Below are 111,509 nucleotides of genomic sequence, written 5' to 3'. Positions count from 1 at the left end.
GACGGCGGCGACCCGCCATCCCGATACGTTCGAACGCTACCTCACCGACAGTCCGCGCTTCCGCCGGGCGCTGGATTTCGCGGCCCATGCGCTGGCCCATTCCTGCGATGGCGTCCTGCGCGGGGTGATCCGCCTGCTGGATCCGGACATGTGGCTGCAGCGCGCCACGTCGCAGCAGGACCCGAAACGTCAGGAGGCATGCCTGACGCTGATGCATGGGCTGGAACGGCTGGATTTCTGGGCCAGTACGCAATCCATGTTCCGCCGAATCCAGTCCGACCATCTGGCGTTACGCAATGCATGGCCCAACGCCCCCCGGATGGAGGCCGACGAGATGCTGCTGCACGCCATCCGCATCGCGGTGATCGAGCAGATATGGATGCTGTCAACGAAAATCCCCTATTTCGCGCCTCGCAACGCCTTTACCCGCGACGTGCTGACGGCCAAGGTCCTGTGCCTGGAAATTCCCGGCGTCCTCAAGGAACTGGAACAGATTTTCCCCTATCGCGCCGATCGCAGCTTTGACCTGGATTTCCATGAACCGCACGGCCCGCGTGACGAAGGCGCCTATACCCGCGAATATACGGAAATATTCGAACCCATGCAGCGCCTGTTCGCGCTGGTGCGTGAAATCAGCACGGGCGTGATGCACCATGTCGGGGCTTTCGGCTAATCCCATGTCCCGCCATGACTGGCGCGTCGTCGAACCGCCGCCCCCCTATGGTCAGGCGCTGCCCGTCACTGCGGGCATACGCCGTGTTGTCGCCAACAATCCCGGCCCCATGACGGGAAATGGCACCAATACGTGGATCGTGGATCATGACGGGGGCGCCGCCGTCATCGATCCCGGCGTCACGGACGCGGCGCATCTGGACGCGGTGGAGCGCGCGCTGAACGGGCGCAGGCTGACCCATATCATCCTGACCCATACCCATCACGACCATCTGGACGGCGCCGCCCCCCTGTCGCAACGCAGCGGTGCCTCGATACATGCCTGGCACAGCAGCGCCGAGCCCACCTTCTCCCCCGATGTGGGCCTGCATGACCTGGACGAGGTCGCGGGGCTGCGGGTGCTGTACACGCCCGGCCATGCCACGGATCATATCTGCCTTGAAACCGGGGATGGCATCATCTTCACCGGCGATCATGTCATGGGATGGTCCACGACTCTGGTGCCCCCTGCCCCGCATGGATCGGTGCAGCTGTTCCTCGACAGCATGGAGCGGCTGATCGGGCGTGGCTCGCGCCTGCTGCTGTCCGCCCATGGCCCGGCCATTGAACAGCCCGAAACCTGCATGCGGGGACTGATGGCGCATCGCCTTGCACGCCACGAAAGCATCGCCGCCCTGCTGCGGCCACAGCCGCGCACGGTGGAACAGATCGTCGATGCCGCCTATTTCCGGCTGCGCCCCGGCCTGCGACGGGCGGCGACGCTCAACCTGCGGGCACATCTTGAAAAACTGCGCGACGATGGCCGCGCCATCCAGACGGGCGACAGCTGGGCCGCGGCCCCGGCCTGATCTCGCGAAAGGCTGCCTTTAAAAAGAAGTTTTTGGTGAAGCTTTTTTCCAAAAAGCTTTGAAAGACGCCGTCTTTTTGAAAAAGGCGGCACCCAAAAACTTTTACTCCTTTTTTATCAATGCGCTGTTTTCAGACCATCTCTGGACAGCATCTTCCCGGCGGATACGCCGCAACAGGCCGGTCCGGCACGCATTTCCATCCATCCAGACGAAAAAGGCCGGCCCCCGAAGGAGCCGGCCCATTCCCGTATGTCGTTGCGCGCCTTTATCAGGCGGACTTGGACATGATTTCCTCGGCCACGTTGCGCGGCACCGGATCATAGTGATGGAACTGCATCGTGAAGGATGCACGACCCTTCGTCATCGAACGCAGGTGCGAGATGTAGCCGAACATTTCCTTCAGCGGCACCTGAGCGCGAACCATGACGGTCGAGCCCGAGCTTTCCTGGTTCTGGATCATGCCACGACGACGGTTCAGGTCACCCACCACATCACCGACATGGTCGTTCGGGGTGGTGATTTCCACGTCCATGATCGGCTCGAGGATGACCGGACCGGCCTTCTTCATGCCTTCACGGAAGCAGGCCTTCGCCGCGATTTCGAACGCCAGAGCGGACGAGTCGACGTCATGGTACTTGCCGTCAAGCAGCGTGAACTTGAAGTCCACCGTCGGGAAGCCCGCCAGGACGCCGGTCGTGGCCTGCGCCATGATGCCCTTGTCAACCGCCGGGATATATTCCTTCGGCACGGCGCCACCGACGACCTTGTTCTCGAAGGAGATGCCTTCGTTACGCTCGACCGGCGCGAACTCGATCTTCACTTCGGCGAACTGACCCGAACCACCCGACTGCTTCTTGTGGGTATAGGTTTCGGTGTGCGCCTGCGTGATCGTCTCGCGATACGCAACCTGCGGCGCACCGATGTTCGCATCCACGCCATATTCGCGGCGCAGGCGGTCGATGATGATATCCAGATGCAGTTCGCCCATGCCCGACAGGATCGTCTGGCCGGTTTCCTGATCGGTCTTCAGGCGCAGCGAGGGATCTTCGCCCGACAGCTTCTGCAGCGCCAGCGTCATCTTCTCCACCGCGTCCTTCGTCTTCGGCTCGACGGAGATGTCGATGACGGGAACCGGGAAGGTCATGCGTTCCAGCACCACCGGATCGGCGGGATCGGCCAGCGTATCACCCGTCTGGGTGTCCTTCAGGCCAACGAACGCCGCGATGTCACCGGCATGGACTTCCTTGAGTTCCTCACGCTTGTCAGCGTGCATCTGGAAGATGCGGCCGATACGTTCCTTGTGGCCCTTCGTGGTGTTCAGGACGGTGTCACCGGTCCGCAGGACGCCACGATAGACGCGCACGAAGGTCAGCGTGCCATACTTGTCGTTGATGATCTTGAACGCCAGGCCCGCGAACTTCCCGTCGGGATCGACCGGGATGATCGGCAGCTTGTTCTCGTCAACTTCCTCGTCTTCCGGCGGCGCGATGCGGATGCCTTCCACGTCGTCAGGCGCGGGCAGGAAGTCGATGACCGCGTCCAGCAGCGGCTGAACGCCCTTGTTCTTGAACGCCGTGCCGCACAGGACGGGACGGAATTCGCCAGAGATGGTGCCCTTCTTGATGCAGCGCTTCAGCGTCGCGACATCGACATCACCCTTGTCGAAATATTCTTCCATCGCGGCGTCATCGACGGCCAGCGCGGTGTCGAGCAGGTTCTGACGGGCTTCCTTCGCCTTTTCCAGCAGGTCGGCGGGGATTTCCTCGTCATGGAACTTCGCGCCCAGTTCGCCGCCTTCCCAGACGATGGCCTTCATCTCGATCAGGTCGACGACACCGACGAAATTCTCTTCCGTGCCGATCGGCAGCTGCAGCGGGATCGCGACGATATCCAGCTTTTCCTTCAGCGTGTCGAACGCGTGATAGAAATCGGCGCCGGTACGGTCGAGCTTGTTGATGAAGATGATGCGCGGGACGTTATAGCGGTCAGCCAGACGCCAGTTGGTTTCCGACTGCGGCTGCACGCCGGCGACGCCCTCGATGATGAACACCGCGCCATCGAGCACGCGCAGCGAGCGGTTGACCTCGATGTTGAAGTCAATGTGGCCCGGGGTGTCGATGATGTTGATACGATGGCCTTCCCATTCGCATGTCACGGCGGCGGACGTGATGGTGATACCGCGCTCACGCTCCTGCGCCATGTAGTCGGTGGTGGTGTTGCCCTCATGGACTTCACCGATCTTGTGCGACACACCGGTGTAATAAAGGATACGTTCGGTCGTCGTGGTCTTACCGGCGTCGATATGCGCGGTAATACCGATATTGCGAATCAGGGACAGATCAGACTTGTCGGACACGGGAGAACCTCCACAAGACAACGTGGGCGCGAACGGGACTGCATGCCCTTCGCGCCTGCCGGGACCGTGAGCTGCCCCCGCCCCTGGCCGCAAGGGCTGGACGATGCAGACCGGCACGACGGAATAATGAACCTGACGTCGGCCAGGCTTTACGCCATGACCCGCATTCCCGCGCCGTTCGTGGCGGGAATGCGGGTCATGCGCGCCCTAAATCAGGCTGCTGCGGCGGCCTTGCGGCCCTGCACGCGCAGGATGCGACGCTTGACGGTCATCGCCTCGGGCGTCAGCTTGCGATTGGGCGTGGACAGCAGGAACGCGTCCAGACCGCCATTATGCTCGACCGTGCGGATCCCGTTGGTGCTCAGGCGCAGGCGCACCGGCGTTCCCAGGATATCGGACAGGAGCGAGGTTTCCTGCAGGTTCGGAAGGAAACGGCGGCGGGACTTGTTGTTGGCGTGGCTGACGTTGTTTCCTGTCAGCACGCCTTTGCCCGTGATCTGGCAACGGCGAGACATAGTATCATCCTCGGATAAGACTGGGGCCGAGGCACTAATGCCCGGCTAAGGATCTTCTAGATTAGGCGCGGCTTATCGCCAAACCACCGCGATCCGTCAAGACGGATATACCATGATTCGGCGTTTTTTGTCTGAAAACAGGGTTTTTCAGCCTCTGTTCCCCTGATTCGGGCGGAACCTCATGGCCTAGGGCACCATGATGCCAGCCGCCCGTGAAAATGCGTATCAGCCCTTGGCGACACGATCATGATCGGGATGCAGTTCTCCTGCCTGGACGCTGTGCAGCGCGTTTTCAAGCATCGCCTGCATGGTTTCCTTGCCCATGGTCCGCGACAGCAGGCCCAGCGCACCACCCAGCAGGGCGGAGGAAATGGCGACCGGCGGCAGGTTTTCACCCAGCATGTATTCAATCGCCTTGTCCACCACGGCGCCGCAATGGCTCAGTTCCGCGGGGATCCCGCCTTCCTGTTCCGCGCCCGCCGCGTCATGGGGCGTATTCTTTGTATCCGTCATTTCAGGAAAGCTCCCTCTTGGCTATCGGTTCGTGCCTTTCATATGGACCCTGGGTGCGCCGCTGACCAGAGGGCGTCCACGCGCCGCGCGGAACAGCGTCGCGGGCCGCGTGGCGCGACATGACCGCCATTCAGTCCTGCGTCACGTGCGCCTTTGCGTTCTCTTCCGCCTGCGCGGCCCACATCGTGGCATACAGCCCCCCGAGTTCGAGCAGCGCGCGATGGCACCCGCGTTCGCGTATCACGCCCTTTTCCATCACGAGGATTTCATCCGCATCAATCACGGTGGAGAGGCGGTGGGCGATGATGATGGTCGTCCGGTGGGCCGCGACCGTGCGCAGCGCGGACTGGATTTCCTGTTCCGTGCGGGTGTCGAGCGCGCTTGTCGCCTCGTCCAGCAGCAGGATGCGCGGGTTCTTGAGGATGGTGCGCGCGATCGCCACGCGCTGCTTTTCCCCGCCCGACAGCTTCAGCCCCCGTTCGCCGACGCGCGTGGCGTATCCCTCCGGCAGCGAGACGATGAAATCGTGAATCTGCGCAAGCTTCGCCGCCTCCTCGATTTCGGCCTGCGTCGCGCCAAGGCGGCCGTACCCGATATTGTAGCCGATGGTATCGTTGAACAGGATGGTGTCCTGCGGCACCACGCCGATGGCGGCGCGCAGGGCGGCCTGCGAATAGTCGCGGACATCATGACCGTCGACCTCGATCACGCCCGCATCGACATCATAGAAGCGGAACAGCAGACGGCTGATGGTGGATTTCCCCGCCCCCGTCGGCCCGACGATGGCGACACGGCTGCCGGCCCGCACGTGGAAACTGATATCGTGCAGGATTTCGCGCCCGGGGCGATAGCCAAAGCGCACGTGGCGGAAACGCACGTCGGCGGCCGGGGCCTCATCCAGCCGGGCCTTCAGCACGCGGGCGCCCGGACGGTCCACCACGTCGGAACGTTCGTCCATCAGCGCGAACATATGTTCGAGATCCACCAGGGAATTGCGCAGCGAGGAATAGATACTGCCAAGGAAGTTCAGCGGCAGGTAGAGCTGCATCAGGTAGGTGTTGACCAGCACGAAATGCCCGACGCTCAGGCGTCCGGCCTCCACATCGTGTGCTGCCATCAGCATGACCGCGATCAGGGCCAGGGCAATGATCGCCGCCTGCCCGAAATTCAGTCCGTTGAGCGAAAGCTGCGTGCTTATGGCCGCCTTTTCATAACGGATCTGCGCATCCTCGTACCTGTCGCGCTCATGCGCTTCGTTGCCGAAATACTTGACCGTCTCGTAATTGAGCAGGCTGTCGAGCGCCTTCCAGCTGGCCTCGCTGTTGATTTCGTTCATGCGGCGGCGCAGGCCGATCCGCCAGGAGGTAAAGGACACCGTAAAGATCACATAGGCCGCGACCGCCACCAGCATGATGGCGGCATAGCGCCAGTCAAACAGCCGCCATATCACGATGATGACCATCAGTGCTTCGATCAGGGTGGGCACCACGTTGAACACACCGACCCGCAGCAGCGTCTCGATCGCTTCGGTGCCGCGCGCGATGGCGCGGGTCACGCTGCCGGACTGGCGATTGAGGTGAAAGCGCAGGGAAAGCTGGTGCATATGTTCAAAGCTGCGGATCGCGGCGATGCGGCTGATGCGGAAACGCAGCGGCGCGAACAGCGCGTCACGCAGTTCCCCCAGCCCGGCCGCCAGCATCCGCAGCCCGCCATATCCCACGATCAGCAGCAGCGGCAGCATCCCCGCCGACGGCCCCGGATGCAGGGCGTCGATCACCCTGCTATAGAGATAGGGCACGCAGATGGTCGCGACCTTGGCCAGCACGAGCAGCACGCAGACACATGCCACCCGCAGCCGCACGCGCGGTTCATGCGGCGGCCACAGGTAAGGCAGCAGGGCACGCAGGGTTGTCAGGGCGGAAGTTCTGGTCGCCGTGGCACGGCGGTCGGAAGCACGGGAAGCGGTCATGAATTGGGATGTGACATGCCATTCGTGATTTGCAAGCCATATTTCCGGCCGGGGACCAGTCAGGCGAAAGGTGCTCCCTGTCATGGCCGCCGCGTGCCGTCCTGATCCGCGCAAAGGATTGTCAGCCCCGGGACCAGCCGTTATGGCAACGATGCCCCGGCAACAGATGCCCCGGTCGTGAAACGCCCCAGCAGGAAATGATGGTTCCATGTCCCCCGACCTGACTCCCTTTTTCCGTCACATCGCCGCCTGCAACACGGCCAGCCTGCCCGGCCGGCGGATTGCCTTCCACCTGGGCGGGGCACCTGCGGGCTGGGTCGCGCCGGAACTGCTGCCTGTCCTGCTGGACCACGGCATGACGCATGATCGCGGCGTCGTGACGCTGACCGATCCCGCGCGGCTGGAAGGCATTGGCGAGGCGATGGCCCGCGAGGGCGTCTACCGCTCCCACCATGAACTGTTCGATGTCCGCACGGATGTGGACCAGCCCGCCATCGCGCGCATCGATCGCGGGGCGCTGCCCCTGTTCGGGCTGATGGCGCAGGGCGTGCACCTCAATGGCCTCGTGCGCCGCGCGGAGGGGCTGCACCTGTGGATCGCGCGCCGCTCGATGAGCAAGCGGCTCGACCCCGGCAAGCTGGACCACCTTGTGGCGGGGGGCATCCCGGCGGGCCACACCCCGGCGCAGGCCCTGCAAAAGGAAGCGGCGGAAGAGGCCAGCCTGCCCGCCAGCCTGCTGGCGCGCGCAACGCCCACGGTCACCATACGTTATGCCCTTGACCGGCCGGAGGGGCTGCGCCGCGATATCCTCCACTGTTTTGAGCTGCTGCTGCCCGAGGATTTCATCCCCCGCCCCGCCGATGGGGAGGTGGAGGAATTTTCCCTGATCCCGCTGGCCGAAGCCTTCCGGCTGGTGCGCGATACCGATGCCTTCAAGTTCAACGTCAATCTTGTCCTGATCGACCTGTTCCTGCGCACGGGCCTGATCGATCCCGCGACCGAGGAAGGCCAGCGCCTGCGCGCGGGACTGGACGGGTGGCGTTTCTTTGCCGGGCGGTCCGGCCATGTCCCGTCCGGGCCGACGCCCTCCGCACCCGCGACATGACCGGCCATCGCGACAGTTCGTTATTGCCATTCCACGCCGGACATGCCGCCATGGCCCGTGCCATGCCGCATTCCGCCCCTGTCACCGACCCGAAAGACCGATGCCCATGACCACGCCCCCCGTCGCGCGCAAGGTTCTCCACCGCATAGAGCAGCTTGGCCGCGTGCGGGAGGACGAATACGCATGGATGAAGGACGATAACTGGCAGGCCGTGCTGCGCGATCCCTCGCTCCTGCGTGAAGACATCGCAGAGCATCTGAGGGCGGAAAACGCCTATACGGCGGCGGTGCTGTCCGGCACCACGGACCTTCAGGAAAAGCTGGTCGCGGAAATGAAGGGACGGATGCAGGAGGTGGAATCCTATCCCGCCGTGCCCCACGGGCCGTGGTACTATTACTCCCGCTATGACCGGGGGGCGCAGTATCCCGTCCATGCCCGCCATGCCGCCGATGCCCCGGAACGCGAACAGGTGCTGCTGGATGTGAACGCGTGCGCCGCCCGGCATGAATATTTCGCGGTTGCCGCCGCGACCCACAGCCCCGACCACCGGCTTTTCGCCTATGCCGAGGACACGCAGGGCTCCGAAATCTATCGCGTGCGGATCAATGACATCGCCACCGGCGCGACCGTGGGCGCACCGATCGAAAACTGCAGCGGGGCCTTCGTCTTCGCCCCCGACAGCCGCCACCTGTTCTGGATCTGGCGCGATGACCATGGCCGCCCCGCGCGCGTCTATCGCCGCGAAATCGGATCGGATGCCGATACGCTGGTGTATGAGGAAAAGGACGCCGGCTTTTTCGTCGGCGTGTCGGCCACGCGGTCGGGACAGTGGATCATCATTACATCGGGCAACCACGATACCTCTGAATCATGGCTGATCCCGGCCGCGACCCCTGACGCGCCGCCCGCATGCGTCGAACCACGCCATGAGGGCGTGATGTACGACCTGCATCACTGGGGGACGGATTTCGTCGTCCTGACCAATGCCGGCGGGGCCATTGACTTCACGCTGAAACTGGCGCCGCAGGATGCCCCCGCGCGGGCGAACTGGCGCGAACTGGTGCCCCATGAACCCGGACGCTACATCACCGCGTGCTGCACCTTCGCCGACTGGCTGGTCTGGCGGGAACGGCATGAGGCCAACTGCCGTATCGTCATGCAGACGCGACAGGGGGAACGTCATGTGCTGGGATCAGGGGAAGCGGCCTATGACCTCTCCCTCTCCGGGGGGTATGAATATGACACCACCGAACTGCGCTACATCTATCAGTCGCCCACGACGCCGCGGCAGTGGTTCGCCTATGACATGCAAAAGCGCGCGCGCCGCCTGCTGAAACAGCAGGATGTCCCCTCCGGCCACAATCCCGCCGATTACCGCTGCTGGCGCCTGATGGCCCGCGCCCCTGACGGGCAGGAGGTGCCGATTACCGTCCTTGGCCGCCACGATACGCCCCGCGACGGGTCCGCGCCGCTGCTCCTGTACGGGTACGGGTCATACGGGTATGCGATCGAGCCTGATTTTTCCACCCGCACGCTCAGCCTTGTCGACCGGGGATGGTTTCATGCCATCGCCCATGTACGCGGCGGTTCGGAAAAAGGGTGGGGCTGGTTCCTTGGCGGGCGCGGCAGGAACAAGGTCAACAGCTTTACCGATTTCATCGCCTGCGCCGAACACCTGATCGGACAGGGTTTCGCGGCGAAGGGGAAAATCGTGGCCGATGGCCGATCCGCCGGGGGGATGGTCATGGGGGCCATCGCCAACATGCGCCCCGACCTGTTCGCCGGAATCGTGGCGGTCGTGCCGTTCGTCGATGAACTCAACACCATGTCCGACGCCTCCCTGCCGCTGACGCCGCCGGAATGGCCCGAATGGGGCAACCCGCTGGAGGATGCGGCGGCCTATGACCTGATCGAAAGCTATGCCGCCTATGAACAGGTGCGGCCGCGTGACTATCCCGCCATCCTGGCGATGGGGGGACTGACGGACCCGCGCGTGACCTATTGGGAGCCCGCGAAATGGGTGGCGCGCCTGCGTGAAAATACGCTTTCATCACGCCCGGTCATGTTACGCACCAACATGGAGGCGGGACACCGGGGCGCGACGGGACGTTTCGACTCCCTCAAGGACGCGGCCCTGATCCATGCCTTTGCCATCTGGGCCATCGAAACCGCCTGACCCCGCCCCATCGCTCCCCGCCCGGCCCAGTTGGCCGGACGGGGGACATCACAAGGATGACCATGCCGGATCACAAGATCGCCGATGCCGAATCCCACCTGCCGGACCCCGGACTGGAAGGTAACGGGCAGTCACTTCGCACTTTCCGTTCCTTTCGCGAAACACAGCGGGCGCAGCGGATCGCACGGGGGCTGCTGGCGCTGTTTTTCGTCGCGATGGCGCTTTATACGGTTCGCGGTTTCCTGCCGTCGCTGATCTGGGGGGGAATCTTTGCCATCGCGTCATGGCCGCTTTATGTCCGTGCCCGCATCCGCTGGCATGCCGCCACGCACCAGCTTCTGCTGCCGGCGGCCTTTACGCTGGGCATCGCGCTGATTTTCCTGGTGCCTGTGACCCTGTTCGGGATAGAGGCCGCGCGCGATGCCGAAAGCGTCCTTCACCTTCTGAACAATGCGCGGCATTCGGGCCTGCCGGTTCCGCCGTGGGTCGATCACCTGCCCGTCGGCGCGCAGAGCATGCGGTCATGGTGGGAAGGCCACCTGCAGGACCCTGATGACTTTTCCGCCCTGCTGGGCTCCCTGCGGATCGGGCAGAGCGTGAAGATGACGCAGCAGCTGGGCTCCCAGGTGATGCACCGGGGCATCCTGTTCATCTTTTCCATCCTGACCCTGTTCTTCCTGCTCAAGGACGGGGATTCGGTCATCCGGCAGTGTCTGGTGGTGTCGCGTCGCGCCTTTGGCAAACGGGGGGAAAGGATCGCGCTGCAGATCATCGCCTCCATCCACGGCACGGTGGCGGGGCTGGTCCTTGTGGGGATGGGCGAAGGACTGCTGATGGGCATTGCCTACCTGATCGCGGGCGCGCCGCATCCCTTCCTGTTCGGGGTGGTGACCGCCGTGGCCGCCATGATCCCATTCTGCGCCGCGATCGCCATAGGGATCGTGTCGATCCTCCTGCTGATCAAGGGCAGCGCCATGGTCGCCATCGCCATCATGCTGATCGGGCTGGCTGTCATTTTCCTGGCGGACCACCTTGTGCGCCCTGCCCTGATCGGCGGATCGACGCAACTGCCGTTCCTGTGGGTCCTGACCGGCATCCTTGGTGGCGCGGAAAGCTGGAACCTGCTGGGGCTGTTCATGGGGCCGGCCATCATGTCCGTGCTGCACATGATATGGCGCAACTGGACGCGCGTCCGCGACTGAACGGCGGACGCAGGATGCCCCTGACGGGCATGGAATAAAAACAACGATTTCAGGGATATCTTATCGCAGACAGGGATATCGGGCAGGCGGGATTCGAACCCACGACCCCCAGTCCCCCAGACTGATGCGCTACCAGGCTGCGCTACTGCCCGCCTGTCTGCGATGACGCATCGTGTAGCAGGCCCACCGGGGGGCTGCAAGCCATCTTCTTCATCTGACAGCAAAAATTAAACCCGTAAAAACACAAAGGGGGCAGGAACGCCTGGTCCCTGCCCCCTTCTTTCCCGGTATCTCCCCGATCGCTAGACCGGCACCATTTCACGCAAGGCCTGAAGTTCGACCAGTATCCCGCGCAGGTTTTCGCGCAGTATCGTATTTTCAGCGCGCAGCCGTTCCAGTTCCAGCATCACAAGCTGTTCCAGCGGGGCTTCGTCCTCATCTTCCCCCGATTCCGCAATCGGCGTATTCACGGACGCATCCTGCGCGGAAATATCTTCCTGCGTGGATGCTTCGGCTACCCCCTCAGGCTGCGCATCCGGGGCGCAATCGTGCGACTGTGCCACGCCAACCGGCGGCGCATCCGGTTCCTGCGATTCGCGCAACGCGGCAGCGGCGTCCCCGTCTTCCCCATCCCCCATCAGCGGGGCATCCGCCATCGCCTCGGGTTCCGCGGGTACGGCCTGATCTTCTTCAGCCGACGCATCGCCGGATACGGGCGCGGCTTCGTCCTGCTGCACCTCCTCCACGATGGTGACTTCCTCGATCCGCACGTCGGTAATTTCGACAACCGGACCCGCTTCGGGCATCGGCGCGGACGCAGCCGGAGGAGCGGCCACATGGAGCGTGTCGTCCCGGGCCTCGTCCGGTCCCGTCAGGATGCGCTGCACCTCCCCCAGGGAGAGATGGCGGACATACAGCATATCGGAAATCCGGCGCAGCAGCGCCACGTCCTCCGGCCGGTACAGACGGCGGCCACTTGGCCCACGAATGGGCTGAAGCTGGGGAAAGCGGTTTTCCCACGTGCGTAGAACATGCTGCGCGATCCCGAGCTGACGCGCGACCTCGTAAATCGGCAGGGCGTCGTCGCTGCTTTCCGCAGATGCTGCGGAAAGGTTCCTCATGCCATCCGGGGCGGGGTCTTGGACATTCATTCGTCGTCCTCTGCGTTCGTATGGCCGGTGGTACCGTTCACATGCGCCCGCAACAGCTGACTGGGCCGAAAGACCAGGACGGAACGCGGCAGAATCGGCACCTCAACCCCGGTTTTCGGGTTGCGGCCCGTGCGGCGCCCCTTCTTGCGGACGGAAAACGTCCCGAATCCGCTGATCTTTACGGTGTCCCCGGTTTCGAGTGCATGGGCCACTTTTTCCAGGACGTGTTCGAGGATATCGGCGGACTCATGACGGGAAAGTCCAACCTGACTATAGATTTGTTCTGCCAGAGTGGCGCGGGTCACTGTGCTCATGCGGTAACGTTATGCATGCCATCAGCCACCGTCAATTCAATGTGTTGACAGGTTCGTTTTTTTCTTGCGTCCGCATTCCGCCGGACACGGTCGCACGCCGGCCGCCTACATCCGCGCCAGCGCCGCCCCCCATGTCAGGCCACCGCCCAGCGCCTCCATCAGCACGAGGTCGCCGGTGCGAATCCGCCCGTCGCGCACGGCCTCGTTCAGGGCCAGCGGGATCGACGCGGCAGAAGTATTGGCATGCCGGTCCACCGTGATCACGACCCGTTCGGGCGGCAGGCGCAGCTTGCGCGCCACGCCGTCAATGATCCGCAGGTTCGCCTGATGCGGCACCAGCCACGACACGTCCTCGTACTGCAGGCCGTTCGCCGCCAGGACCTCATCCACCGAGGAGGACAGCTTGGCCACCGCATGGCGGAAAACGTCGCGTCCCTGCATTTTCAGGTGGGCGCTTTTGTCGGACTGGCCGATCGCGCCATCGACATACAGCAGGTCGCCATAACGACCGTCGGAATGGAGGTGGGTCGACAGGATCCCCTGCCCGTCCGCGTCATCCGTTGCCTGCATGAAGACAGCACCCGCACCGTCGCCGAACAGGACAAAGGTCGAACGGTCATCAGGGTCGAGAATACGCGAATAGACCTCGCTGCCGATCACCAGCGCAGAACGCGCCTGCCCGCTGCGGATCAGGGCATCGGCGGTGGAAAGCGCATAAATGAAGCCCGAGCAGGCCGCCGCGACATCAAAACCGAACCCGGTCGTAATGCCGAGTTCCGCCTGTACCCTCACTGCGGTGGAGGGGAATGCCTGATCCGGCGTGCTTGTCGCCACGATGATGGCATCGACATCGTCAGGGCTGACCCTGGCATAATCCAGCGCCTGCTGTCCCGCCCGCGCCGCCATGCTGACGGCGGTGTCTTCCGGCCCGGCGACATGGCGCTGCGCGATTCCGGTGCGGGCGCGAATCCACTCGTCCGAGGTTTCCAGCCGGGTGGCCAGTTCATCGTTGGTCACGATCCTGTCCGGCAGATAACCACCGAAACCCTTCAGCAGCGAGTGTCTCGCCTTCATGCGTGTCTGTCCAAACCTGTTGGGAGCAGGGCGGCACGTATCGCACCCCACAGGCACGAGAGGCTTTCCTTGCCCACCCCAGCGACTCAGGAAGCCGAAACCGCCTGCGTCGACTCCTTTTCGTTACTGAACCTGCTGGCCGTCAGGCTTCCCATGCGGGCAAGCTGGTCACGGATACCGGCATTGAAATCATGGGTGACCATGTCGATCGCCACATCCACGGCAGAGGCGAACCCTTCGGCGTCGGTGCCCCCATGCGACTTCACCACCACGCCGTTCAGTCCGACGAATACCGCGCCGTTATAACGACGCGGATCCAGCCATTCCTTCATGCGTTCCAGCCCGGGCCGCACCAGCAGGTAGCCGATCCGGCCAAGCAGGCCGGAACTGAAGACCTGACGCAGCAGGGTAAAGGCCATCTTCAGCGCCCCTTCCCCGGTCTTGAGCGCGACATTGCCGGTAAAGCCGTCCGTGACCACCACGTCGGTGGTGCCGGCGGTGATGTCATGACCTTCGACAAACCCGTGGAACTGACGCGCAAGCGGGCTGCCACGCAGCACTTCGGCCGCCTGACGCAGCCGCTCGTCGCCCTTGAGTTCCTCCGACCCGACATTGAGAAGCCCGATGGTCGGCGCGGGCAGGCCCAGCACGGCCTTGGCGAAGGCTTCGCCCATCACGGCGAATTCCACCAGGTTGCGCCAGTCGCACGCCACGTTCGCGCCGAGGTCGAGCATGACCACGTCGCCCTTTGTCGTGGGGCTGATGGCGGCCATGGCGGGACGGGAAATCCCCGGCAGCGTCTTTATCACGATCTTGGCAAGGGCAAGCATCGCGCCGCTGTTTCCAGCGGAAACCACGCCCATCGCCTCCCCGTTGGAGACGGCGTCCATCGACAGGCGCAGCGAGGAATCGCGCACCCGCAATGCGGCCGTGGGTTTCATTTCCATGGAAATGGCGGAACCGGCGGGGCGGACGGTGCATATCGCGGCCGCCTGCGGATACTGCGCCAGAAGGGTGCGCAACCGGTTTTCGTCGCCAATCAGAAGAATTCTGGCGGATGGATGTCGGTCAGCGGCAATCGCCAGTCCGGCCACCACGACTTCCGGACCGCCATCCCCACCCATTCCATCAATGGCCAGAGTGTAGGACTGTGTCGCGGAAAAAGAGGAACCTGTCTCGGTCATGCTCGTCTTGTGCCGGGTGAAGATAAAACGCGCAAGTGGCAACGGGGAAGCTTTCCCCTGCCGGATATCTCCCTGCGCGATCCGGACGGGTCGGGATGTATCTGACTACCACTCCCGCGCCACATCAATGGCTCCCCCCGTCCCGACAGATTGCCGCGCCGGAAGCTGTCAGGCGCGGACCGCAGTTTTCAGCGCCTTGCCTGCGGATGCGACTTCACGGCCGTCATAATGCCCGCAATGGCTGCATACATGATGGGGGCGCTTCAGTTCGCCACAGTTGGAGCATTCCGCGTGCGCCTGCACCGGCAGCGCAGCATGGCTGCGACGCATGCCACGACGGGACGGCGAAGTTTTTCTCTTAGGTACAGCCATGGGCCTGGGCCCCTCCGATCTGGGATCACAACCCGGCAAGGCCAGTCAGGCATCACCCGGTCAGTTATCAACAATTGAGGGGGGCACTCTAGCAGACCATATGACATTCCGCAAGAGACGATCTTGCGATCTGCCGGTCCGCCGCCGCCCCCGCGCGTGGTTCCGGCCCTTCAGTTATGCTTTTTCTTCAGGTCCGCAAGGGCCGCGAAAGGCTGTCGCCGGGGTTCCTCGTCCTCCTCCCCGTCGTCGTCTTCCCCGTCCAGAAGTTCGGCCGGGATCACGCTTCCGGGCTTGTGCGGATAGGGGTCGAGACCCAGCGAAAGCTCCTCCGCCGCCAGCTCGCCGATATCGATGCTCTCGCGTTCATAGGGCACCTCGTCGATGCTGAACGGATCGACCTCGTCATCCTCGCGGAAACGTTCCGCGGGGATGCAGCGCACGGTAAAGGATTCGGCGATCGCGTCCTCGAACGGCTCAAGGCTGATGACGCATTCCTGCGTCACGTGCGCCGTCAGCCACCCTTCGGCCATGACCTCCCCCTGCGGGCCGGGGACAAGGCGATAGCGGCAGGCGAGATCGCGGATCGCGGGAATCCTGAAACGCCGCGCGAGGGCGGCGCATTCGTCGGGCGTGGCCTCGATGGAGGTTTCCATTCCCTTGAGCGCGATGCGCCCCACCGGGACGCGGCGGGAAAATTCTGGCTCCATGTTCGTATCTTCTCCTGCTGTTCCGACAGGCCGCCACGCCGACCCGGCCGGGAGGGGATCCAACGCGATGCTTACCGCCATCGGGCCGCCGCCGGATGTGTTTTTCCGCCTTGCGTCCGATCTGCAATTGACTTCATTTCGCCAATAAGGCACCCGGAATGACGGATTGTCTATCTGCCGCATCTTATCAGGACGCTTTACCCGATCATGAGGTCACCGCAGCACATCTTTTCCCGCCCCCGTTCCTTACGCCTGTTTTCGTGCGCTGTCATCGGGGTTGGCCTGTCGCTGTCGGGATGCGCCGTGTTCAAGCCCAGCGTGATCCAGCGTGGCTCCCTGGTGCAGCCGGATGATTACAAACAGCTGAAGACAGGGACCAGTTCGCGATCCGACGTGATGGACCTCCTCGGCTCCCCCACCAGCCGCGCGACCTTTGACGACAATACGTGGATCTATATCTCCATGAAGCAGAAGCTGGTCCCCATCAGCTTCCCGAACATCGAAAAACAGCAGGTGGTGGTCCTGACCTTTGACGACGGGGGCATCCTGCGCAACCTGCGGACGCTGAACAAGGATGACGCCCGTTACGTCAGCATGGCGGCAGGCAGCACGCCGACGCCGGGCACCAAGATCAACGTCATGCAGCAGATCCTGGGCAATGTCGGACGCTACAACCCCATGAGCCAGATGATGTCCAACAGCGCCTATGGCGGCAGCACGGGCCCGATGAACAGCATGAATGGCGGTCCGGGTCATGGCGGCGCAGGCAACAGCCTGCCCTGATCCCATCAGTTCGGGACGATGATCCTGACACGCAGCCCGCCGGACGGGCTGCTTTCCAGCCTGATTTCGCCGCCATGGGCGTGAATGATGTCGCGCGCGATGGCAAGCCCAAGGCCTGTCCCCCCGTCGCGCCCGCTTTCGAACGGGCGGAAGACGCTTTCACGACGGGATTCGTCAATGCCGCAGCCGTCATCATCGATATAGATGACGGTGCTGTTGCGCTTCTGCCGGGCGCTCAGCCAGATGTGCGTGGCATGCCGTCGCGCATTTTCGACAATATTGGACAGCACGCGCCGGAATGCCGCCACCCGCACCACAATCTCCATCCGGCGCGGCACGCTGACCGTGACTTCGTGCATGCCGATACGCCGCACCCCCGCCGCAACCTCATCAAGAAGATCGCGGACATCCACCTGTGACGGAACCTCGGCCCCTTCCCCCCGGGCGAAGGAGAGGTAGCCTTCGATCATATGCTCCATCTCGCCCACGTCGGCGATCATGTCCTCGATATCCGGCCTGAGGTCTTCCCCCCGGATGTCCCCCTCCCTCGGCAGCATTGCCAGCGTCAGGCGCAGGCGCGTCAGCGGGGTGCGCAGATCGTGGGACACCCCCGCCAGCACTGACGTCCGCTGCTCCACAAAGCGGAAGATGCGATCGCGCATGCGGTTGAACGCCACCGCCGCCTTGCGGATTTCCTGCGCCCCTTCGGGCTGGATCGGGTCGATGTCGCGCCCCAGCCCGAACAGTTCCGCCGCGCGGGCCAGCCGCCGTATGGCGCGCACCTGGTTGCGCATGAAAAACGCCGCGATGCAGAACAGCAGCAGGGCGCTGCCGGTCGCCCACGCGACAAACAGCCACACCGGCGCCACGTCCAGCCGCTTGCGCGGGGTATCGACGCGCAGGACACCGTCCGGCATCTGGATGAAGACCGACACGATATGGCGGTCGCTTTTCCAGTCCACGAAGGTCGGCCGCCCGATGGCGCCGCGCAGATCGCGGACAAGGTCGTCATCCACCGGCCCCAGCACGTGGTTCGTTCCGACCCGCGCAAGGTTTTCCCCCTCCCGCCAGGTCATCAGCAGCTGCGCGCGCTGATGGACATCGTCCAGGATCCATGCACGGTCCGCCGGCGCGGGATAACGTTCCATCATGTCGATGGTCATGGCGATATTGTTCACCACACCCGCCGACAGACGGCGCGAGACGATTTTCAGGTAATTTCCGTAAAACAGTTCCAGCGAAATCCCCTGCGTCACCAGCAGGGGAATGAACCCGATCAGCAGCATGCGCCCCAGCAGCGAACGCGGCAGGACGCGCCGCACCAGACGGTCGGCGCGGGCGCCGATGGCGGATCGGCCCGCGACCGGCGACGGGGGATCTTTACGCTGCGTCATGCCCTATCCAGCCGCCCGACATAAAAAAAGCCGACCCCATGCGGAAGCCGGCCTTTCCCACGGGCGGTGCCCGGTATCTGAAAACAGATCAGAACCCTTCGCGTTCCAGACGCTTGCGCTCCATCTTGCGCGCACGGCGCACGGCTTCTGCAGCTTCGCGCGCCTTGCGCTCAGACGGCTTTTCATAGTGCCGACGCAGCTTCATTTCCCGGAAGATGCCTTCACGCTGCATCTTCTTCTTGAGGGCCTTGAGAGCCTGATCGACGTTATTATCACGAACGAGAACCTGCACTGGGTCGTCAACTCCTGCTTTAGCCGTCACTTGCGCCGGCGGCGATGGGTATCTGTAATGGGGGATGACCGCCCGAGGCCATTCCCTGCGTGCGATTCCCAAACGGGCCGCACCTATATCACAGCCCGATCGGCCAACACAAATATTTCCGGTGGTTTTATATCGCGCCGGGACAGGTTATTTCACGACCGTCCCATGCATGAAACGCAGGCGACGCGTTTTACCACCCGATGCAAAGGATCAACGCCGTCATGACCCTGCTCAAGATCGCACGCATGGGCCATCCCGTGCTGCTACGTCGCGCCGATGAGGTCACGGACCCCACCCATCCCGACATCCGCCAGCTGGTGGCCGACATGATCGAAACGATGGAGGATGCGGGTGGCGTCGGCCTTGCCGCGCCGCAGATCCACCGTTCATGCCGGATATTTGTCTATCGTGTGCCGCAGGCACGTAACACCGGCGCCGAGGATGACCAGCCCTGCGGGCCGTCAGTGCTGATAAATCCGCAGATCACCCCGCTGGATGAAGAAACCGTCCTGCGGCTGGAGGGATGCCTGTCGATTCCGGGAATGCGGGGATGGGTGCCGCGCCATGCCCGCATCGGCTATAGTGGCCTTGATGCGCAGGGACAGCCTGTCGCGGGCACCGCGTCGGGTTTTCTGGCGAATGTGATGCAACATGAATATGATCACCTCGACGGCATATTGTACCCGATGCGAATGAACGATCTCCGACTGATGGGGTTTGACACTGAAATGGCACGTTACGGAGCACAGCAGGCATGATCGGATCCTTCATCACGGCGTCGGCCGCATCATGCCTCACTCCCCCGCCCGTCGATCATTCCCCCGCCCGCGACGCCGCCATCCGCCAGATGATGTCCGGGGTGGGACATCGGGAATGGTCCATGGCCATCGTGCGGCAGGTGGCGGGCAACAATGCCGACCTGCTGTTTCCCGGCGGCATCGCCGACGTGGCCGAAGCCAGCTTCGACCTGGCCGATCGCGACATGCTGGCCGCAGCGCACGGTTTCCATTCCCGTAAACTGAGCCGCCGGGTCCGTGCCGCGATCATGTTCCGCCTTGAACAGGCAGTCCCCCACCGCCCCGCCGTGCGCCATGCCCTGGCGGTGCTGATGATGCCGGGACATGCCCATATCCTGGCACGCACCATCGCGCGCACGGTCAATGCCATCTGGACGGCGGCCGGCGACGATTCGCAGGGTTTTACCCACGCGACCAAACGCATTTCGCTGACGGGGATCTATGTCTCCACCCTGCTGTTCTGGCTGGCGCGTGGCGGCAACATGGCCGCGGTGGAAGAATTCCTCGACCGCAGGCTGGCGGATATCGCGCGCATCACCCGCCTGAAGAACCGCCTGATGGGCCGGCCCTTCTGATACGCCCCTCTCCCCTTTCCCCCTTTCCCTGACCGAGCAGCGATTGCCCCCTCCCCCGATTCCCCCCCGCGCACGCGCCCGTGCGGGCGTGGAACTCCTGTTCCTGCGCGACGAGGACATGCGTCAGGCGCAGATCCTGATGACGCTGGCCTGCCGGAGTTTTGGAAGCCTGCTGGATCCCCTGCTGGAGGAAATGCAGATCGGGCATGCCCATCAGCGAATCTTACAGTTTGTAAAAAACGAACCCGATATTTCCGTGGGCGCGCTTCTGGACATTCTGGCCATTACCAAGCAAAGCATGGCGCGTGCCCTGCACGACCTGCTGCGGCGCGGACTGATCCATCAACGCACCAGCCCGCGCGACCGGCGCATGCGCCTGCTGCGCCTGACCGAGGCAGGATGCGAGATGGAGCGTCGCCTGTTCGAAAAACAGCGTGAAGTCCTGTTGCGCGTCTATCGCGATGCGGGCGGTCCGGCTGTCGAGGGATTCCGTCGGGTCATGCAGGGGCTGATTGACGAATCGAATCGCGTGGCACACCACCGCGATGCCGTAGCGCCCGGTCAGACACAACGGAGTCGTGAATGAACAGGTCCCCCCGTCCCGCCGCCTCCCCCGCGCTGCGTGAACCCGCCGCGCTCGACGCGCATATCGTGGTGGTTGATGACGATCCGCGCCTGCGCCGGCTGCTGCAGCGCTATCTGACGGAACAGGGATTCCGCGTCAGCATCGCCGCATCCGCGCAGGAGGCACGTCAGGTCCTTGGCTTCATGCAGCCCGACGCGCTGGTGCTGGACATCACGATGCCGGGCGAAAATGGGCTGGAACTGACACGGGACCTGCGTAACGAAGGGCTGGATTTCCCCATCCTGCTGCTGACCGCGCGCGGAGAGCCCGAAGACAGGATCATCGGTCTGGAAGCCGGCGCGGACGATTACCTTGGCAAGCCCTTCGAACCCCGCGAGCTCCTGCTGCGGCTCAAGGCGCACCTGCGGCGTTTCGCACCGCCGCCGCCGACCAACAACCTGCGGATCGTCCGGCTGGGCGAACTGGAATTCGACCCGGCCCGTAGCCTGCTGAGCGGCAAGGACGGTACGGTTCACCTGACAGGCGGGGAATCCGCGCTGCTGGCGGTTCTGGCGCGCCATCCCAACGAAGTGCTCTCACGCCTTGAAATCGCCCAGACGCTGGAGATGGACGAGATCGGCGAACGCGCCGTTGACGTGCAGGTGACGCGCCTGCGCCGCCGTATCGAACCCGACCCGAGGGAGCCGCGCTTCCTCCAGACGGTACGGGGCAAGGGATATGTCCTCAAGCCTGGCCTGTAAGAGGCTGTTTGAAAAACAACGGAGTTTCCGGGTGTCACCCTTTCCCCAAAAGGCGACGTCTTCATGAAGCTTTTTGCAAAAAGCTTCACCAAAAACTTCTATAAATTCAGATTATTGGTGGCCCTGCCTTTTCAGACAACTTTCGAAAGGCGGACCGGATCGTCCTGATCCCTGCCATCGGGGATCAGGCAGCATGGCGGACGGACAGGGGGCCGCCCGCCATGCGGATGGCGTGATCAGCCCTGCTGCAGCTTGTCGAGTTCGCGCACCACGGCCTCTCCCATGACCTCGGTGCCCACGACGGCCATGCCGGGGCTCATGATATCGGCCGTCCGCAGACCGCTGGCCAGCACGTTTGCCACCGCGGTTTCGATCAGGGCCGCATCTTCATGCATGTCGAACGAATACCGCAGCAGCATCGCGAAGGAGAGGATCTGCGCCAGCGGATTGGCCTGCCCCTTGCCCGCGATATCGGGCGCGCTGCCGTGGATCGGTTCATACAGGGCGGGACGCTTCCCGTTGGCATCCACGGCGCCTAGCGTGGCCGAAGGCAGCATGCCAAGGCTGCCGGTCAGCATGGAGGCAAGATCCGACAGCAAGTCACCAAACAGGTTCCCCGTGACGATCACGTCGAACTGGCGCGGATTGCGCACCAGCTGCATGGCGCAGTTGTCCGCCAGCATGTGCGTCAGTTCGACACGGGCGTATTCACGTGCATGCAGGTCGGTCACGACCTCTTTCCACAACAGGCCGCTTTCCATCACGTTGCACTTCTCGACCGAACAGACGCGATTGCCACGCTTGCGCGCAAGGTCGAACGCAACGCGGGCCACGCGTTCGATTTCCGGCGTCGTATAGACTTCGGTATTGATGCCGCGCCGCGAACCGTCCGGCAGGGTTTCAATGCCACGCGGATTGCCGAAATAGATCCCGCCCACCGTTTCGCGCACGATCATGATGTCCAGCCCGCGTACCACCTCGGGCTTCAGCGTGCTGGCCTCGGCCAGGGCGTCGAACACCTTTGCCGGGCGCAGGTTGGCAAACAGGCCAAGTTCCTGCCGCAGCTTGAGGATCGCGATTTCGGGACGCCGGTCAAATCCGGCGGACACCCATTTCGGGTCCCCCACCGAACCGAACAGCACCGCATCGACGGCCCGGGCCTTGTCAATGACTTCCTGACGGATGGGCACCCCATGCACCGCCAGCGACGCGCCGCCCACCAGGTCCTCGGTAATGTCGAAATTGATCCCGCGCGCGCGGCTCATCCACGCCATGATGCGCGCCACCTCGCGCATGATTTCGGGACCGATTCCATCACCAGGAAGGATCAGAAGTTTCTTGGTTTCGGACATGACAGCTCCCTGCTGAAAAAACTGACCCCTGCTGGCGCCGCGACGTTCAGTCGATGGTGATGGAAGGCATCCATGGTTCGTCCCGCCTGCGGCGCGCCTCGAATGTCTCGATCGCGTCCTCGTGCTGCAGCGTCTGGCCGATATCGTCCAGTCCCTCCAGCAGCAGGTGCCTGCGCAGGGGATCAACCTCGAACGGAATTTCGGTGCCATCCGGGCGAACGACCACCTGGCGTTGCAGGTCGATGGTGATGCGGGCGTTTTCCCCCATGCGGGAATCGGCCATCAGTTCGTCGCATATCTCGCGCGGCAGGGCGATCGGCAGGATGCCGTTCTTGAAACAGTTGTTGAAAAAGATATCCGCGAATGACGGCGCGATGACGCAGCGGATCCCGAAATCCAGCAGGGCCCATGGCGCATGTTCGCGCGATGAGCCACAGCCCAGATTGTCATGGGTGATCAGGATCTGCGATTTGCGATACGGCGCCTGGTTCAGGATGAAATCGGGGTTTTCCGAACCATCGACGTTGTAGCGCATGCTGTCGAACGCATGCACGCCAAGCCCGGAACGCTTTGTGGTCTTGAGGAACCGCGCGGGAATGATCTTGTCCGTGTCGATGTTTTCCTGCGGCAGCGGAGCGGCAGTGCCCGTCAGGACCGTGAATTTATCCATTTCAGATCAGCTCCCGCACATCGGTCAGACATCCCGTGACAGCCGCCGCGGCCGCCATCGCGGGCGACAGCAGGTGGGTGCGGCCACCGGGTCCCTGCCGTCCCTCGAAATTACGGTTGGATGTCGAGGCGCAACGCTGCCCCGGCGTCAGCTTGTCCGGGTTCATGCCAAGGCACATCGAACATCCCGCCTCGCGCCATTCAAACCCGGCATCGAGGAAAATGCGGTCCAGCCCCTCCTGCTCCGCCTGCGCCTTCACGATCCCCGATCCCGGCACGACCATCGCGCGCACGCCTTCGGCGACGTGCCGTCCCGCCACGATGGCGGCCGCGGCGCGCAGGTCCTCGATCCGGCTGTTGGTGCAGGACCCGATGAAGACGACATCAACGGGCGTGCCCGCGATCTTCTGCCCGGCGCTCAGCCCCATGTAGTCGAGCATGCGCTGCATCTGCGCCCTGCGCGCCATGTCCGGTTCATCGGCGGGGTCCGGTACGTTCCCGGTCACGGGAATGACGGTTTCCGGGCTGGTGCCCCATGTCAGGACGGGCGAAATCTCCTCGGCCCGCAGTTCCACCACCTTGTCGTAATGCGCACCCTCGTCGGAGACGAGGGTCTTCCAGTAGGCAACGGCCTGTTCGAACGCTTCGCCCTTGGGGGCGAAGGGACGGCCGCGCACATATTCGAACGTCGTCTCGTCCGGGGCGACAAGCCCGGCGCGCGCCCCGGCCTCGATCGACATGTTGCAGATCGTCATGCGCCCCGCCATGTCGAGCGCCCGGATCGCGGAGCCGGTGAATTCGATGATGTAGCCGGTCCCCCCGGCCGTGCCGAGCCTGCCGATGATCGCCAGCATGATGTCCTTGGCGCTGACGCCCGGACCGACCTTGCCCTCCACCGCGACCTTCATGTTCCTGGCGGGTTTCTGCAGCAGGGTCTGCGTCGCCATGACGTGCTCGACCTCGGACGTGCCGATCCCGAACGCCAGCGCGCCCAGCGCGCCATGGGTGGAGGTATGGCTGTCGCCGCACACGATGGTCATGCCCGGCAGGGAAATCCCCTGTTCCGGCCCGACGACATGCACGATGCCCTGACGTTCCGACAGCAGCGGGAAATACGGCACGCCGAATTCCGCGACGTTACGTTCCAGCGTCTCGATCTGGTTGCGGCTTTCCGCCTCCTCGATCGGCAATGTGCGGTCGGATGTCGGGACGTTGTGATCGACCACCGCGATCATGGCTTCCGGATGGCGCAGACGCCGCCCGGTCATCCGCAGCCCCTCGAACGCCTGCGGGCTTGTCACCTCATGGATAAGGTGACGGTCGATATAAAGGATGGCCGTACTGTCCGGGAGACGTTCCACGACATGACTGTCCCAAATCTTGTCGAACAGCGTACGTGCAGCCATCAGTTCCTATCCCCCAGCATACGACATGCCGGATCCGTGGTTCGTTGGCTGCATCATGGCAGATACGAACGGTGCCGGCCTTGCAATCGAAAAAAAGCGCCATCCGTCCTGACGCGCCAGCATGCGACAGGACGGACGGCAGGGTCGCGGATCAGTTCGCCGCCGCTTCCGTGGTGGCTGCGGGCGTCGTGTCGCGGGGACGTTCCGCGATACGGGCGGACTTGCCGCGACGGCCACGCAGGTAATACAGCTTCGCACGGCGGACCATGCCGCGACGGACCACCGTGATGTCGGCGATGGCGGGGGAATACAGCGGGAACACGCGCTCCACGCCTTCACCATTGGAAATCTTGCGCACGGTGAAGTTGCTGTTCAGGCCCTTGTTCGAACGCGCGATCACCACGCCTTCATAGGCCTGCACACGCTTGCGCGAACCTTCGACCACATGCACGCCGACGCGCACCGTGTCGCCCGGGGCAAATTCCGGAACCGCGCGGGTCGCGGTCAGACGGGCGATTTCTTCCGCCTCGTATTTCTGGATGATGTTCATGATCGGGTCCTTGGTTGATTGGTTTGTATTCAGTTCAGCCGATCCACGCCGGCATGCACGCCGACAGGTCGGGAGATATCTTCGCCAGCACGCGCCACATAGGCGGCCCACAGGTCGGGACGCCGCTGCCGCGTTGCCATCTCGGCCATTTCATGACGCCACCGGGCAACGGCGCCATGATCACCGGACAGCAGGACATCGGGCACGTCATGCCCCTCCCACCGTGCCGGCCTGGTATAATGCGGGTATTCAAGCAGACCGCCGGAAAAGCTTTCCTCAGTCGCGCTGCTGTCCGATCCCATGACGCCCGGCAGCAGCCGCACGCAGGCATCAAGCAGCACAAGGGCCGCGACCTCGCCTCCCGACAGGATATAGTCACCGATGGAGACCTGTTCGATATCGCGTGCCTCCAGCACCCGTTCGTCCACGCCTTCATACCGGCCACACAGCACGACGACCCCCGGCCCCGACGCATACCGCCGCACGTCCGACTGTGTCAGGGTGCGGCCACGCGGGGTGGGGTAGATCACGGGACGCCCGGCAGGATCGACATCCTTCAGCGCCGCCGATACGACATCGGGCCGCATGACCATGCCGGCCCCGCCGCCGAATGGCGTATCGTCGATGTTGCGATGCCGGCCCAGCCCATGGTTGCGCAGGTCCTGCGTTTCCATCGACCAGATCCCCTCCCGCAGCGCCCGTCCCGCCAGCGAACAGCCGAGCGAACCGGGAAACATCTCGGGGAACAGCGTCAGGGCCGTCACCTGCCACGTCGTCATGCCACGGACTCCGCCGCGCCATCGCCGGGGAAGAACTCGGCCGGGACCTCGATCTCGTCGGGCAGCACGACCTCGATCCGGCGCGCCGCCATGTCCACCACGGGCACGCAGGCCCGCGTGAACGGCAGCAGGATCATGCCCTGCGGCCCGACAATTTCCAGGCTGACGCCCGCGCCATAATCATGGACCAAGCGAACCTGGCCCAGATCACGCGGCGGCACCGTTCCCTGTTCGCTCACATGCAGCCCGACAAGGTCGGCGACATAGAATTCGTCTTCCTCAGGTTCGGGCAGTTCCGCACGATCCACATACAGTTTGCGGTTGACCAGCCTCTGCGCATCCTCACGGCTGGAAATGGCCTGCCCCGCCGCGTCACGCAGTTCGGCAATCCCTTTCCCCCGCCATGACAGATGCCAGACATTCCCGTGTTCATCACGCACCGCACCGTAACGGGCAAGGTCTTCGGGCACGGCGGCATAGCTGTGCACATGCACAAGCCCACGCACGCCATGCGGCCGTCCCACCACGCCCATCAGGATACGATCGCGATCCATCGCCTGCCTTCTATCGTGCCTGCCTGTCTACCGCCGGGCCTCAGGCCGCGGCAGCCGCGGCCGCAGCAGCAGCGCGTTCCTGCGCGCGCTTCTTCGGCGCGGACTTCTTCGGCTGCTCGTTCCAGGTCGGCTTCGGCGCCAGGCCGGCATTGCCCAGGAAGCGGGCGACGCGGTCGGTCGGCAGCGCGCCGTTGGACAGCCAGTGGGTGATGCGCTCACCCACCAGACGCACGCGGTCGGCATGGTCGGACGGCAGCATCGGGTTGTAGGAACCGACCTTTTCGATAAAGCGGCCATCGCGGGGCGAACGGCTGTCAGCCACGACGATGTGGTAGTAGGGACGCTTCTTCGCACCAGCGCGTGCAAGGCGGATCTTGAGGCTCATTCAGACTTCTCCACAAATAACTCGTAAAACACACAGACACAGGGAAACGTGACGCGCCATCAGCCAAACGGCGGACGGCCACCGCCGCCGGGGGGACGTCCCCCGCCGGGCATCAGCGCGGAAAGGCCCTGACGCATCAGTCCCTTTACCCCCAACTTGTTCAACCGCTTCATCATTGAGGACATCGTGTCGTACTGCTTGAGCAGCCGGTTCACTTCCTGCACGGTTGTTCCTGACCCTGCGGCAATGCGCTTCTTGCGCGATGCCTTGATGATGGCGGGCGTCTTGCGCTCCGCCTTGGTCATGGATGAAATGATGGCCTGATGGCGCGCAAGGATCGAGGTATCGATCTCCTTGTCGCCCATCGCCTCCTTCAGCTTGCCCATGCCCGGCAGCATGTTCAGGATGCCCGAAATGGACCCCATCTTGTTGATCTGCCGGATCTGGGCCGCGTAATCGTCAAGGTCGAACTTGCCCTGCAGCATCTTGGCTGCAATCTTCTCGCTCTCCTCGTGGTCGAGCGTATCGGCGGCCTTTTCGACCAGTCCCGCGATATCGCCAAGGCCGAGGATACGGCCCGCGACACGTTCGGGATGGAATTCCTCCAGCGCGTCGAGCTTCTCGCCCGAGCCCGTCAGCTTGATGGGCGCGCCGGTGATCGCGCGCATCGACAGCGCGGCGCCCCCGCGCGCGTCGCCATCCATACGGGTCATGACCACGCCGGTGACGCCCACGGCCTCGTTGAAGGCCTTGGCGGTGTTGACCGCGTCCTGCCCGGTCATCGCATCGACAACCAGCAGCGTCTCCGCCGGGCTGGTTTCGGCGCGGATGGCCCGCACCTCGTCCATCAGGGCCTCGTCGATCGACAGGCGGCCGGCGGTATCGAGGATGACGACGTCATATCCCTCGCGACGTCCGACATCCATCGCGCGACGGGCGATTTCCACCGGCGACTGCCCCGCCACGATCGGCAGCGAGGCAACGCCCGCGCGTTCGGCCAGCTGCTGCAGCTGCAGCTGGGCCGCCGGGCGCTGCGTATCAAGACTGGCGAGCAGGACCTTGCGCCGTTCGCGTGTCGCCAGCCGCAGCGCGATCTTGCCAGACGTCGTCGTCTTGCCCGATCCCTGAAGTCCGACCATCAGGATGGGCACGGGCGGGACGGCGCTGAGGTTCAGCGGGACCGCGCCCGCGCCGCCCAGCGCGTCGATCAGCGCGTCATTGACGATCTTGGCGACCGCCTGACCGGGGGAGATGCTGTCCAGCACCTCGTGCCCGACGGCACGTTCGCGCACCTTGTTGACGAAATCCTTGACGACCGGAAGCGCGACGTCGGCATCCAGCATCGCCAGACGCACCTCGCGCATGGCTTCGGTGACGTCGGCCTCCGACAGCGCCCCGCGCTTGGCGAGGCCATCGAACACACCGGAGAGCTTGCCTGACAGCGTCTCGAACAAAGGTTTTTCCCCAAAAGAATACGCGCCACTGCGCGAGCCTTCGCGAAGTGACGTGCCTGATAGTGTGGTGGATATAACTTTCCTGCGCAGGCCCTGTCAAGGGTTACATGACGGGACCGGCGCAGGCATGTCACGCCCGGATGGACGGACGTGGAAAAGGCGTGGAAATCAGGGCGCGGGGGATGCCGGCGGCGCCATCAGGGCGCGCAGCTGCGCATGCAGGCTGTCGGCCTTGTCCTGCGCGGCCTTGATCTGCGTCAGCTGGTCGGCGGTCAGGACATCATGGATGCGGATGGCGGTCTGCAGGCGTTCGGCCTCATGCGCCTGATGGATGCTGGCGATCTGCTGCTGCAGCGACACGATCTGGGCCTCGTCCACCTTGCCCGGCGTTGCCAGCAGGTCCTGGATCTGGTGATGCAGGCCGGATTCCTTTTCCATGTCGGCATGGAAATCCGGGTGGTCGGCCTTCAGGATCGCATCGATCTTCTTGCGCTGCGCCTTCGTCAGGCTGACCTGGCCGAGGAAGGGCATGCCACCGGGGGCGCCATGGCAGGACGGCGGCGGCGGCGGGGGCGCGGCAACCGCGGCCGAGCTTTCCGCGCCCATGCCGGCGATGCCGCCCACGATGGTTGCAGCCAGAATCATCTTCTTGATCATCGCATTCTTCCACTCTGTTGTAATAACACTTCCCCCATAACCTGCACCGACTCCCGGTGTACGACAAGGGGGCCACAACCGCAGGGTACGTTATCCCGCAGGGGATGAAGCGTGCCTTCTTGATACAAAATGTAAGAAAACCGGCCGCGCCCAAGGGGCGGCTCATGCCTGCGGCGACGCGGTCCCGCGCGGGCGTTCGGTGGGCAGCACCTCCCCCGTCACGACATAATGAACCCGTTCGGCAATATTGGTGGCGTGGTCGCCGATACGCTCGAAATTCTTGGCGATGAACAGCAGGTTCGTGCATGCGCCGATCTGGCGCGGATCTTCCATCATGTATGTGACGAATTCACGGAACATCGCGGTATAAATCTCATCGATCGCCGGATCCGCCCGCCAGACCCGCATCGCCGTATCGCTGTCATGGGTGGAAAGGGCCGCAACCGCATCGCGCAGGTTTTCCAGCACGAGCTGCGCCATCCTGCGCAACCCGGCGGACGGGATTTCGGTCATGAACGTCCCGAGGCGCAGCGTACGCTTGGCGATGCTGGCGGCATAATCGCCAATCCGTTCCAGATCCCCCGTGACCTTCAGGGCGGAGACGATTTCGCGCAGGTCCCCGGCCATCGGCGAACGCAGCGCCAGCAGACGTATGGCCAGCGCCTCCACATCACGCTCCAGCGTATCGACCTGCGGATCGAGCGCGCGGGCCTGCGCCGCCGCGTCGGGATCGGCCCCGATGATCGCGCGGATGGCCAGTTCGGTCTGACGGACCACCAGCCCACCCATTTCGTTCATCATGTGGCGCAGGGATATCAGTTCCTGCTCGTAACTTGTGACCGTATGGCCGCCGACGGGCATGGCCCCGCGCTCCCCTGCTGTCCGTATGCAAAAATCCCCGCGCGTGCCGCGCGTCGTCCCGTCGCCTCAGCCAAACCGGCCGGTGATGTAATCCTGCGTCCGGCGCTGTCGCGGGGCGGTGAACATGCGATCCGCGCTTTCGACCTCCACGACCTCCCCCATATAGAAAAAGGCGACCTGATCGGCGCAGCGGGCGGCCTGCTGAAGGTTGTGCGTCACGATGGCAATGGTGAAATCCGCCTTGAGTTCATCCAGAAGCTCCTCGATCCGCGCGGTGGATACGGGATCAAGCGCACTTGTCGGCTCATCCAGCAGCACGACCTCCGGCCGGGTGGCGATGGTGCGCGCGATGCACAGGCGCTGCTGCTGCCCGCCCGACAGGGCGGCGGCCGACGCGCCAAGGCGGTCCTTGACCTCCGGCCACAGGGCGACGCGACGCAGCACGTCCTCGACGCGCATGTCCATGTCCGCGCGGGAGATGCGTTCATGCAGCCGCACGCCAAAGGCGATGTTGTCATAGATGGACATCGGGAATGGCGTGGGCTTCTGGAACACCATGCCCACGCGCGCGCGCAGGACATTAAGGTCCACGCCCGGCCCGAGGATGTTGCATCCATCAAAAATGACCTCCCCCGTGGCGCGCTGCCCTGGATAGAGGTCGTACATGCGGTTGAGCACCCGTAGCAGCGTCGATTTACCACAGCCCGACGGGCCGATCATGCCCGTGACCTGACGGTCGGGGAAGTCGATCGAGATATTCTTCAGCGCATGGTGCGCGCCATAATAGAAATCGAGGTTGCGGACCGAAATGGCGACCCCGGACGCCTGGCGTGCATCTTCCACGTTTTCCACGTTCATTTCCTGTCACGCCCCAGCCCAACGCGCACGGCGATATTTATCATCAGTATCCCTGTCGTAATCAGGAGCGCCCCTGTCCATGCCATCTGGGTCCAGTCGGGATAGGCCGACCCGGCATATTGATAGATGGCGATCGGCAGGCTGGCCATGGGCGCATCCGGGCGCACGGACCAGTTCATGTTCCCCAGCGAGGTAAACAGCAGCGGCGCGGTTTCGCCCGACACGCGCGCCAGCGCCAGCAGGATGCCGGTCGCGACGCCATCACGCGCGGCACGCAGGCAGATGAACAGGACCACCCGCCAGCGCGGCGCGCCCAGCGCGAACGCGGCCTCACGCATGGCGACGGGGACAAGGCGCAGCATGTCCTCCGTCGTGCGCACCACCACCGGCACCACCAGCATCGCCAGCGCAAGCGCCCCGGCAATACCGGAAAAATGCCCCGACGGCACCACGATGATCATATAAATGAACAGCCCGACCAGGATGGAGGGCGCGGACAGCAGCAGGTCGGAGACGAACCGCACCGCCCCCAGAAGCCGCCCGTCCGTGGCGGAGAATTCCGCAAGGTAAATCCCCGCCAGCAGCCCGGCGGGCGCGCCGATCAGCACGGCGAGCCCCGTCTGGATCAGGCTGCCGACGATGGCATTGGCAAGCCCCCCGCCATGTCCCGGTGCAAGGGTGACATGGGTAAAGGTCCGCCACGAAATGCCCGCCAGCCCGTTGCGCAGCAGCACATACAGGATGGAGGTCAGCATCAGCAGCACGAGCGCCGTGGTGACATAGCAGAACCCCGTCGCGATACGGTCGGCAAGCCGCCTGCGGGCATCCGACGCGCTGTCGCGCCGCCAGCCCGCGCCGCTACACGGTGCGTCCACGCGGGCGGATGTTTCGCGCGCGGCCATTTACTTGGCCACCCGCGCGGAACGCAGCAGCCAGCGCGAACAGACCAGCGTCGTGAATGAAATTACCATCAGCAGGAAACCCGCCGCCATCAGGGAGGAGAATTTGAGGCTGCCCATCGCGCTTTCGGGAAACTCCAGCGCGATCAGCGACGCGATGGTGTTGCCCGGCGAAAACAGCGACCAGCCGATATGATTGGCGTTGCCGATGACGAAGGTGATGGCCATCGTCTCGCCCAGCGCGCGGCCCAGCCCCAGCATGATGCCGCCGACCACCGCCGTGCGCGACCATGGCAGCACGATGCGGCGCATCACCTCCCACCGGGTCATGCCGAGCCCGTAGGCGCTTTCCTTCAGCACGGCGGGCATGGAGGTAAAGACATCGCGCATGACGGCCGAGATGAAGGGCGTGATCATGACCGCGAGTATGATGCCCCCCGTCAGGAAGCCGGTTCCGTACGGCGCGCCGCGAAACAGCGCCCCCACCCCCGGCACGCGCCCGAGCGTATGCGACGCCGCCGGTTCCACATACCGCGCCATCAGGGGCACGATGACGGTAAAGCCCCACATGCCGAAAATGATCGAAGGGACCGCCGCCAGCAGCTGGATCGCGGTCCCGATGACACTGGCCAGCCGGGCCGACGCGATTTCCGTCAGCCAGAAGGCGATGCCGAACGCCAGAGGCACGGCGATCACGATGGACACCAGCGCCGTGACAAGCGTGCCGAACACCGGGGCCGCCGCGCCAAAATGCTGTGTGACCGGGTTCCATGCGGGATCAAGGACAAAGCCGGGACCAAACGTCGCGAACGCCCCGCGCGCGCCCCACGCCATGACCGCGATCATGCCGCCCAGTCCCAGCAGAATCAGCAGGGCGCTGCAACGGACGATCGCGGCGAAGACCGCATCCCCTTTTCCGCGCGTATCCCCCGTCAGCGAATCAGAGGATGTCATAGACTGATCCATACAGAAGACCCCAGCCGTATCCGGCGCTCCGTCATATCCATGGCACCACCCCCACGCAGGCACGGTACCCGCGGGGCGCGTTCCCTGCCCGGACCATTACTGGACCGGCCATCCATCCTGCAACCGTCATGGGGGCGTCATGAGGGGTATTTTTCCCCGGTGCGGTATATTTCGCGCCCGCGCCGTTGCGCTCATGCCATGCCTGCGGCGTGCAGCAGCAGGTCGCGCGCCACTTCGCGGCAGGCATCCACGTTGACCCCATGCAGCATAAAGGCATTGGGGGCGATATTATCGGCACCACCATCGGCCGACACCAGCATGCCACGGGTCAGTTCACCGCGACATTCCACCGCCAGATGCGCCAGACGGCCACCGAACAGCTGCGGACACAGCAGGGAAATGACCGCGACCGCAGCGGCCAGTGGCGCGTCCACCGTCCCGCCATCGCGCAGGAGCTGATGCGCCAGCCCGCCGACACAGCCCCGGCCGGCAAGCAGCGCCAGACGTTCCATCCAGATGGCATCCGCCGTGACCCGCGCGACACACGAACGCGGCAGCACCGTCACCGGCACGCCGGAGGCAAGGACAATGGCCGCGGCCTCGGGGTCCGCATGGATGTTGCGGTCCCGCCCCTCTCCCCCACCGGCATCCGCCAGGATCACGATCCCATGCAGATGGGCACCCAGACGCGGTTCCTGCAGCAGCGCCAGCGCCACGTTGGTCAATGCGCCGGTGCAGCAGATGCTGACGCTGTCTGCGGGATGGGCCATGACATGGCGGATGATCGCGGGGGCGGGGAATTCACACTCCCCCCGTGCCACGCGCGCCTGCGCCATGACCGCGCCGGGCGCCGGAAACAGCGCAAGGCCGCTGCCGGCGTGAACGGGAATATCCGGCCGTCCCGCCCTGTGCAGCACCGTGCGTGCCAGATCGGCGGCCTGACGGGCCTGCGCCCCGTGCCCCCCCGTCGTAACAGCGATCGGATTGAGCATGTCGGGAACCTGCATCGCCATTACGAGCGCCACCATATCCTGCGGCGCGCCAGTCAGGTCCAGAAGAAGGGGACGGGTCATGTCACGGCTTCCGTCTTGTTCACGAATATCATCTGTGGGTTGTGGTGGCCCCTTGCGTCGCATCCGTCAACATCTGCCACGCATATGCCCCATTCCGATGGGACGGTAAGAAAATCATTGCGCATGCTGGACCGGCACCCAGTACAACGCCCGCGTCAGGCAAAGGTCCACGACCCACCACAGCAGGATCGTCATGACCGCCAGCACCAGCAGGGCGGCGAACATCAGGTCGGTTTCGAACCGGGTATTGGCCGTCTGCATCAGAAAACCCAGCCCCGACGCCGCGCCGACCCACTCCCCTACCACTGCCCCGATGGGCGCGATGGCGGCAGCAACGCGGATGCCCGACGCCATCGCCGGCAGGGCCGCGGGCAGGCGCACCAGAAACAGCAGGCGCCAGCGTGACGCCCCCATCGTGCGCGCAAGATCGACCCAGTCCGGCGGCGTCTGGCGCAGGCCGTCGGAAAAGGCCGATGTCACGGGAAAGAAGATGACCAGCACCGCCATCACGATTTTCGAGGCCATGCCAAAGCCGAACCACAGCACCAGCAGCGGCGCGAGGGCAAAGACCGGAATGGCCTGGCTGAGCAGGATCAGGGGCATGGTCCATCGCCGCACCCCCGGCGACAGCGCCATCAGCAGCGCCAGCACCGCGCCCCCGCACACACCCAGCGCCAGCCCGCACAGCGTCTCGGTCAATGTCGTCAGCGCGGAGTCGCCCAGCAACGCCCGCTGCCGCCACAATGCCCGTCCCACGGCGTCGGGCGCGGGCAGCAGATATGGCGGCACGTGTCCCCAGCGGGCGATTCCCCACCACACGCACACCAGCCCCAGCAGCGTTATCAGGGGGCGGCCGATCCTTGCCGCCATCGTCATGCCGCCATCATCCGCCGCCACAGATCGGCCTGTGCCGCCAACAGCGCCGGATCATCAACCGCGCGCGGGATCGCGGCATCCCCCGGCACCGGCAGGGCCGACAGGCGTACCGGGTCCCCGCCCATCATGAACAGCGCCTGTCCCATGCGGCAGGCCTCCAGCGGGTCATGGGTAATCAGGATGGTCGTACACCCCGACAGCATCCGCGCCGCGAGTTCATGCATCCGCAGGCGCGTCACGCTGTCCAGTGCCGAAAAGGGTTCATCCATCAGGACCACCGGTCGACCTTCGTAAAGCACGCGGGCAAGGGCCACGCGCTGGCGCATCCCCCCCGACAGCGACGCCGGCAGAGCGGCGCGCGACTGCGCCAGCCCCACCTGTTCCAGCAGGCCGCGTGCCCGCGCACGATCCGGTGCCTCCCCCCGCAGGCGGCTGCCCAGCATGACATTGTCCTCCACCCGCGCCCAGGGCAGCAGCATGTCATTCTGCCCCATCCAGCCCACACGGCCCGTCAGGGGCAGCCCGTCATCGGCAGCGACCTCCCCGGTCGTGGGGGAAAGCAGCCCCGCCATCAGGCGCAGCAGGGTGGTCTTGCCAATACCGCTCCCCCCCAGCAGGACCGTCAGCCGTCCTGCGGGAAAAAGCCCCTCCAGATTTCTGAAAACCCATTGCCCGTCCATCGACAGGCCCAGTCCCCGCAGGGTGATCGCGGGGGCACGGCCGGTCATTGCGGACGTCGTCATTTCCGCCGGACGGGATAGGCCACGCCCAGCGCATCCCGCGCCCGGGTCGCAAGGACATCGACGCGTTCGTTGTTTTCATCGCCCGCATGGCCACGCACCCACTGCCATGTGATCTGATGCCGGGGTGCGATGTCAAGCAGGCGCTGCCACAGGTCCATGTTCGCGACCGGATCGCCCGAGGCATTGCGCCACCGGCGCCGCACCCACCCCGTGGACCAGCGCGTCATGCCGTTGCACACGTACTGGCTGTCACTGTGCAGCACCACCCGGCACGGACGCCTGAGGACCGACAGCGCCTCGGCCACGGCAGTCAGTTCCATGCGGTTGTTGGTCGTCTCCACCTCGCCGCCCGTGATCTCGCGCTCCTGCCCGCGAAACTGCAGCAGCGCGGCCCAGCCGCCAGGGCCGGGATTGGGCTTGCACCCGCCATCGGTCCAGATCCGCACAACGTCATCGTCATCCACCGTGACGTCGGGCGCCGTTTCTTCCATTACAGCCACTCCATGGCGGGATGCGCGCGGAAGAACCGCAGCCGCGCAAGGTAATCCAGCGGGTCCTTGGGCGTGACCAGCGCATCGGGCGGCGTGTTGATCCAGTCATACAGCCGCGTCAGCGTGAACCGCACGGACGCCCCGGTCGCAAGCACCGGCAACGCCCTGCGCTCATCCTCCGTCAGGATGCGCACGCTTTCATATCCCCGCACCATCGCCTGCGCACGCGCGGGACAGAAGGCGGCGCTTTCGTCGAAACACCATGCATTGAGGGCGATGGCGAGGTCATAGGCCAGCCAGTCGGTGCAGGCGAAATAGAAATCGATCAGTCCCGACAGGCGATCATCAATGAAAAATACGTTGTCAGGAAACAGGTCCGCATGGATCTGTCCACGCGGCAGGGCGGGATGCCCCCCCTGCCCCGGCCATGACGGCAGCACGGTGGCAAGGGCGGCGTCGATTTCCGCGACCAGTCCCGGCTGGACCTGATCGCCCTGGGCACGGCAGGATTCCAGCAGCGGCGGCCATGCCGCCGGCCCCAGGCCGTTACGCCGCTCCGCCGTGTATCCCTGCCCGTCCTGATGCAGTCGCGCCATGGCCGCGCCCACCGCCTCGCAATGCGATGGGGTGATCTGGCGGGGCCATGTTCCCTGAAGGAAGGTGGTGATGGCGGCGGGACGTCCCGCCAGATGCCCCAGCGTGCTTCCGGCGCGGTCGGCCACGGGACGCGGACATGACAGCCCACGCTGCGCGAGATAGAGCATCAGGCCCAGGAACCATGGCAGCTCCCCCGGCACCACCCTGCGCTCATACAGCGTCAAGATGTAGTCCGCGCGTGTGGTGCGCAGCAGGAAGTTGCTGTTTTCCACGCCTTCGGCGATGCCGTGGCATGAAACAGGTTCGCCAATGTCATATCCGCCCAGAAACCGGGACAGTTCGTCGGGGGGGACGTCCGTATAGACCGCCATCGTATCGGCTGCGAAAAATCAGCCGAGCGGCGCAGGCAGGCGGAAGGTCACGTTTTCTTCCTTGACCGTACGTTCCTCGATTTCAAGCGTGAAGCGCTTGGCAAGGGCCGCGACCATTTCCTGCACCAGCGATTCAGGCGCGGACGCCCCGGCCGTGATGCCCAGCGTTTCCACCCCGTCCAGCACCGACCAGTCCAGCGCGTTGAGGCGCGGCACCAGCAGGGCGCGCGGCGCGCCACTGCGTTCGGCCACTTCCCGCAGCCGCTGGGAGTTGGAGGAGTTGGGCGATCCGATCACGATCACCAGGTCACATCCCGGCGCGATCGCCTTGACCGCTTCCTGCCGGTTTGTGGTGGCATAGCAGATGTCCTCGCGCTTCGGCCCCTCGATCAGGGGGAAGCGGTCGCGCAGGATATCGACGATTTCCGCCGTGTCATCGACCGACAGCGTCGTCTGGGTGATGAAGGCAAGGCGCGTGGGATCGGCCGGCTGTACCGTGCGGGCCTCTTCCGCGTCGTTGATCAGGGTGACCGCCCCGGCGGGCAGCTGCCCCATCGTGCCGACGACCTCCGGATGGCCGGCATGGCCGATCATCAGGATATGGCGGCTTTCAGGGCCACCATCGGCAAAATGGCGTTCCGCCTCCCGGTGCACCTTGGAGACGAGGGGGCAGGTCGCATCCAGATACAGCAGGTTGCGGCGCATGGCTTCCGCCGGGACGGTCTTGGGCACGCCATGGGCGGAAAAGACCACGTGTCCGTCCGACGGAACCTCGTCCAGCTCTTCCACGAAAATCGCGCCCTGCGCCTCCAGCGCCTCCACGACCGTGCGGTTGTGGACGATTTCATGACGCACATAGACGGGCGCGCCATAACGGCGGATCGCCTCTTCAACCACGCGGATCGCGCGATCGACCCCCGCGCAGAAGCCGCGTGGCCCCGCGAGCAGGACCTTGAGCAGGCGGGGCGATGCGTCAACGGGGGCGAGGGCATCTGGTGTCTGAATCATCTGGTCGGGCATGGTGTTCCCCAAACATCCGGCGGGCGGTATAGGATACGGGCCATGATCTGCTGAAGTCCGGTCCCGCATCCCGATGCAATGATCCGGCCCTACGCAAAGCATGGCGATGGCGCAAGCCATTTCCCGTTCATTCTAGCCTATTCTCCTATATATGTCCTCCCCGCCATGACGGGGCATCCACATATCCTTCTTCTGGTTACCCGATTGCCTTTCGCCCCTTTCAACCGCCATTATCCAGTCATTCCATGTCGAGTACGAAAGCCCGGACCCCCGCATGATTCCCCATTCCCTTTCCCGCGTGTTTCTTTCGTTCCGTTCAGCCACCTTCACGCGCGCGGCCGCCCTGCTCGCCCTTCCGCTTCTGGCGAGCGGTTGCCAGACCCAGTCGGATTCGATCGCCTTCGCCCCGGCCTGCCCTGTCGTGGAGATTCCTGGCGAGGCGGCTGATTACTATCAGTACACCGGCAGCGAGCATGACCTGTCGCACCTCGTGGTGCGCTCCGCCCTGCGCGAAGTCGTCGGCTCATGCGCGGACGGGGCCCACAGGACGGTCGTCACCAACATGCAGGTCGGCCTGCATGTCGTGCGCGGTCCGGCGTCGAAGGTCAATTTCGTCAACATCCCGTATTTCGTGGCGGTGGTCTATAACGGCGAAATCAAGAGCAAGAAGGAATTCATCGCCCACATCGAATTCGACGGGGGCGAGCTTCAGAAAATCACCAGCACGCGCAACATTCCCATCACGCTGCCGATTTCACGGCGCATCCACAGCGACCAGTACCATATCGAAATCGGCTTCCAGCTGACGCAGGCGCAGCTTGACTTCAACCGCGCGCATCTCGTGATGCCCACGTTCCACAAGCTCTGATCCCCCGTTGCCGCCCCGACAGATACGCCCCCGCCGCCCGCATCGCGCGGCGGGGCTGCGTGCCTTCCCGTCCGGGCATGGCATGACGGATATCCCCCTTCCACAGCAAGCAGGCCAGCCATCCGCATGAACGCGACGCGCAGAGCCCGGGAACTGTCGCTGCGCGGCATCATCCTCGGGGCGCTCATCACCCTCGTCTTTACCGCATCGAACATCTATCTCGGGCTGAAGGTGGGGCTGACCGTCGCGTCCTCCATTCCCGCCGCCGTCATTTCGATGGCGGTCCTGCGCGCGATGGGCGGTTCCAGCATCCTTGAAAACAACATCGTCCAGACGCAGGCCTCCGCCGCGGGGACGCTGTCATGCGTGTTCGCCTCCCTCCCCGCGCTGATCATGGTCGGCTACTGGCAGCATTTTCCGTTCATCGAAACCGCCCTCCTGTCGGCTGCGGGCGGCATGACGGGGGTGCTGTTCACCATTCCCCTGCGCCGCGCCATGGTGACGGAAAGCGCCCTGCCCTATCCCGAGGGGGTAGCGGCGGCCGAAATCCTCAAGGCCGGGGAAAAGGACACCAGTCCCGTGGCCCTGCGGGCGTTGACGGGCGGGGGCGTGATCGCGGCGGTCGTCACCTTCGTATCCGGGGGGCTGCGGCTGCTGGCGGACGAGGCATCCGTGACGCTGTCATGGGGACATGCGATCTTTCGCGGATCATGCGGCTTTTCGCTGGCGATGCTGGGCGCGGGCTATCTGGTGGGAATCGAGGGCGGGCTTGCGATGCTGCTGGGCGCGGTGCTGGCGTGGGGGGGCTTCGTGCCGTTCCTGACGGCACATGAGGCGAACCCCGCGAACCTTGGCCCTGACGCGCACGCCACCAGCGTATGGATGCATGACGTGCGCTTCATCGGGGCGGGCATGATTGCCATCGCCTCCATCTGGACGCTGGGATGCATGATGGGACCGATCATCGGCGGCATCCGCGCCAGCCTGCGCGCGGCGCCTGCCGGCGGCAGGCACGATGACGGCGGCGACCTGCCCTTGCGGCAGGTGGGGCTGCTGGCGGCGGGGATCAGCATCGTCCTGACGGGCATGTTCATCGCCTTCCTTGCGCCGTTTGGCGGCGTGACCGCGGGAACCATCGGGCTGGCGCTGACGGGAATGGCCTGCTGCATGCTGATCGGCTTCCTCGTGGCGGCGACGTGTGGATACATGGCGGGAATCGTGGGGTCCTCCTCCTCCCCCATTTCGGGCATCGCCATCGTGGCGGTGATCCTCATCGCCTCGCTCTTCATCGGCATGCGCGCGCTGGGACTGTTTCCCGCATCGGTTGGCGAACATGGCGGCATCGCGTTCTGCCTGTACATCCTGTCGGCGCTGATCGCGTCCGCCGCGATTTCCAACGACAACCTGCAGGACCTCAAGACAGGACAGCTGGTGGGCGCCACGCCATGGCGCCAGCAGGTCGCGCTGCTGATCGGATGCGCGACCGGCGCGCTGGTGATCCCGCCGGTGCTGAACATCCTTTACCAGACCTATGGCTTTGTCGGGTACCTGCCGCATCCGGGCATGGACCCGACACGCGCGCTGGCAGCCCCGCAGCCCGCACTGCTGATGATGATCGCATCGGGCATCTTCCTCCATCAGCTGGACTGGAACATGCTTGCCATTGGCGGGGTGCTTGCCGTCGTGACCATCGCGACCGACCTGCTGCTGCGCCGCCGGGGCCGTTCGCTGCCGCCGCTGGCGGTGGGGATCGGCATCTACCTGCCGCCGGCCGTGACCGTCACCCTGGCGGTGGGCGCGCTGGTGGGATGGATATGCAACCGACGCCGCGTCCCCTCCGCCACCGGGTCCTCGCAGGTTGGCACGATGCTGGCGTCCGGGCTGATCGTGGGTGAAAGCCTGATGGGAGTCGCGCTGTCGGCTGTCGCGGGATTCGCCGGGCGGGACAGCGCGCTGTCGATCCTGCCAGCGGGCGTTCCCCCCATCGTGCCGGGAATGGCCGGCGCGGTGGTTTTCGCAGGGATGTGCGTGTGGTTTATCCGCTATGTCCTGCGTGCGCGATAGGTAGCCGACTCGCCCTGCGCCGCCATCTGTGCTCCGGATGGCGACGGTCGGGACGCAGCATTCGTCCGATTCCGGGCGATAGACCTCGACGTCTTATGATGGCAGCATCAGGGCATGGCATTACGATTCAGCGAACTTGATTTCCCCCGCCCGACCAGGGAAAGGCTTGCCCTCAGATTCGGACAGGTTTCCACCCTTCTAGATCAGGACCGGCGCGCCGACGCGCTGACGCTGTTCGATACGATCCGGCGGGATTACGAAAGCTGGTCCGCGATGACGGACCTGCGTTTTTCGCAGGATACGACTTCCGCCGCCAATAAGGGGGAACGTGATTACGCGGATTCCCTGACGCCCTATGTCACGGCGTTCGAGGTCGCGATCAAGCGGCGGCTGCTTGATGATCCGGACCAGCAGGCCGTGGGCGCCGCGCTCAGTCCACATACGCTGGAGCTGTGGCGGACGGACATCACGACATTTGATTCGCGAATCGCCGACGCGCTGGAGGAGGAAGCCCGGCTGAGCGGGGAATATACCGCGCTGATCGCCTCTGCCCGGCTGTCGATCGGGGGGGAAACCGTCAACCTGTCCGGCCTTGCCCCCTATGCCGAAAGCACTGACCGCGCCACCCGCGAACAGGCGGAGCGGGTGCGATGGGAATTCTTCGCCACGAACGGGACGCAGCTCGACACGCTGTTCGACCGTCTGGTGCATGTCCGCGCCGACATGGCCACCGCCCTTGGCTATGACGCCTATACCGCGCTGGCCTATCGCCGGATGCGGCGGGTGGATTACGGCCCGCAGGATGTCGCCCGCTTTCGCGAGGAAGTCCGCACGCATGTCGTCCCGCTGGTGCAGCGCATCCTTGAACGCCGCCGCGCCACGATGGGGTGGGAATGCCTGTATTCATGGGACGAGCCGCTGATTGACCCCATGGGAAATCCACGCCCCATTGGCGGCCATGACGTGCTGGTGCAGCAGGCGCAGGTGATGTTTGACCGCATGGGCGGCGATCTGGGTCCGTTCTACCGCCAGATGCGCGAAGGCGGGTTCCTTGACCTGCAGAACCGCGAAGGCAAGGCGGGCGGCGGGTTCTGCACCTCCTTCCCCACGGTGGGGATGCCCTTCATCTTTGCCAATTTCAACGGGACGCAGCACGACATCAACGTGTTCACCCATGAAATGGGCCATGCCTACCAGAACTGGAAAAGTCGCGGGCTGCCTGCGGTGGACCTGTTGTGGCCGACGATGGATGCGGCGGAAATCAATTCCATGGCGCTGGAATTCCTGACATGGCCCCACATGGACCTGATGGTCGCGCAGGGCGAGGCGGAACGTTACCGGCAGATGCACCTGATCGGTTCGCTCTCCTTCCTGCCCTATGGCGTGTGCGTGGATCATTTCCAGCATGAAATCTATGCCCACCCGGACATGACCCCGGCCCAGCGCCACGAACTGTGGCGCGAGATGGAGCGTCGTTACCTGCCATGGCGCGATTATGGTGGAATCGCCCATCCGTCGGCCGGTGGCCGGTGGCAGGCGCAGGGGCATATCTACCGCTCGCCCTTCTATTACATCGATTACGCGCTGGCGCTGTGCTGCGCGCTGCAGTTCTGGCAACGCAGCCGCGTCGATCAGGACCGGGCGCTGCGCGATTACGTGGCCCTGTGCGAACGCGGCGGGTCCGCCCCCTTTACCGACCTGGTGCGCCAGGCGGGCCTGACCTCCCCATTCCAGCCCGGCGCGCTGGAGGAAACGGTGCGCGAGGCCGCGCGTTACCTCAACATCGCGCTGCCGGGGGAATAAGGAAAAGCCCCCTGCGTCGCGTCAGGTGCGCGCGTCCCAGCTGGCCAGCAGGTCGATTACCGCCTGCGAGGACATGGAACGCGCATCCCCCAGCGCCGTCAGTCCGTCGGCATTGAGCAGTTTTCCCTGCGCCGTCAGGATCAGGACCGTGGGCACCGCCTCTATGTGAAGGCCGCGTTGCGTCAGGAACTCCAGATTGGTATTCATGCGTTCGACATTGATCATCGCCACCACGAAATGCCGCGCGATCCACGGGGCGACGGCGGGATCCTCCATCAGGCCCGACAGGATCCGGCAGTCGGGACACCAGTTCCCGCCAAAGTCCAGCAGCACCTTGCGCCCTGTGGCCCGCGCCTCCTCAAAGGCCTTTGATATCTGGTCCTGCGCCCCGGCGGCCGGTCCGTAAGGCTGCGCCGGGACTGTGGGCCTGAGGTCGCCCACCTGCGGCGGGGTATCCGCCCGGGCCAGATGCGTGACCCATGACACCATTGCCACCGCCGCGCCCGCCAGCAGGCCCGTATGCCTGATGGCGCGTGACACACGTCCCGACGGATTATTCATGCCAGCCTGTCCCCATCCTGCCATTTTCCCGGTTGCCCACCCTGGGGTCCCGAAAGCAAGGTAGCCTAGCCGCATGAAGAATGACGACGCAACTTCCGGTGTTCCCCTGACGCGCACATTGCTGAAAACAGGCTGTGTTCTGGTGCTGACGGTCCTGCTGATGGCCAGCCTGCGCTACAGCGCCACGGTCGCGGCCCTTGTCGACCGCATCGCAGGATCGGACATGTGGCTGATGGTCTATCGCCTGACGGGCGCGGCGGACGAGACCGATCGCGAACGCACCATCATCATGGCCGTCGCCCTTGTCTGCTGCGTGATCGCCATCGGGATCGTCCATGCGGGCGAATACCTGATCGAACGTTGGCGCCGTCGTCGCGCCCCCCCGTCCTGATCCGCCCGCGCGGCGCCTATGTGACCTGCGGCGTGCCTTCGCGCGTCCAGAAGAATGTCAGTTCGTGCTTGTTGTTCCACAGATGCCGCACCGTGCCGCCCGGCAGGGCCGCGAACTGCTCCGCCGTGTCATGGTCGGTTTCGCCCTGGAACTTTATGGTCAGGACCATCCGCGCGGCCCGGCCGCTTTCGATCCAGCGCCGCGCCAGCCCCAGCAGGCGCGCGGGATAGGCGATGATGTCCGACAGCAGCCAGTCCACGGGCGGAAGCGTCGCGGGATCAAGGCCGAAGGCGCTTTCGCGACGTGTGCTCACCCCCGGCATCGCCGCGACGCGCGGGTCGAGATCGGCGCGATCCACCGCGATCACCTCCGCCCCGCACCGCGCGGCCACCCACGTCCATCCCCCCGGCGAAGCGCCAAGATCAAGGCACGTCTCCCCCTTCCCGGGCCAGCGCCCCAGACGCGTGAAGGCCTCCCACAGCTTGAGATAGGCGCGCGATGGCGGCCCCTGCCGGTCCTCCACGAAATGGACCTCCCCATTGACGAAGGGCGAGGTCTTGCGCGGCGACAGCAGCATCCTGTCGGCGGACAGCAGCGTCCATGCCCCGAGATGCCCCTGCGGCGGGAGGGAGGGAAAAACCAGCGGCCGTGCGCTCAGCGGGGGCAGGTTCTGCGCAATCAGCGCGGAGCGGCGATGCAGGTCCGGCGCATACCCGGCCCAGTTGCGCTGTATCGCGCGCAGGTCACGCGCCGCCCCCTTGATGGAGGGCACGTCGCATATCCGTGGCGCGGTCCATGTCTCCAGCGCCCAGGCGCTGCGCACCGGCGGTGCGGACGTCAGCGCAAGGCGACCGTGCCAGACGACATCCACGCCCTGCCGATGCAGTTCGTGTTCCAGCGGCGCCTCGAACCCCGGCGCGGCAAGGTACGCCGCAGCAACCGGCATGTCCCCTGCCACCGCGCCGGACGTTGCGGGCATGCGTGGGGCGCCTTCACCGCCGGTCATGAACGGATGATCCCGACCGCCAGCAGCAGCCACGACAGCATCAGCAGGCTGCCGCCGGTGGGCGCCACCGCGCCCAGATGCACCCCGGTAAAGGCCGTGAAATAGACCGCCCCGCAGAATATGCACATCCCCGCCGCCATGGTGCATCCCGCCAGCGACACCAGCCACCGGCAGCCGACCTGCATCATGATGACCCCGATCGCCAGCAGCGCCAGGGCGTGCCACATTTCCATCTGTATGGCCTGTCGCGCCATGTCCCGCCCGCCCGCGCCAAAGAAATGGTCCGGCAGATGCGCGACAAACGCGCCCGCGATCACACCAGTCAGCGCGGCAAAGGCGGCAAGGGACAGTAAAAAGCGAATGACAGTCGGCATCGGGGCATCCACGACAGGGAATACAGGGGGCACGGAGGAAAGGATCCGCGTATCGCGCGATCATGTAACCCATAAACCACGCATGGCCCATACAGGTCACGACGCCATGTTCCATGTCGCGCCTGCATGGGACCGTCGCAGGCGCGGGCATCGTCGCGTCCACGCGCCGGCCTGTCCATCCCGTTCATCCCGCCATGTATGTCCCGCCCGGCGCGGGCCGCCGGCCCCGCACGCTTTCCCCGCGCCCGGGTCTGCCATGATCGCGAAGATGACGAAAATACCGATAAAACCTTTAATGCGGGTTTGTCGGCAGGGGCAAAACTGCTAGACTTTCCCACACGTTCAGCGGGTCGTCCGAATATTTCTCATTAGGAAACTGATACATGAAAAAATACGCTGCCTGGTTTCTCTGCGCTTCGGTCGCAGTGCTGCCTGTCACTTCCTTTGCACGTGCCCCGAAAACCGCAGCCCCCCCGGCACCGCCGCCTTTCACTGATTCGGACACGACCTTTGCCGAGAACGCCACCGAGGTGAACACGTTCGAAATCGAGATTTCGCAGCTCGCCACGACCCAGGCGAAGCGCGGCAAGGTAAAGGACATGGCCGCCGACCTGGTCAAGCAACATACCGAAAACCAGAACAAGCTGTCCGCCATGGCCCTGCAGCATGGTCTTGAACTGAACAAGGACATGAGCACCGATGAACAGCAGATCATCGACCGGCTGAAGACCGAAAAGGGTCACAAGTTCGACCGCGACTACCTCGATATCGAGGCGCAGGCCCACAGCGACGCGCTCGCCATGTTCCAGAACGAGGCGGAGTCCGCGTCCGATCCCGACCTGAAGGCCTATGCCTCCGCCACGGCGGACGCGACGCAGGCGCACCTGAACGCAGCGCTCAAGCTGGGTGCGAAAAAGCCGACCGCGACCCACTGACCGGCGCTGGCGTTTCCTGTCCCCTGCGCAATGCGCCGGGGCAGGCTGTCGCCAACCCGTTCCCCTGCCCCATTTCCAGCTGACCCATGACGCGCGGATAGAAAACTGATGACCATTCGGATCGACCGGGTTGTAACCCGTGGCGGGGACAGGGGACGGACATCACTGGGCAATGGCGCACGTGTTGAAAAGGACGACCTGCGGATCGAGGCGCTGGGCACGCTGGATGAGGCCAATGCCGTCATCGGGGTGCTGCGCGCAGCCTGCACGCCCCTGACACAGGATGCGCCCCAGCCGCAGGAAGTGGCGTTCCTGCGCCGCATCCAGTCGCTGCTGTTCGATATCGGGGGTATCGTCTGCCAGCCGGACAAGGGGCCGGAGGCATTCACGGCCGGCCCTGCCGCGATGTATGTCCTGGAACGTGAAATCGAACGCCTGCGCGCGGCGCAGGCCCCGCTGACCAGTTTCGTCCTGCCGGGGGGAACGCCTGCGGCGGCGCAGGCGCATCTGGCCCGCACCGTCATCCGCCGCGCTGAACGACGCATGGTCAGCCTGCATCGCGCAGCGCCACTGGATGGCACGATCCTTGCCTGCCTGAACCGGCTGTCGGATTATTTCTTCGTGCTGGGACGGCACCTGAATGCCGACGGACGCGATGATATTTCCTGGCTGCCCGACAGTTTCTGCGACTGATCAGGCTTCTTCCAGACCCCGCAGGGCCGCGCAGGCGGCTTCCAGCAGTTCCTCACGCGTGGCGCTGGCGTCGAGTTCGAGGACGATTTCATCCTCCAGCGGCTCTTCGAGCGTGGCGAACTGACTGTCCAGCATGCTGGGCGGCATGAAATGGCCACTGCGTTCCAGCAGACGCGCCTTTACGCCGTCACGGCTGCCCTTCAGATAGACGAAACAGACCCGTTCATGCCCGTTTGAAATGACCGTGCGGTATTTCCGTTTCAGCGATGAACAGGTCAGCACGCCCTTCTGCTGCGCGGCGACCCATTGCCTGACCTGTTCGCCGATCTGTTCCAGCCACGGCTGCCGGTCCGCATCCGTAAGCGGCGTTCCCGACGCCATCTTGGCGATATTGGCGGGCGGATGAAGGTCATCGCCTTCGACCACGGGGCATCCCAGACGCTCCGCCAGCATCTGGGCAAAGGTGGACTTACCGCAGCCCGACACCCCCATGACCACCAGCACGCAGGGACTTCCGTTTTTTTCCAGCATGGGCGACGGGCGCGCCAGTCCCTGCTCCGTGATGGACGTATTTTCCGACATCACACACCCTGCCCCCGGCATTGTTCCGTTCATTCTTGGACCCGGTTTCCATCGGGTCATGGCCCGCCAGCATGCTTATGGGCGGATCGGGTTGCGATGCTATCGCTTTCTTGCAGGAAGGTTCAATACTGGCCTGACAGAAAAACCCTTACCACAAGACCATGTGATGGACGCATGACATATCCATATCGAAACATATGTGCCTATACTTGATGGATTACAAAACTACCGCACCCATGCTCCACAAAATAATTCCTGTTCCAGAATTGCGAAATGTAATCACAAACAATACTTCAATTTCATGCAAAACATGAAGATCCATCAATATCGGGATGGATGCTTGCATTCCCATGTGAATAAAGGTTACATAGTCGGGAAGTCATCTTCAGGTGTGAAATCTTGGAATATCGAAATTAGGAATAATTTCCTATTTCACGCATTGGTATTCCTTTCCCCAGATCCTCGGCTTTGTATCTATCAAAGAGTCTGACCGTGTCATCATATAATGAATTCCTGTCCTTCCCCGGTGAAGAAGATCAGGATGCCTCCCCTCACCGCGACGAAGTCAATGAAATGGCCCTGCGTCAGGCGCTTGAACGTCTGGGCAAGGGGCCGCAGCAGGGCAAGGCGCCCGCGCGTCCGTCCACCTCTGAACAGCCCCGACGCCAGCAGCAGCCCAAGCGGCAGCCGCGACTGCCCGAAGCCGGGGCGCGCCGTCGCAAGTTCGTGCAGGATGGCGAGGTGCGCGTGGAACATCACAATACGTCGACGCGGCCCACGACCACACGCACACTTCATGTACAGACCGAAAGCAGCGGCGAAACGGAACAGCTGCGCAACCGGATCCAGATCGAACAGAAACTGCGCGAAACCGCCGAACGCCAGCGGCACGAAGCACTGGGTAACATCCGGGGACTGGAAACCCGGATCGGTCATGCGGAAATCATGCTGGGCGAAGCCAAGAACACGATCGCGCGCAAGGACGAGGAAATACTTGGCCTCAAGACAGAACTGTACGCGGCACAGGCGCAGATCGAACAGCTGAAGGAAGAAAATGCCTCTGCCCGCCGCGCGCGCGTGACAGCACAGGCACCCCGGCGTGTCGCGACACCTGTCGTCGATACAGTCGAGGAGGAAGAAGAAGAGCCAGTAAAATGGTGGATCCGCAAGAAATAAACCTGCCATCAGCCGGAACGTTATTTCCGGACATGCGGGGCCCTGATCATCTGCGCCCGCCACCATAGAACACGCTTGCCGCACTGGTATCGGCATGGAGGCACGACGGATGCAGGATCATCCGATAACACCCGGACAGCAGCGACGGATCGGACTGGTGATCGTGGCGCTGAGCACCAGTTCATCCGTGGCCATACTGTTGCTCATCCCCCTTGTCAGCGGCCTTGTCAGCCTGCTGCGTGACGTACTGAGCGTACTGATTTTACCCTTTTCGCTGATGTTCGGCATGAGCGGCACGTCAGTGGACCAGTCATCCGCGCTTAGCCAGATCATAGACAGCATGGGTCATGGCGCCGGACAGCACCCGCTGCGCACGGCCGCGGGTGCTGTCATCGGCATTGGCGGGGCCTTTGCCTTCGTCATGGCGGAACGGGTGGGCGGACGACTGGCCTACGTCACCGCCATGATCGCAACCGGCGTGGCCATGGGGCTGTGCGGTTTTCCCGTGGCGGCGTTCCTTCTGCCGGCCGTCCTGACAGAAGGAATATTCGCGCTTTCCCCGCCAGCAACCGACGGACAGACGTCAGGTTAGGCCGGCGACGAAGCGCGCGATGCGACCACAGGCATCGCGCAGGATGTCATCCGAGGTCGCATAGGACAGCCGTATATACGGCCCCTTGCCAAAGGCGCTGCCGTGGACGACCGCGACATGCTGTTCCTCCAGCAGGGCGATGGCGAAATCCTCGTCCGTGTTCAGGCGACGGCCGCCCGCGCTGGTCCGCCCGATGCATGCCGCAATCCCCGGATAGACATAGAACGCCCCCTGGGGCATTGCGCAGGTCAGCTGCGGGATCTGGCGCAGCGCGGCCACGACCATCCTGCGGCGGCGGTCATAGGTTTCGCGCATCACCTCCACCACGCCCGGCGGTCCGTCAAGGGCCGCGACGGATGCCGCCTGACTGATGCTGCAGATGCCTGAGGTGGAACTGCCCTGTATGCTGCCCATCGCGCGGATCAGCCAGGCGGGACCGCCGACATACCCCACGCGCCAGCCGGTCATGGCATAGGCCTTGGACACGCCATTGAGCGTCAGGACACGCGGCTTCAGGTCCGGCGCGACCTGCGCGATGGAAACGTGCGTCTTCCCGTCATAGACGAGGTGTTCATAAATCTCATCCGACAGGACATGGACCTGCGGATGGCGGCGCAGGACTTCCGCGATCGCCTCAAGGTCGGCGCGGGTGGTCGTCGCCCCCGTCGGATTGTTGGGAAAGTTGAGCACGAGCCATTTGGTGCGCGGCGTGATCGCGGCCTCCAGCGCCGCCGCGCCAAGGCGGAAGCCCGTATCCTCCGGACAGTCGACAAAAACCGGCACGCCACCGAACAGGCTGATGATCAGCGGATAGCTGACCCAGTAGGGAGAGGGGACAATCACCTCGTCCCCCGGATTGAGGGTCGCCATGAACGCGTTGAAGATGACCTGCTTGCCCCCGTTGGAAACCATTATTTCCGACGGTTCGTAGGTCAGGCCATTTTCACGCGCGAATTTCCTGATGATGGCGGCCTTGAGCGCGGGCGTTCCCTCCACGGGCGGATATTTCGTCTGCCCGTCAAGGGCCGCGCGATGGGCGGCCTCGATCACCCCGGCGGGCGTCGGGAAATCCGGCTCCCCCAGCGCAAGGGACAGTACCTCTTCCCCCCGTCCGCGCAGCGCACGCGCCCGCTGGGCCATGGCGATGGTGGCCGGGACCTCCAGCCGCGCCATGCATCCCGACAGGAACCCGTCAGCGGCAGCATCATCATTGCCTGTTGCCATGATCGTCCGTCCCCTTCTCAGCGCCGCAGGCCGCCACAGAAACGCTGGATGCGCAGGCAGGCCTCCTTCAGGCTTTCGGTATCGGTGGCATAGGAAATGCGGAAATGCCCGGCGAACATGAAGGCGCTGCCGTGGACGGCCGCCACCCCTTCCTCATCCAGAAGGGCGGTCACGAAATCCCGGTCGCTGTCGATGCGCGCGCCGCCCGCGCTGGTCCTGCCCAGGCAGCCCCGCAGCGAGGGGAAGACATAGAACGCGCCCTCCGGCGTTGGGCAGTGCAGGCCGGATGCCTGGTTGAGCATGCTGACCACGAGATCGCGCCGCTGCTGATAGGTGGCGACCATTTCGGCGATGAAATCCTGCGGGCCGCTCAGTGCTTCCAGCGCCGCCGCCTGGCTGATGGAGGACGGACCGGAGGTAGACTGTCCCTGCAGCTTGTTCATGGCGCGGATCAGTTCCACCGGCGCGCCGGCGAAACCGATGCGCCAGCCGGTCATGGCATAGGCCTTGGACACGCCATTCATGGTGATCGTGCGATCGCGCAGGCGGGGTTCGACCTGCACGATGGTGGCGGGCCTGAACCCGTCATACACCAGCTTGTCATAGATATCGTCGGTCAGGATCCACACATCGGGATGACGCAGCAGCACATCGCACAGCCCGCGCAGTTCCGCGGCACTGTAGGCCGCCCCGGTCGGGTTGTTGGGCGAATTGAGCAGCAGCCATTTGGTGCGCGGCGTGATCGCGGCCTCCAGGTCGGCGGGACGCATCTTGAAGCCGTGTTCGGCCATGCACGGCACGACAACGGGCGTCCCTTCGGCCAGGGCGACGATATCGGGATACGAAACCCAGCAGGGCGCGGGAATGATCGCCTCGTCCCCGGGGTTTATGGTCGCGACCATCGCGTTGTAGATGACCTGCTTCCCCCCGGAGGAGACGATGATTTCATCGGACGTGTAATCCAGCCCGGAATCAAGGCGGAACCGTTCGGCCACCGCCCGGCGCAGCGCGGGCGTGCCGGCCACGTCGGTGTATTTCGTCTGTCCCTGTTCGATGGCGCGGATGGCCGCCTGCTTGATGTTGGCGGGCGTGTCGAAATCGGGTTCGCCTGCCGAAAGGCTGATGATATCCCTGCCCGCTGCTTTCAGTTCACGCGCCTTGGTGGAAATGGCAATCGTCTGGCTGGGGCTGATCCTGTCAAGACGGGCGGCGATGAGATCCATGAGACCGAAATCCATTGGCATGAAGTTACCGTTCCCTGCTGGAACGTCCGGGCGTGAACCCTAGTGCGAACCCGGCGCCGTGAAAACAGCACAAATGCAGCATGAGGCATGTTTGACCGCCGCCATCACCGGACACCGCCGGCCCCGCGTCCCGTCACGCCAGCGGGCCGGGATATCCGGCGGCGGCGCGCACGTCATGCGGGCTCATCCCCTGTTCACGCATGGCGGCGATGGTCATCGCGCGGTCGCGCTTGGCCAGCCTGCGGCCCGATGCGTCGCATAACAGCGGGTGATGCGCGTATTGCGGTTCCGCCCATCCCATCAGGTGCTGCAACAGGCGATGCAGGGAAGTCGCGGGACGCAGGTCCTCCCCCCGCGTGACCAGCGTGATCCCCTGTAACGCGTCGTCATGCGTCACGCACAGGTGATAGGACGCCAGCACGTCCTTGCGCGCCAGCACCACGTCGCCGAACAGTTCCGGGCGGCATTGCTGCCGTCCCTGTCCCCTTTCATGCCATGTCAGGTCGCGCGCGCCCGGCACGGACAGGGCACGCTCCATATCAAGCCGCAGGGCATGGGGCGTTCCCGCCGCCAGCAGCGCGTCACGCTGCCGCGCCGGCAGGCCGCGGCACGTACCCGGATAGATCACGCTTCCATCCGGCGCGTGATGCGGCGCATGGGCGGAGGCCGCAATTTCATCAGCGATGTCGCGACGGGTGCAGAAACAGGGATAGACCAGCCCCCGTTCGCCAAGCTGCGCCAGCACCCGCGCATATTCCCCCAGATGCCGCGACTGCCACCGGACCGGCGCGGGCCAGCGCAGGCCGAGCCAGTGGAGGTCGGACATCAGTTCGTGCGCGAATGCCGCGCGGCACCGTCCGGGATCGATATCCTCGATCCGCAGCAGGAAGCGGCCTCCCGACTCGTTTGCCGGGCGCCATCCCGACAGGGCCGAGGCCACATGCCCCAGATGCAGCCCGCCGGTGGGGCTGGGGGCGAAACGGGTTATGTCAGGCATTTTTCACGCGATAACAGACAGGTAGCAAAAGAACACATCACGCCCCCCGACTGGCGGGACATGGCGGGCCAACATTCGCCGCCGCCATCCCTTGCCACATCCGGACAGGTCTGTAATAGATTTACGGGAGTTACTTCATGACGGCGCACATGATCGGCGTTCGGTTCAAAGTAAAGGACGCCTGAAGACTTGTGTGGCGGCATCACATCAAGGATGCGCCCGTGCTTTCTGACAGTCAACATTTCCCGGCCCTCGTCCTGAATGCCGATTTCCGACCCCTGTCCTATTTCCCGCTTTCGCTGTGGTCCTGGCAGGATGCCATCAAGGCCGTCTGGCTGGATCGCGTTTCGGTCCTGAGCGAATATGACGAAATCGTACATTCCCCGTCACACGAGGTCCGCCTGCCCAGTGTCATCGCGCTGAAGGACTATATCCCCACCGCGCGACGGCCGGCATTCACGCGTTTCAATGTATTCCTGCGCGACAATTTTTCCTGTCAGTACTGCAATACGCGCCTGCCGACGCAGGACCTGACGTTCGATCATGTCATCCCCCGGTCCAAGGGCGGACGCACCACGTGGCAGAACGTGGTCACGGCCTGCAGCCCGTGCAACCTGATGAAGGGATCCTACATGCCGCACGAACTGCGTATGTATCCCTCCCGCACGCCGCAGCAGCCCAGCAGCTGGCAGCTGCAGGAAAATGGGCGTTCCTTCCCGCCCAATTACCTGCATGAAAGCTGGCGCGACTACCTCTACTGGGACAGCGAACTGGAAAACTGATCCCCCGGCACATGCCCCGTCGGGGTGGTCGGGGATCAGCGGGTGTAACTATATCCGTATTCGTCCGCCATCTTTTGCAGATCCGGCGCGTTGTGCAGGTTGAGCGGGATGGGCTGGGGGTTCTTTGACCCGATCGCAAAGTTATGATCGGTCATGCGCTGGCAAGTATTCGCCGCAAGTGGAAAGCTGAGGTGCATCTGCGTGCCGAGTTCCTTGCGCAGGCAGCGGACATCGCTTTCATACGGCATGCGCCCGATTTCGGCGGAACATCCACCCAGCGTCATCACGCCGCACGTCAGCAGCATCAGTGGACCCGTCACTTTTCGCAGTGTCTTGCGCTTCATCTCGCCCCCGGAGGTTAACGCCAAAGTGTGGCATGAAAGCGCATCCGGCGATAGGGCCGGCCCCAGCCAGACCCAGCCCAGCCCTTCGTTTTTCGCATGGGTTGGACCATAAACCCCGCGCAGGCCGCATTCCGGACCGGAGTGGCTGCGGTATCGCCTGAGCGCATAGGTGATATAACCGTGAACCGGGTGACATTATGAACGTATATTGTCACCCTGCGTGTTCTTATCCGGTTTCTTTCATAATTGGGTGCGATTTATAAAAGCGTCAAATATCAACGAGGGAAGTCTATAAATTCTTCCCCATATTGCGTATGTCGACGTCCGCACATGCCCTGCCCCCACCCATGCCCGAGGTGAAATAATGAGATTACTGGCCGTTCATCCAAGTTCGCTGATGTACACCAAGGTGTTTTTGCGACTGGAACCTCTGGGCCTGGAACTTGTCGCAGGCGCGGCCCGCGACAAGGGGCACGAGGTCGAACTCATTGACCTGCAGGTGGAAAAGCACGCGGATTACTGGGAACGCATCGACCGCTTCCGTCCCCACGCCATCTGCTTCTCCGGCAACTATCTGGCGAACGTTCCGGAAATCATTGACCTGTGCAAGGAAACGCGCAAGCGCCTGCCCAATGTTTTCCTGTTCATCGGCGGGCATTCGATCTCGTTCATCGCCCGCGACGTGCTCGCGCTGTCGGACGGGGCGATCAACTGCGTGCTGAAGGGCGAAGGCGACGCCACCGTGGGCCTTCTGCTGGATGCATGGGAAAAGGGCGAGGACCTGCTGGGCGTGCCGGGCGTCGTGACGATGGAAGGCGACGGGCCGCCCCCCATCTTCGTCGAAAACCTGGATGGCGTCCGCCCCGCGCGCGACCTTCTGCACCATCGCCGCAAGTATTTCATCGGAACCCTTGACCCCGCGGCCTCCATCGAATTCGCGCGTGGCTGCCCGTGGGACTGCACGTTCTGCAGCGCATGGACGTTCTATGGCCGCTCCTACCGCACCGCCAGCCCGGAGGTGATCGGCCAGGAACTGCAGGAAATCAAGGAACCGGGCATCTTCATCGTCGATGACGTGGCCTTCGTCCATGCCGAACACGGCATGGCCATCGCGGCCGAAGTCCGCCGCCGTGGCATTAAGAAGGAATATTACCTTGAAACGCGCGCCGACGTGCTGCTGCGCAACAAGGACGTCTTTCGCGAATGGAAGGAAATCGGCCTCAGCTACATCTTCATCGGGCTTGAGGCCGTGGATGCCGAAGGGCTGAAGCGCTTCCGCAAGCGCGTGTCGATGGACCGCAATTTCGAGGCGCTGGACTATGCCCGTTCGCTCGACCTGATCGTCGCGATCAACCTGATCGCCGATCCGTCATGGGATCGCGAACGTTTCGAGGTCATCCGCCAGTGGTGCCTGGAAATCCCGGACATCGTCAACCTGTCGGTCACCACGCCGTATCCGGGCACCGAAATCTGGGAAAGCGAGTCGCGCAAGCTGACGACCCGCGACTACCGCCTGTTCGACATCCAGCACGCGGTCATGCCGACCACCCTCCCCCTGCGCGAGTTCTATGAAGAACTGGTGAAGACGCAGCAGGTGCTGAACAACAAGCATCTGGGCTGGGCCGCGATCAAGGATACGCTGGGCATCGCGCTGCGCCTTGCGCTGCGGGGACAGACCAACTTCCTGACCATGATCTGGAAGTTCAATTCGGTCTTCAATCCCGACCTCCAGATGGCCGACCATGCGCGCAAGCCGGTTTATGAAATGCCGCTGAAGCCCGAAGGCACCGACCAGAAGATCGACCGCAAGACGCTGTATGTCCATGGCCCGGCCGGACGCAAGTCGCGCAAGCTGGATGACGCCACGGAAAAGTTCGTTGACGAAACCCGCATGAGCACTGTGGACTGACGCCACGACGGGCCATGACGGCGGCGTGACAGGAAAGGCGGACGGGTTGCATCGGATCGCGCCCGTTCCAACATCTGTGTCACGCGCCGGTCAACAGCCAGTTTCCGCTGGGCGTGACAGTGCAGGAACAAAGCCATGGCCACGGCACCGGAAACGGCCGTTACTTTCCCGATAGAGGGCATGAGCTGCGCCGCATGCGCCAGCCGGCTTGAAAAAGTCATCCGGCGCGTGCCCGGTGCTACGCCCAGCGTCAATTTCGCCACATCACAGGCCACTGTCAGCTTTGCACAGACGCCGCCCGCGCTTGCGCCGGTGTTCGAGGCGGTGCGCAAGGCGGGATTCGATGTCCCGACCCGCACCCTTTCCCTGCGGCTGACAGGCATGAGCTGCGCCGCGTGCGCCAGCCGTATCGAAAAGCTTCTCAACCGGTTGCCCGGCGTCACCGCGCGCGTCAATTTCGCGACCGAACAGGCGGACGTCGCCTATGTCCCCGGCCTTACGGATCTGCCCGCCATGATCGCGCAGGTGCGCAAGGGTGGGTTCGATGCCGCCCCGCTGGAGGATCCCGCCACGGCGGCCGACGGTGCCGATGCGCAGGACAGGGCCCATGCCGCGGCGCTGCGCCAGCAGAAATGGCGGTTCGCCCTTTCCGCCGTGCTGACCCTTCCCCTGCTGCTGGGCATGATCGACATGGTGTCCGGCAGGATGGATTTCATGCTGCCGCTGCCTGTGCAATGCCTGCTGGCAACGCTGGTGCAGTTCGGGTGCGGATGGCCGTTCTATCGGCAGGCGTGGAAAGCCCTGCGCGGTGGCGGGGCCAACATGGACGTTCTGGTCGTACTGGGCACCACGGTGGCATGGCTGTCGAGCACGGTCGTCTGGCTGTTCTCGCTTCGCGGGCATGTCTATTTCGAATCCGGCGCGGTCGTCATTACGCTGGTGCTTCTGGGACGCCTGCTCGAAGCGCGGGCGCGCGACCGTACGCGCGCGGGCATCGCGGGCCTGCTGCGCCTGCAGCCGCGCATCGCGCATGTCGAACGTGATGGACAGACCATCGACATGCCGGTGGCCTCCCTGCGGGTGGGCGACATCGTCAGCGTCCGGCCGGGTGAAAGCATACCCGTCGACGGCGTCGTCATCGCGGGACAGTCCGATGTGGACCAGTCCGCCATGACAGGCGAAAGCGTCCCCGTCGCACGCACGGTCAATGACAGGGTCATTGGCGCGACGATCAACCAGAACGGCGTCCTGCGCGTCCGGGCCGAACAGGTCGGCGCCAACAGCACCCTGTCGCAGATCGTGCGCATGGTCCAGCGCGCGCAGGGATCGCATGATCCGGTGCAGCAGCTGGTGGACAGGATTTCCGCCGTTTTCGTACCGGGCGTGCTGGCGATCGCGTTGCTGACATTCCTTGTCGGATGGATGGCATACGGCCATGCCGGCACGGCGCTGACGGGCACGATTGCCGTTCTGGTGGTGGCCTGTCCCTGCTCGCTGGGGCTGGCGGTGCCAACGGCCATCATGGTGGCGACGGGGCGCGGCGCCCACGCGGGACTGCTGTTTCGCGATGCGGACACGCTGGAACACGCCCATACCATCAACCTGCTGGTCATGGACAAGACAGGCACCCTGACGCAGGGAAAACCGGAAGTCTGCGAAATTGTGCCGTTGCCGGGGCATGACAGGGAAAGCCTGCTGGCCACGGCTTATGCGCTGGAGCAGGATTCGGGTCACCCGCTGGCGCGTGCCATCGTCTCGCGCGCCCGGCAGATGAATATCGCGCCCGTCGCGGTGCGGGACGTGACCGCCCTGCCGGGTCGCGGGGTCAGGGGCATGACCCCACAGGGAACGCGCCTTATGCTGGGTGCGCCGCATTTCCTGAGCGAAAGCGGATATGCGGGACAGCCCGATACCGTCACCAGGCTGGAGCAGCAGGGCAGGACCGTCATCGGCGTGGCCGACGAACACGGCGTCATCGGCTATATCGCCCTGAGCGACAGTCTCAGGCCGGAGGCCGCCGCATGCGTCCGTGCCCTGCGTCAGGACGGCATCGCGACCCTGATGCTGACGGGCGACAACCCACAGGCGGCGGCGGAAATCGCCCGCGAGCTGGACATGGACCGCTTCATCGCGGGCGTCCTGCCGCAGGACAAGGCGGCGGAGATTGAAAAGCTGCGGGCACAGGGCCATGTCGTGGGAATGGTGGGCGACGGGATCAACGATGCCCCGGCCTTGGCGATGGCGGATATCGGATTCGCCATGGGTCATGGTTCGGATATCGCGGTCCAGTCCGCCGGCGTCATCCTGATGCGCGACAGCCTCAGCGGGATTCTCGATGCGATTTCCCTTTCACGCGCGACGTTGCGCAAGGTCAGGCAGAACCTGTTCTTCGCCTTCATCTATAATATAATAGGCATCCCGCTTGCGGCTTTCGGCATGCTGGACCCGGCCATCGCCGGGGCTGCCATGGCCATGAGTTCCGTATCGGTGGTCACCAGTTCGCTGCTTCTGAACCGATGGCACACCACGACATCGCCCACGAGGACGTAAGGAAAGAATTCCAGATGGAAAAATTCACACTCAAGATAGCGGACATGACCTGTGACGGGTGCGCGGCCAAGGTCCGTCGTTCGCTGGAAAGCGTGGAAGGCGTCTGCGACGTTGATGTCTCCCTCGACAAGGGAGAGGCCTATGTCACGTGCGACGACACGTTCGCAAATCCCGACGCGCTGGCCAGCGCCGTGGACGCGGCGGGATTTGACGTCGTTCAGGAATACTGAAGGCCGCCCCCGGCCACCGATGGTCTGAAGACGGATCGCAACAGCCTTCTTCAGACATTCATCGCGATCACGCGTTCATGTGATTAGCAGGCGTCCTGCATGGACGCCGCCTTGCGGATGGCGCGGGCCATGGCCTCCACCCCGTTGCCACGGTTGGTGGACAGCGCCTGCACCAGCCCGAGTTCACGCAGGAAAGCCGGGTCGGTCCCAAGGATTTCCGCCCTGCTGCGCCCGGAATAGACCCGCAGCAGCAACGCCACCAGCCCCGAGACGATGGCGGCATCCGACGCCCCGGCGAAAAACAGGGCATCGCCCTCCTGCTTTGCCTCCAGCCAGACCTGGCTCTGGCAGCCGGGAACGCGATGGGCGTCGTTGGTCCATTCCTTGGGGAATGGCGGCAGCTTGCGGCCAAGTTCGATGATGTACTGGTAACGGTCCATCCAGTCATCAAACAGCGAGAGTTCATCGGCAATCGTCGCGATCGCGTCCGCCGCTGTATCGTCTTCGGGCTTTACGAATGGATCCGTCATCTTCTTTCCCAAGGGGGCAACACCATCGCCGCCCCGTCCCTGCACGTCCGGTTTCACGCCCCCGTCCCGCGCGACGGGCGGGGACGATCACCGGTCTGGTTAGCATGAAATTACAGGATAAAGCGGCTCAGATCACCCTTGCGCGCCAGTGGTGCGACTTTTTCCTGCACATCGGCGGCCGTAATCTCCACCGTCTGCCCGCTGCGGTCGGTCGCGGTAAAGGAAACCTCCTCCAGCAGGCGTTCGATCACGGTCGCCAGCCTGCGCGCGCCGATATTCTCCACCCGTTCGTTGATGTCGGCGGCCAGTTCGGCCAGCGCCTCCACCGCGTCGTCGGTAAAGCGCAGATCCACCTTTTCCGTGCCCAGCAGGGCCGTGTACTGCGTCAGCAGGGAGTGCTCCGGCTCCGTCAGGATGCGGCGCAGGTCCTGACGCGTCAGCGACGACAGCTCCACGCGGATCGGCAGGCGTCCCTGCAACTCCGGCAACAGGTCCGAAGGCTTGGCGATGTGGAACGCGCCCGATGCAATGAACAGGATATGATCCGTGCGCACGGGACCGTACTTGGTCGAAACCGTCGTCCCCTCGATCAGGGGCAGCAGGTCGCGCTGCACCCCCTCGCGCGAGACATCGCCGCCGCGCGTCCCGCCTTCGGCCGCGCGGGCGCACACCTTGTCGATTTCATCAAGGAAGACGATGCCATGATCCTGCGCATGGGCCACCGCCTCATGCGTCAGGGCCTCGGTATCGAGCATCTTGTCCGCTTCCTCGCGCGTCAGGGCGGCGCGGGCCTCCGCCACCGTCATGCGACGGCGCTGGGGCATGCGGTTCATGAAGCCCTTCATCATGTCGGAGAAGTTGATGACCGTGCCCGGCGTCATGTTCGGCATGTCCGCCTGACCGGACGGGGACGGTCCCTCGGTCACCGAAATCTCGACCTCCTTGGCCTCAAGCTCCCCGTTGCGCAGCATGCGGCGGAACTTGTTGCGGGTATCGGCCGAAGCGCCCTCGCCCACCAGCGCGTCAAGCAGACTGTTTTCCGCCGCCATTTCGGCCTTGGCCTGCACGTCCTTGCGCCGCAGGTCACGCAGCATATTGATCGATACCTCGACAAGGTCACGCACGATGCTTTCAACATCACGCCCGACATAGCCGACCTCAGTGAACTTCGTCGCCTCGACCTTCAGGAAAGGCGCCTGCGCCAGACGCGCCAGGCGACGGGCGATTTCGGTCTTGCCGCAGCCGGTCGGACCGATCATCAGGATGTTCTTGGGCACGACCTCCTCACGCAGGCCCTCGGGCAGTTGCGCGCGACGCCAGCGGTTGCGCAGCGCGATGGCCACCGCGCGCTTGGCATCCGTCTGCCCGATGATGAAACGATCGAGTTCCGAGACGATTTCCCGGGGGGAATGATTGGGGATTTCCATCATGCCTCTACCTTGTCCGTATCGCCGCCCAGCGTTTCCACAATGACGGAATGATTCGTATAGACGCAGATATCGCCCGCGATCTTCATGGAACGCTGCGCGATTTCCCGCGCGCCCAGCCCCTCGATCCCCAGCAGCGCGCGCGCGGCCGACAGGGCGTAATTCCCGCCCGAACCGATGGCGATGATGCCGTCTTCGGGTTCCAGCACGTCGCCATTGCCCGTCAGGGTATAGGAATGGTGCGCGTCGGCAACGGCCATCATGGCCTCAAGCCGCCGCAGGTAACGGTCGGTGCGCCAGTCTTTCGCCAGTTCGACACATGCGCGCTCCAGCTGGTTGGGATAGCGTTCCAGCTTGCCCTCCAACCGTTCGAGCAACGTGAAGGCATCGGCGGTCGCCCCGGCAAAGCCGGCAAGGATGTCGCCAGACGGGCCGATGCGGCGTACCTTGCGCGCATTGCCCTTGATGACGGTCGCGCCCAGCGTCACCTGGCCGTCGCCTGCCATCGCCACCTGGTTGTCACGCCGCACGCACAGGATGGTTGTGCCGTGCCAGCCAATCGGATCGTGGGGATTTACATGATGATCTTGCATATCATGAAGAAATAGGAGCTTTCCCCCATAGCACAAGAGGCATTGGCGCGACCGTGCCTCCTTATGCGGTGGTGGCACCGCCACGCATGATCCGTCCGATATGTTCGGCCAGCCCCGCGCGCGTAAAGGGCTTGTGCATGACATTGCCCCCTTTCGGCAGCGCGCCGAGGTTGGCGTACCCCGTAAGATACAGCACACGGAGGTCCGGCTGGATCGCCTGAAGCCTGTGCGCCGTTTCCTGCCCGCCCATTTCGGGCATCATCACGTCCATGATCACAAGGTCCAGCGGTCCCAGCCCCGCCTCCAGCGCCGCGACGGCAGCCCTGCCGCCGGGATAGTCATGCACCTCGTGCCCGCGCGCGCGCAGGAAACCCGCCGTCACCGCGCGGACCCCCGGTTCGTCGTCAACCACCATGATGCGCAGGGGCCGGTCGGGCATGGTCGCAACACCCGGCTCCTCAGTCGTTTCGACGCGCGCCGTCCCGTCCTGCACCGGCAGGCACAGATCGACACGCGTCCCCTCGCCCGGCGTGCTGTGGACCTGCACCTCCCCCCCGACATGGCGGACAAAGCCATAGATCATCGACAGGCCAAGGCCGGTGCCGCGCCCGACATCCTTGGTGGTGAAAAATGGCTCGAACACGCGTGCCAGCGTTTCCTCCGACATGCCCACACCCTGATCCTGCACCGAGACCATGACATAGCTTCCGGGCACGAGATTGGTGCCCGCCACCACCTCGCGCACGCGCTTGAGGGCGGAGGATACGCGAATGACGCCGCCGTTGGGCATCGCATCCACCGCGTTGATGCACAGGTTGAGCACCGCCAGTTCCAGCTGCCCCGCATCGGTGCAGACCGGCGGCAGCATCCCGTCTGATGCCGCCGTATCGACCACGATGGAACATGGCGTCGCCAGCGCCTTGTCCTGCCGCGACACCACCGTCTGGGCCAGCAGGTCCTTCATGCCATGCAGCAGCGCGTTCACGTCGATCGGCTCGAGACTCAAGTCACGCGGGCGACTGAAATTGAGCAGCCGCCGCGTCAGCGATGCGCCGCGACGCGCCGCCGCCGTGGCATTGTCAAGCAGGCGCAGCACCGCGCCCTCCTCCGGCGGCAGCATCTCACGGGCCAGTTCCAGCGACCCCAGCACCGCGGTCAGGAGGTTGTTGAAGTCATGGGCGATGCCCCCCGCCATGGTGCCAAGGGCCTGCATCTTTTCCGCCTGACGCAGGCGGCCTTCCATTTCCTGCTGGCGGGTGATGTCGCGGTTGATGACCACGGAATAGACATCGCTGCTGTCGGAATCATCCAGCACGACGCGCGTGAACTCCCGCCAGCGGCCATGATTGCGCCCGACCTGCGCCGGAAGCTCGACCGCAGCCTCGTCACGCCCCTCGGCGCGCATGCGCTCCTCCGCCATGCGCAGGGCGGGCAGCAGCACCGGATCACACAGGTCCTCCTCGCGCTGGCCAAGGCAGTCGGCGATGTCGCGGCCATAGAAATCGGCGGCCTGACGGTTGATCCGCACGAAGCGCCCCTGCGAATCCTTGAACCCCAGCCCGGCGCGCAGGTTGTTGAGCAGCCCGTGCAGCAGCTGGCGTTCCGTGCGCAGCTCACGCTCCAGCCGGTGATAGTCCGCCGCCTGGACGATCATCGCGCGCAGGGCATCGGGATCCCACGGCTTGTGGGAATAGAACGAAATGCGCCCCTGGTTCAGGGCGGCGGCCACCGCCCCGATATCGGCATATCCTGTCAGCAGGATCGCCTGCGCGTCGCTGATTTCGCGGGCGCGGGCCAGCATGACATCGCCGCCCATTTCCGGCATCCGCTGGTCCGACACGATGACATCGACATCATTGCGCCGCGCCAGTATCTCCAGCGCCTCCACCGGGGAGACCGTGGAGACGACGGTAAAGGCGTCCTCCAGCAGGTCGGTCAGGGCGACAAGGATTTCGGGTTCGTCATCCACCAGCAGGACGACGGGACGCGCGGCCTGCTGTGTCATACCCTGTTCTTTCCCATCATGGCTGCCTTCCCTGCCCGTCTTCGGAATCCTGCGCGTGCCACGGCACTGAAATCGTGAACTGCGCCCCGCCTTCGGGACGGTTGGCGACCATCAGCGTTCCATGATGGGCCTGCACCACGCCATAGGCGATCGCAAGCCCCAGTCCCGTGCCCGCCCCCACCGGCTTGGTGGTGAAAAATGGCTCGAAGATGCGTTCCTGCACCTCTGGCGCGACGCCCGGACCGGTATCCGAAATCGTGAAAACGTAATCGACCGCACCCCTTTCGGCGTCATGCCGCAGCTCGGTGCGAATATCGATCCGGCCCTGCGCCGGAGTATCCGTCAAAGGGTTATCACGTCCCGCCGCCTCCAGGATTGCATCGGCGGCATTGCTGATAATATTCATGATGACCTGATTGAGCAGCGCCGCCTGACAGTAAAGCCGTTCCGGCGCGGCATAGTCACGATGCACGACGATGCCGTTGCCCAGTTTCTGCGTCAGCAGCGCCAGCACCGTCTCCAGCGCCTCCGGCACGTCGATGACCTGGAACAGCCCTTCGTCCAGTCGCGAAAATTTGCGCAGGTTCAGGACAAGGTTCTGGATGCGCCGCAGCCCGAGGTTCATCGACGCCACGCGGTCGCGACACTTGCGCAGGATCGCGGCACGCCCTTCGCGTTCCGCATCGGTGGACGCGTTTTCCATCCCCATCACGCGGTCCAGCCCGCGCGCGACCGTATCCTTGTGCGCCAGGATGAAGGCCAGCGGATTGTTGATTTCATGCGCGATCCCGGCCACCAGTTCACCCAGCGACGCCATCTTGGCGGTCTGGACCAGTTTGCCCTGCGTCTCGATCAGCTTGCGGTTGGCATCCGCCAGTTCGCGGTTGGCCTGTTCCAGTGCCTCCGCCAGGGAGGCCTTGGACGCGATTGCGGCGGCTTCGGCCCGCGCGCTCTTGATGGCAATTTCGCGGTTCTGCCGCTCCACCTCTATGCGCCGTACGTCGTCCTGCAGCAGCTTGCGCCGCACCAGCACCCGGATGCGCAGCGCCAGCACGGATGGCGCGACATCGTCGGGGACAAGATCGTCCACGCCCGTTTCGAACACCCGGGCGGAAAATTCACGCTCGTCCGGGCAGGGCGGGCTGATGGCCAGGATACGCAATGGCACGCCGCCACGCATCAGCACCTCCTGACGCAGTTCATCAAGCCTGCGGCAGAACTCCACCCCATCGAATTTCCCCGGCATCAGGTCAACCACGACGCAATCGGGCGCGCGTTCGGGGTCCAGCAGGGTCCTGCGGTCAAAATGCGCCGGGTCGTCACAGATGGTCACGATGTGCCCGTCGCGCTGCAACAGGTCGATCAGGGCCGGCACCTCTGCCCCGATGGTGGCCGTGGCGTCATGGCGCTGCGTGACGACAAGGATGCGCGCGCGGCGGAACACGCGGCCGGGCCGGGCCTGCACGTTGCCTGCATATTCACGCAGCAACGCGCGGATGCGAAAGACGATCAGCGCGGAATCGGAGGATTTCGGCACATAGGCGTCGGCGCCGCTTTCCAGTCCTTCGCGCTCCAGCCCCGGCTCGATCCCTTCCGTCAGGATCAGGACAGGTATGGTGCGCGTTACGGCGTTCATGCGCAGCTGCCGCGCCAGTTGTCCCCCGTTCATGCCCGGCAGGTGGTAATCCGCGATCACGAGGTCGGGGATGCGGGTATCGAGCGTATCAAGCGCTGCCTCGCCACTCGCGACGCGTTCGACGGTAAAACCGTGCCCCTGCAGCATGCGGCGGATGCGCAGGGCCTGCGTATCGGAATCTTCCACCAGCAGGACGGTGGCGGCGCGGTCATCATCGGGCTGTATGGTCATGCTCAGGTCATGTTCCGTGGTAACTGGCGTCCGGGCAATGGCGGGCGCATGTCGGGCGACGCGGCACTGTCGGCGATGATCCGGGCGACATGCGGGGCGATTTCGGGCAATGGCAGGCTGATGCAGGTCGCCCCGCTCCGCTCCGCCGCGCCGGGCATGCCGTGGATGACCGCCGTGCTGCGATCCTCGGTAATGGTATAGGCCCCCGCGCGCCGCATGTCGCCCAGGCCCTGCGCCCCATCTTCCCCCATGCCGGTCATCAGCACGCCGATGGCGTTCCTGCCACAGGCGCGCGCGACCGAGGAAAACAGGATCGAGGCTGACGGCCGCTGCCCCTGCACCGGCGGGGTGTCCATCAGGATCGCCTCCCCTCCCGCGCCCACCGTCAGGTGCCGGTCCCCCGGCGCGACATGGACATGCCCCGGCCGCAGGGTTTCCCCGTGCGATGCGACCGAGACGGACATCGGCACCTGCTGGTCCAGCCAGTGGGCGAACCCCTCCATGAACGGTCCGCCCATGTGCTGGACCACCACGACGGGAATGGGGAAGTCCGCCGGCAGCGCGCCCAGCACCTGCGCAAAGGCGCGCGGACCACCGGTGGAGGCCGCAAGGGCCAGCAGACGCGGCTGGACCGGCCACGGCGTGACCATGGCCCCGACCTGTGGCAGCGCCTCGGCCATCAGCAGGCGGCGGCGGATCACGGGCACCTGGCTCATGATGTATAGCTGCGTGGTAATGGCCCGCACGGCGGCGCGGCCGGCATCGGAGGTCAGGCCCCGTGGCTTTTCAATCACCGCCAGCGCGCCGGAACGCAGCGCGTTCATCGAAACCTGCGCATCCAGCGCGTCGCTGACGATGACAATCGGGGTGGGGCAATGCGTCATGATGGAGCGCGTCGCCTCCAGCCCGTCCATGCCGGGAAGGCAGACATCCATGGAGATCACGTCGGGACGCAGGTGCGGGACAAGGCGGATCGCCTCCTCCGCGCTTTCGACCGCATCGACAAGGCGCAGGCGCGGGTCGTTGCGGATGCTGTGCGACAGCAGGTGGCGCAGGACGGCCGAATCCTCCACCACCAGCACGGAACGCGGCTCGATTACGGGCACGTGCGTCACAACAGCCCCCGTATCGTCTCGACCAGTTCGCCCTGATCGAATTTCTGTTTCGTGATATAGGCGCGCGCCCCGCCCTCCAGCCCGCGCCGGATTTCTTCGTCATTATCGCGCGACGTCATCAGCACGACAGGAATCTGCGCCAGTCGCGGGTCGGCACGGATGGCCGCCAGCAGGGCGAACCCGTCCATACGCGGCATTTCCACGTCCGTGACCACGACATCAATGGAACGCGACGACTGTAGCAGCAGCATCAGCGCCTCCTCCCCATCCACCGCCAGCATCACGTCAAAGCCGTGGGCCTGAAGGATCGTTTTCTGCAGGGTGCGGGTCGTGATAGAATCATCGACCACCAGCACCAGCGGCGCGCGGCGCGCCTGTGGCGCGGCCTGCGCCGGCGGGGCGAGGCTGAAGCGCATCGCGCGTCCCCCCCGCGCGCGCCAGCGTTCGAACAGTCGGTCGGGGCTGATGACGAAAACCGGCCTGTCCTCCCGCGGCCAGGCGATGCCGGGGACGAGTTCGCTGTCCAGCCCCACGGCGGAGGCATCGGAAATCAGCAGCGTGCGGACCTCGATCATGCGTTCGACGGCGAAGCCGCACAGGACGCCATCGACCTCCATCACCGCGACGCTCACCGCGCCGCCACGCACCGGCAGGCCCGCCGCAGCATCGCCCACGAACGCCGACAGGGGCACGATGGGGGCAAGCTCCTCCGCCGGGGGCGGCCCGGACACGCGGGCGGGATGATCCCCCACGTCGGGATGGGGCAGGACCACGAACGGACAACCATCGATCATGCGGATGTCGTCATACGCCACGCGCAGGAGGTGACGGATCACCCGGCCCGGCAGGCCAATCATCCGTTCCCCGTTTTCCACCAGCAGGACGGTGCGCTGGCGCTGCGAAACTGGCACCGTCAGCGTGACGACCGTGCCGCATGGCTGGCCCTGTTCCATCGCCACCGTACCATGCAGCGCGCGGGCGGCCTCCGCCACGATCGAAAGGCCGACGCCGCGACCGGCAAGGTGGTCGACATGCGCGCGGGTGGAAAAGCCGGGTTCGAACACCCGCGCCAGCAGCTGCCGCGCATCGAGCGGCGCATCGACATGGATCATGCCCTGCCGCACCGCGCGCGCGGCAATCGCCTTAAGATCGGGACCACACCCGTCGTCGCTGACCCTGACCTGAAGCCGCACGCCCGTCAGTGTCACGGTCACGGTGATCGTCTGCGTTTCCGGCTTGCCCGCCTGCAGCCTGCGCGCGCGGCTTTCATGACCATGCACGATGGCGTTGCGCAGCAGGTGAAGCACGGGATCGCGCAGGGCCTGCATCACGCGGCGTTCGGCCTGCACCTCCATCCCGCGCAGGTGCACCTCCACCCGCGCATCGGGCCCGCCATGTTCACGCGCGATACGCCGCGCCATCGCCGCGAGCGAGCCGAAGACCGTCCCGGCGGGGACAAGACTTACGGCATGCACCTCCTCCCCAAGCCGCAGGAGGGCACGATCCCCCTGCCCGGTCATCAGTTCATGTTCGCGCCGGATCGCCATCAGCCATCGCGTCATGCGCGAAAACACCGCGACCGGATCCGCCTGCAGCTGTCGCGGCGCATGGCTGATCGCGCGCATGTCATGCAGCAGGTCATCGAGCCGTTCCCACAGCCGGTCGTGCCGTTCGGCAACGCCCATGAGGTCATGCACCGCGCCCGACAGCGCATCAAGGCGGGAGACCGGAACCTGCACATAGGCCTCGCCCCCGGCATCCGGGCCGGCGGCGGGATGCTCCTCGACCGTGCCTTCCGTCCGGGGCGCGACAGCGGACGACGTTTCCATGATGCCGTCGATTTCGTCGAGCGCATGGGCGATCGTGGCGATATCGCCCGCATCGAGGCTGCCGCCACGTTCCATCAGGATGGACAGGCGGTTCTCGACGGCATGGGCAATGTCCTCCACCTCGGGGATTTCCACCGCGCGCGCCGCGCCCTTGAGCGAGTGCATGCGGCGAAAAATCTCCGCCAGTGCCTGGCGCGTGCCGCATCCCGCATTCAGCAGATCACGGATGACACGCAGGTGATCGCGATATTCGGCGTCGAAAACCGCCAGAAGTTCCTGCCTGAGATCCACCACAACCGGCGTCAGGTCCGGTACCGGGCGGAAATCGCCAGAAGCTGTTTCGACAGCTTGCCCAGATTGCTTGCCGATGCCTCAAGGTTGCGTGTTCCGCCGGATGTCTGCTGGCTGGCCTGGCGGATGCTCTGCAGTGCGGTCATGACCTGCTCGATCCCCAGCTGCTGCTGGTTGGTGGAGGCCACGATCTGCTGGAAGGCATGCACCCCTTCCTCGATCCCGCCGGTCATCCGCTCGATGGTCTTGTAGGCGATGTCGGTCCGCTCCCGCCCGGCGGAAACGCGCTTGACCGCCTCTTCGGTCAGCATCACCGAAGTGTTGATGCCACGCTGGATATCGCCAAGGATGGAGCGGACATTCTGCGTCGCGTCGCGCGACTGATCGGCAAGGATCTTCATTTCCGCCGCGACCACGGCAAAGGAACGCCCGTGCTCGCCCGCCGCCGCCGCCTCGATCGCGGCGTTGAGCGCAAGCAGGTGGGAACGTTCCGACAGGTCGTTGACGGTCGTGATGATCTCGCTGATCGCCTCGGTCCGTTCGGACAGGGCGACGATGTTCGACGCCACCGCCTCGGCCCCGTCATGGGTGCGGGCCATGGCGCGGGCCGTCTCCTCCACCGCCTCAAGGCCGCTTGCGGAACTGTGGACGATCACTTCAGCCGAGGAGATCACCTCCCGCGCGCGCTTGCTGATCTGGGCGCCGGAATGGGTGATCTGGTCCACCGTCGCGGCGGTTTCCTGAATGGCGGCGAACTGTTCCTCCACGCTTGCGGCCTGCTGCTGGGTGGAGGCGCGGATATCCGCCACGGCGACATCAAGGTCGCGCGTGACCTCCCCGCTCTGGCGGGCGATTTCACGCAGGCCGTCGATCATCCGGTTCAGCCCCGCCGCAAGACGCGCGACCTCGTCACGGTTTTCGCCCATGTCCCCCACCTTGGCGCGGGTGGCAAGGTCGCCCTGCCCCACGCGTTCCATCACATGCATGATGGAGGCCAGGGGTTCCATGATCGAACGCCGCGTCCAGAACGTCACGATCAGGGCGACGATCACCGCGACCCCCAGCCCGATGGCAAGCGAACGGCGGCTGTAGTCGTAGGAGGCGCTGCCCTGCGTTTCGGCCACCCTCACCCCGCGGTCAAGCAGGGAGGCCGCCTGGCTGACAAGCTGGTCGATATCCTTCTCGCGGCTTTCGATCCGCCCGACCTGTTCGCGCACGACCTGCTGATTGTCCGCGCGCATGGCCTTGAACAGGGTGCCGACCGCGCGTTCGTCAAGCAGCACCTGTTCCGCGATTTCACGCAGCTGTCCCGACACGGTAGAGAACATGTCGCGCTGGTCGGTGGAACGTGCCAGCCGTCCTGCCTCGTCCGCGCCGGCGGTCACGTTGCTGAGCAGTTCGTCGGCCTGATGGGCGCGTTCGTCCCAGTCGGAAATCGCGTCATCCAGCGCGGAAGGCGCGTTTTCGTAATCATGGGCGTAATAATGCGCGACAATCGCCAGCCTGCGCGCCGCAAGGTCGGTTTCATCCACGCGGATCAGCGTCAGCTGCCGATAGACCGTAAGGTCGCGGGTGACGATGATGGTCATTTCATCGCGGACGTCACGTATCTGCCCCAGCGCGTAAACGCCGAGCGAGACCATGAGCAGGACGCCAACCATGAAGCCGAACAACAGACGGTTTGCAATCGTCACGACAGGCTACTCTCCGGAATAACGGACGGAAGAAAAAAGGCGCACGGGATCGAGCACCACGACATGCCGCCCGTCGGGCAGCAGTGCGGTGGGAAACCCCGACGGCAGCACGGATGGCGCGGTGGCGGGAATATCCATAACGCCTCTGGCCGCGCCCGCAAGCAGGGCGATGCGCGCAAGCGGCACGCTGGAGACCGAACGCAGCAGGATCATCGCGCCCGGCGCGTCCTGCTCCCCCTCCTCCATCAGCATGCCGAGGTCGAACACGGTATAGAGGTCGCCCTGGTATCCATACACCCCGCGCACGCTGGCGGGACAGTCGGCGCGGCGCGGCATGTCGCTCCACATCGGGTCGGTCACGCGCAGCACCGCATCGAGGTCGAGGCAGCATTCACGCCCCCCCACGTCCAGCACCAGCATGCTGCGGCCGGGCGTGGCATCCGCCATGCCCGCGTCATGCCGCGCCGCCAGCGTCGCCGCGCGTTCGGCAAGGATGTGCCGCGCGAAACGTTCCTGTTCCGGCGGCGTGGCGGACGCGCCATCGCGCCCATCGTCGCGGCCCGTGGACTGTGTCATGACATCCCCGATGCAATGTCAGACAGCGTGGAAAGCAGGCTGGCGTCGTGGTCTTCCTTGTCCTGCAGCAGACGTAAAAGCCCCCCCGCCGTCAGGCCGCCGCCACCTTCGAGCACGTGGCCGGCGGCAAGGCTGCGGGCCAGTTCACGCGCCTGCGCGCGCAGGCGGCGCGCATCGTCGGCAGCCCCCGTGCGTTCCAGCAGGTGGGCAAGGTAGCATCGCGCCATGACATGACCGCGACGCAGGTAAATCACGCGGCGGAATCCCTCCACCGCGCCCTCATGCTCCCCCAGCGCCAGAAGAAGGACCCCGAGCATGAAATACACCCCGACCGCCATGGGCGCGCGGCGGAGGTATTCGCGACAGACCGTCACCGCCCGGCGCGTCGCCCCGCCATCGGCAAGCTGACGGATCGTGTGCAGGATCCCCGCCTCCCTGCCCGGATCGGCCGTGACGGCCTCCGGCGGCGGCGGAAGGGCCACGGGACGGCGCGCCGGCAGCCGTGGCGCGCCATAGCGAAAGGGCGCCGCCCTGTGCCGCGCCGGCAGCGGGACGGGTGCGACCGCGGTACTTCCCTTCGCGCGAAAGGCCATTGTGCCCGGCAGGCGCACGGGCTGCATCAGGCTTTCGAACGGGCCCATCGGTTCGGAATGCCCCACCAGCATCCAGCCATCGCCGGCGATGCGTTCCGCCATGGCCTGCACCAGGCGCGTCACCTGCAGCGGGTCGAAATAGATCAGGACGTTGCGGCACAGGATCAGGTCAAACGGTCCCGCAGGCCCCCGCCCGCGCGGCAGGTCCATGATGTTGGCATGGCGGAAGCGCACCATCTGGCGATAGCAGTCCTTCAGCCGCCATGTGCGCCCTTCGATGACCGGCACGAACCATTCCGCGCGCTGCCGCTCCGTCAGGTCACGCAGCGCCCACCAGCCGAACTCCCCGCTACGCGCCTGTTCAAGGGCGCGGGTGCTGATGTCGGTGCCCAGGATTTCGATGGTCCATCCATGCTCGCCCCGCTTTTCAAGCAGCTGGCGCAGCACGATCGCGACCGAATACGGCTCCGCCCCGTTGGAGCAGCCGATGCTCCAGATCCGCAGGACCCGCACGCCGCGCAGGCGGGTCAGGAGTTCGGGCAGTATCGTGGTTTCCAGCGCGCGGAACTGCTCGGCATAGCGGAAGAAGAACGTCTCGCCGATGGTGACGGCGGATTCCAGCTCCCGCCATTCCGCCTCCCCCAGCGTCGCGTCATCCAGCCGCGCGAGGTAGTCGACATACCCGCGACATCCCAGCGCCGTCATCCGCGCGTCGATGATCTTTTCCAGCAGCGCCGGCTTGTCGGTGTAGTAATGCAGGCCGGTCCGCGCGGTAATCACGGAAATGACCCGTCGCAATCCGGCGCTGATTTCAGACATCGCCAGCCCCATCCACCGTCCACAGCGCGGCGCGCCGTTCCTCCTGCGACATCAGTGCCGCCAACCTCAGACGCTCACCCTGCCGCAGCACGCCCACCATTTCCATCACGAAAGCGGGCGGTTCGTGTCCGCGCCTGATTTCGCCGACAATACAGTCCCCCACCCCGCGATCAATATCGATGGGCATGATCGTATCGCATCCCACCTCCATCACGTCCACCACCCGATCCACCAGCAGCGCGACCCAGCGCAGCGCAGGGTCGCGGCACAGCAGCAGCGGACGGTACAGCAGGTCCGACGCACGCAGGGGCACGGCGGGACGCACGCCCATCAGGACGGCAAGGTCGATGACCGGCACGCGCGCATCCCCCAGCCAGAACCAGCCCGGCAGGTGCGGCAGTTCAACCGGCAGGGGCGACAGCGCCGGCGCGGGCACGCATTCCTGCACGTCGCCGACCGGTAACGCGTAAAGCCGCGTCCCGATGCCAAAGACGATCATGACGCGCGGACCGGTCGGGTCGGGCGGTCGCCGCGCCGGTCCATCAGGTCCCGACAACATGCCGTATCCTTCGTTCCGGTTTTCAGGCAGGCTGCTATCCGTTTTCATGCTTCCCGATGTATGTGTACAAGGCAGAAGTTTGCATTTAGCACAAGCCGTCGCTACCTCGGGCAGGAATGCGTTTCCGACAGGCCGGCGGCGCATCGCACCTGCATGCCGGAGATATTTGATAATGGACACCCCCTTTTCCAACACCCCCCACGACGGCGCGCGCGCCACGGCCCATCGTCCCGTATGGATGAATACCGTGCGCATCGCGGTCTGGTCGGTCTGTTACTTCGCGTTCTATTTCGTCCAGCAGGTTTCCGAGCTGCTCGCGCCGCTGGTGCTGATCCTGGGAATCGGGTGGAGCGCGCTGCCCCGCCTCATGGGGGTGGTCAGCACCTCGTCCGAAGGCAGCGACCCGCAGGCACATGACGTCATCGTGCGCGTCTCCCACGCCATTCCCGATCACCTCAATGTCGGCAGCCACCTGCTGACCCCCTCTTCGCTGATCTTTGACGGGCTGGCGCTGATGGCGGCCGCCGCCCTGTGCGCGACGCTGTCGGCGGTCGCGGCGCGCAGCATGTAAACCGACCCCGCCGATGTTCCGGCTTCACGACGTCAGCTATCTCTATCCCGGCAGGGACACGCACAAGGGGGCGGCGCTGAGTCATGTCAGCGTGGCCGTAGCACAGGGCGAATTCCGCTGGCTGCTTGGCCCGTCGGGCGCGGGCAAGTCCAGCCTGCTGCGGATCCTCGCGCTGGATGCGCAGGCGTCATCGGGGATGGTGGAGGTCCTTGGCGTGCCGGTCATGCAGGCGCGGCGCGGGGTGATCGCGCGGCTGCGCCAGCGGATCGGCGTGGTGTACCAGGATTTCCGGCTGCTGGACGACCTGTCGGTGTTCGACAATGTCGCCCTGCCGCTGCGCCTGCAGATGCGTCCCGAAAGCGAAATCCGCCATGAGGTCAACGCCATCATGAAATGGGTGGGGCTGGGGTCGCGCATCGATGCCCTTCCGCCGCAGCTTTCGGGCGGAGAGCAGCAGCGCGTGGCCATCGCGCGCGCGGTCATCCACCGCCCGGCCCTGCTGCTGGCGGATGAACCGACCAATGCCCTTGACGACCGGCAGGCAACGCGGCTGATGAACATGTTCCACCGGCTTGCCGAACTGGGCACGACCATCATCGTCGCAACCCACAATGACGCCCTTGTCCGCAAATATCCCGCCCATGCGATCGATCTGATGCAGGGCCATCTCGTGCAGGAGGGCTAGGCCCATGGCCCTGTGGTCCGGGACCCGCCGCCGCGACGGACTGGCCCTGCGACAGGCCATTCCCGACCGGCTGCTGCCATTCCTCGTGGGGGCGATGGCCTTCCTGGCAGCACTTGCGCTGGCAGGGGGGATCGGGGCGCATGCGCTGTCCATCCGCTGGACCCACGGGGCGGGCGCGGTGATTACCGTGCAGGTGCCGCAGCCGGACGATCCGGCCATTTCCGCAGGTAGCTCCCCCACGGGCGCGCCGCTCCCCGGCGCGTCCCCCGCGACGGCCACGCGCATACAGCAGGCGATGTCCATCCTGTCGGCCATGGCCGGTCCCGCCGCCGTGCACAGGCTGAGCGACGGAGAACTGCGCGCCCTGCTGGCCCCGTGGATCGAACAGGGCAGCGACCTTGTCCTGCCCATGCCCGCGGTGATCGAGGTCCATGCCCGTAACGCCCGTCCCCTGCCCGATGACGTGACAAAGGCGCTGGAGACGCAGGTGCCGGGGATCGTGATGGAGCATGACAGCATCTGGAGCGACCGCCTCGCCGCGCTGGCCAACAGCCTGCAGACCTGCGCGCTGCTGGCGATCTGCATCGTCGTCGCGGTATCGGCCATCGTCATCATGGCGGCCACCCGCGCGGGCGTGCAGGCGCGCAGGCGGGCCATCGAACTGATCCATTCGCTGGGGGCGACGGACGGGTATATCGCCGGCCGCTTTGCATGGCGGGTCGCCGCGCTGGCGCTGGCGGGCGGGGCATGCGGCAGCGTGCTGGCCATGCCGGTGCTGGTCATGCTGTCGCTGCTGGCCGCGCCGTTCAGCGGGGCGGACATGCCCGACATGCATGCGTTGCTCTCGCCCTCCACATGGGGGGGCATGCCGCCGTCGGAAATCCTGAATGTCCTGCCGTCCTCCCTCCTGGCGATGCTGGTCGTGCTGCCCATCGCCACGGCGATGCTGGGATGGCTGACGACGCAGGTGACCGTGCGGGCCTGGCTGCGGCGCCTGCCATGAGGGGGCTGCCGGCAGGACGGTCCCGGCTGAAGCCCGCATTGATGCTGGCGGCCATCCTGATCGCGGCATGGGGGGCGGGACTGGCATGGTTCATCCGCGATGCGCGCCGTGCCCCGCGCCTGCCGCCGCCCTGCGATGGCATCGTCGCCCTGACGGGCGGTCAGGGCCGGATCGAGACATCGCTGCGGCTGATGGCGGAACGGCGGGCCGCGCTGCTGCTGATATCCGGCGTCGATCCGCATGCCGTGCTGGGGGATTTCCTGATGCGCACCCCGCATCTGCTGCCGCTGGAGGTATGGCTGCACACCACGCTGGGACGGCAGGCGACCTCCACGCTGGGCAACGCGGACGAAACGGCGCAATGGGTGCGCGCGCATGACGTCCACTCCCTCATCGTCGTGACGGCGGGGTATCACATCCGCCGCGCCATGATGGAAATCGCGCGCGCCGTGCCGGACGTGGCACTTTACCCCTATCCGGTGCAGCCGCCCGCGATGCTGCATACGGACCGCCTTGCCACGTGGCGGCTGCTGGTGGTGGAATACGACAAATGGCTGCTGGCCTGCATCGACACCGCGCGCTGGACACGACCCGTGCATGGCCTGATCCGTCATGACGACATCCGCCCGGCATCCCCGTCATCCTGATCGCGTGGGGCATATGATCGGGCGGGCTGCTTGTCTCCATCGTGATTTTCTGGTGTTACAGGGCCGTGCGTTTCGCCACGCCGCCCTATCCCGCCTGCCATGATGGATTCCGCCTGACATGACGTTCGTGCGTGCCTGCATCTTCAACCTCTATTTCTTCGTGCTGACGCTGGTCATGGGCATTCTGGCGATGCCGATCCGCGTGTGCATGCCATCGCGCGCCCTGGCCTATGCCCAGGCATGGACGGGGCTGACGATAAAGGGGCTGACGCGCATCTGCGGAATCCGGGTGGTGGTCAGCGGGCGCGAACACCTGCCGCAGGGGCCGTGCCTGCTGGCATGCCAGCACCAGTCGGCCTTTGACACGCTGGTGTGGATGAACCTGGTGGAACGTCCCACCTATGTCATGAAAAGCGAGCTGACCCGCATTCCGCTGGTCGGGCCGATGCTGCTGCTGACCGGGATGATCCCGGTGGAACGCACGGGCGGGGCAAAGGCGCTGCGCGCCCTGCTGGCGGCAACGGACAGGGCACGCGATGACGGCCGGCAGATCATCATCTTTCCCGAAGGCACGCGCATGCCCCCGGGCGAAATCGGCAGGCTGCATCCCGGCATCGCGGCCATGGCGGCCCATTCCGGCCTGCCGGTCATTCCGGTCGCCACCGATTCCGGGCTGCGCTGGGGACGCAACGCCTTCCTCAAGCGTCCCGGCACGATCCATATCGTCCTGGGGCCGCCGCTGACCTGCACCACCAGACGGGCCCTGATCCTGCCCGCCATCGCCACGGCGTGGGAGGAACTGTCCCGTGAAAACGGGTTACCCCTCCTTACTCCCAGCCCTGTGGACAATTCTGTTGGAAAGCAGACGGAATCCCTGACAGAATCATAGAAAAACAGGGGTCAATCCCCTCCACGGCCTGTCTGCTCACCGTCTGGCGGGGCCGTCCATGCCGCATGTTTACGCAGGCACGGAAATATCAGAATACTGTTTTTCATAAGTAATTCCGTCAGGCGCACCGTCCGCCATCCATGATGTCCGTCCCTTCCCGTCATGCCGGGACGGTCCGCCGCAAAACGAAGTTACACTGTGGATAAATGGGAATATCCGCCCCTGCGCACAGCATTTCCGGTCACCCGGAAGGGGATAATATAGGCAGGTCCCCACCATACCTTCGTGCATGGGCACGAAATCCTTCACCACCCACGAAAGGCGCGATGCAGGATCGTGCGATCCTGCCTGAGAAATCAGGCAGGGCCGGCGCGGGAAAACAGGGACATTCCAGATGTTGCGGCCATCATCGTATCGGCATGGGATCTGGAACCCGCGCTATTCCTTGCGGGTGGCGTCGACGTCCGCATCACCCCGCAGGCGACGCACCTCCGTGGGCAGTTCCATGACCTCGCGCAGCAGGTTTTCGACCGACGGGCCGCTTCCCGCCCCGCGCTCCACCGCGTAGAGAGAGGTGAACATCGACATCACCTGCCCCACGATTTCGGCCTTTTCCGCGTCGAGTTCCCTGAGTTCAGGGACATCATGCGCCTGCCGGGCGATGAATTCGCCCATCATGCGTTCCAGATATTCCGATACCTCGTCCTGCCGGCTGTCGCCATACCAGCGGATCAGTTGCCGCAGGAACGGCACCGGAAGCATGGCGCGTCCCTTGGTTTCCTCTTCCAGGATGACCTGCGCCAGCACGCCGCGCGTGATATCGTCGCCCGTCCGCGCATCAAGCACGACGAAGGGGCGGTCCTCCTTGACCATCAGGGCAAGGCTGTCAAGCGTGATGTAGGCCGAACGTTCAGTATCGTACAAACGCCGGTTTGCATATTTCTTGATGACAACCGGAATGTGCGCTGGCGACAATAGACTGCTCCCTTCGGGCGGAATCCCGGCCTTGTGCCCTTCTTACATGGGGATGCGCCGCTCTGATGACGTCGCCTGCGACTAGCGTGCGCTGCGCCGCATGCAGTCGGTCGCCGTCAGATGGCCATACCATTCCGCCAGTGCGCGATACTGCCCTGTCCATTCCAGTTCCGCAAATCGCGCATCCAGGAACCCCAGCGCGCACCCGACGGACAGCGCGCCGGCATCGGGACATGCCACGTCACCCAGCGCCGACTCCGCCGCCATGCGCTCCAGCGTGGCCAGCCCCCGCGTGACTGCCGCCATCTGACGCGCCGCCAGCCGCGCATCGGCATCCAGCCCCGCCGCCAGCAGCCCGCGATACAGGATCGCCGCATCCGCGATTCCATCGCCCAGCGCCTGCAGCCGCAGCACCGCGCAACGCCGTGGCCCCGTTGCGGGGACAAGGATGTCCGACCCGGCCACCATGCCCAGATATTCCACGATGACCCTGCTGTCGTACATCCCCGTTCCCTCATCCGTCAGCAGGGTCGGGATCTTGCACAGCGGATTGAGGGCAACCACCTCCGCCGGGGAGGAGGAGATATCGACATTGACGATTTCCACCCTGTCCACCAGCCCCAGCGCATGGATCGCGGCGCGGATCTTGCGGGCATAGGGGCTGAGAACCGAACTGAACAGTTTCACCGGAAAACGTCCTTTTCCTGACGCAGCTTCGCGAATGTAGCCACGTCCGGCGCGCGCAGGAAGGGATTGGTGCGCTTTTCCTCGCCCAGTGTCACCGGCACGGTGGGCCGCCCCTGCGCGCGCAGGGCCTCGACCTGCTGCATCCGCGCCGCCACCGCCGCGTTATCGGGATCCACATGCCGGGCAAAACGCGCGTTTGACAGGGTGTATTCATGGCCGCAGCACACAAGCGTATCATCCGGCAGCGCCGCAAGCCGGCGCAGGCTGTCGAACATCTCCCGCGCGGTGCCTTCGAACAGGCGCCCGCAGCCCATGCTGAACAGCGTATCGCCACAGAACAGGGCGGGCGGCGCCCCGGGGAAAAAGTAACAGATATGCCCGCGCGTGTGGCCCGGCGTGTCGATCACCCGTCCCTCCGCCGCGCCCAGCGTGACCGTGTCGCCATCCCTTACGGCGATATCAAGGCGGGGCAGGCGACGGGCATCGTTCGCCGCCCCCACGATTTTCGCGCCATATCGCGTGCGCAGCGCGTCGGCCGCCGCGATATGGTCGGCATGATGGTGGGTCAGGAAAATGAAATCCAGACGTCCCCCCTGCGCTGCGATGGCGCGCACGATGGGCGCTTCCTCCGCCGGATCGACGATGGCGGTCGCGCCCGTGCCTTCGTCACGCACGAACCAGGCGTAATTGTCCTCGAGTATCGGAACAGGTTGTATGAAAAGCCCCATCGGGTTCCCCTTTCGGCGGTTTTCGCGGGCATGGCTGCGGATCATGGGTGGCTGGCATGCCACGCGATCCGTGGCCACAGCGACGGCCCGTTTGTGCTATTGATAGACAATGCAAGAAAACACGCGCATCGCAAGCCAGTTCTATGCCAGCAGCCGGGGGAACCTTGCCGCGACCCACCTGCGGCGGCACCTGTCCGCGTTCTGGCCCGACATCCGGGGCGGAAACGTGCTGGGCGTGGGGTATGCCGCACCCTACCTTTCGCTGTGGGAGCAGGCGACCTGTGTTTCGGCGCGGCTGGATACGCCCGTGACGCGACCCGGCCCGGCGCAGGGACAGACGCAGGCGCCGATGCGCGAATGCGTGGCGTCGGGGACGATGCTGCCCTTTTGCGACCTATTTTTCGATCGCGTCGTCATGGTCCATGCGCTGGAGGTCACGGACGCGCGCGCCGCCCTGCTGCGGCAGGTGTGGAAGGTGATGAAGGACGATGCCCGCCTGCTGGTGGTGGTGCCGAACCGTTCGGGCATGTGGGCGCATGCCGATACCTCCCCCTTTGGTCAGGGAACGCCATTTTCGCACCGGCAGATCACACGCGCCCTCGCCGATGCCTGCCTGCGGGTGGAACGGCACGAAAACGCCCTGTATTTCCCCCCCATCGGCCCCACGGGCGGCCGGCGCTGGACCGGGGTCATGGAACGGGCGGGAACACGGGTCCTGCCGTATCTGGGCGGGGTATGCGTGATCGAGGCGGTCAAGGATGCCTATGCCCCGGTGGGCAGCGTCTCTCCCCCGGCACTGGCTCCCGCGCTGGCCCCCGCGTTGCGCCTGCGCCGGGCCGAGGCCTTCGGCCACGCCACCCGGCATGACAGGACGCGGCGGGACGGGGGCGAAACCACGGGCGAAAATGCACCCGGCCATGCCCCCACGACCGCACTGCGCTCTTGACCTTGGTTTGCGAAATCTTCATGAAGCTTGTCCCATGTCCCTGATCCAATCCCTGAAGCTCGTCATGGCGCCCCCCCATCCGGCGGCCCGTCCCTTCCTGCTGGCCTCCGGCGCGGGCGCGCTGCTGGGACGCGCGTTGCCGTTCCGGGCCACGAAACTGGCGGGGACGGTCTGTGGCCTGTTCTTCGGCTTCTGCCTGTATTTCTTCCGCGATCCGCAACGCGTCGTCCCGGCGGACGCGCATGCCGTGGTCGCCCCGGCCGACGGTCATGTCGTTTCGGTGGAAAAGGTCGCACCTCCGCCCGAACTCGACATGGGCACGACGCCGGTATGGCGGATCGCGACGTTCCTGTCGGTGCTGGACGTGCACGTCAACCGCATGCCCGCCGCAGGCACCGTCACGCGCATCGCCTATCACGCGGGGCAGTTCCTTAACGCCAGCCTCGACAAGGCATCGGAACTGAATGAACGCAATGCGCTGCGCCTGACGCTGCCGGACGGGCGCAACATGGCCGTGGTGCAGATCGCGGGCCTGATCGCGCGCCGGATCCTGTGCGATGCCGAAGAAGGCATGCAGTACGAAAAGGGTGAGCGTTTCGGCCTGATCCGCTTTGGTTCGCGCACCGACCTCTACCTGCCGGAGGGCGTGGATCCGCTGGTGGAGGTCGGGCAGACCATGACCGGCGGCGAAACGGTCATGGCGCGGCTGTAACCCGCGATGAGCCAAGGTTCCATGGCGCCTGTCCCCAAACGGCGCAGGCGTCTGATCCGGCGCAGGCGACCACGGGTGCGCGGCCCGTCATTCAACCGCATGATCCCCAACATCATGACGATGCTGGGCCTGTGCGCGGGGCTGACGGGCATGCGCATGGGGCTGGAGGGACGCTTCGGGGAATCCGCGACCGCGCTGCTGATCGCCGCGTGCATCGACGGCCTTGACGGGCGCATTGCCCGCCTGCTGCGCGGCACCAGCCGGTTTGGCGCGGAATTCGACAGCCTTTCGGATTTCCTGTGCTTTGGCGTGGCACCTTCCTTCGTGCTGTATCTATGGGCGCTGAAGGAAGGGGGACGTTTCGGCTATGTCCCGTGCATCATGTTCACCGTATGCATGGCGCTGCGCCTTGCGCGGTTCAACGCCAGCCTTGATGACGCGGAACAGCCCAAATATGCCAGCAACTTCTTTACCGGCGTCCCGGCCCCGGCGGGCGCAGGGCTGGCGATGTTTCCCCTCTTCCTCGGGCTGGAGGCGCACAAGCTGGGATGGACGGGCCTGTACGAACTGGCGCGCGACCCGCTGATGCCCGCCCTGACGCTGAGTGGCACCGCATTCCTGCTGGTATCCACCCTGCCCGTCTGGTCATTCAAGAATTTCAAGGTGCCCGCGCCCTTCGTCCTGCCGGTCATGCTCGGGATCGGGGGATATGCCGCGGTGCTGGTGGCCGATCCGTGGGGCGCGCTTGCGGGAGCGGGCGTGATCTACCTTCTGCTGCTGCCGCTGAGCCGCCGCAGCTTCCACCGCCTCAAGAAAGAGGCCGAGGCCCTGCAGCAGGAAGACCCCTCAGACCTGGCTGCCGACTGAGGAGCAGGGAAAGCCCGTCTCGAGCAGCCATCGCGCCATGGCCGACAGGATGATCGTGGGGGATGGCGGGCATCCCGGCAGCGACAGGTCCAGCCTGACACGCCCGCGCAATCCGCCCAGCACAGCGTAATTTTCCCCAAAGACACCGCCGTCGATGGCGCAGTCGCCGATCGCCATGAGGGCGCGCGGACCGGGCATCGCCTGCCATGCCTGTTCCAGCACCGGCACCATCGGCCGCGTCACCGCCCCCGCCACCAGCAGGATGTCGGCATGGCGCGGAGTATGGACGAAACATACGCCGCCGCGCCTGTCCGCCCATGCGGCGCCATTCAGGGCGGCCACCTCCATGGCGCATCCCGCGCATCCCCCCATCTCCAGAAAAAAGACCGATATCATCCGCGCGGGCGGAAGATCCGTCTCCGTGGTGGGAACGTCCGGAACCTCAACCATTGCCACGCCCCCTTTCTTCCCAAAGGACTATTGGAGAAGGAACACCTAAATAACTCACTGAAATCATAAAAAGTTTTTGGTGAAGCTTTTTGCAAAAAGCTTCAAAAGACATCCTCCGTCTGAAAAAAGGCGCCCCCGGAAACTTCCATCACAGATCCGCGCCCGCAGCCGACAGGCCGAACGAACGCATGATGACCGCCATGTCCGTATCATACGCACCCCGCATCGCAACCTCGGAGGCCAGCATGTGGGCAAGGGCGGGATCGCATATCCCGACATCGCGGACCCGTCCCGCCTCCATCCTGACCCAGTAACGGATCGCCCCGCGCGGTCCTTCGGCCCAGCCCATCCCCTCGCCTGCGGTCGGTGGCACCGGCGCACGGATCGGGGTCGCACGGGTCTGCCTTTCCATTTCCCCAAAAATCCGCAGGGAGGTCCGCAGCGCGACAAGGCGCATGCGCATACGGGCGTCCACGTCACCTGCCTGTTCCACGCCCGCGGGGATCCATGCGTCACGGTATCCAGGCGTGACCTGCCGCACGTCCCCCTCCCGCGCCGAAGCATGCGCGACCACGCCGCTGACACCCAGTTGCCGCGCCACGTCGCGGGGAAGAACCCCAAGCCCCCGCGCCAGGCCGCCCAGCCCGCGCGGACGGCGGTACAGTTCCTCCAGTTCCGCACAGGTCGCGTGCAGCCACTGGCGGAATGTTTCCTCATGCGGGGAAAAACCGGACGCGCCGGCCCCGCCGTGGCCGAACGCCACGATATCCATCAGCATGCGGCTGCCAAACGCCATGGCGCAGATTTCCTGCACATGTTCGCGCGCCTGTTCGCAGGCCCGCGCCAGTCGCAGGTCGTCGGCCGCGTTCGCGACTGCGGCAATATCGAACAGGGTGCTGGCGACCCGCTCCATTTCCGCGAACACGACACGCGCGGCGATGGTCCGCCCGTCCACCATCTGCGCCGTGGCACTTTCCATGGCGCGGGCCAGCGCCGCCTGGTGCGCGACGGTGGCCGCCGCGTCAATCCGCCCCGCCAGCCGCAGGGCCTGATCGGGGGAACAGCCCCGCATCCCCGCGCATATCCCGCGATGGGCATATCCCATCCACCATTGCGCATCGATGACGCGCGCCCCCGGCACCGCAAGGCGCAGGTAGGCGGGGGCATGAAAGCCGCCATCGGCCGGTCCGTATTCGCATATCGTGCCGCCCGCGCGCGCGACTTCCGCGATTTCGGGGAATTCGATCACGCCGCCCGCCTGCACCGGGACCGGATGTTCCGCCAGCGGCCACGTCACCCCCCATACCCCATGATCCAGCCACGGACGCAGGTCACGCGCGTCCAGTGCCTCCACCCCCCACAGGTCGTGGATCACCCGTTCATGGGGGACCGCCGCCGGACAGGCACAGGACAGGCCCCAGTAACGCCGCATCTCCACCGGGGTGGAAAACACGACCGCCTGACCATCACGCAGGGCCAGCATGGCGAAAACCGCCTCCCCATCGCACCACATGCCCACGAACGATGACGGATCGGCCATCAGGCAGGCCAGCAGGTCACGACGCCACTGCTCCTCCCCAAGGGAAAAGCGCCACGGGCTGTCCTGCTCCGCCCGGCATCGCGCGACCAGCGCCGCAAGGTCGCCCGCGCTGTCATCATGCGGCGTCATTGTCCCCCTCCATGCCAGGCCACGACCAGCACGCCCCCCGTCAGCAGGACCAGCAGGGCCAGCCCTGTCGCATTGCGCGCCATCACGTCCCGGGCCATCGCACCGTCTGCCGAGCGCATCTGACGGACGCTCCGCTCCGGCGCATCGCCACCGCGCGCCTGCGCCGCCACCAGCAGAAGCCACAGGGCAGGCAGCAGCACGATCACGCCCCATACCGAAATCCGCGCCACGGCCACCAGCGTCATCATCATGGCCACGAACGGCATGCCGGGGGGCAATCCGGCGCGGATATGGCGAAACAGGACCGGCCACGGCAGGGATCGCGGGCGCAGCGGCGCGGACAGGCATACCGCCATCAGGGCCAGCACGGACGCCCTGATGCCCACCGGGCCGCCCGCCCCCACGCCCGCGACCGCCAGCCCGATCCACGCCAGCATGACGCGCCCCTGCGAAAGCGGCGCCTCCTGCCCTTCTTCCGGCCCCTGACCAAGCCGCAGCGACAGCGCCGCGGACCAGACCATCAGGCAGCCCACGCCAATCATCATGGCCTGCAATGTCATCGCGGCTCGATGCGCATCGAGCGAGACGACCGCCCCCGACAGCAGGTACAGGACCGGCGCCACCGATGCGATGCCCATTGCATCGTCCCGCCCGGCCGGCAGCGATGTGCCGAACAGCCCGCATGCCCCCAGCAGCCCGCCCACCAGCAGCACCATGCCCAGCCCGTCCAGCGGACCATTGCCCAGCGGCGACAGCACCAGCGCCCCGGCCTGCGCCATGACCAGCCCCGTGATGCCGCCATGAAAGATCCGCCAGCCCCTGCGCCCCCGCCCGTGACGCAGCGACAGCGGCACGGCCCGGACCAGCATGCCCCCCCCCAGCAGCGCGATGGTGACATCGACATCATCCACCGCCATCGCGGCCATGGCGTTGCCCGCCACGCACTGCGCGACCATCGCGTCAATGCGTTCATGCCATCCCCAGGCGCAGGGTCGGGCGCGCGGCACCATCACCACCAGGCACAGCAGCACCGGCGGACACAGCAGCATCCCGTCGCGCGCCTCCATCCCACGCGACCACCACCAGCCGATCGCCCATGCCAGTTCCGCCACCGACAGGACCGCAGCCCGCGTCCGTTCCCCCCCGCGCGACGGCACCGCAAGCGCCAGCGCCGACAGGTAGGGCCAGCAGACCGCCATGCCCAGCCATAACGAAAGGCCCGCCATCACCATTCCCCGCCATCCGCCGCATCACGCAGCAGCGTCACGCGGATCATGAAAAGCAGCGCCCCCAGCAGGACGCAGCCCCCCGCGACCGCCAGCCCCCGCCCCGCGATCCCGGCCAGCAGCAGCCAGCCATCCAGCGCACAGGCCAGCGCCGCGCACTGCCGCGCGCGTTCGCGTTCCACCGTGGCCGCCACCAGCCCGCACAGGATCGCGGACAGGCCGGCAACGACTTCAAGCCGCCCCTGAACATCCAGCGCATCGGCCGGCACCGCGATCGCCACCAGCGTCACCATCAGCAGCCCGCCGCCCAGACGCAGCATCAGCGCATGGGGAAAACGTTCGGGACGGACCCGCGTGCGCAGGTTCCACGCGACAAGCCCGCTCAGAACCGCACTCGCCATCGCGGCGGGCGCGCAGGTCTGCCACTGCCCCCCGCCATCCCACGCGACCACCAGCAGGCAGGCAGCCGTCAGGACGCCATGCCATGCCAGCATCACCCCGCCCGCATCCGAACCGAACAGCGAGACGAACACCACGACACCCAGAAGCAGCACCAGCATCAACCGAATTCCCGACCGGCAAACAGCAGGACGATGGCAAGGCACGCGCACAGCAGCGCCAGGCCCGCACGCAGTCGCGCCACCTGCCCGGAGGCCATGACAAAGGTCCGCAGGCACGCCACCACGACACACAGGCCCATCGTGCGCATGGCCCACAGTGCGATGGCAAGCAGCATGTGCGCAAGAAGCCCGCCATTGCCCACGCCATCGGGGATGACGATGGCGTCCGGCCACAGCAGATCGCCCGCCAGCGTGATCCACGCCAGCGCCAGCAGATCGCGCGTGAACAGCATGACGGCACGATCCGGCCCGGCGAGGTTGTCGGTCATCATCGCAAAGGCACGATCCATTCCCGCCGCGACACGATCCACCCCGATCAGGACAAAGGCCCCACCCGCCAGCGCCAGCGGCCCCCGCACCCCGGCACTGTCATCCATGAGACGCATGAAACGCACCATCCCGCCCAGCGTCCCGCCGGGGACCGCCATCCCCACGACGGCGACCGCCACCACAAGGGCCGGGGCAAGCAGGACCGTCCCCGTCATGGCAATGACGGCCTGCCGTCCCTCCCGTCCCTGCCCCGACGCCAGCCCGACGGAACATGACACCACCTGCGCCCCGAACAGCAGCCCTGCGATCACAAGGAAATCCGACGTCCCTTCATCCATCATTCCCAATGAAAACGACGGGACCAGCGCCGCCGCCGATGCAACCATCGTCAGCGTCATCCACGGCACGAACGCGGTTATCCGCGCGCCGGCAGCCGCACGCATGCCGGTCTGCCGCCAGATCCGCACGATCTGGCCCCATCGCGACGCCGCCGCCAGCGATGTCCGCTCCCCCATCATCGCGCGGTGACACCACAGGGTAAAACGCGCGCACAGGGGCGCCATCAGCACCATCAGCGCCAGATGCACCCCCGAGAGCAGAAGCGCCTGCATGTCCGCCGCCAACGCGCCCATCATGACAGCCAGCACAGAAGGGCGACCGCCACGCCCGCCACCGCCAGCAGCAGCATCGGGGCGGACCGCGCGGCCGCATCATCGGAAAGCCATTCCGGGGGCAGCATCATGCGTCGCGCGGCCAGACGCCGCAGGCGCAGCAGCCGCCTCCACGGGGCCTGCACCCCTTCGGGCCAGCCGACCATATCCAGCACAAGACGCACGAAGACACCCGCCCCCACCTGCACCAGCGGATCGCCGAACGGCATCCATGGCGGCGCAGACGGAGCCCCCTGTTCCCATGTCGCCACCTGGCGGGTCGCCGCCACGCCACGCAGCCGCCACAGCATCCAGACCACCAACCCGATCCCCGCCAGCAGCATGAAGGAATGAACCGGCAGCATGACGGCCGCGCCATCGGGCGACGGCAGCGCAAACAGCGACATCCGCGCGGGCATGCCGTCCTGTCCCTGGCGCGTCACATGGCCCAGCGCGGCACCCGCAAGACGGAACCACGCACCCGGCATGACGGAGATCGCGCATGCCGCCGCCACCCCCAGCGCACATCGGGCAAGGACCGCGACCGCGGGATCGGACGCCCCCGCGCCACGCGGCGTGCGCGGCCGCCCGCACAGCACCACCCCCACCAGCCGCCCCAGCGCCAGCAGCCGCAGCCCCCACCCCGTTCCCATGACGATCAGGACGGCGGCCACCGGGATTTCGCGGGCAAGGCTGTCCGCATGAGGCAATGCATTGAACAGCCGCAGGACCATCCACGACAGGGAAAACCCGATCAGCGGAGGCACGCCGCCAATAACCAGCAGCGCAACCGACAGCAGGGCCGAAAGGCGCGGCATCAATGCCGCCATTCCCCCCAGATGCATAAGGACCAGCCGCCCGGCCTCCACCTCCATCGCATCGGCCAGCGCCAGCAGCGCGCCCCATGTCAGCGTGCCCGCCGCCATCACCAGGAACAGGCAGGCAGCAGCCCCGTCCAGCATTTCAGGCAGGTCGTTGCCGCGCGCCACCAGCCCCAGCCCCGCCAGCAGGACCGGCAGGACCGCCATGCCGCCAAACAGGCCGCACAGCACGCGCCGCACGTCGCGCGCCACCAGCGCCCGCACCGCCGCCGCAAGGAACAGGCCCGCGGCAATCGCCACCAGCGCATCGCCCCAGCGTTCGGACAGGACAGGAATATCGGGATAATCGGCCAGCATCCGCAGCCACAGATGGCATCCCACCACGAAACCCGCGACATCGACCATGCGCAGCGCCGACAGATGCCGCCGCCCCCCGCCCGGCCGCCATGACAGGTGCAGCAGCGGCCATGATCCCATCAGCACCGCGACCGGCAGCACGCAGGCCAGCTGCGTCCCCCCCAGCGTCAGCGGGTCCATCACGGCCAGCATCGCCATCCCCAGCAGCCCGCCGGTCCCATGCCCCGGCCGCATGACGCGATCATGCAGCATGACAATGACGCAGGCCCCGGCCAGAGGAGCCACCAGCGGTCCGCCGCCCACCGCGAACGCCGCCGCCAGACAGGCGGGCGCCCCGCCCTCATGCGCATACAGCCCGACCACCCCAAGCAGCAGCAGCGCCGACAGCGCCAGGGCATCGGGATGAAAGATCCCCGCCACGGCAGACGCAAGGCGGGGGGGAACCTCATGCGCGCCGGCCGAAGGCACAAGCCCCGCCAGCGTCGCCGCCATCACGACCACCCAGCCCAGACGGCAGGCACGCGCGCATGGCGTCCGCAGCGCGGGCCAGGCACGCGGCACGACCACGCACGGCAGCATGACGCCCAGAACGGCGAGAAGGACAATACTGGTAATCCGACCTGCTCCTGCCCGCGATGGGGATCATCCCCGCCCGCCGCGTGATCGTACGATCAGATCATGGCAAGGGAAACCTTGCGACGCGGCGGCGGGATCGCATCATCAATCTCCGCCAGGTCGGCTTTCGTCAACTCCAGCGCGGCGGCAGCGATGTTTTCGCGCTGATGGGCGGGCGAACCCGCCTTGGGAATCGCAAGCAGGTCTGGCTGGCGAAGTACCCATGCCAGCGCGACCTGCGCCGGCGTGGCGGGGCCAAGCGCCGTCTCGTGCCGGGCCGCGACCCTGCGCAGCACCGGCGCGCGCAGAAGCTCGCCCCCCTGACCCAGCGGGGAATAGGCCATGGTCACGATCCGTGCCTCCCGGTCATAGGCCAGCAGGTCATGTTCGACGCCGCGATAATCAAGGCTGTAGAGGATCTGGTTGGCGCAGCACGGATCCGGACTGGCAATGCGCGCAAGTTCGCGCATGTCATCGACATCGAAGTTGGAGACCCCCCACGCCCGGATCATCCCCGCGCGCATCAGGTCCTCGAACCCCGCCACGGTTTCCTCCAGCGGGACCGAACCGCGCCAGTGCAGCAGATACAGGTCCAGCCGATCTGTCCCCAGCCGCCTCAGCGACGCGGCGCAGGCATCATGCACCCCCTTGCGCGACGCGTTGGAGGGCAGGACCTTGCTGACCAGATACACATCATCGCGCCGGCCGGCGATCGCCTGCCCCACCAGGCGTTCCGACCGTCCGGACCCGTACATTTCCGCCGTATCGACGACCCGCAGTCCCGCGTCCAGCCCCAGCTGGATGCTCTGTATCTCGGCCTTGCGACGCCCGTCGTCATCCCCAAGGTTCCATGTGCCCATCCCCAGTGCGGGAACGGTAATGCCATCGGGAAATGTAACGTCTTTCATGCTGCGCGGCCTTTCCTTGCTTTGCTGTTCCGCCTGCGGACCATGACCGCCACGATCCCGCCTGTTACCTGCGTATCTTACTTGCGCGTCCACCCCTTCGCCTGCTGCTGCCAGTAGGTCAGGGTATGCCCGGCCTCCCGGCAGGCGACCCAGCGGCGCCTCGCGGCGGCGACGGCCTGTTCGTCATGGCCGTCGAACAGGTCGAACACGCGCTCGAAACGCGCCTGCCCGTCATATGCCACGCCATCGAGAAGAAAGAGGAAGGTCGCGTCATTGGGCACGTCCTCCCCCGCGGTCAGCCAGATCGGCTGCCAGCTTCCATGTCCCGTCGCACGGGTGCCGTGCGGCAGCCAGACGGGGTCGTCCGCGCGCCACAGCACGTCATCGAACCACTTCACCCGTTCTTCGCTGCCGCAGCGCACCACGGCGCGATGACCGGCATCCAGCGTCCGCCCGAGCAGGGCAGGCAGCGCCTGCTCAGGCGTGGAACGCGTCAGATGATAAAAACCGATCTCCGCCATGGAGTTCCTTCCCAAGTCCTGCCCTGTCCGGGCAGCAGCCATGACTCAGCTTTGCTCAGCTTTCGTAATGTTCGCGCACCAGCCGGTCGAGCAGCCGCACGCCATACCCCGTCGCCCCCTTGGGGATACAGGCCGTCCCCTTGCTGGCAAAGGCGGTCCCGGCGATGTCCAGATGCGCCCACGGCACCTTGTTGACGAAACATTCGAGGAATTTCGCCGCCGTGATCGAACCGCCCGCGCGACCGCCGATATTCTTCAGATCCGCGATATCCGAACGCAGCAGTTCGAGATAGGACGCGCACATCGGCATCCGCCACAGCCGGTCACCCACCACTTCGCCCGTGGCGGCAAGCTGCTGCGCCAGCGTGTCGTCGTTGGAGAACAGGCCCGCGCGTTCATTGCCCAGGCTTACGACGATCGCGCCCGTCAGCGTCGCGAGGTCGATCATGAAACGCGGCCTGAAACGTTCCTGCGCGTACCACAGCACGTCCGCGAGTACCAGCCGTCCCTCCGCATCGGTGTTGAGCACCTCCACCGTCTGGCCGGAGGCCGTGCGCACCACGTCACCCGGACGCTGCGCATCGCCCGACAGCATGTTTTCCACCAGGCCCACGACACCCACGGCATTGACGCGCGCGCGCCGCCCGGCCAGCGCCGCGATGGTGCCCACCACGGCGGCGGCCCCGCCCATGTCGGTCTTCATTTCCTCCATGCCGGCGGCGGGCTTGATCGAAATGCCGCCCGAATCGAACGTCACCCCCTTGCCGATGAAGGCGACCGGCGCCTCGTCCGTCCCGGCGCCGTTCCAGCGCATGATGACGGTGCGCGGCGGGACGGAGCTTCCCTGCCCCACGCCCAGCAACGCGCCAAAGCCCAGTTCGTGCATGGCATCGCGATCCAGCACCTCGACCTCCACGCCAAGGTCGCGCAGCCTGAGGATGCGGGCCTCGAACGCGTCGGGGCGCAGCATGTTCGCCGGTTCGTTGACAAGGTCGCGGCACAGCGTCACGCCACGCGCCACGGCGGACAGGCCGGCCCACGCAGCTTTGGCGGAGGCGGCATCGGCGACAAGGATGTCCACCGCCGCAAGCTTCCATGCCTCCCCCTCGCGCCATGTCGTGCGATAGGTATCGAAACGGTAGGCCCCCAGCGTGGCCCCCAGCGCCACATGCGCCGCCAGTTCGGGCGACAGCGTATCGGCCGCCACGACCGCGCGTTCCGTCACCTTGCCCAGCGCACCGGCCACGGCACCACCGGCCTGTTCCGCCGCGCGCGCGTCAATCCCCTCGCACGGGCCAAGGCCGATCAGCACGACGCGCCCGAAATCCGCGCCCGGCGCCAGCACCACGCAGGAACTTTTCGCGGCAAAGGTGAAATCGGCCGCCTTTGCCGCGCGCGTCAGCGCGCCGCCCGTGGCCGCGTCCGCCTGGGCATAAAGCGCGGAGGGAGCGCCATCGGAAGGGGCCAGAATCGCCAGCACGCCGCCCTGCGGCAGGCGGGAATCAGAAAAACCAGTATCGAGCATGAAGCCATCGCTCCGCTTGAGAAAATAAGGGACATCGTGACACGAAATCACGCGCCGGGCACGGGGATCCCCCTGATCCGGCGGGAAAAAACTTCCCCACCCGCCGCCATTGCATGCCCGTGGCCCTTCCCGCGCGAAGGGTACGAATGCATGTCGCGTCGCATAAACGCATGACGGCGCGGCATGAGTAAGCTAATGCCATCAGCATGAACATACCATCCTTGCCCGTACATGATGACGCGGCCCTGCTGGATCTGGCGGTCCGCCTTGCGACGGAGGCCGCCGGACTGATCCGTGACATCCGCGCGCGCGGGTTCGTCACGCATGTCAAAAGCGATGAGTCCCCCGTGACCGAGGCCGACCACGCGGCAGAGACGCATATCCTTGCCGGGCTGCGCGCGGCGGTCCCCTCCATCCCCGTCATCGCGGAGGAAGAGGCGGCAGCGGGCATCGCGGTGGAGGCGGGCCGGACCTACTGGCTGGTCGATCCGCTGGACGGTACGCGGGAATTCGCGGCGGGACGCGATGACTTTACCGTCAATATCGGGCTGGTGCGCGATGGCGCGGCCGTCCTCGGCGCGGTCGCGCTGCCGGCATATCATCAGGTCTATGCCGGGCGGGTGGGCCACGGCGCATGGCGGCGCGACAGCCACGGCCAGCATCCGATCCATGTCCGCCGCCCCGCCCCGGCGGGTCTGGATGTCCTTGCCTCGCGCCATTATGCCGATGATCCGCGCCTGAAGGACCTGCTGGCGCAACAGCCGGTCGCCAGCATCCGTAACATCGGATCGGCCGCCAAGTTCATCCGCGTCGCGGAAGGACAGGCCGACCTGTACCCCCGGCTGGGCCCGACGATGGAATGGGACACCGCCGCGCCGCAGGCGGTGCTGGAAGCAGCAGGCGGCAGCATCACCGAATTCGATGGCACGCCGCTGACCTATGGCAAGGCGCAGTGGCGCAACCCGCCCTTCATCTGCCGTGGCGCGCGATGACACGGCGGCTGGTGGCGGATGAGGCGGGGATTGCCGTCGCGGCGGATATCCTGCGCGCGGGCGGCCTTGTCGCGTTCGGCACGGAAACCGTTTACGGGCTGGGGGCCGACGCGCGCAACGCACAGGCCGTGGCGGGCATTTTCGCGGCCAAGGAACGTCCCGCCTTCAACCCGCTCATCAGTCATTTTCCCGACGCCGCGACCGCCTTCGAACATGCGCAGGCAGATGAGCTTGCGCAGAAGTTGGCGCGGCGGTTCTGGCCCGGCCCGCTGACGATGGTGCTGCCCCGCACGTCCACATGCGCCATTTCCGACCTGGCGGGGGCGGGACTGCCATCGGTCGCGGTGCGCGTGCCCTCCGGCGCGGTGGCGCGCGCGCTGCTGGCGCGTGCCGGCATCCCCGTTGCCGCCCCGTCGGCCAATCCGTCCGGGCGGGTCAGCCCGTCCACCGCCGCCCATGTCCTTGCAGGGCTGGAGGGACGCATCGACGCCGTGCTGGATTCCGGGCCATGCGCGGTGGGCGTCGAAAGCACGATCGTCGACCTGACGGGCGCGCGTCCCGTCCTGCTGCGGCCGGGGGGCATCACGATCGAGGCCCTGCGCGAAATCTGTCCCGATATCGCCCTGCCCCACGCCACCTGCGACGCGCGGCCCGCAGCGCCCGGGCGCCTGTCGTCCCATTATGCCCCCGCCCTGCCGGTCCGGCTGGAGGCGACGCATGTTGCCGCCGACGAGGCCCTGCTGGCGTTCGGCCCCGAACTTGCGGGCAGTCAGCTTGTCTGGAACCTCAGCCCGACAGAAAAGCTGGACGAAGCGGCGGCGCGCCTCTTCGCCGGGCTGCGGTTTCTTGATATGGAAGGGCACCGGCGCGGACTGCGCGCCATCGCGGTCCAGCCCGTGCCGGCGCACGGACTGGGGGCGGCCATCCGCGACCGCCTGGCCCGCGCCGCCTGTCCCCGTCCACGATAACCCGATGCTGTGCATGACCCGATCCCGGCGATACCTGACATGAGCGATAGCCTAGACCCCAAGGAACTCAAGATCCTGTCGGATATTCTGGCACTGGTGCTGGAGGATCATGCCGGGCAGTCCGAAAATGCGCTGGCGGCCATCCGGGCGCGGGCGCGCAAGAACCAGGTGACCGGCGGCGCGCTGAAGAACCTGTTCCAGGCCATCGCGCCCAATCCCCCCAAGCGTCCGCCGCCCAAGCCCCGCGCCCCGCGCGGCGGGCGGACGAGTGCGGCGGCAGCGCGTGAAATCCAGGATTCCCACGCCCGCATTTCCGAACTGACCGACAGCATCCGCAAGCTTGACCTCGCCCTGCGCGACAGCCGCGCCAGTAACGAAGCACTGCGTTTCGAACTGTACCAGACGCAGCAGGCCCGCGCGGAGACACAGGCCGCCCTGTCGCAGATACAGGCGCATCCGGTGGCCAGCGCGCGGACGGGACGCCGCTCGACACTGATGCTGGCGCTGACCATCGGCACGCTGGCGGGCATCGCGATGACGGAGCTTTTCCACACGCTCGACAGTTCCCCCGCGCAGGCCAGCGCCTCCTACCCCGCGCTGCAGCGCCAGAGCCACGCGCAGCTGCCCGCGCCGCCATTCAGCCAGAACCAGATTTCAGGAATCCTGCCCTCATGACCGCCGCAGCCCCCGCCCCCGCCGATCATACGCGCCTGCTCGAACAGCTTGCGGACGTGCTGGGTCCTGCGGGCGTCCTGACGGCGGCGGACGATATCGACCCGTTCTGCACCGACTGGCGCAACCTGTATCATGGCCGGGCGCTGGCGGTGCTGCGCCCGGCTGATACCGACGCGCTGTCGGCGGCGGTGCGGCTGTGTGTGGCGTATGGCGTGCCGATGGTGCCACAGGGCGGCAACACCAGCATGGTGGGTGGCGCGACCCCCGATGACAGCGGCCGCGAAATCGTCATCTGCATGTCGCGCATGAACCATATCCGCGGGATCGACCCCCATGAAATGACGATGGAGGTCGAGGCGGGGGTTCCCCTGAAGGTGGCGCAGGATGCCGCGCGGGACGCGGGGATGATGCTGCCGCTGTCGATCTCTTCCGAAGGGTCGGCGCAGATGGGCGGCGTCCTTGCGACGAACGCGGGCGGCAACAACACCGTGCGGTACGGCAATGCCCGCGAACTGGTGCTGGGGCTGGAGGCGGTGCTGCCCGATGGGGAGGTGTTCCACGGCCTGCGCCGGTTGCGCAAGGACAACACCGGATACGCCCTGCGCCAGCTGTTTGTCGGTTCCGAAGGGACGCTGGGCTTCATCACGCGCGCGATCATCCAGCTCCAGCCCGCGCCGAAGGAGGTGGAGGTCGCCCTGTGCGCCGTCGGGGATGCGCAGGGCGCGCTGGCGCTGTTCAGTGCGTTCCGCGCGCTGGACCCCGCCCTGATCCAGGCGTTCGAATACATGTCGGGCACGGGCATGGCGCTGGTGAACGAACTGATCCCCGGCGCGGCCCTGCCGCTGGAGCAACCCGCACCCGCCTATGTGCTGGTGGAACTGGCGACCCCCCGTCCCGATGCCAACCTGCGCGAGTTCATGGAAGGCGTGCTGGCCGATGCGATGGAAAATGGCATCGTCACCGACGCGGTCATGGCCGAAAGCGAGGGACAGCGCACGAACCTGTGGAAACTGCGCGAGGAGCATGCGGAGGCGCAGAAACGCGCGGGCGCGAGCGTGAAGAACGATGTCTCCGTCCCCGTATCGCGCGTGCCGGAACTGATCGCGCGCGCCACCCGCGCGTGCGAGGAACTGATCCCCGGCATCCGTCCCGCGCCGTTTGGCCACCTGGGCGATGGCAACATCCATTTCAATCTGGTGCAGCCCACCGACATGTCCGGCGATGCCTTTCTGGCACGCGCGCACGACATCATGGACACGGTGGCCGATATCGTGCGGGACCTGGACGGGTCCTTTTCCGCCGAACACGGGGTGGGGCAGCTCAAACCCTACATGATGGCCGAATGGCGCGGCGGAGCGGAACTTGCGACCATGCGGCGGATCAAGGCGGCGCTTGACCCGCAAAACCTGATGAACCCCGGAAAAATCTTCCCACCCGCCGCATCCGCCCCCGCGTCAGGCGCCGCGTGAGCGTGGCCGGCGGGACACCCCGGCGAGATGACCACAAAATACAAACTGTTTCAGACGAGTACGGTAACACACCTTTTTATGCATCGCGATGAGAGCTAGACAGGGGCATGCCTGTCGCCTACCCCGTCACCCAACGCTTTTCCACGCGCCTGTCGATTCTGGACCGCTATGTCCTGCGGCAGCTGCTGCTGGCGCTTGTCGCGACGACGGGGGCGCTGGCTGTCCTGATCTGGCTGACGCAGTCGCTGCACTTCGTATCGCTGGTGGTGGGGCGCGGGCTGTCGCTGCGGGTGTTCATCCAGCTGACCAGCCTGCTGATCCCGTCCTTTGTCGCGGTCATCCTGCCGATCACGACATTCGTCGTGGTGCAGTTCGTCTATCAGCGGCTGGGGTCGGACCGTGAACTGACGGTCATGCAGGCGGCGGGCCTGTCGCCGTTCATGATGGCGCGTCCGGCCCTGCTGTGCGCGGCCATTTCGACGCTGATATGCTTCATGCTGAACCTGTGGATCGTACCGGCCTCGTATCACGCCTTTCGCCAGTATGAATACCAGATCCGCAACAAGATGGCGGCCTTCCTGATTCAGGACGGGGTATTCACGCAGGTATCCGACAACATGACCGTCTATATCCGCACCCGTGATGAAAGTGGCATGCTGCATGGCATCATGGTCGAGGACGACCGCCAGCCCGACGCGCAGGCCACCATCCTGGCGGAGGAAGGCAGTCTGGTCATCATCAACGACCAGCCCCGCGTGGTCCTGTTCAACGGGTCGCGGCAGGAAATCGACCGCAAGACCGGGCGGCTGAACGTGCTGAGCTTCGCGCGCAACACCATCGACCTGACAAGTTCCCATGGCCCGCATGCCCGCCAGCCCGATGCAAACGAACTGCCGCTGTCGGAACTGCTGCACCCCAACCTGCGGCAGTTTTCGCCGCGCGACGAAAAGAAGATGATTATCGAGGGCTGGCGCCGCCTTGCCTCGCCCTTCTGCGCCTTTTCCTTTGCCATGATCGGGCTGCTCAGCGCGCTGGGGGGCGGCTTTTCGCGCCACGGCAACATCACGCGCCCCGTGGCCGCGACGCTCGCGGTGGTGGCGATGCAGTCGCTGACGCTGCTGGTGCAGAACCTTGCCAGCCGCAACCTCGCGCTGGTCCCGCTGATGTGGGTATGCGCCATCGTACCGGGTCTGGTCTGCCTGGCCATCCTGTTCTGGCCTGAACCGGGCGGCCGCCGCGCCGCGCCACGGGCGCAATCGCCGCAATGAACTTCGCCCTTACCCTTTCCCTGTATATCGCGCGGCAGTTCACCTATGCCGTGCTGGCGGTGATCGCCTTCCTGACGGGGCTGATCACGCTGTTCGATTTCATCGACCTGCTGCGTCGCGTCTCCACCCGTCCCAATGTGCCGGCCTCCCTCGTCAGCGAGATCGCGATGCTGCACATTCCCTTCGCCATGCTGGAGATCCTGCCCTTTGGCGTCCTGCTGGGGGGGATCATCTGTTTCTGGCGGCTGGCGCGTTCCTCCGAACTGGTGGTGGCACGCGCGGCGGGGATTTCGGCGTGGCAGTTCCTGACGGGGCCGGTCGGGTGCGCCGTGCTGATCGGCACGCTGTCCACCACGGTCGTAAGCCCCCTGTCATCGGCCATGTACCGCCGCGCGGAAATCCTGGACCAGCAGTACCTGCGCGACAATACGGGCAAGGCCCTGAACATGAGCGGCGGCACCCTGTGGCTGCGCCAGTCGGACAACGGCCTGACCGATCATGGCGTCGCCATCATCCATGCCCGGCATGTGAAGCTGCAGGGCAACGTGATGCGCATTTCCGACATCAGCGTCTATCGCCTTGACGGTCACGACCGCATGCTGGCGCGGATCGAGGCGGGACGCGGCTATCTGGGCAACGGGCGATGGGTGCTGGACGAGGCCCGCCTGCTGCGCCCGGATGAAAACCCGGTGGACATGGGGCATATGACCCTGCCGGCCGACCTGACGCTTGCGGGGGTGCAGGACAGCTTTGCCTCCCCCAACACGCTGTCGGTATGGGCGCTGCCGGGGTTCATCAAGCTGCTGAACCATTCGGGTTTTTCCTCCATCCGGCACCGGCTGCGGTTCCAGAGCCTGCTGACCCTGCCGATCCTGTGCGGCACGATGGCACTGGTGGCGGCCGGATTTTCCATGCGCCCCGCCCGCCGTGGGGGCGTCGTGCGCATGATCAGCCTTGGCGTCGGGGCCGGTTTCGCCCTGTTCGCGATTTCCAAGATCGCGGCGCAGTTCGGTGAATCCGGCGCGCTTCCCCCCGTTCTTGCCGCATGGGCGCCCACCGGGGCGGGGCTTTGTCTTGCAGTTTCGCTACTTCTTCATCTAGAGGACGGATAATGGCCCGTCCCTCCCCCTTTCCGCGCACCGGCGATAATGAGCGCACGCATCGTGGCCCGCCGCGACGCCTGTCGCGCGGGTGGCTGCTGTCGGCGACGATACTGGGGGGAACGGTGCTGGGGGGGATGATCGGGGGGCTTGCGCCGGGCCTGCATTCCGCGCGCGCGGCCACGCAGTCCCCCACCACGCAGTCCCCTGCGGCACAGGCGGCGCCCGACGCGTCACAGAGCCTGCCTGCAGCCAGAACCGCCTCGAGCCGCAGCCGGCATGTCCGTTCGCAGGCGGCCCAATCGGACAGCCCGGCATCCGGCAAGGCGCAGGGCGCATCCTCGCCTGGGACCGTATCAACGGGCGAGCCGGTGACCTTCCAGGCCGACCATGTCGCCTATGACAGCAAGAACGGCCTGGCGATCTGGACCGGCAATGTCCAGATCTGGCAGAACGACCAGATCATGCGCGCCGACAAGGTGGTCTATGACCGCAATACCGGCGTGGCCTCCGCCACGGGGAATGTCGCGCTGGTCGAACCCGACGGCACGGTGATGTTCACCAGCTATGCCGAACTTAGCAACGGCATGCGCGATGGCATCATGAGCAAGATGTACGCGCAGATGGATGACAACGCGCGCATGGCGGCAAACGGCGTCCGGCGCACGGGCGGAAAGGTCAATGACCTGACACGCGTCGTCTATACCGCGTGCGAACTGTGCGAACGTCATCCCGAACGCGCGCCGTTCTGGCAGATCCGCGCCTATGACGCGTCGCACGACCTGCAGCATAAGCGCATCGAGTTCCGTGATGCATTCGTCGATTTCTTTGGCGTGCCGATCTTCTATCTACCTGCCTTCTCCATGACGGATCCGTCGGTACGCAGGCAGAGCGGCTTCCTGACGCCGGGCTTTACCCCGCATAACCGCTATCTCGGCACGTACGTGACCATCCCGTACTACTGGGTGATCGACGGTCAGTCGGACCTGGTGGCCGAAGGGCTGTTTTCCACGCGCACCGGCCCGCAGCTCAGCGCGCAGTACCGCCACCGCTTCAATTTCGGGCACCTCAACCTGCGTGCCGGCATCGCCTATGATACCCATCACGACATCAACTATACCAACACCTTCGGCCAGGATGTCGAAAGCAAGGACAACCATGGCGTTCAGGGATACTTCTTCGGTTCGGGGCAGTTTTCGCTGAACAAGACATGGCGGCTGGGCGCGCACATCAATGTCGCCAGTTCCGCGAACTACATGCGCGATTACCGCATATCGGGATACGGGCAGGATACCCTCAACTCGAACATCTATCTTGAGGGATTTGGCACCGGATCGTATTCGCGCATCGATGCGCAGGCCTATCAGGGACTGAACGAGGGCGTCATCCACAACCGCGACCTGCCGTGGGTCCTGCCGCGTTACACCTACAGCTATTTCGGGCAGCCCGATGCGCTGGGCGGGCGCTTCAGCCTCGATACGACGGATTTCTATGTCTATCGTGAAAACGGGACATCGGACCAGCGCGGGCAGCTGACGCTGAACTGGGACCGGCCGTTCCGCAATTCGCTGGGGCAGATATGGGACCTGACGCTGCATGTCGAATCGGCCATCCACCGCGCGACGCAGCTTAACGAACAGCCAAACTATGCCCGGACCACACGCAGCCAGGTCGCGGGCGAGGTCCTGCCGACGGTGGCGCTGAAGCTCAACTGGCCCTTCCTGCGCACGTTCAACCATGGCCGGGGCACGGAAATCCTCGAACCGATCGCACAGGTCATCGCCGCCCCCAATACCGGCAACAGCTCATCGCGCTATATCCCCAACGAAGACAGCCTGACCTATGAATTCACCGACCAGACCCTGTTCGCGCTGAACCGCTATTCCGGCACGGACCGCCTTGACGGGGGGCTGCGCGCCAATGTGGGGCTGCATACGAACTGGACATGGAACGGCCACCAGATCGATGCGCTGATCGGTGAAAGTTTCCAGGAACATGTCGAACATGACCGCATCCCCTATTCGGGGCTGAGCCACCACCTGTCCGACGTGGTGATGGGCACGCGCATCGTGCCCAACCGCTTTTTCGATTTCGATGGCAAGATGCGGCTTGACCCCTATGCCGGGCGGGTCGATTTCGCCGATGCGCTGGGAAGCGCGGGGTTCAAGTATTTCCGCGTCAACGGGGGCTATATCTATGAACCCGTGACGCCTTACTATTATTACGCAAATAACCCCTATTCCTCCTCCCCGCCTTCGATTTACTATAAGCCCATCAGCGAACTGACATTCGGCGCATCGACGACGTGGGACAACTGGCACCTTGCGGCCTATATCCGCCGCAGCCTTGCGCGTCATCAGAGCGTGTCCGTCGGTGGGGACGCGGGATACCAGAATGACTGTTTCGGCATTGATGTGATGTACCTCAAGCAGTACACCACAATTGGTGGTCAGCAGAGCAATTCGACCGTAATGTTCTCCCTGACGTTCAAGACCATCGGTTCGTTTGGCATGAATGGCTGATGATGCGTGAAAGATTGATCTGAATGCGTTGGTTTTCCGCTATCCGTGGCAGTGTTCCTTCCCGTCGCGCGGTCCGGCAGGCGTTCCTGATGGGCGCTGGGCTGATGATGACATCGGCGATGGGCGCGGTCATTGGCCCGGACGCCCACGCGGCGGGCACGCATCACGCGCGCCACAAGGTGGCAGGCAATCCGGAAGCCGAGCCCGAGAGCGAGGATTCCATCGTCGCCATCGTCAACGGGTCGGTCCTGACGAAACGTGACGTGGATACGCGCGGGCGCCTGTTCGCGCTGTCCTCCGGCCTTGACGTCAGTGACGATGTCATGAACCGGCTGCGGCCGCAGATCGTGCGCCAGCTGATTGACGAACGCCTGCGGATGGAGGCGATGCTGGAACGGCACATCAATGTGCCGGTGGCGCAGATCGCGGCTGCCATCTCGGGCATCGAACACCGCAACAACATGCCGGAAAATTCCCTGCGCAACCAGATGGCGCAGGACGGTGTTTCGCTGACCACCCTGATTGACCAGATCCGCGTTCAGGTCGGCTGGTCGCAGGTGCTGCGCATGGAAACCGGTTCGCGCGGCCGCATCACCGCCACGGAAATCCAGCAGCGTATCGACGCGCTGAAGCGCGAGGACGGCAAGCCACAGTACATGATCAGCGAGATCTTCGTCCCCGTCGAGGATCCGCATCACCCCGAGACCGAGCTGAAATTCACCGAGACCATCATCCAGGAACTGCGCGAGGGCGCACCATTCCCCATCGTGGCGGCACAGTTTTCCCAGAGCCAGAGCGCGCTTGAGGGCGGTCTGCTGGGCTGGACGCAGGAAGACAGCCTTGACCCCGAGGTGGTCGAGGTCGCGCGCAAGATGCCTGACGGCGCGATTTCCAACCCCATCCGCGTCGCGGGCGGCTATGTGATCGCCACCGTCAACAGCCGTCGCACGGTGGGCCATGAAATGGCGACCATCGTGTCCATCCGGCAGGCTTTCCTTCCCTTCACGCAGCCGCTGAACCCGCAGGACCCCACCGATCAGCAGAAGCAGACGCTGGCGCAGGCCAACGACATTTCCGGCAAGGTGAAATCCTGCGACGAGCTTGAGACCCTGAACAAGAAATTCGGTGAAAAGCATCCCAGCGACCCGGGCGAGGTGCGCGTGGACCGGATGAACCCGCAGATGCGCGCAGTGCTGGACGAACTGGCCGTTGGACAGGCCAGCCATCCGCTGGTGTCGATGGATGGCATCGCGGTGCTGATGGTCTGCAAGCGCGAGGAACGCAACGTCGCGCTTCAGACCCCCAGCGAGATTGCCGACCAGCTGCTGAATGAACGTGTGGAGCAGACATCGCGCCAGCTTGACCGCGACCTGCATCGCCGCGCGGTCATCGACATGCGCTCCAAGTCCTGATCGCCGCTGGCATGACCCTCCCTTCCCCCGGCGTCGCGCCGCAGGAGTCCCTGCGCGACGTGATCGCGCGCCACGGCCTTGATGCCCGCAAGTCGCTGGGACAGCATTTCCTGCTCGACCCCGGGATAACCGGCCGCATCGCCAGCATGGCCGGCAGACTGGAGGGCGTGAACGTGGTGGAGGTCGGCCCCGGTCCCGGCGGCCTGACCCGCGCGTTGCTACAGACCCCGGCCGCAAGCGTGACGGTGGTGGAGGTCGATCCCCGCGCCATCATCATCATGAATGAACTGGCGGCATCCCATCCCGGCCGCCTGCATGTGATCGAGGCCGACGCCATGCGTCGCGACCTGTCCACGCTGTGCCCCGCGCCGCGCCAGATCGTCGCCAACCTGCCCTATAACGTCGGAACCCCACTGCTGATCGGGTGGCTGCGCCAGGCGACATGCTGGGCGCGCCTGACGCTGATGTTCCAGCTGGAGGTGGCGCAGCGCATCTGCGCCTCGCCGGATTCGGACCATTACGGGCGTCTGGCGGTGCTGTCGCAATGGGTCGCGCGGTGTGGCATCGTCATGACCATCCCACCCGGCGCGTTCTTTCCGCCACCAAAGGTCCACTCCGCCGTGGTGAACCTGATCCCGCATGCCAGCCAGCCATCAGCGGCACTGTTCCGCGCCATGGAACAGGTCACCGCTGCGGCGTTCGGACAGCGGCGCAAGATGCTGCGTGGCGCATTGCGCGGCATCGGCGGCGACGCCCTGCTGGAGGCGGCGGACATCGCGGGCAACCGCCGGGCGGAAACACTCGACATCGCAGATTTCGACAGGCTGGCCCACGCCCACCTACAGCGCCTGTCCCCCGCGACGTAAGGGGCCGTCCCGATCACATTACCCATGAAATGACAGAAGGCCCGGCGGGACATCCCGCCGGGCCTTCTGCCTTGCATGAACATCCGGCCCATCACAGGGATGGACCGGACCCGTGGCCTGTTCAGGCTGCGGGATGTTCTTCCGTCGCGGCGACGGGCGCTTCTTCGGGGGCGGCTTCAACTTCAACCGCTTCCTCGACAAAGCCGGACGCGTCATCGTCGCGCTCGGCGCCGATTTCCTCGCCACGTGCCTGACGTTCGGCTTCTTCTTCCGAACGGGCGACGTTCACGCTGACCTGCATCGAAACTTCGGGATGCAGCGCAACGCGGACTTCGTACACACCAAGCTGCTTGATGGGTTCGGGCAGGATGACCTGGGAACGCGAAACCGTCAGGCCCGCCTGCGTCAGTGCCTCGGCAATGTCACGGGTGGTGACGGAGCCATACAGGCTTCCGCTGTCGCCAGCCTGACGGATCAGGACGACGGACAGGCCGTGCATGCGCTCGGACAGGCGCTCGGCTTCTTCGCGACGCTTCAGGTTCTGGGCCTCAAGCTGCACGCGCTCACGCTCGAAACGCTCGCGGTTGTGCGCGTTGGCGCGGATCGCCTTGCCCTGGGGCAGCAGGAAGTTGCGGGCATAGCCCGGCTTCACCGTGACGATCTCGCCCATCTGGCCCAGCTTTTCGACGCGCTGGAGCAGGATGAGTTCTACTGCGGACATGGTTCTGCCTCCCTCAGCTTACGATATAGGGCAGCAGGGCCAGGAAACGGGCGCGCTTGATGGCCTGGGCCAGTTCGCGCTGCTTCTTGGCGGACACTGCCGTGATGCGGCTGGGGACGATCTTGCCACGCTCGGACAGGAAGCGGCTCAGCAGACGCACGTCCTTATAGTCGATCTGCGGCGCGTTGGGGCCGGAGAACGGGCAGGACTTGCGACGACGGTAAAACGGACGACGCGCACCCACGGCCACGCGACGGGCGGCGGGGTTGATCTCGGTTGTTTCGGACATCAGCTCTTACTCCGCTTCGCTGCTGGCGGGCGCGCCGGCATTGTTGCGCTGCTGTTCTTCACGCTCGTTGCGCGCGCGGAACTCTTCGCGATCGTCATAGTTGCGGCGGCCGGCGTTGTTGCCACCACGACCGCTTTCAAAGCGACCGGCGGGCTTCGGGCCACGGAAACCACGTTCACGCTCGTCACCCTTGCGCGACAGGATCACGGACGGGGCGTCGTCGATTTCGTCAACACGCAGCATCAGCACGCGCAGGACGTCTTCGTTCAGGCTGAGCTGACGCTCGATTTCCTTGATGGCGGCAGGCGTCGCGTCCAGGCCGAGGAGCATGTAATGCCCCTTGCGGTTCTTCTTGATGCGGTATGCCAGGGTACGCAGGCCCCAGTATTCGCGCTTCTTGATCGAACCGGATTCAGCTTCCAGCACGGTGGCGATGCCATCGGCGATGGCTTCGACCTGCTGCTGCGACACGTCATTACGTGCAATCAGCACGGTTTCATACAATGGCATGGGAACTCCCTTCGGATCTGTTCAACCCCTTTCGCCATGGACACGGTCCATCGCGCCATCATGCTGTCACATGACGCGGGTATAGCCGGGCGCAATGCCATGCACCCGGCAGGGAAGGTGCGCGTTGAAGCACGATCGCCCGCTCCAGACAAGGAAAAAAGCACGGCAGCCCCCATATTGCCCCGCCTTGCGCCATATCCGGTCGGCCCGGTGCTGAAACAATTCTTAAGGAAATAGGTACTTCCATAGTATCCTTTCCCCGTCAGACTTCGTGTCGCGTGTTCGTTGTCCTTAACCAGAGGGGCCAGGCTTGCGAATTCTTCATTGCGTGATGACAAACGAATTTGCCGGAACCGAACGATATGTCAGTGAACTGGCCGCGTTACAGGCGCGCGGGCACGAGGTCTGCATCCAGATCGCCCGCCAGACGCGCGATCCCCTAACCGGGGGCGACATCGTCCCCCACATCGCCCCGTCAGTCGAAACCATTCGCGCGGGATATCTGGGATACAGCGCCACCTATCTGAAAACCCTGAAAACCTTTCGCCCGGACGTCATCCATACGCACCTTGGCAAGACGAGCTTTCGCCTCGGGCTGCTGCCGCGTCCGCGCAACGTTCCCCTTGTCGCCACGCTGCACAAAAGGTTCAGCAGCCGCGCCTATCGCCGGTGCGACGGGCTGATCTGCATCGCCCGGTGGCAGGCACGCGACATTCCCTCCAGCTTTCGGCGCCCATATTCCGTCATCGGCAACTGGACGCAACCGCGCACGCCGCCAACACCGGCGCAACGCCAGCACATGCGGGCGTCGCTGGGCATCGGGGAAAATACCTTCCTGATCGGCGCGGCCGGACGGATGATCCCCAAGAAGGGATTCGATACCCTCGTGCGGGCCTTCAGGCAGGCCGCCCTGCCGGATGCCCGGCTGGTCCTGTTCGGCGACGGCCCCCAGCGCCGCGAACTGGAACAGCTGGGTGGTGGCGATGTCCTGTTTCCCGGATACCGCACGGACCTGCCGACCGACCTCCACATGCTGGACGGTTTCGCCCTGCCCTCCGTGCATGAAGCCTTCGGGCTGGTCCTGCTGGAAGCGATGTCGGCGCAACTGCCGGTCATCGCGACTGCCGCAGGGGGGGTGCTGGACATCCTTGACCCCTCCTCGCCGGAGCTTGTGCCGCCCGGCGATGTCGACGCCATGGCCCGGGCCCTGCGCCACATGCGACAGCAGGGCCCGCGCCAGTGGGACATGCGCCGTTTCGACCCGGTATGCCAGGCAGGGAAGATCACCTCCTTTTACGAACGCGTCAGGACCAGCCTGCGCGCCTGATGCACCACCGGCCGCTTACCGGCGCCCGGGTTGCCCCGAACAGGGATCAGAACAGGTCTGGCGAAGGCGGCGCCGGTTCAAGCTCGGTGAATTCCGGCGTTCCCCATTCGTAGTTTTCCCGGTCATAGCGATAACCGGTCAGGCTGGCGGCAAAATCCAGCGGCAGCCAGTACATCGGGTGCGAAACCGCGCCCTCGCCCTGACGGTCCACTTTCTGCTGTGCCGCGAAAGCCGCCCTGCGCATGGGGGCAAAGGAAGACGGGACAATCCCCTTGACCTCCAGATCCAGCGTATCGCCCCCTTCGCCATCATGGGTGATCGACCATTTCAGCTCGCCCTTTTCGTAACACTGCACGCGGCTGACATGTTCGCCCTCCTGCACGTCACAGACGATCAGGGTTCCCTGCTGCGACAGCCTGTCCCGTGCAAGCACGGGGGGACGGGCAAGGTTATTGTAGCGACATACGATCCAGTGATCAGGCAGCTGCGCCATTGCGAAATCGCACTGTCCATCGACATTCCCGGTATCCCGCATGCCCAGAGCGGAAAGTATGTCTGACCTGCTTATACCGCGGAACGAATAATAAGAAAAATTGTATTCCACCCGCTTAATTCTCCTTTTCCTGAAGAGAATATCGGGGGGCATATCCGTTATAACAATGGGACCGGTAAAAATAATTTGACAGTTACATTAACCATGATTGTCAGCTGTGGCTAACGGCCGGAATACAAAGGTTTTTCGGTATGGACAGCCCGATATGGTCGGGAATGTCCCACACTTCGCGCAACACGCGGACGGCGCGGAACCCGGCCCGGATATAGTTGGGCAGCGCACGTGGATGATCGGCCGAACACGTATTGACGCGCAGCGCCGCCGGCCCATTGCGCCATGCGATATGTATGGCGGCATGCAGGAATGCCAGCCCGATCCCGCGTCCGATCCAGCGTGGCAGCAGGCCGAAATAGGCCAGGTTGATATCGGGACACTGGCGGCCATCGAGTTCGAAAAAGCCCGCCACCTCCCCATCGCAACGCAGGATGTAAACGCCAATCGCCGGGTTTTGCAGAAGCTGCGCCAGCTGTTCGTCACCCATGACGCGGCGCAGCCACCAGCAGTAATCCTGCCCGACGCGGTTGTACAGGTCGCGGTACAGCGATACGGCGGGATGTATCTCCCGCCGTATCTCACACCCTTTGGGAAGTGGGGGCACATGGCCGGGCGGCTCGCGGTCCATGCACAGGAACGTCACGTCCACCGCCACGCGCGTCATGCCGTCCCCCACCTGTCCCCCGTCGTTCCCGTGCCGATCAGTTGTCGTCAAGGAAAGAGCGAAGCTTGCGGCTGCGGCTCGGGTGCTTGAGCTTGCGCAGTGCCTTGGCCTCGATCTGGCGGATACGTTCGCGCGTCACGTTGAACTGCTGCCCGACCTCTTCAAGCGTATGGTCGGTGTTCATGCCGATGCCAAAGCGCATGCGCAGCACGCGCTCCTCACGCGGGGTCAGCGACGACAGGACGCGCGTCGTCGCCTCGCGCAGGTTGGTCTGGATCGCGGCGTCAAGCGGGATGACCGCCGTCTTGTCCTCGATAAAATCACCAAGATGGCTGTCTTCCTCATCCCCGATCGGGGTTTCGAGGGAAATCGGCTCCTTGGCGATCTTGAGGACCTTGCGAACCTTCTCCAGCGGCATGCCCAGCTTTTCGGCCAGTTCCTCCGGCGCGGGCTCGCGCCCGATCTCATGCAGCATCTGGCGCGAGGTACGCACCAGCTTGTTGATCGTCTCGATCATGTGGACCGGGATGCGGATCGTGCGCGCCTGATCGGCGATGGAGCGGGTGATGGCCTGACGGATCCACCATGTCGCATAGGTGGAGAACTTGTAGCCACGACGGTATTCGAATTTGTCCACCGCCTTCATCAGGCCGATATTGCCTTCCTGAATCAGGTCAAGGAACTGCAGGCCGCGGTTGGTGTATTTCTTGGCGATCGAGATCACGAGGCGCAGGTTCGCCTCGATCATTTCCTTCTTGGCGCGCGCGGAATCACGCTCGCCCCGCGAAACGGTGGCATAGACGCGGCGGAATTCGCCCACCGGCAGGCCGGTTTCCTGCGTCAGCTCCGCAACCTGCCCACGCAGCTTGATGACCGTGTCCATGTGCTTGGCGACGAAGTTCTTCCACGCCTTGCCCGGCAGCGCCGACACGACGTCCACCCAGCCCGGATCCAGTTCGCGCCCGCGATATTTCAGCAGGAAATCCTCGCGCGAGACCTTCGTGCTTTCGGCCAGGCGCAGCATGCGGCCTTCCAGCCCGTTCAGACGCTGGAAGATGGCCTTCAGATGCTCCACCAGCACCTCGATGCGGGTATTGTGCAGGTGGACCTGCTGCACCTTGCCGACCAGTTCGCAACGCAGCTGTTCGTACGCGGCCTCCGCCTCGGCAGAGATTTCGCCGCCGGACGTCAGTTTTTCAAGGCGCGTCACCTGCAGTTCATGCAGGCGGGCGTACAGGGCCTCCACCTCCTCGAACTGCAGAAGGATTTCGGGCTTGAGCTTTTCCTCAAGCGCGGACAGCGACAGGCCCGCGCCTTCTCCCTCGCCCTCGCCTTCCTCGGACTCGTCGTTTCCGGCCGCCGCGTCGAAACCTTCCTCGCCTTCTTCCGTATCCTCGCCGGGGGCGGCATTGCCGGACTGCATCGCCTCCAGATCGACGATGTCACGCAGCAGCATCTCCCCGGCCTTGAGGCGTTCATGCCACGAGATGATGGCGCGGAACGTCAGCGGGCTTTCGCACAGGCCGCCGATCATTTCATCGCGCCCGGCCTCGATACGCTTGGCGATCGCGATCTCGCCCTCGCGGGAGAGGAGCTCGACCGAGCCCATCTCACGCAGGTACATGCGCACCGGGTCATCGGTGCGGCCCAGGTTTTCGCTGTCGACGTTGCCTGCCGCCTGCTCCTCACCCTCGCCTTCGGCGGGTTCCTCGCTCTTGGCTTCGGGTTCGGGCGTGCTTTCCTCGGTCTCGCTGTCGTTGTCCTCGTTCTCGACAACCTGCAGGCCCATTTCCGATAGCGCGGCCATCACGTCCTCGATCTGCTCGGAAGACATCTGGTCCTGCGGCAGGACGGCATTGAGTTCATCAAAAGTGATGTACCCCCGTTCCTTGCCGCGTGCGATCAGCCTTTTGACGGCTCCGGACTGCGTATCCAGCAAGGTGGTGTCGTTGTCCTGGTCACCAGAAGCTGCATCCGTTCCCGCGGCTGTCTTTGTCGCCATGCCCGATCAATCCCTACCCAGCAAATTCCGTAGCCCGCCCCATCACGGGCGGAAACATCAAGGCCCTGCGTCCGGGAACCGTATCCCTTCCGCCGTTTCCGTCACGCTGCGTGCGCGGCAGAAACAGAAATACGGCNCATCGTATCGCATCCACTTCTTTCGACAGGTGCAGGTGGTCGATTCNCCCCCCCCGAAGTCAAGGGGCACGCCCCGATTTCCCCAAAAAACAACGCCCCTTCATTGCGTATCGGGAATATCCCCGCCACGCCGCAGCGCCTCCAGCGCCAGCAGCCTGACACGCAGGCTTTCCCATGCCTGTTCGTCAAATTCTTCCTTGCACATCCGTTCGGTATCAAGGCGCAGGTCGCGGGCAAAACGCTCCACATTCAAAAGCGCGTAGAAATGCCACCATTCCTGCCGCGCATCGACGGACATCAGGTCCCCGTCCTGCTGCTGCGCCGACAGCGGCAGGGGATGGGACGACAGCACCCGGTCGCGCGCCTGCGACAGGCCCACGGCCCCGATCCGCTCCTCCAGCGCCAGCAGGAGGGCGGACGCATCCCTGTCGCCCCCTTCCTCTGCCAGCATGTCGAGCATCACCGCCCGCAGGCCGGACAGCTCGGCGGGCATGTCCAGCCGGCAATAGGCGTCCTGCACGTCCTCCAGCACTTCGGGATGGCGCAGCAGGATGGCAGTCAGAATACGCATCCGCTCAAGCGTGACCGCCTGCGCGTCCAGCGTGACCGGGACACCCTGAACATCGGCGGCAGGCGCCGGGAACGGACGGGCGCCATGCATGCCGCCCTGCCGTCCCCCGCCACGCGCCCCCGGCGTGGGACGGCGCCGGAAGGTTGCGAAAAACCGGTCCAGCAGGGTGGAGCGGTATTCCGACGCCAGTCCCTTGTCGGGGATCAGGTTCGCCGCATCCACCAGTTTCTGGCGCAGGGCCGCGCGCTGCTCCGGGCCGGGATCGCGCACCCCTTCACTCAGCAGGCCGAAGAGGACCTCGCTCAACGGACGCGCGCCCTCGATCAGGCCGCCCATCGCCGCACTGCCCTGCTGGCGCAGCAGGCTGTCGGGGTCCTCGCCCTCCGGCAGGACGCAAAAGCGCAGGGTCCGCTCGACATTCAGCAGCGGCAGCCCGGTTTCCGCCGCCTTTACCGCCGCGCGCTGCCCCGCCGCATCGCCATCGAAGCACAGCACCGGCGCGGAAGAGACCTGCCACAGCGCCTCCATCTGCTCGGCCGTGAGCGCGGTGCCCAGCGGGGCGACCGCGCCGGCAAAGCCGGCCTGGTGCAGGGCGATGACGTCCATATAGCCCTCGACCACCAGCAGTTCGGGACGCGGGGGGGCGTCCGGGCCGCCACGTGGCGCGCGCACTGCCGCGCGGGCGCGGTCAAGCCCGAACAGGACGCGGCGTTTCGCGAAAATCGCGGTCTCGGGGCCATTGAGGTATTTGGGCTGCCCATCGCCAAGGATGCGCCCGCCAAACGACACCAGCCGCCCGCGCCGGTCACAGATGGGAAAGGTGACGCGGTTGAAGAACAGCTCCCCCTTGGGCCTGCCATTCTCATCCACGCGCATCAGCCCCGCCTGCGCCAGCAGCGCCGGGGTGATGTCATGTGCCGCAAGTTCCGTCAGCAGGCCACCCCGCCCGTCGCCGGACCAGCCAAGGCCGAATGCCTCGATCGTCTCGTCCGTCAGGCCACGCCCCCGCAGGTAGGCCAGCCCCTCGCGCCCCTCGTTCTGGTACAGGCGGCGGCGCCATGCCTGCTGCACCGCCTCCAGCACATCGCCCAGGGTGCGGGCTTCCTGCTGGGCCTCGCGCTGGTGGCGGTCTGGACGCGGGACCTCCATCCCGGCGGCGGAGGCCAGTTCCTCCACCGCCTCGGGGAAGGAGCGCCCCTCGCTCTGCATGACGAAGGAAATGACATCGCCATGCACACCACATCCGAAACAGTGGAAGTGGTCGTCATAGACATAGAACGATGGCGTCTTTTCCCCGTGGAAGGGGCAGCATGCCTTCCAGTTCCGGCCCGAACGCACCAGCTTGGTGCGCCGCCCGATGACCGCCGCGATCGGGGTCCGGGCGCGCAGTTCGTCCAGAAAGGCGGGATCAAGCGCCATCGCCTACCTGTTCCTCAGCGCGCGGACAGCAGCGACTTGACGATGGAACTGGCGATGGCCGCGTCCAGCGCGCTGCCGAACTGCGTCTTCAGCGCCGCCATGACGCGGCCCATGTCCTTCATGGAGGTCGCATCCGTGCGCTCGATCGCCTCGCGCGCGGCGGCCTCAAGCGTTTCCTCGTCCAGGTCGGCAGGCAGGTAGGTGCGGATCAGGGCGATTTCCGCCTCTTCCTTCTGCGCCAGTTCGGGACGGCCGCCCTGCAGGTACATCGCGGCGGATTCCGTGCGCGACTTGACCATACCACGCAGCATGCCGATCACGGCGTCGTCGCTGACCTTGTCCTCTCCTTTCGCGCGGCCCGCGATGTCAAGGTCTTTCAGCTTTGCCGTAATCATGCGGATCGTGCCGACGCGGTCACTCTGTCCGGCCTTCATGGCGGCTTTCAGGTCTTCCATGAAACGTGCGCGCAAGGACATTCTTCAAACTCCTGTTGATCGGTAGGGGACAGTGGTCCGCCGCACGGACTGCGGCCGACATGACCGGGAATCTTTTTCCCACTTTTCACGATCGAAAAGCTGGCGGAATTTTCTTCCCATCCCCTTTGTCCGCTGATAGGGAATAGACCCGGAAGGGACAATCATCCAATGCCGATGACAATAGAAGACATCATACAGCGCCTTGGCGGCCCGGAACAGGCCGCGCGCCTGACGGGCGTCAGCACCGAGGCCGTGCGCAAATGGCGACAGGCCCGCGCCATCCCGCCAAAGCACTGGACCGTGGTGCTGCGTGAAACCGGCCTGTCCCTGTCCGACCTGCAACCCGCCACCGAATCCGACCGACCGGAGCCCCCAATGACCGCGCCCAATCCGATCTCTCCGGCCAGCCGGCCCGATGCCGCCACCGCCGCCCTGATCCTGGCCGATGGCACCGTCCTGTGGGGGCGCGGCTTTGGCGCACATGCCGAAGGTGCCACCGCGATTGGCGAAATCTGCTTTTCCACCGGCATGACGGGATATCAGGAAACGCTGACCGATCCCTCCTTCGCCGGACAGATCATCACCTTCACCTTTCCCCATATCGGCAATGTCGGCACCACCCCCGAGGATGACGAGGCCGCGCGCGTCGCAGCCCGCGCCCTGGTGGTCAAGGAAGACCTGACCGCGCCCGCCAACTGGCGTTCGGTGGAATCGCTCGACGCGTGGCTCAGGGCGCGGGGCATCGCGGGCATCTGCGGCATCGACACCCGCGCGATCACCCGCCGCATCCGCGATGGCGGCCCGCAGACCGCCATTGTCGCCTATCCCGCCGACGGCAGCATCGACATCGCCGCCCTGCAGGCGCAGGCCCGCGCGTGGCCGGGGCTGGAGGGCATGGACCTTGCCCGCGAAGTCACCTGCGCCAAATCCTATGCCTGGGATGAGGGCGTATGGCACTGGCCGCATGGCACCGTCCCCCTTCCTGAAAAGCGCCGCCGCGTCGTTGCCGTCGATTACGGGGCGAAGCGCAATA

General features: G+C 65.2%; 111 protein-coding genes and 1 tRNA gene (2 of these 112 only partly in view). 41 read left to right on the top strand and 71 right to left on the bottom strand.

All coding sequences use genetic code 11. From position 1 onward, the window contains the following. Together NJLHNGOC_RS01335 and NJLHNGOC_RS01330 are read left to right on the top strand one after the other, a co-directional pair. Positions 1 to 673: the 3' portion of a phosphoenolpyruvate carboxylase gene (locus NJLHNGOC_RS01335; protein WP_113594814.1), read on the top strand. It extends 2,132 nt beyond the left edge of the window; the window shows 673 of its 2,805 coding nt (coding positions 2,133–2,805); the start codon falls outside the window, past its left edge; its stop codon occupies positions 671 to 673. Continuing rightward, on the top strand, positions 654 to 1,520 hold the full coding sequence (locus tag NJLHNGOC_RS01330; protein ID WP_239021248.1) for an MBL fold metallo-hydrolase: 867 nt from the start codon (positions 654 to 656) through the stop codon (positions 1,518 to 1,520). Before NJLHNGOC_RS01335 ends, NJLHNGOC_RS01330 begins: the two co-directional genes overlap by 20 nt. Before the next feature lie 268 nt (positions 1,521 to 1,788). On the opposite strand, the gene fusA is transcribed toward NJLHNGOC_RS01330, so the two are convergent. The 4 genes from fusA to NJLHNGOC_RS01310 all read right to left on the bottom strand — a co-directional run bounded on the left by fusA (position 1,789) and on the right by NJLHNGOC_RS01310 (position 6,873). Beyond that, positions 1,789 to 3,876 (bottom strand): elongation factor G, encoded by a 2,088-nt coding sequence (fusA, locus tag NJLHNGOC_RS01325; protein ID WP_110560188.1) that lies wholly within the window; start codon positions 3,874 to 3,876, stop codon positions 1,789 to 1,791. Between the two features lie 212 nt (positions 3,877 to 4,088). Then, positions 4,089 to 4,391: a 50S ribosomal protein L28 gene (rpmB, locus tag NJLHNGOC_RS01320; protein WP_110094223.1), complete on the bottom strand. Its 303-nt coding sequence runs from the start codon at positions 4,389 to 4,391 to the stop codon at positions 4,089 to 4,091. Positions 4,392 to 4,616: 225 nt separating this feature from the next. Then, positions 4,617 to 4,904, bottom strand: a complete 288-nt coding sequence (locus NJLHNGOC_RS01315; protein WP_110526059.1) for a hypothetical protein — start codon at positions 4,902 to 4,904, stop codon at positions 4,617 to 4,619. A gap of 130 nt (positions 4,905 to 5,034) precedes the next feature. Then, the gene (locus NJLHNGOC_RS01310; protein WP_113594813.1) at positions 5,035 to 6,873 is read right to left on the bottom strand and encodes an ABCB family ABC transporter ATP-binding protein/permease; all 1,839 of its coding nucleotides are present in this window, start codon (positions 6,871 to 6,873) and stop codon (positions 5,035 to 5,037) included. A gap of 208 nt (positions 6,874 to 7,081) precedes the next feature. Between NJLHNGOC_RS01310 and NJLHNGOC_RS01305 the strand changes: the two genes are divergently transcribed. The 3 genes from NJLHNGOC_RS01305 (at position 7,082) to NJLHNGOC_RS01295 (ending at position 11,356) form a co-directional block, all read left to right on the top strand. After that, the gene (locus NJLHNGOC_RS01305; protein WP_113594733.1) at positions 7,082 to 7,978 is read left to right on the top strand and encodes an NUDIX hydrolase; all 897 of its coding nucleotides are present in this window, start codon (positions 7,082 to 7,084) and stop codon (positions 7,976 to 7,978) included. Positions 7,979 to 8,084: 106 nt separating this feature from the next. Beyond that, complete coding sequence (locus NJLHNGOC_RS01300; RefSeq protein WP_113594812.1) at positions 8,085 to 10,154, top strand: S9 family peptidase; 2,070 nt, start codon at positions 8,085 to 8,087, stop codon at positions 10,152 to 10,154. A gap of 56 nt (positions 10,155 to 10,210) precedes the next feature. Beyond that, positions 10,211 to 11,356, top strand: coding sequence for an AI-2E family transporter (locus NJLHNGOC_RS01295; protein WP_113594732.1), 1,146 nt, complete (start codon positions 10,211 to 10,213; stop codon positions 11,354 to 11,356). Between the two features lie 78 nt (positions 11,357 to 11,434). Here NJLHNGOC_RS01295 and NJLHNGOC_RS01290 read toward each other — a convergent pair. The 7 genes from NJLHNGOC_RS01290 to NJLHNGOC_RS01260 form a co-directional block, all read right to left on the bottom strand. Further along, positions 11,435 to 11,508, bottom strand: a tRNA-Pro gene (locus NJLHNGOC_RS01290). 150 nt (positions 11,509 to 11,658) lie between these two features. Next, positions 11,659 to 12,477: a MerR family transcriptional regulator gene (locus NJLHNGOC_RS01285; protein ID WP_239021247.1), complete on the bottom strand. Its 819-nt coding sequence runs from the start codon at positions 12,475 to 12,477 to the stop codon at positions 11,659 to 11,661. 26 nt (positions 12,478 to 12,503) lie between these two features. After that, complete coding sequence (locus NJLHNGOC_RS01280; RefSeq protein WP_113594730.1) at positions 12,504 to 12,821, bottom strand: integration host factor subunit alpha; 318 nt, start codon at positions 12,819 to 12,821, stop codon at positions 12,504 to 12,506. A 105-nt stretch (positions 12,822 to 12,926) separates the two neighbouring features. Beyond that, entirely contained in the window at positions 12,927 to 13,895 is a 969-nt protein-coding gene (locus tag NJLHNGOC_RS01275; protein WP_113594729.1) for a beta-ketoacyl-ACP synthase III, read from the bottom strand. Positions 13,896 to 13,981: 86 nt separating this feature from the next. Beyond that, positions 13,982 to 15,079, bottom strand: coding sequence for a phosphate acyltransferase PlsX (gene plsX, locus NJLHNGOC_RS01270; RefSeq protein WP_110560191.1), 1,098 nt, complete (start codon positions 15,077 to 15,079; stop codon positions 13,982 to 13,984). 168 nt (positions 15,080 to 15,247) lie between these two features. After that, positions 15,248 to 15,451 (bottom strand): 50S ribosomal protein L32, encoded by a 204-nt coding sequence (gene rpmF, locus NJLHNGOC_RS01265; RefSeq protein WP_003620805.1) that lies wholly within the window; start codon positions 15,449 to 15,451, stop codon positions 15,248 to 15,250. Positions 15,452 to 15,621: 170 nt separating this feature from the next. Next, positions 15,622 to 16,158, bottom strand: coding sequence for a YceD family protein (locus NJLHNGOC_RS01260; RefSeq protein WP_113594728.1), 537 nt, complete (start codon positions 16,156 to 16,158; stop codon positions 15,622 to 15,624). A gap of 207 nt (positions 16,159 to 16,365) precedes the next feature. On the opposite strand from NJLHNGOC_RS01260, the gene NJLHNGOC_RS01255 reads away from it, so the two are divergent. Further along, positions 16,366 to 16,941 carry an outer membrane protein assembly factor BamE gene (locus NJLHNGOC_RS01255; protein WP_113594727.1) on the top strand — a complete coding sequence of 192 codons (576 nt, stop codon included), beginning with the start codon at positions 16,366 to 16,368 and terminating at the stop codon, positions 16,939 to 16,941. A 5-nt stretch (positions 16,942 to 16,946) separates the two neighbouring features. Here the strand turns inward: NJLHNGOC_RS01255 and NJLHNGOC_RS01250 are convergent, their stop codons facing one another. Together NJLHNGOC_RS01250 and rpsU are read right to left on the bottom strand one after the other, a co-directional pair. Then, positions 16,947 to 18,335 carry a sensor histidine kinase gene (locus NJLHNGOC_RS01250; RefSeq protein ID WP_113594726.1) on the bottom strand — a complete coding sequence of 463 codons (1,389 nt, stop codon included), beginning with the start codon at positions 18,333 to 18,335 and terminating at the stop codon, positions 16,947 to 16,949. An 88-nt stretch (positions 18,336 to 18,423) separates the two neighbouring features. Further along, positions 18,424 to 18,627 carry a 30S ribosomal protein S21 gene (rpsU, locus tag NJLHNGOC_RS01245; RefSeq protein WP_010506446.1) on the bottom strand — a complete coding sequence of 68 codons (204 nt, stop codon included), beginning with the start codon at positions 18,625 to 18,627 and terminating at the stop codon, positions 18,424 to 18,426. A gap of 251 nt (positions 18,628 to 18,878) precedes the next feature. Here rpsU and def point away from each other — a divergent pair, with 251 nt between their 5' ends. From def to NJLHNGOC_RS01225, 4 genes are read left to right on the top strand one after another with little or no spacing between them, the layout of a single operon-like run. Next, positions 18,879 to 19,415, top strand: coding sequence for a peptide deformylase (gene def / locus NJLHNGOC_RS01240; protein ID WP_113594811.1), 537 nt, complete (start codon positions 18,879 to 18,881; stop codon positions 19,413 to 19,415). Then, positions 19,412 to 20,029, top strand: a complete 618-nt coding sequence (locus NJLHNGOC_RS01235; protein WP_113594725.1) for a COQ9 family protein — start codon at positions 19,412 to 19,414, stop codon at positions 20,027 to 20,029. The genes def and NJLHNGOC_RS01235 overlap by 4 nt, the downstream gene beginning before the upstream one ends. A 43-nt stretch (positions 20,030 to 20,072) precedes the next feature. Then, positions 20,073 to 20,615, top strand: coding sequence for a MarR family winged helix-turn-helix transcriptional regulator (locus NJLHNGOC_RS01230; RefSeq protein ID WP_408890382.1), 543 nt, complete (start codon positions 20,073 to 20,075; stop codon positions 20,613 to 20,615). Beyond that, positions 20,612 to 21,355, top strand: coding sequence for a response regulator (locus NJLHNGOC_RS01225; protein WP_113594724.1), 744 nt, complete (start codon positions 20,612 to 20,614; stop codon positions 21,353 to 21,355). The genes NJLHNGOC_RS01230 and NJLHNGOC_RS01225 overlap by 4 nt, the downstream gene beginning before the upstream one ends. A gap of 236 nt (positions 21,356 to 21,591) precedes the next feature. Here NJLHNGOC_RS01225 and leuB read toward each other — a convergent pair whose 3' ends face one another. From leuB to ispH, 19 genes are all read right to left on the bottom strand, one after another. Continuing rightward, positions 21,592 to 22,707, bottom strand: a complete 1,116-nt coding sequence (gene leuB, locus NJLHNGOC_RS01220) for a 3-isopropylmalate dehydrogenase (RefSeq protein WP_113594723.1) — start codon at positions 22,705 to 22,707, stop codon at positions 21,592 to 21,594. A gap of 46 nt (positions 22,708 to 22,753) precedes the next feature. Continuing rightward, positions 22,754 to 23,377: a 3-isopropylmalate dehydratase small subunit gene (gene leuD / locus NJLHNGOC_RS01215; protein ID WP_113594722.1), complete on the bottom strand. Its 624-nt coding sequence runs from the start codon at positions 23,375 to 23,377 to the stop codon at positions 22,754 to 22,756. 1 nt (position 23,378) lies between these two features. Next, positions 23,379 to 24,782 (bottom strand): 3-isopropylmalate dehydratase large subunit, encoded by a 1,404-nt coding sequence (leuC, locus tag NJLHNGOC_RS01210; protein WP_113594721.1) that lies wholly within the window; start codon positions 24,780 to 24,782, stop codon positions 23,379 to 23,381. A 151-nt stretch (positions 24,783 to 24,933) separates the two neighbouring features. Next, positions 24,934 to 25,332 carry a 50S ribosomal protein L19 gene (gene rplS / locus NJLHNGOC_RS01205; protein ID WP_110526021.1) on the bottom strand — a complete coding sequence of 133 codons (399 nt, stop codon included), beginning with the start codon at positions 25,330 to 25,332 and terminating at the stop codon, positions 24,934 to 24,936. Positions 25,333 to 25,361: 29 nt separating this feature from the next. Further along, positions 25,362 to 26,111 carry a tRNA (guanosine(37)-N1)-methyltransferase TrmD gene (gene trmD / locus NJLHNGOC_RS01200; protein WP_113594720.1) on the bottom strand — a complete coding sequence of 250 codons (750 nt, stop codon included), beginning with the start codon at positions 26,109 to 26,111 and terminating at the stop codon, positions 25,362 to 25,364. Continuing rightward, the gene (gene rimM, locus NJLHNGOC_RS01195) at positions 26,108 to 26,665 is read right to left on the bottom strand and encodes a ribosome maturation factor RimM (RefSeq protein WP_113594719.1); all 558 of its coding nucleotides are present in this window, start codon (positions 26,663 to 26,665) and stop codon (positions 26,108 to 26,110) included. Before rimM ends, trmD begins: the two co-directional genes overlap by 4 nt. A 40-nt stretch (positions 26,666 to 26,705) precedes the next feature. Beyond that, the gene (gene rpsP, locus NJLHNGOC_RS01190; RefSeq protein ID WP_110526011.1) at positions 26,706 to 27,050 is read right to left on the bottom strand and encodes a 30S ribosomal protein S16; all 345 of its coding nucleotides are present in this window, start codon (positions 27,048 to 27,050) and stop codon (positions 26,706 to 26,708) included. Positions 27,051 to 27,109: 59 nt separating this feature from the next. Further along, positions 27,110 to 28,504 (bottom strand): signal recognition particle protein, encoded by a 1,395-nt coding sequence (gene ffh / locus NJLHNGOC_RS01185; RefSeq protein ID WP_113594718.1) that lies wholly within the window; start codon positions 28,502 to 28,504, stop codon positions 27,110 to 27,112. Between the two features lie 168 nt (positions 28,505 to 28,672). Further along, entirely contained in the window at positions 28,673 to 29,161 is a 489-nt protein-coding gene (locus NJLHNGOC_RS01180) for a Spy/CpxP family protein refolding chaperone (protein ID WP_113594717.1), read from the bottom strand. A gap of 162 nt (positions 29,162 to 29,323) precedes the next feature. After that, complete coding sequence (gene phoU, locus NJLHNGOC_RS01175) at positions 29,324 to 30,022, bottom strand: phosphate signaling complex protein PhoU (RefSeq protein WP_113594716.1); 699 nt, start codon at positions 30,020 to 30,022, stop codon at positions 29,324 to 29,326. 66 nt (positions 30,023 to 30,088) lie between these two features. Then, a complete protein-coding gene (pstB, locus tag NJLHNGOC_RS01170) occupies positions 30,089 to 30,874 on the bottom strand; it encodes a phosphate ABC transporter ATP-binding protein PstB (protein WP_408890379.1) in 786 nt (261 codons plus the stop codon). 2 nt (positions 30,875 to 30,876) lie between these two features. After that, a complete protein-coding gene (gene pstA / locus NJLHNGOC_RS01165) occupies positions 30,877 to 31,782 on the bottom strand; it encodes a phosphate ABC transporter permease PstA (protein WP_113594714.1) in 906 nt (301 codons plus the stop codon). Continuing rightward, positions 31,783 to 32,745: a phosphate ABC transporter permease subunit PstC gene (pstC, locus tag NJLHNGOC_RS01160; protein ID WP_113594713.1), complete on the bottom strand. Its 963-nt coding sequence runs from the start codon at positions 32,743 to 32,745 to the stop codon at positions 31,783 to 31,785. 191 nt (positions 32,746 to 32,936) lie between these two features. Next, complete coding sequence (locus NJLHNGOC_RS01155; protein WP_113594712.1) at positions 32,937 to 33,818, bottom strand: nucleoside hydrolase; 882 nt, start codon at positions 33,816 to 33,818, stop codon at positions 32,937 to 32,939. A 114-nt stretch (positions 33,819 to 33,932) separates the two neighbouring features. Further along, positions 33,933 to 34,694 carry an ABC transporter permease gene (locus tag NJLHNGOC_RS01150; RefSeq protein ID WP_113594809.1) on the bottom strand — a complete coding sequence of 254 codons (762 nt, stop codon included), beginning with the start codon at positions 34,692 to 34,694 and terminating at the stop codon, positions 33,933 to 33,935. Beyond that, entirely contained in the window at positions 34,691 to 35,437 is a 747-nt protein-coding gene (locus NJLHNGOC_RS01145) for an ABC transporter ATP-binding protein (protein ID WP_239021246.1), read from the bottom strand. Before NJLHNGOC_RS01145 ends, NJLHNGOC_RS01150 begins: the two co-directional genes overlap by 4 nt. After that, positions 35,434 to 35,928, bottom strand: coding sequence for a ribonuclease HI (gene rnhA / locus NJLHNGOC_RS01140; RefSeq protein ID WP_113594710.1), 495 nt, complete (start codon positions 35,926 to 35,928; stop codon positions 35,434 to 35,436). Before rnhA ends, NJLHNGOC_RS01145 begins: the two co-directional genes overlap by 4 nt. Continuing rightward, positions 35,928 to 36,896, bottom strand: a complete 969-nt coding sequence (locus NJLHNGOC_RS01135) for a homoserine kinase (protein WP_113594709.1) — start codon at positions 36,894 to 36,896, stop codon at positions 35,928 to 35,930. The genes rnhA and NJLHNGOC_RS01135 overlap by 1 nt, the downstream gene beginning before the upstream one ends. Positions 36,897 to 36,914: 18 nt before the next feature. Then, the gene (ispH, locus tag NJLHNGOC_RS01130; protein WP_206057914.1) at positions 36,915 to 37,904 is read right to left on the bottom strand and encodes a 4-hydroxy-3-methylbut-2-enyl diphosphate reductase; all 990 of its coding nucleotides are present in this window, start codon (positions 37,902 to 37,904) and stop codon (positions 36,915 to 36,917) included. 286 nt (positions 37,905 to 38,190) lie between these two features. Between ispH and NJLHNGOC_RS01125 the strand changes: the two genes are divergently transcribed. From NJLHNGOC_RS01125 to NJLHNGOC_RS01115, 3 genes are all read left to right on the top strand, one after another. Continuing rightward, entirely contained in the window at positions 38,191 to 38,784 is a 594-nt protein-coding gene (locus NJLHNGOC_RS01125; protein WP_113594708.1) for a hypothetical protein, read from the top strand. A gap of 126 nt (positions 38,785 to 38,910) precedes the next feature. Continuing rightward, the gene (locus NJLHNGOC_RS01120) at positions 38,911 to 40,848 is read left to right on the top strand and encodes an OPT family oligopeptide transporter (RefSeq protein WP_113594707.1); all 1,938 of its coding nucleotides are present in this window, start codon (positions 38,911 to 38,913) and stop codon (positions 40,846 to 40,848) included. 114 nt (positions 40,849 to 40,962) lie between these two features. Then, positions 40,963 to 42,651 carry a M3 family oligoendopeptidase gene (locus NJLHNGOC_RS01115; RefSeq protein WP_113594706.1) on the top strand — a complete coding sequence of 563 codons (1,689 nt, stop codon included), beginning with the start codon at positions 40,963 to 40,965 and terminating at the stop codon, positions 42,649 to 42,651. 21 nt (positions 42,652 to 42,672) lie between these two features. Here NJLHNGOC_RS01115 and NJLHNGOC_RS01110 read toward each other — a convergent pair whose 3' ends face one another. After that, on the bottom strand, positions 42,673 to 43,212 hold the full coding sequence (locus tag NJLHNGOC_RS01110; protein ID WP_113594705.1) for a thioredoxin family protein: 540 nt from the start codon (positions 43,210 to 43,212) through the stop codon (positions 42,673 to 42,675). Between the two features lie 73 nt (positions 43,213 to 43,285). Here NJLHNGOC_RS01110 and NJLHNGOC_RS01105 point away from each other — a divergent pair, with 73 nt between their 5' ends. Next, the gene (locus NJLHNGOC_RS01105) at positions 43,286 to 43,603 is read left to right on the top strand and encodes a hypothetical protein (RefSeq protein ID WP_113594704.1); all 318 of its coding nucleotides are present in this window, start codon (positions 43,286 to 43,288) and stop codon (positions 43,601 to 43,603) included. Positions 43,604 to 43,619: 16 nt separating this feature from the next. Here the strand turns inward: NJLHNGOC_RS01105 and NJLHNGOC_RS01100 are convergent, their stop codons facing one another. Beyond that, positions 43,620 to 44,549, bottom strand: a complete 930-nt coding sequence (locus NJLHNGOC_RS01100; RefSeq protein WP_206059683.1) for an SAM-dependent methyltransferase — start codon at positions 44,547 to 44,549, stop codon at positions 43,620 to 43,622. 56 nt (positions 44,550 to 44,605) lie between these two features. Then, positions 44,606 to 44,983, bottom strand: a complete 378-nt coding sequence (locus NJLHNGOC_RS01095; protein ID WP_113594808.1) for a DUF423 domain-containing protein — start codon at positions 44,981 to 44,983, stop codon at positions 44,606 to 44,608. A 383-nt stretch (positions 44,984 to 45,366) separates the two neighbouring features. Here NJLHNGOC_RS01095 and NJLHNGOC_RS01090 point away from each other — a divergent pair, with 383 nt between their 5' ends. Beyond that, positions 45,367 to 45,918: a DUF4142 domain-containing protein gene (locus NJLHNGOC_RS01090; protein WP_113594702.1), complete on the top strand. Its 552-nt coding sequence runs from the start codon at positions 45,367 to 45,369 to the stop codon at positions 45,916 to 45,918. A 108-nt stretch (positions 45,919 to 46,026) separates the two neighbouring features. After that, positions 46,027 to 46,611 (top strand): cob(I)yrinic acid a,c-diamide adenosyltransferase, encoded by a 585-nt coding sequence (locus tag NJLHNGOC_RS01085; protein ID WP_113594701.1) that lies wholly within the window; start codon positions 46,027 to 46,029, stop codon positions 46,609 to 46,611. Here the strand turns inward: NJLHNGOC_RS01085 and NJLHNGOC_RS01080 are convergent, their stop codons facing one another. Beyond that, a complete protein-coding gene (locus tag NJLHNGOC_RS01080) occupies positions 46,612 to 47,193 on the bottom strand; it encodes a gluconokinase (RefSeq protein WP_113594700.1) in 582 nt (193 codons plus the stop codon). A 492-nt stretch (positions 47,194 to 47,685) separates the two neighbouring features. On the opposite strand from NJLHNGOC_RS01080, the gene NJLHNGOC_RS01075 reads away from it, so the two are divergent. Beyond that, complete coding sequence (locus NJLHNGOC_RS01075) at positions 47,686 to 48,369, top strand: hypothetical protein (RefSeq protein WP_113594699.1); 684 nt, start codon at positions 47,686 to 47,688, stop codon at positions 48,367 to 48,369. A 109-nt stretch (positions 48,370 to 48,478) separates the two neighbouring features. Further along, positions 48,479 to 48,961 carry a hypothetical protein gene (locus NJLHNGOC_RS01070; protein WP_113594698.1) on the top strand — a complete coding sequence of 161 codons (483 nt, stop codon included), beginning with the start codon at positions 48,479 to 48,481 and terminating at the stop codon, positions 48,959 to 48,961. On the opposite strand, the gene NJLHNGOC_RS01065 is transcribed toward NJLHNGOC_RS01070, so the two are convergent. The 3 genes from NJLHNGOC_RS01065 to gluQRS form a co-directional block, all read right to left on the bottom strand. Further along, on the bottom strand, positions 48,953 to 50,185 hold the full coding sequence (locus tag NJLHNGOC_RS01065; protein ID WP_408890374.1) for a pyridoxal phosphate-dependent aminotransferase: 1,233 nt from the start codon (positions 50,183 to 50,185) through the stop codon (positions 48,953 to 48,955). The two genes, NJLHNGOC_RS01070 and NJLHNGOC_RS01065, sit on opposite strands and share 9 nt — an antisense overlap. A gap of 17 nt (positions 50,186 to 50,202) precedes the next feature. Continuing rightward, positions 50,203 to 51,408, bottom strand: a complete 1,206-nt coding sequence (locus tag NJLHNGOC_RS01060; RefSeq protein ID WP_113594806.1) for a pyridoxal phosphate-dependent aminotransferase — start codon at positions 51,406 to 51,408, stop codon at positions 50,203 to 50,205. 154 nt (positions 51,409 to 51,562) lie between these two features. After that, positions 51,563 to 52,426, bottom strand: a complete 864-nt coding sequence (gene gluQRS / locus NJLHNGOC_RS01055) for a tRNA glutamyl-Q(34) synthetase GluQRS (RefSeq protein ID WP_113594697.1) — start codon at positions 52,424 to 52,426, stop codon at positions 51,563 to 51,565. 221 nt (positions 52,427 to 52,647) lie between these two features. Here gluQRS and NJLHNGOC_RS01050 point away from each other — a divergent pair, with 221 nt between their 5' ends. Beyond that, the gene (locus NJLHNGOC_RS01050) at positions 52,648 to 53,208 is read left to right on the top strand and encodes an HNH endonuclease (protein ID WP_113594805.1); all 561 of its coding nucleotides are present in this window, start codon (positions 52,648 to 52,650) and stop codon (positions 53,206 to 53,208) included. Between the two features lie 35 nt (positions 53,209 to 53,243). Here the strand turns inward: NJLHNGOC_RS01050 and NJLHNGOC_RS01045 are convergent, their stop codons facing one another. Beyond that, complete coding sequence (locus tag NJLHNGOC_RS01045; protein WP_110525951.1) at positions 53,244 to 53,552, bottom strand: hypothetical protein; 309 nt, start codon at positions 53,550 to 53,552, stop codon at positions 53,244 to 53,246. A gap of 364 nt (positions 53,553 to 53,916) precedes the next feature. Here NJLHNGOC_RS01045 and hpnR point away from each other — a divergent pair, with 364 nt between their 5' ends. The 3 genes from hpnR (at position 53,917) to NJLHNGOC_RS01030 (ending at position 58,241) form a co-directional block, all read left to right on the top strand. After that, entirely contained in the window at positions 53,917 to 55,461 is a 1,545-nt protein-coding gene (gene hpnR, locus NJLHNGOC_RS01040) for a hopanoid C-3 methylase HpnR (RefSeq protein ID WP_113594696.1), read from the top strand. Between the two features lie 135 nt (positions 55,462 to 55,596). Continuing rightward, positions 55,597 to 58,011, top strand: coding sequence for a heavy metal translocating P-type ATPase (locus tag NJLHNGOC_RS01035; RefSeq protein ID WP_113594695.1), 2,415 nt, complete (start codon positions 55,597 to 55,599; stop codon positions 58,009 to 58,011). 14 nt (positions 58,012 to 58,025) lie between these two features. Continuing rightward, positions 58,026 to 58,241 carry a heavy-metal-associated domain-containing protein gene (locus tag NJLHNGOC_RS01030; RefSeq protein ID WP_113594694.1) on the top strand — a complete coding sequence of 72 codons (216 nt, stop codon included), beginning with the start codon at positions 58,026 to 58,028 and terminating at the stop codon, positions 58,239 to 58,241. An 83-nt stretch (positions 58,242 to 58,324) separates the two neighbouring features. On the opposite strand, the gene NJLHNGOC_RS01025 is transcribed toward NJLHNGOC_RS01030, so the two are convergent. From NJLHNGOC_RS01025 to NJLHNGOC_RS00975, 11 genes are all read right to left on the bottom strand, one after another. Next, positions 58,325 to 58,771 (bottom strand): SufE family protein, encoded by a 447-nt coding sequence (locus tag NJLHNGOC_RS01025; protein WP_113594804.1) that lies wholly within the window; start codon positions 58,769 to 58,771, stop codon positions 58,325 to 58,327. Positions 58,772 to 58,881: 110 nt separating this feature from the next. Continuing rightward, positions 58,882 to 60,198, bottom strand: coding sequence for an ATP-dependent protease ATPase subunit HslU (hslU, locus tag NJLHNGOC_RS01020; RefSeq protein ID WP_110526581.1), 1,317 nt, complete (start codon positions 60,196 to 60,198; stop codon positions 58,882 to 58,884). Further along, complete coding sequence (gene hslV, locus NJLHNGOC_RS01015; RefSeq protein WP_113594693.1) at positions 60,198 to 60,791, bottom strand: ATP-dependent protease subunit HslV; 594 nt, start codon at positions 60,789 to 60,791, stop codon at positions 60,198 to 60,200. The genes hslU and hslV overlap by 1 nt, the downstream gene beginning before the upstream one ends. A gap of 61 nt (positions 60,792 to 60,852) precedes the next feature. After that, positions 60,853 to 62,796 carry a response regulator gene (locus NJLHNGOC_RS01010; protein WP_113594692.1) on the bottom strand — a complete coding sequence of 648 codons (1,944 nt, stop codon included), beginning with the start codon at positions 62,794 to 62,796 and terminating at the stop codon, positions 60,853 to 60,855. Between the two features lie 16 nt (positions 62,797 to 62,812). After that, positions 62,813 to 64,663, bottom strand: coding sequence for a response regulator (locus NJLHNGOC_RS01005; protein WP_113594691.1), 1,851 nt, complete (start codon positions 64,661 to 64,663; stop codon positions 62,813 to 62,815). A gap of 2 nt (positions 64,664 to 64,665) precedes the next feature. Then, positions 64,666 to 65,778 carry a chemotaxis-specific protein-glutamate methyltransferase CheB gene (cheB, locus tag NJLHNGOC_RS01000; RefSeq protein WP_113594690.1) on the bottom strand — a complete coding sequence of 371 codons (1,113 nt, stop codon included), beginning with the start codon at positions 65,776 to 65,778 and terminating at the stop codon, positions 64,666 to 64,668. Next, entirely contained in the window at positions 65,775 to 67,901 is a 2,127-nt protein-coding gene (locus tag NJLHNGOC_RS00995; protein ID WP_113594689.1) for a hybrid sensor histidine kinase/response regulator, read from the bottom strand. The genes cheB and NJLHNGOC_RS00995 overlap by 4 nt, the downstream gene beginning before the upstream one ends. Positions 67,902 to 67,909: 8 nt before the next feature. Continuing rightward, positions 67,910 to 69,592, bottom strand: a complete 1,683-nt coding sequence (locus NJLHNGOC_RS00990; RefSeq protein WP_113594688.1) for a methyl-accepting chemotaxis protein — start codon at positions 69,590 to 69,592, stop codon at positions 67,910 to 67,912. Positions 69,593 to 69,598: 6 nt separating this feature from the next. Continuing rightward, positions 69,599 to 70,168: a chemotaxis protein CheW gene (locus NJLHNGOC_RS00985; RefSeq protein ID WP_113594687.1), complete on the bottom strand. Its 570-nt coding sequence runs from the start codon at positions 70,166 to 70,168 to the stop codon at positions 69,599 to 69,601. After that, entirely contained in the window at positions 70,165 to 71,580 is a 1,416-nt protein-coding gene (locus tag NJLHNGOC_RS00980; protein WP_239021245.1) for a CheR family methyltransferase, read from the bottom strand. Before NJLHNGOC_RS00980 ends, NJLHNGOC_RS00985 begins: the two co-directional genes overlap by 4 nt. Continuing rightward, positions 71,573 to 72,187: a chemotaxis protein CheW gene (locus NJLHNGOC_RS00975; RefSeq protein ID WP_165837814.1), complete on the bottom strand. Its 615-nt coding sequence runs from the start codon at positions 72,185 to 72,187 to the stop codon at positions 71,573 to 71,575. Before NJLHNGOC_RS00975 ends, NJLHNGOC_RS00980 begins: the two co-directional genes overlap by 8 nt. Positions 72,188 to 72,311: 124 nt before the next feature. Between NJLHNGOC_RS00975 and NJLHNGOC_RS00970 the strand changes: the two genes are divergently transcribed. From NJLHNGOC_RS00970 to NJLHNGOC_RS00950, 5 genes are all read left to right on the top strand, one after another. Next, the gene (locus NJLHNGOC_RS00970) at positions 72,312 to 72,710 is read left to right on the top strand and encodes a hypothetical protein (RefSeq protein ID WP_113594684.1); all 399 of its coding nucleotides are present in this window, start codon (positions 72,312 to 72,314) and stop codon (positions 72,708 to 72,710) included. Between the two features lie 13 nt (positions 72,711 to 72,723). Beyond that, positions 72,724 to 73,395 (top strand): cell division ATP-binding protein FtsE, encoded by a 672-nt coding sequence (locus NJLHNGOC_RS00965; protein ID WP_113594683.1) that lies wholly within the window; start codon positions 72,724 to 72,726, stop codon positions 73,393 to 73,395. A 4-nt stretch (positions 73,396 to 73,399) separates the two neighbouring features. Further along, positions 73,400 to 74,398 carry a cell division protein FtsX gene (locus tag NJLHNGOC_RS00960; protein WP_113594682.1) on the top strand — a complete coding sequence of 333 codons (999 nt, stop codon included), beginning with the start codon at positions 73,400 to 73,402 and terminating at the stop codon, positions 74,396 to 74,398. Next, entirely contained in the window at positions 74,377 to 75,045 is a 669-nt protein-coding gene (locus tag NJLHNGOC_RS00955; protein WP_408890403.1) for a YdcF family protein, read from the top strand. Before NJLHNGOC_RS00960 ends, NJLHNGOC_RS00955 begins: the two co-directional genes overlap by 22 nt. 118 nt (positions 75,046 to 75,163) lie before the next feature. After that, positions 75,164 to 75,934 carry a lysophospholipid acyltransferase family protein gene (locus NJLHNGOC_RS00950; protein ID WP_113594680.1) on the top strand — a complete coding sequence of 257 codons (771 nt, stop codon included), beginning with the start codon at positions 75,164 to 75,166 and terminating at the stop codon, positions 75,932 to 75,934. A 438-nt stretch (positions 75,935 to 76,372) separates the two neighbouring features. Here NJLHNGOC_RS00950 and NJLHNGOC_RS00940 read toward each other — a convergent pair whose 3' ends face one another. The 3 genes from NJLHNGOC_RS00940 to gloB form a co-directional block, all read right to left on the bottom strand. Then, on the bottom strand, positions 76,373 to 76,858 hold the full coding sequence (locus NJLHNGOC_RS00940; RefSeq protein WP_408890366.1) for a polyhydroxyalkanoate synthesis regulator DNA-binding domain-containing protein: 486 nt from the start codon (positions 76,856 to 76,858) through the stop codon (positions 76,373 to 76,375). A gap of 132 nt (positions 76,859 to 76,990) precedes the next feature. After that, a complete protein-coding gene (locus NJLHNGOC_RS00935; protein WP_113594678.1) occupies positions 76,991 to 77,596 on the bottom strand; it encodes a glutathione S-transferase in 606 nt (201 codons plus the stop codon). Beyond that, on the bottom strand, positions 77,593 to 78,324 hold the full coding sequence (gloB, locus tag NJLHNGOC_RS00930) for a hydroxyacylglutathione hydrolase (RefSeq protein ID WP_113594802.1): 732 nt from the start codon (positions 78,322 to 78,324) through the stop codon (positions 77,593 to 77,595). The genes NJLHNGOC_RS00935 and gloB overlap by 4 nt, the downstream gene beginning before the upstream one ends. Before the next feature lie 109 nt (positions 78,325 to 78,433). Here gloB and NJLHNGOC_RS00925 point away from each other — a divergent pair, with 109 nt between their 5' ends. From NJLHNGOC_RS00925 to NJLHNGOC_RS00915, 3 genes are read left to right on the top strand one after another with little or no spacing between them, the layout of a single operon-like run. Beyond that, complete coding sequence (locus NJLHNGOC_RS00925) at positions 78,434 to 79,270, top strand: methyltransferase domain-containing protein (protein ID WP_113594677.1); 837 nt, start codon at positions 78,434 to 78,436, stop codon at positions 79,268 to 79,270. A gap of 34 nt (positions 79,271 to 79,304) precedes the next feature. Beyond that, the gene (locus NJLHNGOC_RS00920) at positions 79,305 to 79,982 is read left to right on the top strand and encodes a phosphatidylserine decarboxylase (protein WP_113594676.1); all 678 of its coding nucleotides are present in this window, start codon (positions 79,305 to 79,307) and stop codon (positions 79,980 to 79,982) included. 21 nt (positions 79,983 to 80,003) lie between these two features. After that, positions 80,004 to 80,849: a CDP-alcohol phosphatidyltransferase family protein gene (locus NJLHNGOC_RS00915; RefSeq protein ID WP_165837813.1), complete on the top strand. Its 846-nt coding sequence runs from the start codon at positions 80,004 to 80,006 to the stop codon at positions 80,847 to 80,849. On the opposite strand, the gene NJLHNGOC_RS00910 is transcribed toward NJLHNGOC_RS00915, so the two are convergent. The 9 genes from NJLHNGOC_RS00910 to NJLHNGOC_RS00870 form a co-directional block, all read right to left on the bottom strand. Then, positions 80,829 to 81,299, bottom strand: coding sequence for an NADH-quinone oxidoreductase subunit B family protein (locus tag NJLHNGOC_RS00910; protein WP_113594675.1), 471 nt, complete (start codon positions 81,297 to 81,299; stop codon positions 80,829 to 80,831). The two genes, NJLHNGOC_RS00915 and NJLHNGOC_RS00910, sit on opposite strands and share 21 nt — an antisense overlap. Before the next feature lie 148 nt (positions 81,300 to 81,447). Continuing rightward, positions 81,448 to 82,968: an NADH-quinone oxidoreductase subunit D-related protein gene (locus tag NJLHNGOC_RS00905; RefSeq protein ID WP_165837812.1), complete on the bottom strand. Its 1,521-nt coding sequence runs from the start codon at positions 82,966 to 82,968 to the stop codon at positions 81,448 to 81,450. After that, complete coding sequence (locus tag NJLHNGOC_RS15815; RefSeq protein WP_165837811.1) at positions 82,965 to 84,194, bottom strand: hypothetical protein; 1,230 nt, start codon at positions 84,192 to 84,194, stop codon at positions 82,965 to 82,967. The genes NJLHNGOC_RS00905 and NJLHNGOC_RS15815 overlap by 4 nt, the downstream gene beginning before the upstream one ends. Further along, entirely contained in the window at positions 84,194 to 84,754 is a 561-nt protein-coding gene (locus NJLHNGOC_RS00895) for a hypothetical protein (protein WP_113594672.1), read from the bottom strand. The genes NJLHNGOC_RS15815 and NJLHNGOC_RS00895 overlap by 1 nt, the downstream gene beginning before the upstream one ends. Continuing rightward, positions 84,754 to 85,719 carry a hypothetical protein gene (locus tag NJLHNGOC_RS00890; protein ID WP_133258653.1) on the bottom strand — a complete coding sequence of 322 codons (966 nt, stop codon included), beginning with the start codon at positions 85,717 to 85,719 and terminating at the stop codon, positions 84,754 to 84,756. The genes NJLHNGOC_RS00895 and NJLHNGOC_RS00890 overlap by 1 nt, the downstream gene beginning before the upstream one ends. Next, positions 85,716 to 87,491 (bottom strand): proton-conducting transporter transmembrane domain-containing protein, encoded by a 1,776-nt coding sequence (locus tag NJLHNGOC_RS00885; RefSeq protein WP_113594670.1) that lies wholly within the window; start codon positions 87,489 to 87,491, stop codon positions 85,716 to 85,718. Before NJLHNGOC_RS00885 ends, NJLHNGOC_RS00890 begins: the two co-directional genes overlap by 4 nt. Positions 87,492 to 87,583: 92 nt before the next feature. After that, positions 87,584 to 88,435, bottom strand: coding sequence for an aldo/keto reductase (locus NJLHNGOC_RS00880; RefSeq protein WP_113594669.1), 852 nt, complete (start codon positions 88,433 to 88,435; stop codon positions 87,584 to 87,586). Between the two features lie 77 nt (positions 88,436 to 88,512). Beyond that, complete coding sequence (locus NJLHNGOC_RS00875) at positions 88,513 to 88,956, bottom strand: DNA polymerase III subunit chi (RefSeq protein WP_113594668.1); 444 nt, start codon at positions 88,954 to 88,956, stop codon at positions 88,513 to 88,515. Positions 88,957 to 89,011: 55 nt separating this feature from the next. Further along, entirely contained in the window at positions 89,012 to 90,481 is a 1,470-nt protein-coding gene (locus tag NJLHNGOC_RS00870; RefSeq protein ID WP_113594800.1) for a leucyl aminopeptidase, read from the bottom strand. Positions 90,482 to 90,687: 206 nt separating this feature from the next. Here NJLHNGOC_RS00870 and cysQ point away from each other — a divergent pair, with 206 nt between their 5' ends. The 9 genes from cysQ to rsmA all read left to right on the top strand — a co-directional run bounded on the left by cysQ (position 90,688) and on the right by rsmA (position 101,753). Then, complete coding sequence (cysQ, locus tag NJLHNGOC_RS00865; protein WP_113594667.1) at positions 90,688 to 91,473, top strand: 3'(2'),5'-bisphosphate nucleotidase CysQ; 786 nt, start codon at positions 90,688 to 90,690, stop codon at positions 91,471 to 91,473. Next, complete coding sequence (locus NJLHNGOC_RS00860) at positions 91,470 to 92,441, top strand: L-threonylcarbamoyladenylate synthase (protein WP_113594799.1); 972 nt, start codon at positions 91,470 to 91,472, stop codon at positions 92,439 to 92,441. Before cysQ ends, NJLHNGOC_RS00860 begins: the two co-directional genes overlap by 4 nt. 39 nt (positions 92,442 to 92,480) lie before the next feature. Then, complete coding sequence (locus tag NJLHNGOC_RS00855) at positions 92,481 to 93,116, top strand: hypothetical protein (RefSeq protein WP_239021243.1); 636 nt, start codon at positions 92,481 to 92,483, stop codon at positions 93,114 to 93,116. Further along, positions 93,113 to 94,585, top strand: coding sequence for an FAD-binding oxidoreductase (locus tag NJLHNGOC_RS00850; protein WP_113594666.1), 1,473 nt, complete (start codon positions 93,113 to 93,115; stop codon positions 94,583 to 94,585). Before NJLHNGOC_RS00855 ends, NJLHNGOC_RS00850 begins: the two co-directional genes overlap by 4 nt. Positions 94,586 to 94,692: 107 nt before the next feature. Then, entirely contained in the window at positions 94,693 to 95,853 is a 1,161-nt protein-coding gene (lptF, locus tag NJLHNGOC_RS00845) for an LPS export ABC transporter permease LptF (RefSeq protein WP_113594665.1), read from the top strand. Beyond that, positions 95,850 to 96,965, top strand: a complete 1,116-nt coding sequence (gene lptG / locus NJLHNGOC_RS00840; protein ID WP_113594664.1) for an LPS export ABC transporter permease LptG — start codon at positions 95,850 to 95,852, stop codon at positions 96,963 to 96,965. The genes lptF and lptG overlap by 4 nt, the downstream gene beginning before the upstream one ends. Further along, on the top strand, positions 96,965 to 99,475 hold the full coding sequence (locus NJLHNGOC_RS00835; RefSeq protein WP_113594663.1) for an LPS-assembly protein LptD: 2,511 nt from the start codon (positions 96,965 to 96,967) through the stop codon (positions 99,473 to 99,475). The genes lptG and NJLHNGOC_RS00835 overlap by 1 nt, the downstream gene beginning before the upstream one ends. A 23-nt stretch (positions 99,476 to 99,498) precedes the next feature. Beyond that, positions 99,499 to 100,887 carry a peptidylprolyl isomerase gene (locus NJLHNGOC_RS00830; RefSeq protein WP_113594662.1) on the top strand — a complete coding sequence of 463 codons (1,389 nt, stop codon included), beginning with the start codon at positions 99,499 to 99,501 and terminating at the stop codon, positions 100,885 to 100,887. Positions 100,888 to 100,898: 11 nt separating this feature from the next. After that, positions 100,899 to 101,753: a 16S rRNA (adenine(1518)-N(6)/adenine(1519)-N(6))-dimethyltransferase RsmA gene (gene rsmA / locus NJLHNGOC_RS00825; protein WP_113594661.1), complete on the top strand. Its 855-nt coding sequence runs from the start codon at positions 100,899 to 100,901 to the stop codon at positions 101,751 to 101,753. Between the two features lie 121 nt (positions 101,754 to 101,874). Here rsmA and rplI read toward each other — a convergent pair whose 3' ends face one another. Genes rplI through rpsF form a run of 3 tightly spaced genes read right to left on the bottom strand, consistent with a single transcriptional unit; the run spans position 101,875 to position 103,273 of the window. Next, complete coding sequence (gene rplI / locus NJLHNGOC_RS00820; protein WP_113594660.1) at positions 101,875 to 102,474, bottom strand: 50S ribosomal protein L9; 600 nt, start codon at positions 102,472 to 102,474, stop codon at positions 101,875 to 101,877. 13 nt (positions 102,475 to 102,487) lie between these two features. Further along, positions 102,488 to 102,763 carry a 30S ribosomal protein S18 gene (rpsR, locus tag NJLHNGOC_RS00815; protein WP_110096040.1) on the bottom strand — a complete coding sequence of 92 codons (276 nt, stop codon included), beginning with the start codon at positions 102,761 to 102,763 and terminating at the stop codon, positions 102,488 to 102,490. Between the two features lie 6 nt (positions 102,764 to 102,769). Then, positions 102,770 to 103,273 (bottom strand): 30S ribosomal protein S6, encoded by a 504-nt coding sequence (gene rpsF / locus NJLHNGOC_RS00810; RefSeq protein ID WP_110525838.1) that lies wholly within the window; start codon positions 103,271 to 103,273, stop codon positions 102,770 to 102,772. A gap of 331 nt (positions 103,274 to 103,604) precedes the next feature. Here rpsF and NJLHNGOC_RS00805 point away from each other — a divergent pair, with 331 nt between their 5' ends. After that, positions 103,605 to 104,600, top strand: a complete 996-nt coding sequence (locus NJLHNGOC_RS00805; protein WP_113594659.1) for a glycosyltransferase family 4 protein — start codon at positions 103,605 to 103,607, stop codon at positions 104,598 to 104,600. 46 nt (positions 104,601 to 104,646) lie between these two features. On the opposite strand, the gene NJLHNGOC_RS00800 is transcribed toward NJLHNGOC_RS00805, so the two are convergent. The 5 genes from NJLHNGOC_RS00800 to NJLHNGOC_RS00780 form a co-directional block, all read right to left on the bottom strand. Then, positions 104,647 to 105,135, bottom strand: coding sequence for a hypothetical protein (locus NJLHNGOC_RS00800; protein WP_206059678.1), 489 nt, complete (start codon positions 105,133 to 105,135; stop codon positions 104,647 to 104,649). Positions 105,136 to 105,304: 169 nt separating this feature from the next. Beyond that, complete coding sequence (locus NJLHNGOC_RS00795; RefSeq protein ID WP_113594798.1) at positions 105,305 to 105,871, bottom strand: GNAT family N-acetyltransferase; 567 nt, start codon at positions 105,869 to 105,871, stop codon at positions 105,305 to 105,307. Between the two features lie 37 nt (positions 105,872 to 105,908). Beyond that, a complete protein-coding gene (rpoD, locus tag NJLHNGOC_RS00790) occupies positions 105,909 to 107,873 on the bottom strand; it encodes an RNA polymerase sigma factor RpoD (protein ID WP_113594657.1) in 1,965 nt (654 codons plus the stop codon). A gap of 237 nt (positions 107,874 to 108,110) precedes the next feature. Further along, positions 108,111 to 110,000 (bottom strand): DNA primase, encoded by a 1,890-nt coding sequence (gene dnaG / locus NJLHNGOC_RS00785; protein WP_113594656.1) that lies wholly within the window; start codon positions 109,998 to 110,000, stop codon positions 108,111 to 108,113. 14 nt (positions 110,001 to 110,014) lie between these two features. Next, positions 110,015 to 110,476, bottom strand: coding sequence for a GatB/YqeY domain-containing protein (locus NJLHNGOC_RS00780; protein WP_113594655.1), 462 nt, complete (start codon positions 110,474 to 110,476; stop codon positions 110,015 to 110,017). Positions 110,477 to 110,644: 168 nt separating this feature from the next. Between NJLHNGOC_RS00780 and carA the strand changes: the two genes are divergently transcribed. Beyond that, a protein-coding gene (carA, locus tag NJLHNGOC_RS00775; RefSeq protein ID WP_113594654.1) for a glutamine-hydrolyzing carbamoyl-phosphate synthase small subunit crosses the window boundary here: on the top strand, positions 110,645 to 111,509 show its 5' portion. It continues 536 nt past the right edge of the window; only the first 865 of its 1,401 coding nucleotides appear in the window; the start codon lies at positions 110,645 to 110,647; its stop codon lies off the right edge, out of view.

The sequence above is a fragment of the Novacetimonas cocois genome (genome assembly GCF_003311635.1).
GTDB classification, from domain to species: domain Bacteria; phylum Pseudomonadota; class Alphaproteobacteria; order Acetobacterales; family Acetobacteraceae; genus Novacetimonas; species Novacetimonas cocois.
This window is presented reverse-complemented; position numbering and strand designations above follow the sequence as displayed.

What these genes read in the sequence shown, in the direction of transcription:
- pstC (WP_113594713.1), bottom strand. Translation starts at nt 32,745, where the DNA reads ATGGATCAGTCTATGACATCCTCTGATTCGCTGACGGGGGATACGCGC.
- trmD (WP_113594720.1), bottom strand. Translation starts at nt 26,111, where the DNA reads ATGACGACGTGGCAGGTGACGGCCCTGACGCTGTTCCCCGAGATGTTT.
- NJLHNGOC_RS01235 (WP_113594725.1), top strand. Translation starts at nt 19,412, where the DNA reads ATGATCGGATCCTTCATCACGGCGTCGGCCGCATCATGCCTCACTCCC.
- NJLHNGOC_RS01030 (WP_113594694.1), top strand. Translation starts at nt 58,026, where the DNA reads ATGGAAAAATTCACACTCAAGATAGCGGACATGACCTGTGACGGGTGC.
- leuC (WP_113594721.1), bottom strand. Translation starts at nt 24,782, where the DNA reads ATGGCTGCACGTACGCTGTTCGACAAGATTTGGGACAGTCATGTCGTG.
- NJLHNGOC_RS00860 (WP_113594799.1), top strand. Translation starts at nt 91,470, where the DNA reads ATGACACGGCGGCTGGTGGCGGATGAGGCGGGGATTGCCGTCGCGGCG.
- gloB (WP_113594802.1), bottom strand. Translation starts at nt 78,324, where the DNA reads ATGGGGCTTTTCATACAACCTGTTCCGATACTCGAGGACAATTACGCC.
- dnaG (WP_113594656.1), bottom strand. Translation starts at nt 110,000, where the DNA reads ATGGCGCTTGATCCCGCCTTTCTGGACGAACTGCGCGCCCGGACCCCG.
- NJLHNGOC_RS01255 (WP_113594727.1), top strand. Translation starts at nt 16,366, where the DNA reads ATGAGGTCACCGCAGCACATCTTTTCCCGCCCCCGTTCCTTACGCCTG.
- NJLHNGOC_RS00975 (WP_165837814.1), bottom strand. Translation starts at nt 72,187, where the DNA reads ATGAAAACGGATAGCAGCCTGCCTGAAAACCGGAACGAAGGATACGGC.
- rplS (WP_110526021.1), bottom strand. Translation starts at nt 25,332, where the DNA reads ATGAACATCATCCAGAAATACGAGGCGGAAGAAATCGCCCGTCTGACC.
- NJLHNGOC_RS01250 (WP_113594726.1), bottom strand. Translation starts at nt 18,335, where the DNA reads ATGACGCAGCGTAAAGATCCCCCGTCGCCGGTCGCGGGCCGATCCGCC.
- NJLHNGOC_RS01155 (WP_113594712.1), bottom strand. Translation starts at nt 33,818, where the DNA reads ATGACCCGTCCCCTTCTTCTGGACCTGACTGGCGCGCCGCAGGATATG.
- NJLHNGOC_RS00960 (WP_113594682.1), top strand. Translation starts at nt 73,400, where the DNA reads ATGGCCCTGTGGTCCGGGACCCGCCGCCGCGACGGACTGGCCCTGCGA.
- NJLHNGOC_RS01305 (WP_113594733.1), top strand. Translation starts at nt 7,082, where the DNA reads ATGTCCCCCGACCTGACTCCCTTTTTCCGTCACATCGCCGCCTGCAAC.
- rimM (WP_113594719.1), bottom strand. Translation starts at nt 26,665, where the DNA reads ATGGATCGCGATCGTATCCTGATGGGCGTGGTGGGACGGCCGCATGGC.
- NJLHNGOC_RS00910 (WP_113594675.1), bottom strand. Translation starts at nt 81,299, where the DNA reads ATGGTTGAGGTTCCGGACGTTCCCACCACGGAGACGGATCTTCCGCCC.
- NJLHNGOC_RS00970 (WP_113594684.1), top strand. Translation starts at nt 72,312, where the DNA reads ATGGACACCCCCTTTTCCAACACCCCCCACGACGGCGCGCGCGCCACG.
- NJLHNGOC_RS00920 (WP_113594676.1), top strand. Translation starts at nt 79,305, where the DNA reads ATGTCCCTGATCCAATCCCTGAAGCTCGTCATGGCGCCCCCCCATCCG.
- NJLHNGOC_RS00915 (WP_165837813.1), top strand. Translation starts at nt 80,004, where the DNA reads ATGGCGCCTGTCCCCAAACGGCGCAGGCGTCTGATCCGGCGCAGGCGA.
- NJLHNGOC_RS01150 (WP_113594809.1), bottom strand. Translation starts at nt 34,694, where the DNA reads ATGACGATGGCGGCAAGGATCGGCCGCCCCCTGATAACGCTGCTGGGG.
- NJLHNGOC_RS01045 (WP_110525951.1), bottom strand. Translation starts at nt 53,552, where the DNA reads ATGAAGCGCAAGACACTGCGAAAAGTGACGGGTCCACTGATGCTGCTG.
- NJLHNGOC_RS01295 (WP_113594732.1), top strand. Translation starts at nt 10,211, where the DNA reads ATGACCATGCCGGATCACAAGATCGCCGATGCCGAATCCCACCTGCCG.
- rpmF (WP_003620805.1), bottom strand. Translation starts at nt 15,451, where the DNA reads ATGGCTGTACCTAAGAGAAAAACTTCGCCGTCCCGTCGTGGCATGCGT.
- NJLHNGOC_RS01065 (WP_408890374.1), bottom strand. Translation starts at nt 50,185, where the DNA reads ATGGCAACAGGCAATGATGATGCTGCCGCTGACGGGTTCCTGTCGGGA.
- NJLHNGOC_RS00800 (WP_206059678.1), bottom strand. Translation starts at nt 105,135, where the DNA reads ATGCGGGATACCGGGAATGTCGATGGACAGTGCGATTTCGCAATGGCG.
- leuB (WP_113594723.1), bottom strand. Translation starts at nt 22,707, where the DNA reads ATGTCCGAAACCAAGAAACTTCTGATCCTTCCTGGTGATGGAATCGGT.
- NJLHNGOC_RS01105 (WP_113594704.1), top strand. Translation starts at nt 43,286, where the DNA reads ATGAAGAATGACGACGCAACTTCCGGTGTTCCCCTGACGCGCACATTG.
- NJLHNGOC_RS00850 (WP_113594666.1), top strand. Translation starts at nt 93,113, where the DNA reads ATGACCGCCGCAGCCCCCGCCCCCGCCGATCATACGCGCCTGCTCGAA.
- hslU (WP_110526581.1), bottom strand. Translation starts at nt 60,198, where the DNA reads ATGGAAATCCCCAATCATTCCCCCCGGGAAATCGTCTCGGAACTCGAT.
- leuD (WP_113594722.1), bottom strand. Translation starts at nt 23,377, where the DNA reads ATGGATAAATTCACGGTCCTGACGGGCACTGCCGCTCCGCTGCCGCAG.
- NJLHNGOC_RS01315 (WP_110526059.1), bottom strand. Translation starts at nt 4,904, where the DNA reads ATGACGGATACAAAGAATACGCCCCATGACGCGGCGGGCGCGGAACAG.
- NJLHNGOC_RS01125 (WP_113594708.1), top strand. Translation starts at nt 38,191, where the DNA reads ATGATTCCCCATTCCCTTTCCCGCGTGTTTCTTTCGTTCCGTTCAGCC.
- NJLHNGOC_RS00950 (WP_113594680.1), top strand. Translation starts at nt 75,164, where the DNA reads ATGACGTTCGTGCGTGCCTGCATCTTCAACCTCTATTTCTTCGTGCTG.
- NJLHNGOC_RS01110 (WP_113594705.1), bottom strand. Translation starts at nt 43,212, where the DNA reads ATGAATAATCCGTCGGGACGTGTGTCACGCGCCATCAGGCATACGGGC.
- NJLHNGOC_RS01035 (WP_113594695.1), top strand. Translation starts at nt 55,597, where the DNA reads ATGGCCACGGCACCGGAAACGGCCGTTACTTTCCCGATAGAGGGCATG.
- ispH (WP_206057914.1), bottom strand. Translation starts at nt 37,904, where the DNA reads ATGATTCAGACACCAGATGCCCTCGCCCCCGTTGACGCATCGCCCCGC.
- rpsF (WP_110525838.1), bottom strand. Translation starts at nt 103,273, where the DNA reads ATGCCATTGTATGAAACCGTGCTGATTGCACGTAATGACGTGTCGCAG.
- NJLHNGOC_RS01025 (WP_113594804.1), bottom strand. Translation starts at nt 58,771, where the DNA reads ATGACGGATCCATTCGTAAAGCCCGAAGACGATACAGCGGCGGACGCG.
- NJLHNGOC_RS00870 (WP_113594800.1), bottom strand. Translation starts at nt 90,481, where the DNA reads ATGCTCGATACTGGTTTTTCTGATTCCCGCCTGCCGCAGGGCGGCGTG.
- NJLHNGOC_RS15815 (WP_165837811.1), bottom strand. Translation starts at nt 84,194, where the DNA reads ATGGCGGGCCTTTCGTTATGGCTGGGCATGGCGGTCTGCTGGCCCTAC.
- lptG (WP_113594664.1), top strand. Translation starts at nt 95,850, where the DNA reads ATGAACTTCGCCCTTACCCTTTCCCTGTATATCGCGCGGCAGTTCACC.
- def (WP_113594811.1), top strand. Translation starts at nt 18,879, where the DNA reads ATGACCCTGCTCAAGATCGCACGCATGGGCCATCCCGTGCTGCTACGT.
- NJLHNGOC_RS00895 (WP_113594672.1), bottom strand. Translation starts at nt 84,754, where the DNA reads ATGCTGGTGCTGCTTCTGGGTGTCGTGGTGTTCGTCTCGCTGTTCGGT.
- NJLHNGOC_RS01310 (WP_113594813.1), bottom strand. Translation starts at nt 6,873, where the DNA reads ATGACCGCTTCCCGTGCTTCCGACCGCCGTGCCACGGCGACCAGAACT.
- rpsR (WP_110096040.1), bottom strand. Translation starts at nt 102,763, where the DNA reads ATGTCCGAAACAACCGAGATCAACCCCGCCGCCCGTCGCGTGGCCGTG.
- rpmB (WP_110094223.1), bottom strand. Translation starts at nt 4,391, where the DNA reads ATGTCTCGCCGTTGCCAGATCACGGGCAAAGGCGTGCTGACAGGAAAC.
- NJLHNGOC_RS01095 (WP_113594808.1), bottom strand. Translation starts at nt 44,983, where the DNA reads ATGCCGACTGTCATTCGCTTTTTACTGTCCCTTGCCGCCTTTGCCGCG.
- NJLHNGOC_RS01275 (WP_113594729.1), bottom strand. Translation starts at nt 13,895, where the DNA reads ATGAAGGCGAGACACTCGCTGCTGAAGGGTTTCGGTGGTTATCTGCCG.
- hslV (WP_113594693.1), bottom strand. Translation starts at nt 60,791, where the DNA reads ATGCAAGATCATCATGTAAATCCCCACGATCCGATTGGCTGGCACGGC.
- cysQ (WP_113594667.1), top strand. Translation starts at nt 90,688, where the DNA reads ATGAACATACCATCCTTGCCCGTACATGATGACGCGGCCCTGCTGGAT.
- NJLHNGOC_RS01135 (WP_113594709.1), bottom strand. Translation starts at nt 36,896, where the DNA reads ATGGCGGTCTATACGGACGTCCCCCCCGACGAACTGTCCCGGTTTCTG.
- phoU (WP_113594716.1), bottom strand. Translation starts at nt 30,022, where the DNA reads ATGCCCGTCGGCGGCCATACGGTCACAAGTTACGAGCAGGAACTGATA.
- NJLHNGOC_RS00880 (WP_113594669.1), bottom strand. Translation starts at nt 88,435, where the DNA reads ATGAAAGACGTTACATTTCCCGATGGCATTACCGTTCCCGCACTGGGG.
- NJLHNGOC_RS01225 (WP_113594724.1), top strand. Translation starts at nt 20,612, where the DNA reads ATGAACAGGTCCCCCCGTCCCGCCGCCTCCCCCGCGCTGCGTGAACCC.
- rpsP (WP_110526011.1), bottom strand. Translation starts at nt 27,050, where the DNA reads ATGAGCCTCAAGATCCGCCTTGCACGCGCTGGTGCGAAGAAGCGTCCC.
- NJLHNGOC_RS00835 (WP_113594663.1), top strand. Translation starts at nt 96,965, where the DNA reads ATGGCCCGTCCCTCCCCCTTTCCGCGCACCGGCGATAATGAGCGCACG.
- NJLHNGOC_RS00795 (WP_113594798.1), bottom strand. Translation starts at nt 105,871, where the DNA reads ATGACGCGCGTGGCGGTGGACGTGACGTTCCTGTGCATGGACCGCGAG.
- NJLHNGOC_RS00980 (WP_239021245.1), bottom strand. Translation starts at nt 71,580, where the DNA reads ATGTCTGAAATCAGCGCCGGATTGCGACGGGTCATTTCCGTGATTACC.
- NJLHNGOC_RS01100 (WP_206059683.1), bottom strand. Translation starts at nt 44,549, where the DNA reads ATGCCGGTTGCTGCGGCGTACCTTGCCGCGCCGGGGTTCGAGGCGCCG.
- NJLHNGOC_RS00965 (WP_113594683.1), top strand. Translation starts at nt 72,724, where the DNA reads ATGTTCCGGCTTCACGACGTCAGCTATCTCTATCCCGGCAGGGACACG.
- NJLHNGOC_RS00805 (WP_113594659.1), top strand. Translation starts at nt 103,605, where the DNA reads ATGACAAACGAATTTGCCGGAACCGAACGATATGTCAGTGAACTGGCC.
- NJLHNGOC_RS00985 (WP_113594687.1), bottom strand. Translation starts at nt 70,168, where the DNA reads ATGACACAGTCCACGGGCCGCGACGATGGGCGCGATGGCGCGTCCGCC.
- NJLHNGOC_RS01090 (WP_113594702.1), top strand. Translation starts at nt 45,367, where the DNA reads ATGAAAAAATACGCTGCCTGGTTTCTCTGCGCTTCGGTCGCAGTGCTG.
- NJLHNGOC_RS00925 (WP_113594677.1), top strand. Translation starts at nt 78,434, where the DNA reads ATGCAAGAAAACACGCGCATCGCAAGCCAGTTCTATGCCAGCAGCCGG.
- NJLHNGOC_RS01080 (WP_113594700.1), bottom strand. Translation starts at nt 47,193, where the DNA reads ATGTCGGAAAATACGTCCATCACGGAGCAGGGACTGGCGCGCCCGTCG.
- NJLHNGOC_RS01180 (WP_113594717.1), bottom strand. Translation starts at nt 29,161, where the DNA reads ATGATCAAGAAGATGATTCTGGCTGCAACCATCGTGGGCGGCATCGCC.
- hpnR (WP_113594696.1), top strand. Translation starts at nt 53,917, where the DNA reads ATGAGATTACTGGCCGTTCATCCAAGTTCGCTGATGTACACCAAGGTG.
- NJLHNGOC_RS01145 (WP_239021246.1), bottom strand. Translation starts at nt 35,437, where the DNA reads ATGACGACGTCCGCAATGACCGGCCGTGCCCCCGCGATCACCCTGCGG.
- NJLHNGOC_RS01330 (WP_239021248.1), top strand. Translation starts at nt 654, where the DNA reads ATGTCGGGGCTTTCGGCTAATCCCATGTCCCGCCATGACTGGCGCGTC.
- NJLHNGOC_RS01260 (WP_113594728.1), bottom strand. Translation starts at nt 16,158, where the DNA reads ATGGAGCCAGAATTTTCCCGCCGCGTCCCGGTGGGGCGCATCGCGCTC.
- lptF (WP_113594665.1), top strand. Translation starts at nt 94,693, where the DNA reads ATGCCTGTCGCCTACCCCGTCACCCAACGCTTTTCCACGCGCCTGTCG.
- NJLHNGOC_RS01010 (WP_113594692.1), bottom strand. Translation starts at nt 62,796, where the DNA reads ATGACACAGCAGGCCGCGCGTCCCGTCGTCCTGCTGGTGGATGACGAA.
- NJLHNGOC_RS01005 (WP_113594691.1), bottom strand. Translation starts at nt 64,663, where the DNA reads ATGACCATACAGCCCGATGATGACCGCGCCGCCACCGTCCTGCTGGTG.
- NJLHNGOC_RS00890 (WP_133258653.1), bottom strand. Translation starts at nt 85,719, where the DNA reads ATGATGGGCGCGTTGGCGGCGGACATGCAGGCGCTTCTGCTCTCGGGG.
- plsX (WP_110560191.1), bottom strand. Translation starts at nt 15,079, where the DNA reads ATGACCGAGACAGGTTCCTCTTTTTCCGCGACACAGTCCTACACTCTG.
- rsmA (WP_113594661.1), top strand. Translation starts at nt 100,899, where the DNA reads ATGACCCTCCCTTCCCCCGGCGTCGCGCCGCAGGAGTCCCTGCGCGAC.
- NJLHNGOC_RS00875 (WP_113594668.1), bottom strand. Translation starts at nt 88,956, where the DNA reads ATGGCGGAGATCGGTTTTTATCATCTGACGCGTTCCACGCCTGAGCAG.
- rnhA (WP_113594710.1), bottom strand. Translation starts at nt 35,928, where the DNA reads ATGGAAGAAACGGCGCCCGACGTCACGGTGGATGACGATGACGTTGTG.
- NJLHNGOC_RS01070 (WP_113594698.1), top strand. Translation starts at nt 48,479, where the DNA reads ATGCAGGATCATCCGATAACACCCGGACAGCAGCGACGGATCGGACTG.
- gluQRS (WP_113594697.1), bottom strand. Translation starts at nt 52,426, where the DNA reads ATGCCTGACATAACCCGTTTCGCCCCCAGCCCCACCGGCGGGCTGCAT.
- NJLHNGOC_RS01120 (WP_113594707.1), top strand. Translation starts at nt 38,911, where the DNA reads ATGAACGCGACGCGCAGAGCCCGGGAACTGTCGCTGCGCGGCATCATC.
- NJLHNGOC_RS00830 (WP_113594662.1), top strand. Translation starts at nt 99,499, where the DNA reads ATGCGTTGGTTTTCCGCTATCCGTGGCAGTGTTCCTTCCCGTCGCGCG.
- NJLHNGOC_RS01300 (WP_113594812.1), top strand. Translation starts at nt 8,085, where the DNA reads ATGACCACGCCCCCCGTCGCGCGCAAGGTTCTCCACCGCATAGAGCAG.
- rpoD (WP_113594657.1), bottom strand. Translation starts at nt 107,873, where the DNA reads ATGGCGACAAAGACAGCCGCGGGAACGGATGCAGCTTCTGGTGACCAG.
- NJLHNGOC_RS01285 (WP_239021247.1), bottom strand. Translation starts at nt 12,477, where the DNA reads ATGAGGAACCTTTCCGCAGCATCTGCGGAAAGCAGCGACGACGCCCTG.
- NJLHNGOC_RS00780 (WP_113594655.1), bottom strand. Translation starts at nt 110,476, where the DNA reads ATGTCCTTGCGCGCACGTTTCATGGAAGACCTGAAAGCCGCCATGAAG.
- rplI (WP_113594660.1), bottom strand. Translation starts at nt 102,474, where the DNA reads ATGTCCGCAGTAGAACTCATCCTGCTCCAGCGCGTCGAAAAGCTGGGC.
- NJLHNGOC_RS01280 (WP_113594730.1), bottom strand. Translation starts at nt 12,821, where the DNA reads ATGAGCACAGTGACCCGCGCCACTCTGGCAGAACAAATCTATAGTCAG.
- pstA (WP_113594714.1), bottom strand. Translation starts at nt 31,782, where the DNA reads ATGGCCGCGCGCGAAACATCCGCCCGCGTGGACGCACCGTGTAGCGGC.
- NJLHNGOC_RS01085 (WP_113594701.1), top strand. Translation starts at nt 46,027, where the DNA reads ATGACCATTCGGATCGACCGGGTTGTAACCCGTGGCGGGGACAGGGGA.
- NJLHNGOC_RS00905 (WP_165837812.1), bottom strand. Translation starts at nt 82,968, where the DNA reads ATGACGCCGCATGATGACAGCGCGGGCGACCTTGCGGCGCTGGTCGCG.
- NJLHNGOC_RS01060 (WP_113594806.1), bottom strand. Translation starts at nt 51,408, where the DNA reads ATGGATCTCATCGCCGCCCGTCTTGACAGGATCAGCCCCAGCCAGACG.
- NJLHNGOC_RS00885 (WP_113594670.1), bottom strand. Translation starts at nt 87,491, where the DNA reads ATGCTGCCGTGCGTGGTCGTGCCGCGTGCCTGGCCCGCGCTGCGGACG.
- NJLHNGOC_RS01115 (WP_113594706.1), top strand. Translation starts at nt 40,963, where the DNA reads ATGGCATTACGATTCAGCGAACTTGATTTCCCCCGCCCGACCAGGGAA.
- NJLHNGOC_RS00855 (WP_239021243.1), top strand. Translation starts at nt 92,481, where the DNA reads ATGAGCGATAGCCTAGACCCCAAGGAACTCAAGATCCTGTCGGATATT.